This window comes from Streptomyces pilosus, assembly GCF_014649835.1.
GTDB lineage: Bacteria > Actinomycetota > Actinomycetes > Streptomycetales > Streptomycetaceae > Streptomyces > Streptomyces pilosus.
In genome coordinates, this window is record NZ_BMTU01000001.1 from 113,192 (window position 1) to 224,568 (window position 111,377).

Annotated in this window: 109 protein-coding genes (1 of these 109 cut by a window edge); 46 read left to right on the plus strand and 63 right to left on the minus strand. The window is 72.3% G+C overall.

Annotated elements, in window-relative coordinates; all coding sequences use genetic code 11:
• Positions 1-450: 450 nt before the first annotated feature.
• Positions 451-1,044, minus strand: a complete 594-nt coding sequence (locus IE118_RS00545) for a TIGR03086 family metal-binding protein (RefSeq protein WP_189555190.1) — start codon at positions 1,042-1,044, stop codon at positions 451-453.
• Between the two features lie 152 nt (positions 1,045-1,196).
• Here IE118_RS00545 and IE118_RS00550 point away from each other — a divergent pair, with 152 nt between their 5' ends.
• Complete coding sequence (locus IE118_RS00550; protein ID WP_189555191.1) at positions 1,197-2,441, plus strand: MFS transporter; 1,245 nt, start codon at positions 1,197-1,199, stop codon at positions 2,439-2,441.
• A gap of 72 nt (positions 2,442-2,513) precedes the next feature.
• On the opposite strand, the gene IE118_RS00555 is transcribed toward IE118_RS00550, so the two are convergent.
• Together IE118_RS00555 and IE118_RS00560 are read right to left on the minus strand one after the other, a co-directional pair.
• On the minus strand, positions 2,514-3,680 hold the full coding sequence (locus IE118_RS00555; RefSeq protein WP_189555192.1) for a hypothetical protein: 1,167 nt from the start codon (positions 3,678-3,680) through the stop codon (positions 2,514-2,516).
• Complete coding sequence (locus IE118_RS00560; RefSeq protein WP_189555193.1) at positions 3,677-4,639, minus strand: 5-dehydro-4-deoxyglucarate dehydratase; 963 nt, start codon at positions 4,637-4,639, stop codon at positions 3,677-3,679. The genes IE118_RS00555 and IE118_RS00560 overlap by 4 nt, the downstream gene beginning before the upstream one ends.
• Positions 4,640-4,875: 236 nt before the next feature.
• On the opposite strand from IE118_RS00560, the gene IE118_RS00565 reads away from it, so the two are divergent.
• The 8 genes from IE118_RS00565 to IE118_RS00600 all read left to right on the plus strand — a co-directional run bounded on the left by IE118_RS00565 (position 4,876) and on the right by IE118_RS00600 (position 12,673).
• The gene (locus IE118_RS00565; protein WP_189555194.1) at positions 4,876-5,685 is read left to right on the plus strand and encodes an NAD-dependent epimerase/dehydratase family protein; all 810 of its coding nucleotides are present in this window, start codon (positions 4,876-4,878) and stop codon (positions 5,683-5,685) included.
• Positions 5,686-5,974: 289 nt separating this feature from the next.
• Entirely contained in the window at positions 5,975-6,745 is a 771-nt protein-coding gene (locus IE118_RS00570) for a DeoR/GlpR family DNA-binding transcription regulator (protein ID WP_189555195.1), read from the plus strand.
• 131 nt (positions 6,746-6,876) lie between these two features.
• Entirely contained in the window at positions 6,877-8,250 is a 1,374-nt protein-coding gene (locus tag IE118_RS00575) for an ABC transporter substrate-binding protein (protein ID WP_189555196.1), read from the plus strand.
• Positions 8,247-9,188, plus strand: coding sequence for a carbohydrate ABC transporter permease (locus tag IE118_RS00580; protein ID WP_189555197.1), 942 nt, complete (start codon positions 8,247-8,249; stop codon positions 9,186-9,188). Before IE118_RS00575 ends, IE118_RS00580 begins: the two co-directional genes overlap by 4 nt.
• Positions 9,185-10,036 carry a carbohydrate ABC transporter permease gene (locus IE118_RS00585; protein ID WP_189555198.1) on the plus strand — a complete coding sequence of 284 codons (852 nt, stop codon included), beginning with the start codon at positions 9,185-9,187 and terminating at the stop codon, positions 10,034-10,036. Before IE118_RS00580 ends, IE118_RS00585 begins: the two co-directional genes overlap by 4 nt.
• Positions 10,033-11,022, plus strand: coding sequence for a zinc-dependent alcohol dehydrogenase family protein (locus IE118_RS00590; RefSeq protein ID WP_189555199.1), 990 nt, complete (start codon positions 10,033-10,035; stop codon positions 11,020-11,022). Before IE118_RS00585 ends, IE118_RS00590 begins: the two co-directional genes overlap by 4 nt.
• Before the next feature lie 141 nt (positions 11,023-11,163).
• Positions 11,164-11,388: a hypothetical protein gene (locus tag IE118_RS00595; RefSeq protein ID WP_189555200.1), complete on the plus strand. Its 225-nt coding sequence runs from the start codon at positions 11,164-11,166 to the stop codon at positions 11,386-11,388.
• 85 nt (positions 11,389-11,473) lie between these two features.
• Positions 11,474-12,673, plus strand: a complete 1,200-nt coding sequence (locus IE118_RS00600; RefSeq protein WP_189556036.1) for a TerD family protein — start codon at positions 11,474-11,476, stop codon at positions 12,671-12,673.
• 52 nt (positions 12,674-12,725) lie between these two features.
• On the opposite strand, the gene IE118_RS00605 is transcribed toward IE118_RS00600, so the two are convergent.
• Together IE118_RS00605 and IE118_RS00610 are read right to left on the minus strand one after the other, a co-directional pair.
• The gene (locus IE118_RS00605; RefSeq protein ID WP_189555201.1) at positions 12,726-14,309 is read right to left on the minus strand and encodes a TROVE domain-containing protein; all 1,584 of its coding nucleotides are present in this window, start codon (positions 14,307-14,309) and stop codon (positions 12,726-12,728) included.
• 513 nt (positions 14,310-14,822) lie between these two features.
• Positions 14,823-16,259: a hypothetical protein gene (locus IE118_RS00610; protein ID WP_189555202.1), complete on the minus strand. Its 1,437-nt coding sequence runs from the start codon at positions 16,257-16,259 to the stop codon at positions 14,823-14,825.
• 215 nt (positions 16,260-16,474) lie between these two features.
• Between IE118_RS00610 and IE118_RS00615 the strand changes: the two genes are divergently transcribed.
• Positions 16,475-18,283: a DUF8508 domain-containing protein gene (locus IE118_RS00615; RefSeq protein WP_189555203.1), complete on the plus strand. Its 1,809-nt coding sequence runs from the start codon at positions 16,475-16,477 to the stop codon at positions 18,281-18,283.
• An 84-nt stretch (positions 18,284-18,367) separates the two neighbouring features.
• On the opposite strand, the gene IE118_RS00620 is transcribed toward IE118_RS00615, so the two are convergent.
• Together IE118_RS00620 and IE118_RS00625 are read right to left on the minus strand one after the other, a co-directional pair.
• Positions 18,368-18,730 carry a DUF3618 domain-containing protein gene (locus IE118_RS00620; RefSeq protein WP_189555204.1) on the minus strand — a complete coding sequence of 121 codons (363 nt, stop codon included), beginning with the start codon at positions 18,728-18,730 and terminating at the stop codon, positions 18,368-18,370.
• Positions 18,727-19,143: a phage holin family protein gene (locus IE118_RS00625; protein WP_189555205.1), complete on the minus strand. Its 417-nt coding sequence runs from the start codon at positions 19,141-19,143 to the stop codon at positions 18,727-18,729. The genes IE118_RS00620 and IE118_RS00625 overlap by 4 nt, the downstream gene beginning before the upstream one ends.
• A 132-nt stretch (positions 19,144-19,275) precedes the next feature.
• Here IE118_RS00625 and dapA point away from each other — a divergent pair, with 132 nt between their 5' ends.
• Positions 19,276-20,160 carry a 4-hydroxy-tetrahydrodipicolinate synthase gene (gene dapA / locus IE118_RS00630; protein WP_189555206.1) on the plus strand — a complete coding sequence of 295 codons (885 nt, stop codon included), beginning with the start codon at positions 19,276-19,278 and terminating at the stop codon, positions 20,158-20,160.
• A gap of 74 nt (positions 20,161-20,234) precedes the next feature.
• On the opposite strand, the gene IE118_RS00635 is transcribed toward dapA, so the two are convergent.
• The 12 genes from IE118_RS00635 to IE118_RS00690 form a co-directional block, all read right to left on the minus strand.
• A complete protein-coding gene (locus IE118_RS00635; RefSeq protein ID WP_189555207.1) occupies positions 20,235-20,474 on the minus strand; it encodes a hypothetical protein in 240 nt (79 codons plus the stop codon).
• A 123-nt stretch (positions 20,475-20,597) separates the two neighbouring features.
• Positions 20,598-21,587, minus strand: a complete 990-nt coding sequence (gene dapD / locus IE118_RS00640) for a 2,3,4,5-tetrahydropyridine-2,6-dicarboxylate N-succinyltransferase (RefSeq protein ID WP_189555208.1) — start codon at positions 21,585-21,587, stop codon at positions 20,598-20,600.
• Between the two features lie 110 nt (positions 21,588-21,697).
• Complete coding sequence (locus IE118_RS00645; RefSeq protein WP_189555209.1) at positions 21,698-22,240, minus strand: TetR/AcrR family transcriptional regulator; 543 nt, start codon at positions 22,238-22,240, stop codon at positions 21,698-21,700.
• Positions 22,240-22,560: a DMT family transporter gene (locus IE118_RS00650; RefSeq protein WP_189555210.1), complete on the minus strand. Its 321-nt coding sequence runs from the start codon at positions 22,558-22,560 to the stop codon at positions 22,240-22,242. The genes IE118_RS00645 and IE118_RS00650 overlap by 1 nt, the downstream gene beginning before the upstream one ends.
• 98 nt (positions 22,561-22,658) lie before the next feature.
• On the minus strand, positions 22,659-22,991 hold the full coding sequence (locus IE118_RS00655; RefSeq protein WP_028809645.1) for a metal-sulfur cluster assembly factor: 333 nt from the start codon (positions 22,989-22,991) through the stop codon (positions 22,659-22,661).
• Positions 22,988-23,458: a Fe-S cluster assembly sulfur transfer protein SufU gene (gene sufU, locus IE118_RS00660; RefSeq protein WP_189555211.1), complete on the minus strand. Its 471-nt coding sequence runs from the start codon at positions 23,456-23,458 to the stop codon at positions 22,988-22,990. The genes IE118_RS00655 and sufU overlap by 4 nt, the downstream gene beginning before the upstream one ends.
• An 11-nt stretch (positions 23,459-23,469) precedes the next feature.
• Positions 23,470-24,726, minus strand: coding sequence for a cysteine desulfurase (locus IE118_RS00665; protein WP_189555212.1), 1,257 nt, complete (start codon positions 24,724-24,726; stop codon positions 23,470-23,472).
• A complete protein-coding gene (gene sufC / locus IE118_RS00670) occupies positions 24,723-25,487 on the minus strand; it encodes a Fe-S cluster assembly ATPase SufC (RefSeq protein WP_189555213.1) in 765 nt (254 codons plus the stop codon). Before sufC ends, IE118_RS00665 begins: the two co-directional genes overlap by 4 nt.
• 7 nt (positions 25,488-25,494) lie before the next feature.
• Positions 25,495-25,812, minus strand: coding sequence for a non-heme iron oxygenase ferredoxin subunit (locus IE118_RS00675; protein ID WP_189555214.1), 318 nt, complete (start codon positions 25,810-25,812; stop codon positions 25,495-25,497).
• Positions 25,809-27,029 carry a Fe-S cluster assembly protein SufD gene (gene sufD / locus IE118_RS00680; RefSeq protein WP_189555215.1) on the minus strand — a complete coding sequence of 407 codons (1,221 nt, stop codon included), beginning with the start codon at positions 27,027-27,029 and terminating at the stop codon, positions 25,809-25,811. The genes IE118_RS00675 and sufD overlap by 4 nt, the downstream gene beginning before the upstream one ends.
• A 79-nt stretch (positions 27,030-27,108) precedes the next feature.
• Positions 27,109-28,530 carry a Fe-S cluster assembly protein SufB gene (gene sufB / locus IE118_RS00685; protein ID WP_037938665.1) on the minus strand — a complete coding sequence of 474 codons (1,422 nt, stop codon included), beginning with the start codon at positions 28,528-28,530 and terminating at the stop codon, positions 27,109-27,111.
• A complete protein-coding gene (locus tag IE118_RS00690; RefSeq protein WP_189555216.1) occupies positions 28,527-29,240 on the minus strand; it encodes a helix-turn-helix transcriptional regulator in 714 nt (237 codons plus the stop codon). Before IE118_RS00690 ends, sufB begins: the two co-directional genes overlap by 4 nt.
• Positions 29,241-29,401: 161 nt before the next feature.
• Between IE118_RS00690 and IE118_RS00695 the strand changes: the two genes are divergently transcribed.
• Genes IE118_RS00695 through IE118_RS00710 form a run of 4 tightly spaced genes read left to right on the plus strand, consistent with a single transcriptional unit; the run spans position 29,402 to position 33,017 of the window.
• The gene (locus IE118_RS00695; protein WP_189555217.1) at positions 29,402-30,214 is read left to right on the plus strand and encodes an AAC(3) family N-acetyltransferase; all 813 of its coding nucleotides are present in this window, start codon (positions 29,402-29,404) and stop codon (positions 30,212-30,214) included.
• Between the two features lie 31 nt (positions 30,215-30,245).
• Complete coding sequence (locus tag IE118_RS00700) at positions 30,246-31,169, plus strand: ABC transporter ATP-binding protein (RefSeq protein WP_189555218.1); 924 nt, start codon at positions 30,246-30,248, stop codon at positions 31,167-31,169.
• Positions 31,166-31,936: an ABC transporter permease gene (locus tag IE118_RS00705; RefSeq protein ID WP_189555219.1), complete on the plus strand. Its 771-nt coding sequence runs from the start codon at positions 31,166-31,168 to the stop codon at positions 31,934-31,936. Before IE118_RS00700 ends, IE118_RS00705 begins: the two co-directional genes overlap by 4 nt.
• 52 nt (positions 31,937-31,988) lie before the next feature.
• Positions 31,989-33,017, plus strand: a complete 1,029-nt coding sequence (locus IE118_RS00710) for a COX15/CtaA family protein (protein WP_189555220.1) — start codon at positions 31,989-31,991, stop codon at positions 33,015-33,017.
• On the opposite strand, the gene IE118_RS00715 is transcribed toward IE118_RS00710, so the two are convergent.
• From IE118_RS00715 to IE118_RS00730, 4 genes are all read right to left on the minus strand, one after another.
• Positions 32,975-33,709, minus strand: a complete 735-nt coding sequence (locus tag IE118_RS00715; protein WP_189555221.1) for a DUF4111 domain-containing protein — start codon at positions 33,707-33,709, stop codon at positions 32,975-32,977. The two genes, IE118_RS00710 and IE118_RS00715, sit on opposite strands and share 43 nt — an antisense overlap.
• A gap of 18 nt (positions 33,710-33,727) precedes the next feature.
• Positions 33,728-34,834 carry an amidohydrolase family protein gene (locus IE118_RS00720; RefSeq protein WP_189555222.1) on the minus strand — a complete coding sequence of 369 codons (1,107 nt, stop codon included), beginning with the start codon at positions 34,832-34,834 and terminating at the stop codon, positions 33,728-33,730.
• Positions 34,835-34,919: 85 nt separating this feature from the next.
• On the minus strand, positions 34,920-35,252 hold the full coding sequence (locus IE118_RS00725) for a hypothetical protein (protein ID WP_189555223.1): 333 nt from the start codon (positions 35,250-35,252) through the stop codon (positions 34,920-34,922).
• 94 nt (positions 35,253-35,346) lie between these two features.
• Positions 35,347-36,300 carry a heme o synthase gene (locus IE118_RS00730; protein ID WP_189555224.1) on the minus strand — a complete coding sequence of 318 codons (954 nt, stop codon included), beginning with the start codon at positions 36,298-36,300 and terminating at the stop codon, positions 35,347-35,349.
• Between the two features lie 344 nt (positions 36,301-36,644).
• On the opposite strand from IE118_RS00730, the gene tkt reads away from it, so the two are divergent.
• Genes tkt through pgl form a run of 5 tightly spaced genes read left to right on the plus strand, consistent with a single transcriptional unit; the run spans position 36,645 to position 43,217 of the window.
• Positions 36,645-38,732, plus strand: a complete 2,088-nt coding sequence (tkt, locus tag IE118_RS00735) for a transketolase (RefSeq protein ID WP_189555225.1) — start codon at positions 36,645-36,647, stop codon at positions 38,730-38,732.
• Between the two features lie 34 nt (positions 38,733-38,766).
• Entirely contained in the window at positions 38,767-39,885 is a 1,119-nt protein-coding gene (tal, locus tag IE118_RS00740) for a transaldolase (RefSeq protein ID WP_189555226.1), read from the plus strand.
• A 4-nt stretch (positions 39,886-39,889) separates the two neighbouring features.
• Positions 39,890-41,413 (plus strand): glucose-6-phosphate dehydrogenase, encoded by a 1,524-nt coding sequence (zwf, locus tag IE118_RS00745; RefSeq protein ID WP_189555227.1) that lies wholly within the window; start codon positions 39,890-39,892, stop codon positions 41,411-41,413.
• Positions 41,410-42,462: a glucose-6-phosphate dehydrogenase assembly protein OpcA gene (opcA, locus tag IE118_RS00750; RefSeq protein WP_189555228.1), complete on the plus strand. Its 1,053-nt coding sequence runs from the start codon at positions 41,410-41,412 to the stop codon at positions 42,460-42,462. The genes zwf and opcA overlap by 4 nt, the downstream gene beginning before the upstream one ends.
• Positions 42,459-43,217: a 6-phosphogluconolactonase gene (pgl, locus tag IE118_RS00755; RefSeq protein WP_189555229.1), complete on the plus strand. Its 759-nt coding sequence runs from the start codon at positions 42,459-42,461 to the stop codon at positions 43,215-43,217. Before opcA ends, pgl begins: the two co-directional genes overlap by 4 nt.
• A gap of 110 nt (positions 43,218-43,327) precedes the next feature.
• Here pgl and IE118_RS00760 read toward each other — a convergent pair whose 3' ends face one another.
• From IE118_RS00760 to IE118_RS00780, 5 genes are all read right to left on the minus strand, one after another.
• Positions 43,328-44,167, minus strand: a complete 840-nt coding sequence (locus tag IE118_RS00760) for a carbohydrate ABC transporter permease (protein WP_189555230.1) — start codon at positions 44,165-44,167, stop codon at positions 43,328-43,330.
• The gene (locus tag IE118_RS00765) at positions 44,164-45,531 is read right to left on the minus strand and encodes an ABC transporter permease (protein ID WP_189555231.1); all 1,368 of its coding nucleotides are present in this window, start codon (positions 45,529-45,531) and stop codon (positions 44,164-44,166) included. The genes IE118_RS00760 and IE118_RS00765 overlap by 4 nt, the downstream gene beginning before the upstream one ends.
• A gap of 5 nt (positions 45,532-45,536) precedes the next feature.
• Complete coding sequence (locus IE118_RS00770) at positions 45,537-46,865, minus strand: ABC transporter substrate-binding protein (protein WP_189555232.1); 1,329 nt, start codon at positions 46,863-46,865, stop codon at positions 45,537-45,539.
• A gap of 53 nt (positions 46,866-46,918) precedes the next feature.
• Positions 46,919-48,538 (minus strand): glycoside hydrolase family 13 protein, encoded by a 1,620-nt coding sequence (locus IE118_RS00775; protein WP_189555233.1) that lies wholly within the window; start codon positions 48,536-48,538, stop codon positions 46,919-46,921.
• Between the two features lie 198 nt (positions 48,539-48,736).
• Positions 48,737-50,008: an ABC transporter substrate-binding protein gene (locus IE118_RS00780; protein WP_189555234.1), complete on the minus strand. Its 1,272-nt coding sequence runs from the start codon at positions 50,006-50,008 to the stop codon at positions 48,737-48,739.
• A 129-nt stretch (positions 50,009-50,137) separates the two neighbouring features.
• On the opposite strand from IE118_RS00780, the gene IE118_RS00785 reads away from it, so the two are divergent.
• Genes IE118_RS00785 through IE118_RS00795 form a run of 3 tightly spaced genes read left to right on the plus strand, consistent with a single transcriptional unit; the run spans position 50,138 to position 53,725 of the window.
• The gene (locus IE118_RS00785) at positions 50,138-50,653 is read left to right on the plus strand and encodes a PadR family transcriptional regulator (RefSeq protein ID WP_189555235.1); all 516 of its coding nucleotides are present in this window, start codon (positions 50,138-50,140) and stop codon (positions 50,651-50,653) included.
• Positions 50,650-51,402, plus strand: a complete 753-nt coding sequence (locus tag IE118_RS00790; RefSeq protein ID WP_189555236.1) for an ABC transporter ATP-binding protein — start codon at positions 50,650-50,652, stop codon at positions 51,400-51,402. The genes IE118_RS00785 and IE118_RS00790 overlap by 4 nt, the downstream gene beginning before the upstream one ends.
• A 40-nt stretch (positions 51,403-51,442) precedes the next feature.
• Positions 51,443-53,725: an ABC transporter permease gene (locus tag IE118_RS00795; protein WP_189555237.1), complete on the plus strand. Its 2,283-nt coding sequence runs from the start codon at positions 51,443-51,445 to the stop codon at positions 53,723-53,725.
• An 18-nt stretch (positions 53,726-53,743) separates the two neighbouring features.
• Here IE118_RS00795 and IE118_RS00800 read toward each other — a convergent pair whose 3' ends face one another.
• From IE118_RS00800 to uvrC, 12 genes are all read right to left on the minus strand, one after another.
• Positions 53,744-54,724: a hypothetical protein gene (locus tag IE118_RS00800; protein WP_189555238.1), complete on the minus strand. Its 981-nt coding sequence runs from the start codon at positions 54,722-54,724 to the stop codon at positions 53,744-53,746.
• An 88-nt stretch (positions 54,725-54,812) separates the two neighbouring features.
• Entirely contained in the window at positions 54,813-56,468 is a 1,656-nt protein-coding gene (gene pgi / locus IE118_RS00805) for a glucose-6-phosphate isomerase (protein ID WP_189555239.1), read from the minus strand.
• Between the two features lie 143 nt (positions 56,469-56,611).
• Complete coding sequence (locus IE118_RS00810; RefSeq protein ID WP_003957010.1) at positions 56,612-56,947, minus strand: RNA polymerase-binding protein RbpA; 336 nt, start codon at positions 56,945-56,947, stop codon at positions 56,612-56,614.
• A gap of 210 nt (positions 56,948-57,157) precedes the next feature.
• Positions 57,158-57,388 (minus strand): preprotein translocase subunit SecG, encoded by a 231-nt coding sequence (secG, locus tag IE118_RS00815; protein WP_037938704.1) that lies wholly within the window; start codon positions 57,386-57,388, stop codon positions 57,158-57,160.
• 101 nt (positions 57,389-57,489) lie between these two features.
• Positions 57,490-58,266, minus strand: a complete 777-nt coding sequence (tpiA, locus tag IE118_RS33900; protein WP_189595852.1) for a triose-phosphate isomerase — start codon at positions 58,264-58,266, stop codon at positions 57,490-57,492.
• A gap of 6 nt (positions 58,267-58,272) precedes the next feature.
• The gene (locus tag IE118_RS33905; protein ID WP_229846628.1) at positions 58,273-59,484 is read right to left on the minus strand and encodes a phosphoglycerate kinase; all 1,212 of its coding nucleotides are present in this window, start codon (positions 59,482-59,484) and stop codon (positions 58,273-58,275) included.
• A 146-nt stretch (positions 59,485-59,630) separates the two neighbouring features.
• Entirely contained in the window at positions 59,631-60,638 is a 1,008-nt protein-coding gene (gap, locus tag IE118_RS00825) for a type I glyceraldehyde-3-phosphate dehydrogenase (protein WP_189555240.1), read from the minus strand.
• A 226-nt stretch (positions 60,639-60,864) separates the two neighbouring features.
• Positions 60,865-63,819 carry a M14 family metallopeptidase gene (locus IE118_RS00830; RefSeq protein WP_189555241.1) on the minus strand — a complete coding sequence of 985 codons (2,955 nt, stop codon included), beginning with the start codon at positions 63,817-63,819 and terminating at the stop codon, positions 60,865-60,867.
• Between the two features lie 146 nt (positions 63,820-63,965).
• Positions 63,966-64,955: a DNA-binding protein WhiA gene (gene whiA / locus IE118_RS00835; protein WP_189555242.1), complete on the minus strand. Its 990-nt coding sequence runs from the start codon at positions 64,953-64,955 to the stop codon at positions 63,966-63,968.
• Positions 64,946-66,013 carry a gluconeogenesis factor YvcK family protein gene (locus tag IE118_RS00840; protein ID WP_189555243.1) on the minus strand — a complete coding sequence of 356 codons (1,068 nt, stop codon included), beginning with the start codon at positions 66,011-66,013 and terminating at the stop codon, positions 64,946-64,948. Before IE118_RS00840 ends, whiA begins: the two co-directional genes overlap by 10 nt.
• Positions 66,010-67,014: an RNase adapter RapZ gene (rapZ, locus tag IE118_RS00845; RefSeq protein ID WP_189555244.1), complete on the minus strand. Its 1,005-nt coding sequence runs from the start codon at positions 67,012-67,014 to the stop codon at positions 66,010-66,012. Before rapZ ends, IE118_RS00840 begins: the two co-directional genes overlap by 4 nt.
• Positions 67,011-69,098: an excinuclease ABC subunit UvrC gene (gene uvrC / locus IE118_RS00850; protein WP_189555245.1), complete on the minus strand. Its 2,088-nt coding sequence runs from the start codon at positions 69,096-69,098 to the stop codon at positions 67,011-67,013. The genes rapZ and uvrC overlap by 4 nt, the downstream gene beginning before the upstream one ends.
• 183 nt (positions 69,099-69,281) lie before the next feature.
• Between uvrC and IE118_RS00855 the strand changes: the two genes are divergently transcribed.
• Both IE118_RS00855 and IE118_RS00860 read left to right on the plus strand, forming a co-directional pair.
• Positions 69,282-69,449, plus strand: coding sequence for a hypothetical protein (locus IE118_RS00855; RefSeq protein WP_189555246.1), 168 nt, complete (start codon positions 69,282-69,284; stop codon positions 69,447-69,449).
• Positions 69,450-69,751: 302 nt separating this feature from the next.
• Positions 69,752-70,699: a hypothetical protein gene (locus IE118_RS00860; protein WP_189555247.1), complete on the plus strand. Its 948-nt coding sequence runs from the start codon at positions 69,752-69,754 to the stop codon at positions 70,697-70,699.
• 6 nt (positions 70,700-70,705) lie between these two features.
• On the opposite strand, the gene IE118_RS00865 is transcribed toward IE118_RS00860, so the two are convergent.
• Positions 70,706-71,128, minus strand: coding sequence for a Rieske (2Fe-2S) protein (locus tag IE118_RS00865; protein ID WP_189555248.1), 423 nt, complete (start codon positions 71,126-71,128; stop codon positions 70,706-70,708).
• A 198-nt stretch (positions 71,129-71,326) separates the two neighbouring features.
• On the opposite strand from IE118_RS00865, the gene IE118_RS00870 reads away from it, so the two are divergent.
• Together IE118_RS00870 and IE118_RS00875 are read left to right on the plus strand one after the other, a co-directional pair.
• A complete protein-coding gene (locus IE118_RS00870) occupies positions 71,327-72,370 on the plus strand; it encodes a LacI family DNA-binding transcriptional regulator (RefSeq protein WP_189555249.1) in 1,044 nt (347 codons plus the stop codon).
• Complete coding sequence (locus IE118_RS00875) at positions 72,367-73,284, plus strand: carbohydrate kinase family protein (protein WP_189555250.1); 918 nt, start codon at positions 72,367-72,369, stop codon at positions 73,282-73,284. Before IE118_RS00870 ends, IE118_RS00875 begins: the two co-directional genes overlap by 4 nt.
• A 74-nt stretch (positions 73,285-73,358) precedes the next feature.
• Here the strand turns inward: IE118_RS00875 and uvrA are convergent, their stop codons facing one another.
• Positions 73,359-76,331 (minus strand): excinuclease ABC subunit UvrA, encoded by a 2,973-nt coding sequence (uvrA, locus tag IE118_RS00880; protein ID WP_189555251.1) that lies wholly within the window; start codon positions 76,329-76,331, stop codon positions 73,359-73,361.
• 221 nt (positions 76,332-76,552) lie between these two features.
• Between uvrA and IE118_RS00885 the strand changes: the two genes are divergently transcribed.
• Together IE118_RS00885 and IE118_RS00890 are read left to right on the plus strand one after the other, a co-directional pair.
• A complete protein-coding gene (locus tag IE118_RS00885) occupies positions 76,553-77,242 on the plus strand; it encodes a maleylpyruvate isomerase family mycothiol-dependent enzyme (RefSeq protein WP_189555252.1) in 690 nt (229 codons plus the stop codon).
• Positions 77,243-77,291: 49 nt separating this feature from the next.
• Positions 77,292-77,948 carry an MBL fold metallo-hydrolase gene (locus IE118_RS00890; protein WP_189555253.1) on the plus strand — a complete coding sequence of 219 codons (657 nt, stop codon included), beginning with the start codon at positions 77,292-77,294 and terminating at the stop codon, positions 77,946-77,948.
• 37 nt (positions 77,949-77,985) lie between these two features.
• On the opposite strand, the gene aroQ is transcribed toward IE118_RS00890, so the two are convergent.
• Positions 77,986-78,459, minus strand: a complete 474-nt coding sequence (aroQ, locus tag IE118_RS00895; RefSeq protein ID WP_189555254.1) for a type II 3-dehydroquinate dehydratase — start codon at positions 78,457-78,459, stop codon at positions 77,986-77,988.
• A 102-nt stretch (positions 78,460-78,561) separates the two neighbouring features.
• Between aroQ and IE118_RS00900 the strand changes: the two genes are divergently transcribed.
• The gene (locus IE118_RS00900; protein ID WP_189555255.1) at positions 78,562-79,608 is read left to right on the plus strand and encodes a S66 family peptidase; all 1,047 of its coding nucleotides are present in this window, start codon (positions 78,562-78,564) and stop codon (positions 79,606-79,608) included.
• An 18-nt stretch (positions 79,609-79,626) separates the two neighbouring features.
• On the opposite strand, the gene IE118_RS00905 is transcribed toward IE118_RS00900, so the two are convergent.
• The 6 genes from IE118_RS00905 to IE118_RS00930 form a co-directional block, all read right to left on the minus strand.
• Positions 79,627-80,727 (minus strand): calcium:cation antiporter, encoded by a 1,101-nt coding sequence (locus IE118_RS00905; protein ID WP_189555256.1) that lies wholly within the window; start codon positions 80,725-80,727, stop codon positions 79,627-79,629.
• A 289-nt stretch (positions 80,728-81,016) separates the two neighbouring features.
• Positions 81,017-82,018, minus strand: a complete 1,002-nt coding sequence (locus IE118_RS00910) for a TerC family protein (protein ID WP_189555257.1) — start codon at positions 82,016-82,018, stop codon at positions 81,017-81,019.
• 295 nt (positions 82,019-82,313) lie between these two features.
• Positions 82,314-84,311 carry a TerD family protein gene (locus IE118_RS00915; RefSeq protein ID WP_189555258.1) on the minus strand — a complete coding sequence of 666 codons (1,998 nt, stop codon included), beginning with the start codon at positions 84,309-84,311 and terminating at the stop codon, positions 82,314-82,316.
• 84 nt (positions 84,312-84,395) lie between these two features.
• Complete coding sequence (locus IE118_RS00920; protein ID WP_189555259.1) at positions 84,396-84,974, minus strand: TerD family protein; 579 nt, start codon at positions 84,972-84,974, stop codon at positions 84,396-84,398.
• Positions 84,975-85,106: 132 nt separating this feature from the next.
• A complete protein-coding gene (gene uvrB, locus IE118_RS00925; RefSeq protein ID WP_189555260.1) occupies positions 85,107-87,248 on the minus strand; it encodes an excinuclease ABC subunit UvrB in 2,142 nt (713 codons plus the stop codon).
• A 40-nt stretch (positions 87,249-87,288) separates the two neighbouring features.
• The gene (locus IE118_RS00930) at positions 87,289-88,149 is read right to left on the minus strand and encodes an MHYT domain-containing protein (protein WP_189555261.1); all 861 of its coding nucleotides are present in this window, start codon (positions 88,147-88,149) and stop codon (positions 87,289-87,291) included.
• 282 nt (positions 88,150-88,431) lie between these two features.
• On the opposite strand from IE118_RS00930, the gene IE118_RS00935 reads away from it, so the two are divergent.
• Together IE118_RS00935 and IE118_RS00940 are read left to right on the plus strand one after the other, a co-directional pair.
• Positions 88,432-89,307 carry a glycerophosphodiester phosphodiesterase gene (locus IE118_RS00935; protein ID WP_189555262.1) on the plus strand — a complete coding sequence of 292 codons (876 nt, stop codon included), beginning with the start codon at positions 88,432-88,434 and terminating at the stop codon, positions 89,305-89,307.
• Positions 89,308-89,372: 65 nt separating this feature from the next.
• Positions 89,373-89,948: a methylated-DNA--[protein]-cysteine S-methyltransferase gene (locus IE118_RS00940; protein ID WP_189555263.1), complete on the plus strand. Its 576-nt coding sequence runs from the start codon at positions 89,373-89,375 to the stop codon at positions 89,946-89,948.
• Positions 89,949-89,989: 41 nt separating this feature from the next.
• On the opposite strand, the gene IE118_RS00945 is transcribed toward IE118_RS00940, so the two are convergent.
• Complete coding sequence (locus tag IE118_RS00945) at positions 89,990-90,418, minus strand: VOC family protein (protein ID WP_189555264.1); 429 nt, start codon at positions 90,416-90,418, stop codon at positions 89,990-89,992.
• Positions 90,419-90,522: 104 nt separating this feature from the next.
• Between IE118_RS00945 and IE118_RS00950 the strand changes: the two genes are divergently transcribed.
• Both IE118_RS00950 and IE118_RS00955 read left to right on the plus strand, forming a co-directional pair.
• Positions 90,523-91,431: a pseudouridine-5'-phosphate glycosidase gene (locus IE118_RS00950; protein WP_189556037.1), complete on the plus strand. Its 909-nt coding sequence runs from the start codon at positions 90,523-90,525 to the stop codon at positions 91,429-91,431.
• Positions 91,382-92,356, plus strand: coding sequence for a carbohydrate kinase family protein (locus IE118_RS00955; protein WP_189555265.1), 975 nt, complete (start codon positions 91,382-91,384; stop codon positions 92,354-92,356). The genes IE118_RS00950 and IE118_RS00955 overlap by 50 nt, the downstream gene beginning before the upstream one ends.
• A 216-nt stretch (positions 92,357-92,572) precedes the next feature.
• Here IE118_RS00955 and IE118_RS00960 read toward each other — a convergent pair whose 3' ends face one another.
• Positions 92,573-93,001, minus strand: coding sequence for a CBS domain-containing protein (locus IE118_RS00960; protein ID WP_189555266.1), 429 nt, complete (start codon positions 92,999-93,001; stop codon positions 92,573-92,575).
• A 253-nt stretch (positions 93,002-93,254) separates the two neighbouring features.
• Positions 93,255-93,887, minus strand: coding sequence for a nucleoside/nucleotide kinase family protein (locus tag IE118_RS00965; protein ID WP_189555267.1), 633 nt, complete (start codon positions 93,885-93,887; stop codon positions 93,255-93,257).
• A gap of 197 nt (positions 93,888-94,084) precedes the next feature.
• Between IE118_RS00965 and IE118_RS00970 the strand changes: the two genes are divergently transcribed.
• Positions 94,085-94,567: an anthrone oxygenase family protein gene (locus IE118_RS00970; protein ID WP_189555268.1), complete on the plus strand. Its 483-nt coding sequence runs from the start codon at positions 94,085-94,087 to the stop codon at positions 94,565-94,567.
• Between the two features lie 98 nt (positions 94,568-94,665).
• Positions 94,666-96,162 (plus strand): glutamate synthase subunit beta, encoded by a 1,497-nt coding sequence (locus IE118_RS00975; protein ID WP_189555269.1) that lies wholly within the window; start codon positions 94,666-94,668, stop codon positions 96,160-96,162.
• A 172-nt stretch (positions 96,163-96,334) separates the two neighbouring features.
• Here IE118_RS00975 and IE118_RS00980 read toward each other — a convergent pair whose 3' ends face one another.
• The 3 genes from IE118_RS00980 to IE118_RS00990 all read right to left on the minus strand — a co-directional run bounded on the left by IE118_RS00980 (position 96,335) and on the right by IE118_RS00990 (position 98,362).
• On the minus strand, positions 96,335-97,138 hold the full coding sequence (locus IE118_RS00980; protein WP_189555270.1) for an SAM-dependent methyltransferase: 804 nt from the start codon (positions 97,136-97,138) through the stop codon (positions 96,335-96,337).
• A 78-nt stretch (positions 97,139-97,216) separates the two neighbouring features.
• Positions 97,217-97,492: a DUF397 domain-containing protein gene (locus IE118_RS00985; RefSeq protein WP_189556038.1), complete on the minus strand. Its 276-nt coding sequence runs from the start codon at positions 97,490-97,492 to the stop codon at positions 97,217-97,219.
• A gap of 9 nt (positions 97,493-97,501) precedes the next feature.
• Positions 97,502-98,362 (minus strand): Sco1979 family transcriptional regulator, encoded by an 861-nt coding sequence (locus tag IE118_RS00990; protein ID WP_189555271.1) that lies wholly within the window; start codon positions 98,360-98,362, stop codon positions 97,502-97,504.
• Between the two features lie 222 nt (positions 98,363-98,584).
• Between IE118_RS00990 and IE118_RS00995 the strand changes: the two genes are divergently transcribed.
• Complete coding sequence (locus tag IE118_RS00995; protein ID WP_189555272.1) at positions 98,585-99,268, plus strand: ATP-binding protein; 684 nt, start codon at positions 98,585-98,587, stop codon at positions 99,266-99,268.
• A complete protein-coding gene (locus IE118_RS01000; RefSeq protein ID WP_189555273.1) occupies positions 99,265-99,708 on the plus strand; it encodes a hypothetical protein in 444 nt (147 codons plus the stop codon). The genes IE118_RS00995 and IE118_RS01000 overlap by 4 nt, the downstream gene beginning before the upstream one ends.
• A gap of 230 nt (positions 99,709-99,938) precedes the next feature.
• Here the strand turns inward: IE118_RS01000 and IE118_RS01005 are convergent, their stop codons facing one another.
• Positions 99,939-100,124, minus strand: a complete 186-nt coding sequence (locus tag IE118_RS01005; protein WP_189555274.1) for a DUF8839 family protein — start codon at positions 100,122-100,124, stop codon at positions 99,939-99,941.
• 634 nt (positions 100,125-100,758) lie between these two features.
• Between IE118_RS01005 and IE118_RS01010 the strand changes: the two genes are divergently transcribed.
• Positions 100,759-101,592: an MIP/aquaporin family protein gene (locus IE118_RS01010; RefSeq protein WP_229846630.1), complete on the plus strand. Its 834-nt coding sequence runs from the start codon at positions 100,759-100,761 to the stop codon at positions 101,590-101,592.
• A gap of 40 nt (positions 101,593-101,632) precedes the next feature.
• Entirely contained in the window at positions 101,633-103,159 is a 1,527-nt protein-coding gene (glpK, locus tag IE118_RS01015) for a glycerol kinase GlpK (RefSeq protein WP_189555276.1), read from the plus strand.
• Between the two features lie 41 nt (positions 103,160-103,200).
• Here glpK and IE118_RS01020 read toward each other — a convergent pair whose 3' ends face one another.
• Positions 103,201-103,392 (minus strand): hypothetical protein, encoded by a 192-nt coding sequence (locus IE118_RS01020; RefSeq protein WP_189555277.1) that lies wholly within the window; start codon positions 103,390-103,392, stop codon positions 103,201-103,203.
• Positions 103,393-103,546: 154 nt separating this feature from the next.
• Here IE118_RS01020 and IE118_RS01025 point away from each other — a divergent pair, with 154 nt between their 5' ends.
• From IE118_RS01025 to IE118_RS01035, 3 genes are all read left to right on the plus strand, one after another.
• Positions 103,547-104,686 carry a glutathione-independent formaldehyde dehydrogenase gene (locus IE118_RS01025; protein WP_189555278.1) on the plus strand — a complete coding sequence of 380 codons (1,140 nt, stop codon included), beginning with the start codon at positions 103,547-103,549 and terminating at the stop codon, positions 104,684-104,686.
• 113 nt (positions 104,687-104,799) lie between these two features.
• Positions 104,800-105,219: a RidA family protein gene (locus IE118_RS01030; protein WP_229846631.1), complete on the plus strand. Its 420-nt coding sequence runs from the start codon at positions 104,800-104,802 to the stop codon at positions 105,217-105,219.
• The gene (locus tag IE118_RS01035) at positions 105,216-105,680 is read left to right on the plus strand and encodes a GNAT family N-acetyltransferase (RefSeq protein ID WP_189555280.1); all 465 of its coding nucleotides are present in this window, start codon (positions 105,216-105,218) and stop codon (positions 105,678-105,680) included. The genes IE118_RS01030 and IE118_RS01035 overlap by 4 nt, the downstream gene beginning before the upstream one ends.
• Positions 105,681-105,684: 4 nt before the next feature.
• Here the strand turns inward: IE118_RS01035 and IE118_RS01040 are convergent, their stop codons facing one another.
• Positions 105,685-106,695, minus strand: a complete 1,011-nt coding sequence (locus tag IE118_RS01040) for an alpha/beta fold hydrolase (protein WP_189555281.1) — start codon at positions 106,693-106,695, stop codon at positions 105,685-105,687.
• A 41-nt stretch (positions 106,696-106,736) separates the two neighbouring features.
• Entirely contained in the window at positions 106,737-107,450 is a 714-nt protein-coding gene (locus IE118_RS01045) for a uracil-DNA glycosylase (RefSeq protein ID WP_189555282.1), read from the minus strand.
• Positions 107,451-107,515: 65 nt separating this feature from the next.
• On the opposite strand from IE118_RS01045, the gene IE118_RS01050 reads away from it, so the two are divergent.
• Entirely contained in the window at positions 107,516-108,130 is a 615-nt protein-coding gene (locus tag IE118_RS01050; protein WP_229846632.1) for a hypothetical protein, read from the plus strand.
• 10 nt (positions 108,131-108,140) lie between these two features.
• Complete coding sequence (locus tag IE118_RS01055) at positions 108,141-108,815, plus strand: RNA-binding S4 domain-containing protein (protein ID WP_189555284.1); 675 nt, start codon at positions 108,141-108,143, stop codon at positions 108,813-108,815.
• Positions 108,816-108,852: 37 nt separating this feature from the next.
• Here IE118_RS01055 and IE118_RS01060 read toward each other — a convergent pair whose 3' ends face one another.
• Together IE118_RS01060 and IE118_RS01065 are read right to left on the minus strand one after the other, a co-directional pair.
• On the minus strand, positions 108,853-109,293 hold the full coding sequence (locus IE118_RS01060) for a DoxX family protein (protein ID WP_189555285.1): 441 nt from the start codon (positions 109,291-109,293) through the stop codon (positions 108,853-108,855).
• Positions 109,294-109,355: 62 nt separating this feature from the next.
• On the minus strand, positions 109,356-110,048 hold the full coding sequence (locus IE118_RS01065; protein WP_229846633.1) for a class I SAM-dependent methyltransferase: 693 nt from the start codon (positions 110,046-110,048) through the stop codon (positions 109,356-109,358).
• Positions 110,049-110,206: 158 nt separating this feature from the next.
• Here IE118_RS01065 and IE118_RS01070 point away from each other — a divergent pair, with 158 nt between their 5' ends.
• On the plus strand, positions 110,207-110,473 hold the full coding sequence (locus tag IE118_RS01070; protein WP_189555287.1) for a DUF6343 family protein: 267 nt from the start codon (positions 110,207-110,209) through the stop codon (positions 110,471-110,473).
• 18 nt (positions 110,474-110,491) lie between these two features.
• Here the strand turns inward: IE118_RS01070 and IE118_RS01075 are convergent, their stop codons facing one another.
• Complete coding sequence (locus IE118_RS01075; RefSeq protein ID WP_189555288.1) at positions 110,492-110,872, minus strand: tetratricopeptide repeat protein; 381 nt, start codon at positions 110,870-110,872, stop codon at positions 110,492-110,494.
• A gap of 50 nt (positions 110,873-110,922) precedes the next feature.
• Positions 110,923-111,377, minus strand: the 3' portion of a protein-coding gene (gene coaE, locus IE118_RS01080; protein WP_189555289.1) for a dephospho-CoA kinase. 184 nt of this gene lie beyond the right edge of the window; the window shows 455 of its 639 coding nt (coding positions 185-639); its start codon lies off the right edge, out of view; the stop codon is at positions 110,923-110,925.

The window sequence follows — 111,377 nt, forward strand, 5'->3', positions numbered from 1 at the left end:
CGAGGTGGACGTGTTCGCTGTCGCGACGGGAACCGGTGCCGGGCGCGCGGAGGAAGAGGGCTCGGGCGGTGACGGCGCGGGCCCGGGCGGTGACGGGCGCGGGTGGTGACGGCGCGGGCCCGGCGCGGGCGCGGGTGGTGACGGCGCGGGCCCGGCGCGGGCTCGGGCGGTGACGGCGCGGGCCCGGGTGCGGGCTGGGGCGGTGACGGCGCGGGCCCGGGTGCGGGCGGCTCGGGGGCCACCCGCACCGGGCCGGGCAGGGGATCGCTCAGGCGCCGGCGCGGAGCCCCGGGCTCGACCTCCGCGGACGGGCCCGGACGGTGCCGGTCCGTACGGGCACTCGTGTGCCGCCGCAATGCGGTGAACGCCCCGGATCCCCGCACCGGGGTCGTGCGGCGGAGGCCCGGACGGCTCCGGGCCTCCTCGTGGCCCGTGTCCACGGGCGCCTCGTCACGCGGGCCGGGTCCAGCCCGGGTCCCGGCCGCTGAGGCCGACCGCCCGGTCCAGGAGCGGGGCGCCGGACGGGACGGGGACGACGGGGCCGAAGATGCCGTCGCCCCGCTCGCCCTCCTGGGCGGCGACCAGGAGGAAGGCGTGCGCGGCCTCCAGCGCGGCCGGATCGGGGGTGTACGGCTGTCCGGTGGCGCGGGCCAGGTCCCAGCCGTGGACGACCAGTTCGTCGGCGGCGATCGCACCGGTGACCCCGCCCGGCAGGTCCACTCCCCCCGCGCGGGTCATGCCGGTCCAGGCGGCGGGGTCGCGCCACGCCCCGGCGAGCTCGTCGAGCACCTTGGGCAAATCCTCCCGCCAGCCGGGACCGAGGTCCGGCAGGGCGGCGTCCGGGCTGGTGTCGGTGGTGACGCCGAGGTCCTTGCGACCGGCGTCGCGGAAGGCGACGGCCAGGCCGAGGAGGTGGCCCAGCAGGTGGCGCACGGCGTAGCGCGGACACGGTGTCGGGTCCGCCAGCTGCGCGTCGGTGACGGCCTCGGCGAGACGCGCCACGACGAGGGTCTGCGGTCCGAGGTCGAGCGTGGTGTCGGTCATGGCCTGCTCCCGGGAGACGGTGGTGTGCCACAGGGATGACCGGCCCCGGTGGCGGAACTCATCGGCCGCCGCGCGCGCTCTTCGTCCCGCGCCCCGCGTCTAGGGCATCTGCCCGATGCCGTCGCCCCGCCCCGGCACCACCATGGACAGGCATGACGACGACGGCATGGACGGCGGTCCGCGTGGTGCGGGACCGCAACGCGGGCCTGTACCTCACCGCGGTGGTGATCTCCGGCTTCGGCACCTCCGCGCTGTGGCTGGCCTCCGGGGTGTGGGTCAAGGACCTCACCGGGTCGGACGGGCTCGCCGCCCTGTGCCTGCTGGCGATGTGGGCGCCGACCCTGGCCGGTCCGCTGCTGGGGACGCTCGCGGACCGGACGCGCCGCAGGCCGCTGCTGATCGGTACGAGCCTGCTCGTGGCGGGGCTGCTGCTCACCCTGGGCGGTGTCGACGCGCCGGACCGGCTGTGGCTGCTGTACGCGGTGCTGTTCGTGTACGGGGCGGCGGGCGTCGTCCACGACGCGGCGGAGTCGGCGCTGATCGCCACCGCGGTGGACCGCTCCCTGCTCGGTGACTTCAACGGGCTGCGGACGACCGCGAACGAGGGCATGAAGCTGCTGGCCCCGCTCGCGGGCGCGGCCCTGTACACGGCGTACGGCGGGGCGGCCGTCGCCTGTCTGGACGCGGCCACCTTCCTGCTGGCCGCGGTGGTGTACGCCCTGCTGCGGGTGCGGGAGGACAGGCCGCGGCCCCCGGCCGGCGGCCGGCGCGAGCGGACCGTCCGGGCCGTCGAGGGCGCCCGTCACCTGCGGGCGCACCCCCTGCTGCGCCCGCTCGTCCTGGCGGGCGGCGCGACGATGCTGTGCGCGGGCGTGAGCGGGGCGCTGGTCTACGCCGTGGTGGAGGACCTGGGCCGCTCCCCCGCGTACGCCGGTGTGCTGTACGCCGTGCAGGGAGCGGGTTCGGTGACGGTCGGCCTGCTCTCCGGGCCGGCGCTGCGCCGTTTCGGGACCCGGCGCTTCGCCGCCTGGGGCATCGCCCTGCTGTCCGTCGCGGTGGCGCTGCGCGCGGTGCCGGACGTCGCCCTGGCGTGGGTGTGCAGCGCGGCGATCGGGGTGGGGCTGCCCGCCGTGCTGATCGCCACGCTGACCGCCGTGCAGCGGGAGACCCCGGCGCCGCTGCTGGGCCGGGTCACCGCCACGGCCGACACCGTGGTCCTCTCCCCCAACGTCCTCGGTCTCGCGGCGGGAGCGGCGCTGGTCGAACTCCTCGATCACCGGCTGCTGCTGGCTGCGGCCGGGGCCGCGCTCGCGGTGACGGCGGCGCTGCTGCTCCGGCGCCCGGCCCGCCCCGGGCCCACCGCCACCGCAGGTCCGTCCGGCCCCGCCACCCCCTGACACGTCCCCCACAGCCGCCGCGCCCCGGCACCTCCCCGGCAACGCGCCGGTCCGGAGGCCGGCCCGCCCCGGTCAGAGCGCGGCGAGCCCCGCGCGCACCGCTTCCAGATCGGCGTCCGACGCCAGCCCCGCGTGGTACAGCCGGAGTTCCGTGGCGCCCAGCCGGCGGGCCTCGGTCGCGTCCGCCGCGAGGGTGGCGGGGCTGCCGCCCATGCCGGAGACGACCGTGAGGTTGGCGGCGAGGACGGCGCCCTCACGGCCCTCCCGGGCGAACGGCGTGAGCGGAGCGGCGCCCGAGGTGCAGGGCACGACCACCCCGTCGGCGACGGAGAGGATGTGCGCCGGGTCGACGCCGGCGTTGGCACCGCAGTGGTAGGACACCGGATCGGCGTGCAGGAGGACCTGGAAGCCCTCGGGGGCCGCCTGCCGTACGGCGGCGACCGCCGCCTCCTGGAGCGTGCGGGCCACCTCCTCGCGCCACGCGCGCGTGGCGTCCGCCGTCGCCTCGCCGAGAAGCTTGCCGACGCCCGCCCAGCCCCCGTCGGAGGGCGCCCCCCGCCACACCGGTTCCAGCGCGGTGCGCACGGAGGCGGCGAGCGCGTCGGCGTCCAGGCCCCGGTCCCCGTAGCCGTCGCGGCAGACCGGGCAGAAGCACAGGGACATCAGGTACTGCCCGGCGTCCCCGAGGCCGACGCCGGCGGTCTTGTCGTGGGCGTGCAGATGGGCCAGCCCGTACCAGCCGAGGGACTCCAGTTCGGTGCCGCGCGCCCCGGGGCGCACCGCCGCCTCCGCGGCCAGGCCGGTCAGGTAGGCGCGGGTGGCGGGCCGGGCGATGCAGGGCGCCCAGGGGTAGCGGTCGCCGTAGGCGTTGACCACGGAGGTGTCCGGATGGTCCGCGCCGAGGCGGGAGTTGTGGGCGAGCACCACCCAGGTGTGCACCTCCAGGCCGGCGTCCGCGAGCGCGGCGCCGGCCTCGCCGAAGGCGTCGCCGGGCGCCCAGTCGCCGGCCGCGTAGGGGCGCAGGGCCCGGCCGGCCCAGCGGTCCTCCCCCATCGGGTAGAGCACGGCCGCGTGCTCGGCGGTGACGATCCGGTGACGCGGGTGACGGGGCGTCAGCGCGCGGGTGGAGTGGTAGGCGGAGGCCAGCGTCACCTGTGCCGTGCCGAGCGCGGCGATCCGCGCGGGTGCCTCCGGATCCCCGATGACGTCCCAGGGGTAGACGAACGCCGACGCCTTCACATGTCCTCCTCGAGCAGCGCGAGTCCCCGCTCGATCAGGTGAGCGAGCTGCTTGACATGATCCCCCGCGGGTTCCTGCAGGGGCGGCCGCACCTCCCCCACCTCCAGGCCGCGCATCCGCACCCCGGCCTTGACGAGGGAGACGGCGTACCCGGGGCCCTGGTCCCGCAGTTCGGCGAACGGCCGGTAGAAGCCGTCGATCAGCCGGTCGAGGGTGGCGCCGTCGCCGGTGCGGAGGGCGGTGTGGCAGGCGAGGGCGATCTCGGGCACGAAGCAGAACACCGCGGAGGAGTACAGGGTGACGCCGAGGGCCCGGTAGGCGGACTGGGTGAGTTCGGCGGTGGGCAGCCCGTTGAAGTAGAGGAAGTCTTCCCCGGCCGCCGCGCGGACGGCGCTGACCGTGCGCTGCATCAGGTCGAGGTCGCCGTGGCCGTCCTTGAGGCCGATGATCCCGTCGGTGCGGGCCAGTCCGACGACCGTCTCCGGCTTGAAGAGGGCGTTGTCGCGCTGGTAGACGATCACGGGGAGGGAAGTGGCCGCGGCGATCTCCCGGTAGTGCCGCAGCAGCCCTTCCTGTCCGGCCCTGACCAGGTACGGGGGCATGGCGAGCAGCCCGTCCGCGCCGGCGTCCTCGGCGAGCCGCGCGCTGCGGACCGCGAGCGCCGTGCCGTAACCGGCCGCCGCGACCACCGGCACGCGGCCCCCGGTGACCTCGACGGCGGCCCGGACGCAGCTCGCGAACTCCTCCGGTGTCAGCGCGTGGAACTCGCCGGTGCCGCAGCAGGCGAAGACCGCGGCGGCCCCGGCCTCCACCCCGCGCCGCACATGGAGCCGGTAGGCGTCGAGATTGACGGCGCCGTCCGGTCCGTAGGCGGTGACCGGGAAGAACAGGGGCCCGCTGGGGACTTCGAGTCGGGCGGCGAGAGGGGCGGCTGACGTCACATGCTCTCCCAGGTCCATATGCGTGACTAGCGTCCATATCTCTGAACGACTGCCACGCTAAGGCGCCCCGGGACCGCCGGTCAAGCGCCGCGCCGCGCCGCACACCAGCCGATTCCCGCATTCCGCGGAAGGCCGAACGATCACCGGGGGACACTTGACGAGCCGCGCCCGACCTCCTTAGCGTGTCCACGCATATGAATGGCGTGCGTCCACGTGCACGCGCGACCCGGCCGGCGCCGCAAGGAGACCCGAGGATGCCCGCTCCCCGCACCGTTCTGCTCACCGGCGCCGCCGGCGGCCTCGGCACCCTGATGCGGGAGCTGCTCCCCGAGTACGGCTACACACTGCGCCTGCTCGACCTGCGCCCCGTGGACGGCGCACCCGACGCGATCGTCGCGGACCTCGCCGACAAGGACGCCGTGCGCGAGGCGGTGCGCGGCGTCGACGCGATCGTCCACCTCGCGGGCATCTCGCTCGAAGCCTCCTTCGACAAGATCCTCCGGGCCAACATCGAGGGCACCCACCACCTGTACGAGGCGGCCCGCGAGGAGGGCGTGCGGCGCATCGTCTTCGCCTCCTCCAACCACGCCGTCGGCTACACCCCGCGCCCGCGGGGCGACGACCCCCTCATCCCCGTCGACGTCCCGCACCGCCCGGACACCTTCTACGGCCTGTCCAAGTGCTTCGGCGAGGACCTCGCCCAGCTCTACTGGGACAAGCACGGCCTGGAGACCGTCTCCGTGCGCATCGGCTCCTGCTTCCCCGAGCCGACCAGCGTGCGCATGCTCTCGGTGTGGATGAGCCCCGCCGACGGCGCCCGCCTCTTCCACGCCGCCCTGACCGCCGAGAACGTCGGCCACACCGTCGTCCACGGCTCCTCCGCCAACACCCGCCTGTGGTGGGACCTCACCTCCGCGCGGGCGCTCGGCTACGAACCGCGCGATGACTCCGAGCCGTACGCCGAGAAGCTGATCGCCGAACAGGGCGAGCTGGACCCGGACGACCCCGCCCACGCCCGCCTGGGCGGCCACTTCGTCACCGACCCGCCCGTCTGGCCGCACTGACGACGGCACCCCACGCGCCACGACGGCGCGAAACGATCGGCGACGGCGGCGGGCGGGCACCGAACGGGCCCGCCCGCCGCGGCATACGGGCATCCGCACTGCCCGCTCCCACCCCTCCCCGGGCACCCTCCCAGGTCCGCGCCGGGCACCGCCCCCGCCGAACGGGCACAAGCGGGCAGGAACGGACTCGCAACAGACCTGGTCAGCGGCGGGCACCCGCTGTAGAACTTCCTGCATGGGCCGCACCGGGCCCGAACGGGCAGCGAAATCAGGAAGCAGGGGTGCGGCCATGAGCAACAGGACGGCCGAAGAGCGCCAGCGGGAGATCGTGCGGGTGGCGCGTACCACCGGCTCGGTCGACGTGACCGCCCTCGCCGCCGACCTGGGTGTGGCCAGGGAGACCGTACGCCGCGACCTGCGCGCACTGGAGGACCACGGGCTGGTACGCCGCACCCACGGCGGCGCCTACCCCGTGGAGAGCGCCGGCTTCGAGACGACACTCGCCTTCCGCGCCACCAGCCACGTCCCCGAGAAACGCAGGGTCGCGGCCGCCGCGGCGGGCCTCCTCGGGGACGCCGAGACCGTCTTCGTCGACGAGGGCTTCACCCCGCAGCTCATCGCCGAGGCCCTGCCCGCCGACCGGCCGCTCACCGTGGTCACCGCCTCCCTGCCGGTCGCGGGCGCCCTCGCGGAGACCGGCACCGTGTCCGTCCTGCTGCTCGGCGGACGGGTCCGCTCCGGCACCCTCGCCACGGTCGACCACTGGACCACGAAGATGCTCGCCGGCTTCGTCATCGACCTGGCGTTCATCGGCGCCAACGGGATCTCCCGCGAACACGGACTGACCACGCCCGACCCGGCCGTCAGCGAGGTCAAGGCGCAGGCCGTCCGGGCCGCCCGCCGGGTGGTGTTCGCCGGTGTCCACACCAAGTTCGGCGCGGTCAGCTTCTGCCGGTTCGCCGAGATCGGCGCGCTGGAGGCGATCGTCACCAGCACCCTGCTGCCGGCCGCCGAGGCCCACCGCTACTCCCTGCTCGGACCCCAGGTCATCCGGGTCTGAGGCGGACCGGACCGCCGAAGCGACACACCCCGTCCACGCCCCCTCGGGGCGGAGCCGTGCCCGGCGACGCCCACCCCGCGCCCCACCCGTCCTGAAACATCCCGTACGCCGCTTTCGTCGAGGAGTGATCCATGCACACCCAGAGCCGCTGGAGGCCACCGCGAGCCGCACTCGCCGCGGCCGCCGCAGGGACGCTGCTCGCCCCGCTGCTCTCCGGCTGCTGGGTCGGAGCGGGCGGGGCCGGTTCCGGCGGCGACTCCGTCAACGTCCTGATGGTCAACAACCCGCAGATGGTCGAACTGCAGAAGCTCACCGCGGAGCACTTCACCGAGAAGACCGGCATCAAGGTCAACTTCACCGTGCTCCCGGAGAACGACGTCCGCGACAAGATCAGCCAGGACTTCGCCAACCAGGCAGGCCAGTACGACGTGGCCACCCTGTCCAACTACGAGATCCCCATCTACGCCCGCAACGGCTGGCTGAAGGAGATGGACTCCTACGTGGCCGACGACCCCGGCTACGACCAGCCGGACGTCCTCGAACCGATGCGCCGGTCCCTCACCGGCGACGACGGGAAGCTCTACGGCCAGCCCTTCTACGGCGAGTCGTCCTTCCTGATGTACCGCAAGGACGTCTTCGAGCGGGAGGGCCTCACCATGCCCGCCCGGCCCACCTGGCGGCAGGTGGCCGACCTCGCCGCCGAACTCGACGGCGCCGAACCGGGCATGAAGGGCATCTGCCTGCGCGGCCTCCCCGGCTGGGGCGAGGTCATGGCCCCGCTGACCACCGTGGTCAACACCTTCGGCGGCACCTGGTTCGACGAGGACTGGAACGCCGGACTCGACTCCCCCGAGTGGCAGCAGGCGACGAAGTTCTACGTCGACCTGGTCCGTGAGCACGGCGAGTCCGGCGCCCCCCAGGCCGGGTTCGCCGAATGCCTCAACAACATGACCCAGGGCAAGGTCGCCATGTGGTACGACGCCACCTCCGCCGCCGGCTCCCTCGAAGCCGACGGTTCCCCCGTCAGGGGCAAGGTGGGCTACGCCCCCGCCCCCGTGGAGAAGACCGAGTCCTCCGGCTGGCTCTACACCTGGGCCTGGGGCATCCAGGGCGCCTCCCGCAACCCCGACAACGCCTGGAAGTTCGTCTCCTGGGCCTCCAGCAAGGAGTACGAGCAGCTGGTCGGCGACGAGATCGGCTGGTCCAACGTCCCGGCCGGCAAGCGCGCCTCCACCTACGCCAACCCCGACTACCGCGCGGAGGCCGCCGCCTTCCAGGAGATGACCAAGGAGGCCATCGAACGGGCCCGGCCCGACGACCCGGGGGTGCAGCCCCGCCCCGCGCCCGGCATCCAGTTCGTCGGCATCCCCGAGTTCACCGATCTCGGCACACGGGTCTCCCAGGAGATCAGCGCGGCCATCGCCGGACGGCAGTCCGTCGAGTCGGCCCTGAGGAAGTCCCAGCAGCTCGCAGAAGAGATCTCCGAGGAGTACGAGGGACGATGACCGCCACGACCACCGCCCCCGCGGCCGCGCCGGGGACACACCCGGCCCCCCGCCGGTCCTCCGACCGGCTGCGCGCCTGGGCCGCCCGCGGCCCCCTGCTGCCCGCCCTGATCTTCATGATCGTGGTCACCCAGCTGCCCTTCGTGGCGACCCTGGTGATCTCCTTCCTCGACTGGAACTCCCTCTACCCCGACGCCCGCGGCTTCGCCGGCTTCGCGAACTACCAGGAGGTCCTCACCGACGCGGACCTGCGCCGGTCCGTCTGGACGACGGTCCTGCTGACCGTCGGGGTGGTCCTGGCCAGCCTGGTCCTCGGACTGCTCCTCGCCCTGCTGCTGGACCGCAGGTTCCGCGGCCGGGGCATCGTCCGCACCCTGCTCATCGCCCCGTTCCTGGTGGTCCCGGTGGCGGCGGCCCTGCTGTGGAAGCACGTCCTCTACAACCCCGAGTACGGGCTCCTCAACGGTCTGCTGCACTACGTCGGCGGCCCCCAGCCCGACTGGATCTCCAACACGCCGCTGCTGGCCGTCCAGACCGCGCTGGTGTGGCAGTGGACCCCGTTCATGATGCTGATCCTGCTCGCCGGACTGCAGAGCCGGGACCAGCAGCAGCTCGAGGCCGCCCGCGTCGACGGGGCGAGCGACTGGCAGATCTTCGTCCACATCACCCTGCCCCACCTGCGCCGCTACCTCGAACTGGGCGCCCTGCTCGGCTCGATCTACATCGTGCAGAACTTCGACGCCGTCTTCACCCTCACCTCCGGCGGCCTCGGCACCGCCAACCTTCCCTACACCGTCTACCAGACCTTCTACCAGGCCCATGAGAACGGCCTCGCCTCGGCCGCCGGCGTCCTGGTCGTCATCGGCTCCATCGTCATCGCGACCTTCGCCCTGCGCGTGGTGTCGTCCCTGTTCCGCGAGGAGGTGTCCCGCGCATGAGCAGCAACGCCGTACGCACCCGCGGCCGGTTCCGCGGCGGAGCGGGCCTGGGCCTGGTCGCCTGGCTGGCCGGCATCGTGTTCTTCCTGCCCATCGCCTGGATGGCCCTGACGTCCTTCCACTCCGAGACGGACGCGGCGACCAACCCGCCGTCCTTCGCCGCCGCGCTCACCCTGGACGGCTACCGCGAGTTCTTCGGCGCGGACGGCGGCGCGAGCCCGTGGCCCGCCCTGATCAACTCCGCGGTGGCGTCCGTCGCCTCCACCCTCCTCGTCCTGCTGCTGGCCCTGCCCGCGGCCTACGCCCTGTCCATCCGCCCGGTGAAGCGGTGGACCGACGTGCTGTTCTTCTTCCTCTCCACCAAGATGCTGCCCGTCGTGGCCGGCCTGCTGCCGATCTACCTGTTCGCGAAGAACGCCGGGCTGCTCGACAACATCTGGCTGCTGGTCCTGCTCTACACCTCCATGAACCTGCCGATCGCGGTGTGGATGATGCAGTCCTTCCTCGCCGAGGTCCCGGTGGCGGTCATCGAGGCCGCCCAGATCGACGGCGCCCGGCTGCCGACGGTGCTGGCCCGCGTGGTCGCCCCGATCGCCCTGCCCGGCATCGCGGCGACGGCGCTGATCTGCTTCATCTTCAGCTGGAACGAACTGCTGTTCGCCCGGGTGCTGACGGGCGTGGTCGCCGAGACCGCCCCCGTCTTCCTGACCGGTTTCATCACCAGCCAGGGCCTCTTCCTGGCCAAGGTGTGCGCCGCGTCGCTCGTCATCTCCCTGCCGGTGCTCGCCGCGGGGTTCGCCGCCCAGGACAAACTCGTCCAGGGCCTGTCGTTGGGAGCCGTGAAATGAAGGCCGCCGTCATCGAGTCCGTGGGCAAGGCCGTCGTCACCGAGGTCCCGGACCCGACGCCGGGGCCCCGCGACGTCGTCGTCGAGGTCGCGGCCTGTGGACTGTGCGGCACGGATCTGCACATCCTCCAGGGCGAGTTCGCCCCCAGGCTCCCGATCGTGCCGGGCCACGAGTTCGCCGGCGAGGTGGTCGCCGTCGGCACACGGGTCACCGAGGTGGCGTCCGGCGACCGGGTGGCGGTGGACCCGTCCCTCTACTGCCACGAGTGCCGCTACTGCCGCACCGGCCACAGCAACCTCTGCGAACGCTGGGCGGCGATCGGCGTCACCACGGGGGGCGGCGCGGCCCGGTACGCCCTCGCCCCGGTGGCGAACTGCGTGAAGCTGCCCGAGCACGTCCGCACGCAGGACGCCGCGCTGATCGAGCCGCTGTCCTGCGCGGTGCGCGGCTACGACGTGCTCCGGGCGCGGCTCGGCGCACACGTCCTGATCTACGGCTCCGGAACCATGGGCCTGATGATGCTGGAGCTGGCGAAGCGGACCGGCGCGGCGAGCGTCGACGTGGTCGACCTCAACGCGGCGCGGCTGGAGACGGCCCGGCAGCTCGGTGTGTCCGGGTCGGCGGCGACACCGGACGAGCTGGACCGGCCGCAGGGCTGGGACCTCGTGATCGACGCGACGGGGAACGCGGCGGCGATCCAGGACGGTCTGGACCGGGTGGCGAAGGCCGGCACGTTCCTGCAGTTCGGTGTCGCCGACTACGCGACGCGGGTGCGGATCGATCCGTACCGGATCTACAACCAGGAGATCACGATCACCGGGTCGATGGCCGTGCTGCACAGCTACGAGCGCGCGGCGGAGCTGTTCGCGGGCGGCGTCCTGGACCCGGACGTCTTCATCAGCGACCGCCTCCCGCTGGAGCGCTACCCGGAGGCCCTCGACCAGTTCGCGGCGGGCGTGGGCCGGAAGATCGTGGTGGTGCCCTGACCCGTCCGCCACGCCGGCGGGCGACCCCGCCGGGCAGCCCCGGGCGGGACACGCAGCCGGGACCGGCAGCGGGAGCCGAGGCGGGGCGGCCGGTGGAAAACCCCTGGGCCGCCCCGCCCCCGGCCCCGTACGATCCCCGGCATGCCCCGACCGCACGGCTTCGCCTACGAGGCTCACTCCGGCCGCACCGTCCGCATCACCCACCACACCCGCCTCGCGACCACCCTCCACGGTGACCGGGCCGACCGTTTCCTCGGGGAGGTCACCACCGCCCCGGACCCCCAGCTGGTCATGGCCCGCTGGACGGGCGACTACAAGCGCGGCAACGAGCGAGCGGCCCGGAACCACCCCCGCAACCGCCGCTGAGCCCGGGCCGGGGACCGGCTGCGCCATACGGCCCACGGTAAGGGAACGGTAAAACGCCTTCGCTCGTTCACCCGGCATGACAGCTATGACCCCCGGCTCGAACATCCCCCTCCCCACCGCCCGCGTGACGGTGGACGTCTCCGCGCCCGTGCGGCTCGACGTTTCGGGCCTGCTGCTCACCGCCGACGGCAAGGTGCGCTCCGACGACGACTTCATCTTCTACAACCAGCCCGCCGGCCCCGGCGTGACCTACCGTTCCGGCGGCGGCACCGCCCCCGACGCCATCACCGTGGACACCACCGCCGTGCCCCCCGGCATCGAGAAGATCGTCGTGACCGCGAGCCCCGACGCCGCGGGCCAGACCTTCCAGGGCGTCGAGCCGACGGCCACCCTCCGCGACGCGGACGGCGGCGCCGTCCTGGCGACGTTCACACCGCCCGGCCTCGGCTCGGAGACGGCACTGGTGGTCGTCGAGATCTACCTGCGCAACGGCGCGTGGAAGGCCCGCGCCGTCGGCCAGGGCTACGCCAACGGCCTGGCCGGCATCGCCACCGACTTCGGCGTCACGGTCGAGGAACCGGCCGCCCCGGCCGCCCCGGCCCAGCCGGCCGCCGCCCCGCAGGCACCCCCCGTGCCGGCCGCCGCACCCGCGGCCCCCGCCGCCCCCGCCGCTCCCCCGGCTCCGCCCGCCCCCGCTCCCGGCTCCGGGAAGATCAACCTCGACAAGGGCCGGGTCAGCCTCCAGAAGAACCAGACCGTCTCCCTGATGAAGGGCGGCCGCCCGCTGCTCTCCCAGGTCACGATGGGGCTGGGCTGGGAGCCCGCCTACCGCGGCAAGGACATCGACCTGGACGCCTCGGTCATCGCCTACGGCCCGCAGCGCAACCACATCGACAGCTGCTACTTCGGCAAGCTCCAGATCGTGGGCGGCGCGATCCGCCACTCCGGCGACAACCTCACCGGCGAGGGCGGCGGGGACGACGAGACCATCACCGTCGACCTCGGCCGGCTCCCCATGGAGGTCAGCGGCCTGGTCTTCACGGTGAACTCCTTCTCCGGGCAGAAGTTCACCGAGGTCGCCAAGGCGTACTGCCGTCTGCTGGACACCACGACCGGCGAGGAACTGGTCCGCTTCGACCTCACGAGCGCCGAGCCGCAGACGGGCGTGATGATGGCGAAGCTGATCCGCCAGTACTCGGGCGAGTGGGAGATGACCGCGATGGGGGACTTCGTGAAGTCCCGCACGGTCCGCGGCATGGTCAAGCCGGCCGCGCAGGCCCTGTAGTCACGCCTTCGGAGCGCCGGGTGCCCCGTCGGACGGGGGCACCCGGCGTTTCTCACGCGGCCCACGGCCAGTCGGCGTTCCGCCCGGCCTCGAGCAGCGGGACCATCCGGAACGCGGCGTCCGTGAGGCCGCCGAAGGTGTGCCGGTTCGCCGTGCCGGACGGGCCGTGGCCCGCCCGGTGGCCGGCGAGGTTCCAGGTGTAGACCGGCACGTGTGCCGGGACCTGCTCCGTCGGGTCCCCGTGGTGGCTGAAGGCGTACTGCTCGTCGGTGACGATCAGCACCCGGTCGTGGCGCGCGTAGTGCCGGCGCACCGCCCCGGTGGTGTCGGTGCCGCCGAGGTCGCCGAACCGGTCGAGGATCCTCAGCACCGACTCGCCCCGGCGGAAGCGCACCGGCCCGCTGGTCGAGCCGAACTCAACGAGGTCCGCCTTCGCCGCCCGCAGCGCGAGCGCCGTGCCGAAGACCGCCGCCGCGTCCGCGCGGGTGAGTTCGGAGCGGTCCGACATGCGGGAGTGGAACATCGAACCCGAGCGGTCGACGAGGACCAGCGTCCGGCCCGGCAGCTCCGGCACGTTGGCCAGCGCGTGCCCGAGCGCCCGCTCCAGCGGGTACGACCAGCGCAGCGACGGCGCGTGCCGGTACGCGGCGAGGTACCGGAAGGGGAACTGCCGCGACCGCGCGACCTCCGCCGGGTCGGCGATACGGGCGGCGACCGACGCGGCGACCTCGTCCGAGACTCCCGCCTCGTCGAAGTTGCGCAGGTTGCGCACCAGCGCCATCGTCCCCATGGACGGGATCACCGCTTCCCAGGCCGCCTTGTCCATCGGCCCCCGCAGCCACCCCGCCAGCGCCTCCCAGGTGAAGCCGGCGGCGGCCAGCCGCTCGGCGCCGCCGGGTGCCGTGACGACCGCGCGCCGCTCCTCGACGGACAGCGCCATCAGCTCGAGGTGCGCGGTGAGGACACGGTCCGAGGCGGGCGGCACCGCGGTGTCCGGGTGGTGCCGGCGGTCCAGGGCGTAGCGGAACAGCTCGCCCTGCCACGGCTTGTCCGGGTCGGGGGCCGCGTGCACCAGGTTCAGGATGTCGCCGAAGCGGTAGCCCCGGGAGGCGGTGTCGTACTTGAGCAGCGCCCTGCCCCCGTAGAGGCGTCGCACGGCGTCGGCGACACCGCGCTTGACGGGCTTGGGGATGTTCCGGCCGTACGTGGCCGTCCAGTAGGCGAGCAGCTCACCGGGCTCGTCGGGGCGCCGCAGCACGGAGTCCACGACCTGCCGGTTCGACGGGCCGGCGGTCGCCCCGGCCTCCAGCCGGGCCCTGACGTACTCGGCGGCGCCCACCAGGGAGGCGGTGCGCAGGTTGCCCTCGCCGCGCAGCCAGCCGAGCAGGCCGGCCGTCCACGACGGGTCCGTCACGGCGAGGTCCCGCACGAGCCTCGCGAACCGGTCGTCACGGCGGTCGCCGCTCTCGTAGAAGGTCTGCTGGGTCACGAAGTGGGAGACGGCGAGCAGGAAGAGTTCGGAGCGGGCGTCACGCTCCCGGCCCCGGCCGCCCTGGTGCGTGGTGAGGACGCGGCCCGTCGACGTCACGCGCGAGGTGGGCTGCGCCTTCGCCTTCTTGATGTTGAAGCGTGCCATGCGGAATTCCCCCGAATCCCTGTGTTCTTCGGAGGGAGGCGCGAGGAGGGGGGTGCCCGAGAACGAGGTCGGCGACGGGACACGTCAGGCGCGTCTTCCTTTTCCGCCACGTCGGCCCCGGGCCGACGACGGGATTCGAACCCGCAACAAACCTGATCCGAGAAGTATCCGCTGCCTGCGCACCGGGCACCCGGCCCCCTGCTGCGCCTCCCGAGATCAGGTCGGCGGCGGCAGGGAATCCATGGAGAAGAAGTAGCCGCGGCCCGCGCACCGGGAGGTGCGTGAAGTGTTCGGTGTCCAGAGTTCAGTTCGGCGGAACCGACGATGGTGCTCTGGCCTCTGAGCTACACCGGCGCGTCGTGCCGGTGACGGGATTCGAACCCGCGACCGCCCCATGATGAGTGGAAGTAGGTCCTGCCTGCGCACCTGGACGTGCATCACTCTAGAAGGGCGGTCCTCGGCCGGGCGAGCGAATTAACCAGCGGCGCTCGTCCCGCTTCCGGGCCGTGGAGCTCAGCCGCCGTGCTGTGACCGGGCCTTGAAGGCGGCCTTGCGTGCCTCCTTGGCGATCTTCTTGTCCGGGTGCAGGCGTCCCATGGCCTCCAGCACGTCCGCGGTGGCCGGGTGGTCCACCCGCCAGGCGGTGTCGAAGAAGCCGCTGTGCTGCCGCGCCAGGCCCTCCACCAGGGAGCGCAGTTCCTCGGAGTTGCCCTCCGCGGCGAGCTGGGCGGCGACGGTGTCGATGGTCAGCCAGAAGATCAGGGCCTCGGACGGGGGCGGCACGTCGGCCGCCCCGTGCTCGGCCAGCCACACCCGCGCCAGTCCCCCCAGTTCGGGGTCGGCCAGGACTTCCCGCAGGGCGGGCTCGGCGGACGCGCCGACCAGCGACAGCGCCTGCTGGCACCGCAGCCGGCGCAGCGGCGCGCCCTCGTCGGTGCCGCGGGCCGCCGCCAGCAACTCGCGCGCGGACGCCAGGGGTTCGCGCCGGGCCAGCCACTGTTCGGTCTCCGCGTGCGCGGCGGCGGGCGGGAAGACGGCCGTTCCGTCGAGCAGGGCGTCGGCTCCCTTGTCGGCGAGGTCGCCGACCGCCGGCGCCTGGAATCCGGCCTCCAGCAGCCGGGCGCGCAGCCCGTAGAGTCCGAGCGGGGTGAGCCGCACCATGCCGTAGCGGGAGACGTCGGTGTCGTCCACCGGTGCCGCGGGCTCCTCGTCGGCGTCGGCCATCAGCGCCTCGTCGACCGGGTGGTACTCGACGAGCCCCACCGGTTCGAGCTCGCGGAACTGGTCGTCGAGCCGCATCATCGCGTCGGAGACCTGCTGCAGGACGTCGTCGGTGGGTTCGGGCATGTCGTCGGGGACGATGACCGACGCGGCCAGCGCGGGCAGCGGTACCGGGGCGCCTTCGGGACCCTCCGCCCCGACCGTCAGGAGGTACAGGTTGCCGAGCACTCCGTCCAGGAAGTCGGCCTCGGCCTCGGGGTCCCAGTCGAGGTTCTCCAGGTCGAGCTCCCCGGAGCCCTCTCCCTCGGCGATGGCGTCGACGAGTCCCCCCAGATCGGGGACGCTCACGTCGCCGATCACCGTTTCCAGGGCGGCGAGCCAGACCTCCAGCACGTCCCGCGGCGATCCGCCGGTGAGCAGCGCCAGTTCGGCGCCCGCGGCGACGGTCCCCTCCTCCTCGTCGACGATCCCGACGAGTCCGGTGTCGACGGCGACCCGCCACGCCTCGCTCACGCGGGCGGCGGCGTCGTCGCCGGTCAGACCGAGTTCCGCGGCGGCCGCGGGCAGTTGCTCCTCGACGAGTCCGCCGCCGGCGTCCACACGGGTCGCGGGCCCGGCCCAGCGGGCGAGCCCGGCGGCGCGGGACAGGACCGGGGTGGACAGGGCGTCGCGCGCCAGCTCCGCTTCGGTGCGCAGCCGCGCCGGCGGCAGGATGGAGCTGTCTGACATCGGTTTGTTTCTCCTAGGGCCTCTGACGACTCGGCCGCTCAGCCTAGACGGATTTCCACCCATGCCGCCCGCTTCATCTCCCCTTCAGGGTCCGTACATGGCCGAAACCTTGACAAGTGGCTTGGCCAGGCTGGAGATTGACGCGCGTAGACAGGGAGTGACCCACGCTCCACCCTCACATCCCGGCGTAGATCACGTTCCCCGGAGGGAATCCGTTGCCGAGCATGTCGTCCGCGCGTCTCGCCGCGCTCACCGTCGCCGCCGTGTGCACCGCGGCATCCACCGTCGTCCTCACCTCGCCCGCGCACGCGGACTCGCTGCGCATCCATGACATCCAGGGCGACACCCGCATATCCCCGTACGCGGGCCGGCAGGTCAGCGAGGTCACCGGGATCGTCACCGGCGTCCGCACCTACGGCTCGTCCCGCGGCTTCTGGATACAGGACGCCTCCCCGGACTCCGACCCGGCGACCAGTGAGGGCGTCTTCGTCTTCACGGGGTCCACGCCGCAGGACGTCGCCGTCGGTGACGCGGTCAGCGTCTCCGGCACGGTGACGGAGTACGTCCCGGGCGGCACCTCGTCCGGCAACCAGTCCCTGACGCAGATCAGCCGTCCGGCCGTGACGGTCCTCTCCAGTGGCAACCCGGTGCCGGCCGCGACGCCGGTCACGGCGGGATCCGTCCCGGCCGCCTACGCGCCCACCGCCGAGGGCTCCATCAACGACCTGCGCCTGCGGCCCGCCCGCTACGCGCTGGACCTGTACGAGTCCCTGGAGGGCATGAACGTCCAGGTCTCGGACACCAGGGTGGTGGGCGCGACCGACCCGTACACGGAGCTGTGGGTCACGGTGAAGCCGTGGGAGCACCGCAACGCGCGCGGCGGCACGGTCTACGGCTCCTACGACTCCCAGAACACCGGGCGTCTGCAGATCCAGTCGCTGGGCAGGGCGGCCGACTTCCCCGACGCGAACGTCGGCGACACCCTCTCCGGCACGACCGAGGGACCGCTGGACTACAACCAGTTCGGCGGGTACACGCTGGTGGCCGGCAAGCTGGGCACCCTCGCCCCCGGTGACCTGCGGCGCGAGACGACCCGGGCGCAGCACGGCTCCGAACTGGCGATCGCGACCTACAACGTCGAGAACCTCGACCCGTCCGACGACACCTTCGCCGCGCACGCCGCCGCGATCGTGGACAACCTCCGCTCCCCCGACATCGTGTCCCTGGAGGAGATCCAGGACAACAACGGCGCCACCGACGACGGCACGGTGGCCGCCGACCGGACCCTGGCCCTGCTGATCGACGCCATCGAGGCGGCGGGCGGCCCGCGGTACGACTGGCGCTCCGTCGACCCGGCCGACAAGGCGGACGGCGGCCAGCCGGGCGGCAACATCCGCCAGGCGTTCCTCTTCAACCCCGAGCGGGTCTCCTTCACCGACCGCCCCGGCGGGGACGCCACCACGCCCACCGACGTCGTCAAGGTCCGGGGCAAGGCCGCCCTGACCCTCTCCCCGGGCCGCGTCGACCCCGCCTCGGAGGCGTTCGCGGACAGCCGCAAGCCCTTGGCCGGCGAGTTCGCCTTCCGGGGCCGCACGGTCATCGTCGTCGCCAACCACTTCGCCTCGAAGGGCGGCGACCAGGGCCTGACGTCCCAGTACCAGCCGCCGGCCCGCAGTTCGGAGACCCAGCGCCACCTCCAGGCGCAGGCGGTCCACGACTTCACCGCCAAGGTCCTCAAGGCGCAGAAGAACGCCCACGTCGTGGCCCTCGGCGACATCAACGACTTCGAGTTCTCCCGGACCACCGACATCCTTCAGGGCCGCGGCACCCTCTGGTCGGCGATCAAGTCCCTCCCGAAGTCGGAGCGTTACTCCTACGTCTACCAGGGCAACAGCCAGGTCCTGGACCAGATCCTGATCACCCCCTCGATCCGGCGCTTCAGCTACGACAGCGTGCACATCAACGCGGAGTTCCACGACCAGATCAGCGACCACGACCCGCAGATCCTGCGCTTCCGCCCGTAGCGGACGGCCGCACACGGCGGCGGGGGGAGAGGGCGGCCGTCCGCCCTCTCCCCCCGCCGACCGCCAGGCGTACGGCGCGCCGGGTCAGCACCGGTGACGCCGCACCATCACCGCGCCCACCGCCGCGGCGACCACGGCACCGGTGATCAGCACCGGCTTGCGGTGCTGCTTGCCGGTCTCACCGGCGTGCGCGGCGCTGCTGCGCAACTGCACGGTCAGCGCCCCGGCGCGGTCCCGCAGATCCTCGGCCCGCGCCTTCGCCCGGCCCTTGACGTCCATCTTCCCGGCCAGCTCCTCGACGGTGTCGCCGAGCTGGTGCCGCGTCTGCTCGATCTGCCGGCGCAGTTCGTCCGGGCCCTTGGCCCCCCGCCCCGTCGCGGCGGCCTCCGCGGCCGCGTCGACATGGGCCCCGGCGGCGGATCCCGCGCGCCTCACCTCGTGCGTCATCGATGCGCCCTTCCCTTGATCTCCTCGACGTCGGCCTTCACGCTGCCGAGCGTCTTCTCCGGTTTGGGCGGCGTGGCCCGCCGCAACTGCCCGCGGCCGGCGACGGCCAGCACACCCGCGATGAGGAACAGCACGCCCGTGACGATGAGTGCCGCGGCCCACAGGGGCAGCACCAGGTCCAGCGCAGCGACACCCGTGCCGGCCAGCGCCAGCAGCCCGGCGTAGCCGAACGCGCCCGCCGCCCCCAGCATCCCGCCGCCCTTGCCGGCACGGCGGCCCTTCTCCGCCAGTTCTTCCTTGGCGAGCGCCACTTCCTGCCGTGCGAGACGGGAGATCTGCTCGGTGGCCTGCCCGACGAGCTCACCCACACTGTGCTCGTCGCGAACCGGCCGTCGCTCGATGGTTCCGGTCACGATGCTCCTCCTCTCGGGTCGGGAGAACCCGAGTACCCCCGCGCACCTCCCGCTATCCTTCAAGCAATGCTTACGTATACCCGTCACGACATGTAAGTGGAACTTCACGACCGGGCGGCCGACACTACCCCCATGACGCCTTTCGGCCGCACCCTGTGCGCGATGATCACCCCGTTCACCCCCGCCGGCGCGCTCGACCTGGAGGGCGCCGGCCGGCTCGCCGACCGCCTGGTGACCCGGGGCTGCGACGGGCTGGTCCTGTCCGGCACCACGGGGGAGTCCCCCACCACCACGGACGCCGAGAAGGCGGCCCTGATCACGGCGGTGCGGGAGGCGGTCGGCACCCGCGCCACGATCGTCGCCGGCGTCGGCACGCCCGACACGGCCCACACCGTCACGCTGGCGCGCGAGGCCGAGCGGGCCGGCGCCGACGGCCTCCTGGTGGTCGCCCCGTACTACAGCCGGCCCCCGCAGGACGCGATCGAGGCCCACTTCCTGCGCGTCGCGGACTCGACGGGCCTGCCCCTCGCCCTGTACGACATCCCCGCCCGTACCGGCACCCGCATCGAACCCGGCACCCTGCTCCGTCTCGCGGAGCACCCCCGGATCGTGGCGGTCAAGGACTGCTCGTACGACTTCCTGGCGGCGCAGAAGCTGATGTCCCGCACCGACCTCGCGTACTACGCGGGCTGCGACGAGCACAACCTCGCCCTCTACGCGGTCGGCGGCGCGGGGTGTGTCAGCACGGTCGCCAACGTGGTCCCCGAGCACGTCCGTGCCGTGCTGGACGCCTTCGACGCCGGCGAGACGGCCCGTGCGGCGCACCTCCAGCAGCGGATGACGCCCCTCATCGAGGCCGTGATGTCGAACGGCCTGCCCGGCACGGTCACCGCGAAGGCCCTCCTCACCACCCTGGGCCTGCCCGCGGGCCCCCTCCGCCCCCCACTGATGCCCGCCGACCGCGCGACGACCGACGGGCTCAGGGCGCTGCACGAGGACCTGACCGGGGTCGGCTAGGCACGGAGCCCGGCGGGGAACGGCACGGAAAAGCGGGCCGGACCGCACCGCGGTCCGGCCCGCCGGAGCGACCCTCAGTTCCAGGCGTACCCGTCCCCGAACAGCAGGAAGTGTTCCAGCACGTCCTCCGCGGGGTCGTCGATCTGACCGACGTCGGCGTTGAGCAGGGCCACCCGGTGGCCGTTGCGCGAGCCCACGGAGGTCTCGTCCGCGTGCGCGGTGCCCGCCAGTGTCCCGAAGAGCACCAGCACCGCTGCGACGCCCATCACCCCGACCGCGCAACGGAGCACATCCCGCACCCAGTTGTTCGTCATCGCCCGTCCCCATTCCTGTACATCGGCCGTCCCGGCATCCGATCGGACCCTGTGTCCACCCGTTCATCTGCCAAAACGACCCTGAAGTCACGGGGAGTAACCCGTACGGGCGTGACGGACGGGTCAGTTGTGACTGTGCAGGACCTCGTTCAGGCCGCCCCAGACCGCGTTGTTCGGACGGGCCTCGACGGCGCCGGTGACGGAGTTGCGGCGGAACAGGATGTGGGACGCGCCGGACAGGTCACGGGCCTTGACGACCTCGCCGTCGGGCATGGTGACCCGGGTACCGGCGGTGACGTACAGGCCGGCCTCGACCACGCACTCGTCGCCGAGGGCGATGCCGACGCCCGCCTCGGCGCCGATCAGGCACCGCTCGCCGACGGAGATGCGCACGTTGCCGCCGCCGGACAGGGTGCCCATGGTGGAGGCGCCGCCACCGATGTCGGAGCCGTCACCGATGACGACACCGGCCGAGATGCGGCCCTCGACCATCGACGTGCCGAGCGTGCCGGCGTTGAAGTTGACGAAGCCCTCGTGCATCACGGTGGTGCCCTCGGCGAGGTGCGCACCGAGCCGCACCCGGTCGGCGTCGGCGATGCGGACGCCCTTGGGGGCGACGTAGTCCGTCATGCGCGGGAACTTGTCGACGGACGTCACGGCGAGGTGCAGGCCCTCGGCGCGGGCGTTGAGGCGCACCTTCTCGAGGTCGTCCACGGCGACCGGGCCGAGCGAGGTCCAGGCGACGTTGGCGAGGTGGGCGAAGATGCCGTCCAGGTTCTGGCCGTGCGGCCGCACCAGGCGGTGCGAGAGCAGGTGCAGGCGCAGGTAGACGTCGTGCGCGTCGACCGGCTTCTCGTCCAGCGAGGAGATGACCGTGCGGACCGCGACGACCTCGACACCCCGGCGGGCGTCCGGCCCCACCGCGGCGGTGGCGCCACCGCCCAGCAGCTCGGCGGCCCGCTCGGCGGAGAGCCGCTCGGTGCCCGAGGGGCCGGGCTCGGCGACGAGTTCGGGGGCGGGGAACCAGGTGTCGAGGACGGTGCCGTCGGCGGCGAGGGTGGCGAGGCCGGCGGCCACTGCGCCGGTGGTGCTCTGAGCAGTCGTGTCGGTCATAAGGGCAACCTAACCGCCTCGCGCCCGCCGACGCGAACCGGTCCCCCGCCCGTCTCAGGTGCCGGGCCGCGCCCACGGGACACCGCCGGCGCCCGGACGGCGCCCCCGCCTCACCCCGCAGGGATCACCCGCCCCAGGACGTCCCGCGCGTAGGCCTCGTCGTAGGGCGTGCCGGTCAGCAGGGCCTGGAGGAGGATCCCGTCCATCAGCGCGACCAGGGCCCGCGCCGTGACCGGGTCGGTGCGGCCGGACAGCTGCTCCACGACGGCGTCGCCCCACTCCGCGGCGACGGGGCGCAGGGCGGGACGGCGCAGGGCGGCCAGGTACAGCTCGTACTCCAGCTCCACGCCCGTGCGGTCACCGGCGAGCCATGCGCCCATCAGGGCCGCCAGCTCGGCCGCCAGGTCGGTGCGCGCGTCCTGCGGCCCGCCGCGCGCGGCGAGCACGGCGGCGAAGCCCTCGTTGGCCTGCCGCAGGGCGGCGACCATCAGTTCGTCGAGGGTCTTGAAGTGGTACGTGGTGGAGCCGAGCGGCACGTCGGCCTCGGCGGCGACGCTGCGGTGACTGAGCCCGGCGATGCCGCTGCGGCCCACGACCCGGATCGCCGCGTCGATGATCCGCCGGCGCCGCTCGGGGTCGTGGCGCCGGGCCATCAGTGCGAGCCGCCCAGGTTCAGCACCACGACGCCGACGATGATCAGCGCGATCCCGGCGGCCTTGGCGACGGTCAGGCCCTCCCCCAGGAACGCCACGCCGATGGTGGCGATGGCGGCGGTGCCCACCCCGGCCCAGATGGCGTAGGCCGTGCCGACGGCGACGGTGCGCAGCGTCTGGGCGAGCAGGGCGAAGGAGACGATGTATCCGAGCACGGTGAGCAGGGAGGGCCAGAGCCTGCTGAAGCCGTCGCTGTACTTCATGGCCGTGGTGGCGCACACCTCGGCGGCGATGGCGCCGGCGAGCAGCAGGTATCCCATGTGTACGAGCGTACACAACGGCGGGGTGTCCCCGTACGGGAACGGCGAACGGCGACGCCCCCCGGGGGGCGTCGCCGTTCGTGCGTGCGGAGCGGGCGTCAGACGTTGAAGCCCAGTGCCCGGAGCTGCTCACGGCCGTCGTCGGTGATCTTGTCGGGTCCCCACGGCGGCATCCAGACCCAGTTGATGCGCAGTTCGCTGACCAGGCCGTCCGTGGCGGACTTCGCCTGGTCCTCGATGACGTCCGTCAGCGGACAGGCCGCCGAGGTCAGGGTCATGTCGAGCGTCGCGATGTTCGCGTCGTCGATGTGGATGCCGTAGATCAGGCCGAGGTTGACGACGTCGATGCCCAGTTCGGGGTCGACGACGTCGTACAGCGCCTCACGGACCTCTTCCTCCGAGGCCGGCTTCATCTCAACGGTCTCGCTCATGCCGTCGTCTCCTTCTCGGCGTCGGCTCCGCCCAGCACCTGGGCCGTAGCGTCCTTCCAGGCCATCCAGCTCAGCAGGGCGCACTTCACCCGGGCCGGGTACTTGGACACCCCGGCGAACGCGACCGCGTCCTCCAGGATCTCCTCCATCGCGTCGTCGGGCTCGATCCTCCCCTTGGACTGCATCAGCTCCAGGAAGGTCCCCTGGATCCGCTGCGCCTCGGCGAGGTCCTTGCCGACCAGCAGGTCGTTCAGCACGGAGGCGGAGGCCTGGCTGATGGAGCAGCCCTGCCCCTCGTAGCTCACGTCGCTGATCGTCGTGCCGTCGTACTTCACGCGCAGCGTGATCTCGTCACCGCACGTCGGATTGACGTGGTGCACCTCGGCGTCGCCGTCCCTCAGACCACGCCCGTGCGGGTTCTTGTAGTGGTCCAGGATGACGTCCTGGTACATCGAGTCCAGCTTCACGCCTCAGCCCCTCATCCGAAGAAGTTCCGTACGTGCTCCAGGCCGTCGACCAGTGCGTCGATCTCGGCCGGCGTGGAGTACAGATAGAACGACGCTCGCGTGGTCGCGGGAATTCCGTACCGCAGGCACACGGGCCGCGCGCAGTGGTGGCCGACCCGGACGGCGATGCCCTGCTCGTCGAGGACCTGACCCACGTCGTGCGGGTGGATGTCGCCGAGCGTGAACGAGATCGCGGCGCCGCGGTCCTCGGCCGTGGCCGGGCCGATGATGCGCAGGTCCGGAACCTCGGTGAGCCGCTTGACCGCGTACTCGGTGATGGCGTGCTCGTGGGCGAGGACCTTGTCCATGCCGATGGCCGACAGGTAGTCGATCGCCGCGCCGAGGCCGACCGCCTGGGCGATCGGCGGGGTGCCCGCCTCGAACTTGTGCGGGGCCGGCGCGTAGGTCGACGAGCTCATCGACACGGTCTCGATCATCTCGCCGCCGCCGAGGAACGGAGGCAGGTCCTCCAGCAGCTCCTGGCGGCCCCAGAGGACGCCGATGCCGGTCGGGCCGCACATCTTGTGGCCGGTGAAGGCCACGAAGTCGGCCTGGAGGGCCTGGACGTCCAGCGGCATGTGCGGCGCGGCCTGGGAGGCGTCGACGCACACCAGGGCGCCGACCTCCTGGGCGCGGCGCACTATCGCCTCGACCGGGTTGACCGTGCCGAGAATGTTGGACACCAGCACGAAGGAGACGATCTTCGTCTTCTCGGTGATGATCTCGTCGATGTTCGACAGGTCGAGCCGGCCGTCGTCGGTCAGCCCGAACCACTTCAGCTTCGCGCCGGTGCGCTGCGCGAGCAGCTGCCAGGGCACGATGTTGGAGTGGTGCTCCATCTCCGTGATGACGATCTCGGTCTCGTGGTCCACCCGGTAGGGCTCGTCGGCCCAGCCGAGCATGTTGGCCACGAGGTTGAGCGACTCCGAGGCGTTCTTGGTGAAGATCACCTCGTCGCGCGAGGGCGCGTTGACGAACTCCGCGACCTTGTCGCGCGCACCCTCGTACAGCGCCGTGGCCTCCTCGGCGAGCACATGCACACCGCGGTGGACGTTGGCGTTGTAGCGCTCGTAGTACTCGGCGAGAGCGTCCAGCACCTGGCGCGGCTTCTGCGAGGTCGCCGCGTTGTCCAGGTACACGAGCTTCCGGCCGTCGTGGACCTGGCGGTCCAGGATGGGGAAGTCCTTGCGGATCGCCTCTGTGTCGAGGAGGCCCGGCAGCTGTGTCACGCGGATGCGCCACCCTTCACGTATGCCTCGTAGCCCTCGTTCTCCAGCTTGTCCGCGAGCTCGGGACCGCCGGACTCGACGATGCGGCCGCCCGCGAACACGTGGACGTGGTCGGGCTTGATGTAGCGCAGGATGCGCGTGTAGTGCGTGATCAGCAGGGTGCCGACCTCGCCGGACTCGCGGACGCGGTTGACGCCCTCGGAGACGATGCGCAGGGCGTCGACGTCGAGGCCGGAGTCGGTCTCGTCGAGGATCGCGACCTTCGGCTTGAGCAGCTCGAGCTGGAGGATCTCGTGGCGCTTCTTCTCACCGCCGGAGAAGCCCTCGTTGACGTTGCGCTCGGCGAAGGCGGGGTCCATGTTGAGGCGCTCCATGGCCTCCTTGACCTCCTTCACCCAGGTGCGCAGCTTGGGGGCCTCGCCGCGCACGGCGGTGGCGGAGGTGCGCAGGAAGTTGGAGACCGAGACGCCGGGGACCTCGACCGGGTACTGCATGGCGAGGAACAGGCCGGCGCGGGCGCGCTCGTCGACGGACATCTCCAGGACGTCCTCGCCGTCGAGGGTGACCGTGCCGCTGGAGATCGTGTACTTGGGGTGACCGGCGAGCGCGTAGGCGAGGGTCGACTTGCCCGAGCCGTTGGGGCCCATGATGGCGTGCGTCTCGCCCTGCTTCACGGTGAGGTCGACGCCCTTGAGGATCTCCTTCGTGGCGTTGTCGGCCTCGACGGTGACGTGCAGGTCTCGGATTTCAAGCGTTGCCATGGGTGCCTCAGGACTCCTGGGTGAGGGAGACGAGCACGTCGTCCCCTTCGATCTTTACGGGGTATACGGGGACGGGGCGCGTCGCCGGAAGGGCGTCGGGCTTGCCGGAACGGAGGTCGAAACGCGAGCCGTGCAGCCAGCACTCGATGTGGCAGTCGTCCACCTCGCCCTCCGAGAGGGAGACGTTCGCGTGCGAGCAGATGTCGTTGATCGCGAACACCTCGCCCCCGGTCTGCACGAGGGAGACCGGCGTGCCGTCGAGTTCCACCCGCTTCGGGGTGTCCTCCTCCAGCTCGCTGAGCCCGCAGGCGCGTTGGAAGGTCATCCGACCGCCGCCTCCAGCTCCTCCTCGATCTTGGCGATCAGCCGCTCCTCGATGTCCGGGACGCCGATCTGCTGGACGAGCTCGGCGAAGAAGCCGCGCACGACCAGACGGCGGGCGTCCTTCTCGGCGATGCCGCGGGCCATCAGGTAGAAGAGCTGCTCGTCGTCGAAGCGGCCGGTGGCGGAGGCGTGACCGGCGCCGACGATCTCGCCGGTCTCGATCTCCAGGTTGGGCACGGAGTCGACGCGGGCGCCGTCGGTGAGCACCAGGTTGCGGTTCATCTCGTAGGTGTCGGTGCCCTCGGCCTTCGCCTCGATGAGCACGTCACCGATCCACACGGCGTGCGCGTCGTCGCCCTGGAGGGCGCCCTTGTAGACGACGTTGGACTTGCAGTGCGGCACGTTGTGGTCGACCAGGAGGCGGTGCTCCTGGTGCTGGCCGGCGTCGGTGAAGTACAGGCCGAACAGCTCGGCCTCGCCGCCGGGGCCGGCGTAGGCCACGCGCGGGTGGAGGCGGACGACGTCGCCGCCGAAGGTGACGACGACCGACTTGAAGGAGGCGTCGCGGCCGACGAGGGCGTTGTGCTGGGCGACGTGCACCGCCTTGTCGTCCCAGTCCTGGACGGAGACGACGGTCAGCTTGGCGCCGTCACCGAGGACGAAGTCGACGTTGGCGGCGAGTACCGCGTCACCGGTGTGGTCGATGACCACGAGGGCCTCGGCGAAGGCGCCGAGCTCGACCAGCTGGTGGCCGTAGGCGGTGCCGCCCTCGCCCTGCACCGCGATGCGGATCGGCTCGGTGAGGACGGTCTCCTTCGGCACGGTCACGACCGAGGCCTGCTCGAAGGCGGAGTACGCCTGGGCGGCGACGCGGTCCACGGGGACGCCGGCGCGGCCGAGCCGCGCGTCGTCGCGGCCGACGGTCTCGACGGTGACGCCCTCGGGCGCCTCGACGGCGACCTTGACGCCCCCGTCGGTGGCGGTGGCGGTGCCGTCGTGCAGCCCGCGCAGTCGCTCCAGCGGGGTGAACCGCCACTCCTCCTCGCGGCCGTGGGGGACGGCGAAGTCCGCCACGTCGAAGGACGGGGGCGCGCTCATGCGGGTGGCGACGGTCGACTCGGCGGCCACCGCGATCGAGCCCGCGGTGGTGGAACCCACGGGTAGGGGTCCCCCCGCCGGAGCGGAGCCGGAGGTGGGGGAGTTCTGAGCCTCAGCCATGGCTGTCGTAGTGCTCGCTTTCCTTACGTAAGGGGCTTGACGGAACGGCGGGGCGGCCGGTGGCCGCCCCGGGCCGGTGTCAGCCGACCGCGCCTTCCATCTGCAGCTCGATCAGCCGGTTGAGCTCCAGCGCGTACTCCATCGGCAGTTCCTTGGCGATCGGCTCGACGAAGCCGCGCACGATCATCGCCATCGCCTCGAACTCACTCAGGCCGCGGCTCATCAGGTAGAAGAGCTGGTCCTCGGAGACCTTGGAGACGGTCGCCTCGTGGCCCATGGACACGTCGTCCTCGCGGACGTCCACGTAGGGGTAGGTGTCCGAGCGGGAGATGGTGTCGACGAGCAGCGCGTCGCACAGCACGTTGGACTTGGCGCCCGGGGCGCCCTCGCCGATCTCGATCAGGCCGCGGTAGGAGGTACGGCCGCCGCCGCGCGCCACCGACTTGGAGACGATGTTGGACGAGGTGTTCGGGGCCATGTGGACCATCTTGGCGCCCGCGTCCTGGTGCTGGCCCTCGCCGGCGAAGGCGATGGACAGCGTCTCGCCCTTGGCGTGCTCGCCCATGAGGTAGACGGCCGGGTACTTCATCGTCACCTTGGAGCCGATGTTGCCGTCGACCCACTCCATGGTCGCGCCCTCGTAGGCCACGGCGCGCTTGGTGACCAGGTTGTAGACGTTGTTCGACCAGTTCTGGATGGTCGTGTAGCGGCAGCGGGCGTTCTTCTTGACGATGATCTCGACGACCGCGGAGTGCAGCGAGTCCGACTTGTAGATCGGGGCGGTGCAGCCCTCGACGTAGTGCACGTAGGCACCCTCGTCGACGATGATCAGGGTCCGCTCGAACTGGCCCATGTTCTCGGTGTTGATCCGGAAGTAGGCCTGGAGCGGGATCTCGACGTGCACGCCCGGCGGGACGTAGATGAAGGAGCCGCCCGACCACACGGCGGAGTTCAGCGACGCGAACTTGTTGTCGCCGACCGGGATGACCGTGCCGAAGTACTCCTTGAAGAGCTCCGGGTGCTCCTTCAGGGCGGTGTCGGTGTCCAGGAAGATGACGCCCTGCTCCTCCAGGTCCTCACGGATCTGGTGGTAGACGACCTCCGACTCGTACTGGGCGGCGACACCGGCGACGAGGCGCTTCTTCTCGGCCTCCGGGATGCCCAGCTTGTCGTAGGTGTTCTTGATGTCCTCGGGCAGGTCCTCCCAGGACTCCGCCTGCTTCTCCGTGGAGCGCACGAAGTACTTGATGTTGTCGAAGTCGATGCCCGAGAGGTCGGAGCCCCAGTTCGGCATGGGCTTCTTCTCGAACAGGCGCAGACCCTTGAGGCGGAGCTTGGTCATCCACTCCGGCTCGTCCTTCTTCGCGGAGATGTCCCGGACGACGTCCTCGTTCAGGCCGCGGCGCGCCGACGCACCGGCCTCGTCACGGTCGGCCCAGCCGTATTCGTAGGTGCCCAGACCCTCCAGCTCGGGGTGGGCAGTCTCCGTGGGGAGAGTCATGCGGGGTTCCTCCCGGACGTGCTTTCAGATGCGTGGTGGGAAATCTTGGGGATGAACGTCGTGCAGACGCCGTCGCCGTGCGCGATCGTCGCCAGCCGCTGTACGTGCGTACCGAGCAGCTCGGCGAAGAACTCCGTCTCGGCCTCGCACAGCTGCGGGAACTGTTCGGCGGCGTGGGCGACCGGGCAGTGGTGCTGGCAGAGCTGTTCGCCGACCGGTGCGCTGCGCGCGGTTGCAGCGTACCCGTCCGCGCTCAGGGCCTTGGCCAGCGCTTCCGTCCGCTCCTCGGGGGCCACGCCCTCGACCGCCCTGCGGTACGTCTCGGCCTGGGCGGCGATCCTGGCGCGGGCGAACGCGGCGATCGCCTCGCTGCCGCCCTCCCGCTCGCCGATCCAGCGCAGGGCGTCCACGGCCAGCTTGTCGTACGACTGGTCGAAGGCGTCCCGTCCGCAGTCGGTGAGGGCGAAGACCTTGGCCGGGCGCCCGCGCGTGCGGGCGCCGTAGACGCGCCGCTCGCGCGCCTCCACGACGTTGTCGGCGGCCAGCGTGTCCAGGTGCCGGCGTACGGCCGCCTGGGTGAGTCCGAGTCGCTCGGCCAGCTCGGCGACGGTCGACGGGCCGTGGTCCAGGATGGAGCGGGCGACGCGGTTGCGGGTGGACCGCTCACCGGTTGCCAGTTCCTCGTGGGAAGCCTCGCCGACGTTTTTCACAACGCCATTGTTGCGTAATTCGTCCGGGACCGGCAAGCCGCGCCCGATCGGCCCCACGGTGCGCTGCGTCACTTAGGTAAACCTAATCCGACCTGCGGAAACGATCTTTGATCGATCAATTCGGTGGCGTCCGGAGACGGCTTCCTGCACACTCCCCGACCATGCCCACACCCGCTCCGACCGGCCCACTCGTCACCCGCGACACCCTCTCCGCGCGGCTGCGCGCACTCGGCGTCCGGCCCGGCGAGATCCTCCTCGCGCACTCCTCGCTCAGCGCCCTGGGCTGGGTCAACGGCGGCGCGGCCACGGTGGTCCGGGCGCTGCTGGACGCGCTCGGCCCGGACGGCACGCTGGTGGTGCCCACGCAGACCGGCGACCTCTCCGACCCGGCGCTGTGGCAGGCCCCGCCCGTGCCGCCCGCGTGGTGGGCGACCATCCGGGCGACCATGCCCGCCTACGACCCGCTGACCACGCCCGCGCGCGGGGTCGGCGTGATACCGGAGGCCGTGCGGACCTGGCCGGGCGCGCTGCGCTCCGCGCACCCCCAGACGTCGTTCGCGGCGGTCGGCCGCCGGGCGGCGGAGGTCGTCGCGGGACACGCGACCGACTGCCGGCTGGGCGAGCGCAGCCCGCTGGCCGTGCTGGAGCGGCTCGGCGCACGCGTGCTGCTGCTCGGCGCCGGGTACGACGCCTGCACCGCCTTCCACCTCGCCGAGTACCGCGTGCCGTCCCCGCGCGTCGAGGTCGGCCGCCCCGGCCCGGACGGCTGGGAGACGGTGACCGAGGTGTCGATCACCTCCGAGGACTTCGACGCCCTGGGCCACGACTTCGAACGCGACCGGCCCGTCGTGCGCGGCACGGTGGGGGCGGCCGACGCCCGCCTGTTCCCGCTGGCGGAGGCGGTGGCCTACGCCGAGGGCTGGCTGGGCACGCACCGTCCCCGGGAGGAGGAGTTCCAGCACCCCACGGTCTGAGGCCCGGGCGGTCTCCCTAGACTCGTGTCCCATGCGAAGTGAGCCCGTGGTCCAAGTGCAGGCCCTGGTGAAGCGGTACGGCACGAAGACCGCGGTGGACGGCCTCGACCTGGTGGCCCGGGCGGGCGTGACCGCCGTGCTCGGCCCGAACGGGGCGGGCAAGACGACCACGGTCGAGACCTGCGAGGGATACCGGCGCCCTGACTCCGGCACCGTCCGCGTGCTGGGCCTGGACCCGGTGCGGGAGTCGGCCGCGCTGCGGCCCCGGGTCGGGGTGATGCTCCAGTCCGGCGGCGTCTACTCGGGCGCCCGGGCCGACGAGATGCTCCGGCACGTGGCGAAGCTGCACGCGCATCCGCTGGACGTGGACGCGCTGATCGAGCGCCTGGGGCTCGGCTCCTGCGGCAGGACCTCCTACCGGCGGCTGTCCGGCGGCCAGCAGCAGCGGCTGGCGCTGGCGATGGCCGTGGTCGGGCGCCCCGAGCTGGTGTTCCTGGACGAGCCGACCGCCGGCCTCGACCCACAGGCCCGCCGCGCCACCTGGGACCTGGTCCGGGACCTGCGCGCCGACGGCGTCTCGGTGATCCTCACCACCCACTACATGGACGAGGCCGAGCAGCTCGCCGACGACGTGGCGGTCATCGACGCCGGCCGGGTCGTCGCCCAGGGCTCCCCCGAGGAGCTGTGCCGGGGCGGCGCCGAGAACACCCTCCGCTTCTCCGGGCGGCCGGGGCTGGACGTGGCCTCCCTGCTGAAGGCCCTGCCCTCCGGCTGCACCGCCGCCGAGGTGACCTCGGGCACGTACCGGGTCGTCGGTGACGTCGGGCCGCAGCTGCTCGCCACGGTGACGTCCTGGTGCGCGCAGCACGGCGTGATGCCGGACCGGATCTCGGTGGAACGGCACACCCTCGAAGACGTCTTCCTCGAACTGACCGGCAAGGAGCTGCGCGCGTGACCGCCACCGGCACCTATTCACCGAAGCCGGGCGCGGCGCCCCTGACCCGCATGATCGCGGCACAGGCCGCGCTCGAGACGAGGATGCTGCTGCGCAACGGCGAACAGCTGCTGCTGACCGTGATCATCCCGACGCTGCTGCTGGTGCTGTTCGGCACCGTGGACGTGGTGGACCTCGGTGAGGGCGAGGCGGTGGACTTCCTCGCCCCCGGCATCCTCGCGCTCGCGGTGATGTCGACGGCGTTCACCGGCCAGGCCATCGCGACCGGCTTCGAGCGCCGCTACGGAGTGCTGAAGCGGCTCGCCTCCTCGCCGCTGCCCCGCTGGGGACTGATGACCGCGAAGACGATCTCGGTGCTGGTCACCGAGGTGCTCCAGGTGCTCCTCGTGACGGTGATCGCCCTGGCGCTCGGCTGGTCCCCGCGGGGCAACCCGCTCTCCGTGCTGCTGCTGCTGGTGCTCGGCACGGCCGCCTTCTCGGGCCTCGGGCTGCTGATGGCCGGCACCCTGAAGGCCGAGGCGACGCTCGCCGCCGCCAACCTGGTCTTCCTGCTGCTGCTCGTCGGCGGCGGGGTGATCGTCCCGCTCGACCGGTTCCCGGACGCGGCGCAGGACGTGCTCGGCCTGCTGCCGATCTCGGCCCTCTCCGAGGGGCTGCGGGACGTGCTCCAGCACGGCGCCGGGATGCCGTGGGGCGAACTCGGGATCCTCGCCGTGTGGGCGGTCGCCGGGCTCGCGGCGGCCGGGAAGTTCTTCCGCTGGGAGTAGCCGCGTGCCCGGAACCGACCCTCGTGAAAGCGTGCACAAGCGGCGCCCTACGATGGGACGCGTGCCAAACGTGACCCGCGCCGACGCCCCGACGAGCCGGCGCAGCCCCCTCGCCTTCATCGCCGCCCGCTGGACCCCGGATCCCCGGACCGTCCGCCGGGCGGCCCTCGCCGCACTCGTCATGGCGGTGGTCATCGTGGTCACCGGCGGGGCCGTCCGGCTCACCGGTTCCGGCCTCGGCTGCCCGACCTGGCCCAAGTGCACCGAGGACTCAATCACCTCGACCCGTGAGATGGGCGTGCACGGCGCCATCGAGTTCGGCAACCGCCTGCTCACCTACGTGCTGTGCGCCGCCGTCGGCTGGGCGATCGTCGCCGCACGCTCGCAGAAGCCGTTCCGGCGCAGCCTGACCCGGCTGGGCTGGGCGCAGTTCTGGATCGTCATGGGCAACGCGATCCTCGGCGGCATCGTGGTCCTCGTCGGTCTGAACCCGTACACGGTCGCGGCGCACTTCCTGCTGTCCTCGGCGCTGATCGCGGTCGCGACGGTGATGTGGCAGCGCACCCGCGAGGGTGACGGCGCGCCCCGGCCGCTGGTCGGCAAGGCGGTGCGGCAGCTGGTGTGGTTCATGGTGGCCGCCTCCGTGCTGCTGATCGCGGTCGGCACGGTCGTCACCGGCGCCGGTCCGCACGCCGGCGACTCCAGCGAGGTCGCACGGATGCCGGTGGACTGGGAGACGGTCAGCAAGCTGCACGCCGTGCTGGCGTGGATCGTGGTGACGCTGACGTTCGCCCTGTGGTTCGTCCTCAAGGCCGTCGACGCCCCCGGAGGCCCCCTGGCCCGCACCCGCGAGCTGTTCCTGATCCTGCTCGCCCAGGGCGCCATCGGCTACGTGCAGTACTTCACCGACCTGCCCGAGGTCCTGGTGGGCCTGCACATGTTCGGCTCGTGCGTGATGTGGATCTGGGTGCTCCTGGTCCTGCTGTCCCTGCGCGAACGCCCGGGGACGGCGGCGCCGGAGGTGGCCGTCCCGGCCGCTCAGGAGCCGGCCACCAGCGCGTCGATCGCCGGCCCCAGGTAGTCCCGGGTCAGCCGGGCCCGGCGCCGGGTCCACTCCTCGGCGGGCGGCGCGGGAGCGTCGTAGCGCCGCCTGCGGACGTCCTCGACGACCTCGCCGGGGGCGCCGAGGCCGGGCAGGACGTCCAGCGCCTCCCGCTTGGTGATCAGGCGGCCCTCGCGCAGGGTCACGGTGGCGCGGGCGAAGGTCAGCAGGCCCAGGTCGACCCACACGTCCCGCGTCCAGTGGGCGGCCCGGTCCACCGCGGGCCGCCAGAAGTCCCGCTGGTCGCGCACCACGAAGTCGGCGAGCTCGCCGTCGGGGACCGGCGGCAGGACGTCCGCGGGCGGCGCCCCGTGCAGGACCCGGCCGAAGGTGTGCAGCTCGGTGCGGGTGACCGGGGTGACCGGGCGCCGGAACAGCTGCTGGTGCGCCCAGGTGAGATGGCGCCGCCCGGGGTCCGCGGCGGTCGGCGGTGTGAGGTAGGTGCAGTGCAGCCGGCCCGCGAGCGGCTCGGTGCGCAGCCGCGCGTGCAGCAGGGCGATCCGCCACACCGTGCGCGCGGGGAGCGGGTGGTCGAGGACCGCGATCAGGTCCAGGTCGCTGCGGCCCTCCACGTAGTCGCCCCCGGCCAGTGAGCCGTGCGCCCACAGGGCGACGGGAGCGAGCGGTGCCATGTCCGTCAGGAGGCGGTCGAGCAGGGCGTCGGTCGTCATCCGCCGAGCCTTCCCGCCTCACCCCAGCCCGTACACCCGCTCCGCGTTGCCCGAGGCGATCAGGCCGGCCACCCGCCGGGCGTCGTCGAGCGACCACGCCCCCTCCGTGACCCAGGTGCCGAGCACCCGGTCGAGCGCCTGGCGGAACAGCCGGGCGGCCACCACGTGCAGCTCGGGCAGACCGCGGGCGCCGCTGGAGAAGAGGATCTTTCCGAACGGGGCGAGCTCCAGCACCTCCGCGAGGACACCCGCCGCACGGGCGCCGGTGCGCACCAGCGCGGCCCCGCAGTCGGCGTAGACGTGCGGGAAGACGCCGGCCAGGTGGGCGGCGTGCCGGTGGTACGGGTAGCCGTGCAGCAGGACGAGGTCGGTGCGCAGCCCCGCGGTGGCCCGCACGAAGTCGGTGAGCAGGACCGGATCGGTGCGGTCGACGCGGGCGCCCGGCGCGCCGAGCCCGGCGTGCAGCTGGAGCGGCAGGCCCGAGGCGACGGCGATCCACAGCAGGTGCCGCAGCAGCACCGGGTCGTTCAGCTCGCCCCCGGCCCGGCGTCCGGCCAGCCAGCGTCCCGCCGCACCGCGCACCTCCCCGGCGCCCGGCGGTTCCGGGGTGAGCGCGAGCCCGTGCCGGAGTCCGGCGACGGAGGTGAAGGCGACCGCGTGGGCGGCGGCGCCGTGCACGGACTCGGCCAGGTTGGCGAGGAAGGAGCCGACGGTGCCGGAGGTGTCGGCGACCTGTTCGGCGAGCTGTTCCAGGCGGACGATCTCGTGCGCGTCCGCGTCGCCCGCCCGGCCCAGCTCGGTGGGTCCGGTGAGGTCGCCGGGCAGGCCGGTGTCGACGAGGTAGACGGAGATGCCGCTGCCCCGCAGCAGCCGGCGCCCGGCCTCGACGCCGCCGAGTTCGCGGCGCCGGGCGAGGTAGCGGGCGGGCGGGCAGTGCGGCTCCAGGCCGAGCAGGGGCGGGCACCAGCGGCGTACCGCGAACCCGGTCTGGGTGTCGAACAGGGTGGTGCCGGGGGCGGGCGGTCCCTCGGTGCGGGTCAGCTGGGCCTCGAAGGTGCCGAGGCCCAGCTCGGTGCGCAGCACGCCGTGGCAGTACTGGTCCACGAGGGACGGCGGGTCGATCATCTCCGGGCTCTCCCCGTGTGGACGCTGTCACGGCCTACAGGTCCTAACGGGTGAACCGGCGTATAGGTGTTGCCCCGGGGCGGGTTCAGCCGTTGGAGGGGCCGCCGACCTGGATCCCGGCCATCCGGCTCCACTCGTACGGGCCGGTCCTCACCTTCGCCGCGAACTCGCCGTCGAACTCCTCGTGGACGGTGATGCCGGCCTTCTCGACGGCCAGGCGGGCGATGTCCGTCGAGGGGGCGAAGACGTCGCCCCACGCGCCGTCCTCGCCGACGAGGACGATCCGGGCGCCGCGCTGTCCGAGGTACGCGACCTGTCCCTCGGCACCGCCGTGCTCCTCGGCGAAGCCGCCGATCCGCCGGGCGAGCCGTGCCGCCTTCTTCTCGGCCTTGGGGTCCACCTGCTGCGTGTCTGCCATGAACAGGATGCTACCGACGGGTAGATCGAACGGCGACGGGCGGGGTCCGTGGCCTTGGCCACGTGCCCCGCCCGTGCGGTGGGTCAGGCGGCGGTCACCGCAGGAAGGGGTCCACGGCGACGGCGACGAAGAGCAGCGACACGTAGGTGATGGACCAGTGGAAGAGGCGCATCTCCTTGAGCTTGCCGCCGGTCACCTCGGCCTTCGCGCGGTTCAGCAGCGCGTGGGCCTCCCACAGCCACCAGCCGCCCGCCGCGAGGGCGACGGCCGTGTAGAACCAGCCGGTGTAGCCGAGCGGGGTGAGCAGCAGGGACACGCCGACCATGACCCAGCTGTAGAGCACGATCTGCTTGGCGACCGCCTTGTTGCCGGCGATGACCGGCAGCATCGGCACGCCGACCCGCGCGTAGTCGTCCTTCACCTTCATGGACAGCGGCCAGTAGTGCGGCGGCGTCCAGAAGAAGATGACGAGGAAGAGGATGACCGGCGCCCACGCCATCGAGTTGGTGACCGCGGACCAGCCGATCAGTACCGGCATGCAGCCGGCGATGCCGCCCCAGACGATGTTCTGCGACGTGCGCCGCTTGAGGATCATCGTGTAGACGACGACGTAGAAGAGGAGCGCGCCGAGGGAGAGCCAGGCCGAGAGCCAGTTGACGGTGAGGCCGAAGAGCAGGGTCGACGCGACGGCCAGGGTGATGCCGAAGGCGAGGCACTCGCGCGGACTGACCATGCCGGTCACCAGGGGCCGCTGCGAGGTGCGGTCCATCAGCGCGTCGATGTCCCGGTCGATGTACATGTTCAGCGCGTTGGCGCCGCCCGCGGAGAGGTAGCCGCCGACGCAGGTCAGCAGCACCAGCTTCAGGTCGGGCACGCCCCGCTGCGCCAGGAACATCACCGGCACGGTGGTGATGAGCAGCAGTTCGATGATCCGCGGCTTGGTGAGCGCCACGAAGGCCATCAGACGGGCCTTGAACGGCCGATGTGCGGTGCTCTGACTGCTACCCAGCACTCCCGCTGGACGGGATTCAACGGCCGTCACGTACACCCCTACAGAGACATCCCAGCAAGCCTGCCCAGGTGAAGTGGCGGTGAAGGCTCGCGCGTACCACGCCACTCTAGACGTTGCCCAGACCCGGACATTCGCGGGGGTCGCCTCGTGTTGGGCCGCGCCCTCCGAGGTGCGGCGGGAAGCTCGATTGAGCACCCGGATGAGCGGGTCCGTATTCATCTGCCGAATGCGGGAACTTCCCAGCCAGGAGGCGGATCCACGGCAGTGCCCGCACTCTGGAACGACTCGGAAATTCGCACGTCCTACGGGGGTAGGCTCGACCACGCCGGTGGGCAGTCACCGGCCGTCCGAATGCATGTGGAGAGGAGCCCTGACTCAGGGTGAGCACAAAGCCGACCACCACAGACCTCGAGTGGACCGAGTTGGACCAGCGGGCCGTCGACACCGCCCGCGTCCTGGCCGCCGATGCCGTACAGAAGGTCGGTAACGGCCATCCGGGTACGGCGATGAGCCTGGCGCCTGCCGCGTACACCCTCTTCCAGAAGGTGATGCGGCACGACCCGGCGGACGCCGACTGGGTCGGGCGCGACCGGTTCGTGCTGTCCGCGGGTCACTCGTCCCTGACCCTCTACACCCAGTTGTACCTGGCCGGCTTCGGCCTGGAGCTGGACGACCTGAAGGCGTTCCGCACCTGGGGGTCGAAGACGCCGGGCCACCCGGAGTACGGCCACACCACGGGTGTGGAGACCACGACCGGCCCGCTGGGCCAGGGCGTCGCCAACGCCGTGGGCATGGCGATGGCCGCCCGCTACGAGCGCGGCCTGTTCGACCCGGAGACCCCCGAGGGCGAGTCCCCGTTCGACCACTTCGTCTACTGCATCGCCGGTGACGGCTGCCTCCAGGAGGGCATCTCCGCCGAGGCGTCCTCGATGGCCGGGCACCAGAAGCTGGGCAACCTGGTGCTGCTGTGGGACGACAACCACATCTCCATCGAGGGCGACACCGAGACGGCCGTCTCGGAGGACACGGTCAAGCGGTACGAGGCGTACGGCTGGCACGTGCAGCGGGTCGCCCCGAAGCCGGACGGCGACCTGGACCCGAACGCGATCTACGACGCGATCCAGGAGGCGAAGAAGGTCACCGACCGGCCGTCCTTCATCGCCATGCGCTCGATCATCGCCTGGCCCGCCCCGAACGCGCAGAACACCGAGGCGTCGCACGGCTCGGCGCTGGGCGACGACGAGGTGGCGGCCACCAAGCGGGTGCTCGGCTTCGACCCGGAGCAGACCTTCGAGGTCACCGACGAGGTCATCGGCCACACCCGCAAGGCGCTGGAGCGGGGCCGGGCGGCCCGTGCCGTGTGGGAGAAGTCCTTCCAGCAGTGGCGGGACAACAACCCCGAGCGCGCCGCCGAGTACGACCGGATCGCCGCGGGCGAGCTGCCCAAGGGCTGGCAGGAGTCCATCCCGGTGTTCGAGCCGGGCAAGGGCGTCGCGACCCGTGCCGCGTCCGGCAAGGTGCTCCAGGCGCTCGGCGCGGTGGTGCCGGAGCTGTGGGGCGGTTCGGCCGACCTGGCGGGCTCCAACAACACCACGATCGACAAGACGTCGTCGTTCCTCCCGGCGGGCAACCCGCTGCCGGAGGCGGACCCGTACGGCCGCACGATCCACTTCGGCATCCGCGAGCACGCCATGGCCGCGGAGATGAACGGCATCGCGCTGCACGGCAACACCCGCATCTACGCCGGCACCTTCCTGGTGTTCTCCGACTACATGCGCAACGCGGTGCGGCTGTCGGCGCTGATGCACCTGCCGGTGACGTACGTGTGGACGCACGACTCCATCGGTCTGGGCGAGGACGGCCCGACGCACCAGCCGGTCGAGCACCTGGCCTCGCTGCGCGCCATCCCGGGTCTGAACGTCGTCCGCCCGGCGGACGCCAACGAGACCGCGATCGCCTGGCGGGAGATCCTCACCCGCTGGACGAAGGAGTTCGGCAAGGGCGCCCCGCACGGCCTGGCGCTGACCCGTCAGGGCGTGCCGACGTACGAGCCGAACGAGGACGCGGCGCGCGGCGGCTACGTGCTGTTCGAGGCCGAGGGCGGCGAGCCCGAGGTGCTGCTGATCGCGACCGGCTCCGAGGTGCACGTCGCCGTGGAGGCGCGGGAGCGGCTCCAGGCCGACGGTGTGCCCACGCGCGTGGTGTCGATGCCGTCCGTGGAGTGGTTCGAGGAGCAGGACCAGGGGTACCGGGACAGCGTCCTGCCGCCCTCCGTGAAGGCGCGCGTGGCCGTCGAGGCGGGGATCGGCCTCACCTGGCACAAGTACGTCGGAGACGCCGGCCGCATCGTCTCCCTGGAGCACTTCGGTGCCTCCGCCGACGGCAAGGTGCTGTTCGAGGAGTTCGGTTTCACCGGCGAGAACGTGGCCGCCGCCGCCCGGGAATCGATCGACGCGGCCCGGCGCTGACGCTCACACACGACACGTAGGAGATGGAATTTCCATGACAGACGCACTGAAGCGCCTTTCCGACGAGGGCGTCGCGATCTGGCTGGACGACTTGTCGCGCAAGCGGATCACGTCCGGCAACCTCGCCGAGCTGATGGACCAGCAGCACGTCGTGGGCGTCACCACCAACCCGACGATCTTCCAGAAGGCGATCTCCGAGGGGGACGGCTACGACACGCAGCTGACCGACCTCGCCGCCCGCAAGGTCACCGTCGAGGAGGCCATCCGGATGATCACGACGGCGGACGTCCGCGACGCCGCCGACATCCTGCGCCCGGTCTTCGACGCCACCGACGGCCAGGACGGCCGGGTCTCGATCGAGGTGGACCCGCGCCTGGCGCACCACACCCGCGCCACGGTCGCCGAGGCCAAGCAGCTGGCCTGGCTGGTGGACCGGCCGAACACGCTGATCAAGATCCCGGCGACCGAGGCCGGCATCCCGGCGATCGCCGAGGTCATCGGTCTGGGCATCAGCGTCAACGTGACGCTGATCTTCTCCCTGGAGCGCTACCGCAAGGTCATGGACGCGTTCCTGACCGGCCTGGAGAAGGCCAGGGAGCGCGGCCTGGACCTGTCGAAGATCCACTCCGTGGCGTCCTTCTTCGTGTCCCGCGTGGACACCGAGATCGACAAGCGGATCGACGCGCTCGGCACCGACGAGGCCAAGGCGCTGCGCGGCAAGGCCGCCATCGCCAACGCCCGGCTGGCCTACCAGGCGTACGAGGAGGTCTTCTCCACCGACCGCTGGGCCGCGCTGGAGCGCGAGGGGGCCAACAAGCAGCGTCCGCTGTGGGCGTCGACCGGTGTGAAGGACAAGGCGTACAAGGCCACGATGTACGTGGACGAGCTGGTGGCGCCCAACACGGTGAACACCATGCCGGAGGCGACGCTGTTCGCCACCGAGGAGAAGGGCGAGATCCGGGGCGACGCCGTGTCGGGCACCTACGAGCAGGCGCGCGCCGACCTCGACGCGGTCGAGGCGCTCGGCATCTCGTACGACGAGGTGGTGCGGCTTCTGGAGGACGAGGGCGTCGACAAGTTCGAGGCGTCCTGGAACGACCTGCTGAAGTCGACCGAGGCGGAGCTCCAGCGCCTCGCCCCTTCGGAGGGCTGAGACCTTGTCGAGCAGCAATCCGCTGCGTGACCCGGCGGACCGACGGCTCCCGCGCATCGCGGGGCCGTCGGGCCTGGTCATCTTCGGCGTCACGGGTGACCTGTCGCGCAAGAAGCTCATGCCGGCCGTGTACGACCTCGCCAACCGGGGGCTACTGCCGCCGGGCTTCTCGCTGGTGGGCTTCGCCCGCCGGGAGTGGGCGAACGAGGACTTCGCCCAGGAGGTGCACGACGCCGTCAAGGAGCACGCCCGCACCCCCTTCCGCGAGGAGGTCTGGCAGCAGCTCATCCAGGGCATGCGCTTCGTGCAGGGCACCTTCGACGACGACGAGTCCTTCGAGCGGCTGCGCGCCACCATCGAGGAGCTGGACAAGGCACAGGGCACGGGCGGCAACTTCGCCTTCTACCTGTCGGTGCCGCCGCGTTCCTTCCCGGTGGTCATCCAGCAGCTGAAGAAGCACGGGCTGGCCGACCAGACCGACGGGTCCTGGCGGCGCGCGGTGATCGAGAAGCCGTTCGGCCACGACCTGAAGTCGGCCGAGGAGCTGAACGCGATCGTCCACGAGGTGTTCGCCCCGGACCAGGTGTTCCGGATCGACCACTACCTGGGCAAGGAGACCGTCCAGAACATCCTGGCGCTGCGCTTCGCCAACACGATGTTCGAGCCGATCTGGAACCGGTCCTTCGTCGACCACGTGCAGATCACCATGGCCGAGGACATCGGCATCGGCGGCCGCGCGGGCTACTACGACGGCATCGGCGCCGCCCGTGACGTCATCCAGAACCACCTCCTGCAGCTGCTCGCGCTCACCGCCATGGAGGAGCCGGCCTCCTTCGACGCGGACGCGCTGGCCGCGGAGAAGACCAAGGTGCTCGGTGCCGTGCGGCTGCCGAAGGACCTGGGCCGGGACACCGTGCGCGGGCAGTACGCGGCGGGCTGGCAGGGCGGCGCGAAGGCGGTCGGGTATCTGGAGGAGGACGGCATCGACGCCTCCTCGAAGACCGACACCTACGCGGCGATCCGGCTCGGCATCGACAACCGCCGCTGGGCGGGCGTCCCCTTCTACCTGCGCACCGGCAAGCGGCTGGGCCGCAGGGTGACGGAGATCGCCGTCGTCTTCCAGCGGGCCCCGCACTCCCCCTTCGACACCACGGCCACCGAGGAGCTGGGCTCGAACGCGATCGTCATCCGCGTGCAGCCCGACGAGGGCGTCACCGTGCGCTTCGGCTCGAAGGTGCCGGGCACGTCGATGGAGATCCGGGACGTGTCGATGGACTTCGCCTACGGCGAGTCGTTCACCGAGTCCAGTCCGGAGGCGTACGAACGGCTGATCCTCGACGTCCTGCTCGGCGACTCCAACCTCTTCCCGCGCACGGAGGAGGTCGAGCTGTCCTGGAAGATCCTCGACCCGATCGAGGAGTACTGGGACGCCAACGGCAGGCCGGCCCAGTACCCGGCCGGTACGTGGGGTCCCGTCGAGGCGGACGAAATGCTCGAGCGAGACGGACGGAGCTGGCGCCGGCCATGAAGACAGACCTCACGGACACCACTGCCAGCAAGATCAACAAGGCGCTGGTGAAGGGCCGCCGTGCCATCGGCACCCCGGCCGTCGGCATGGTGCTGACGCTGGTCATCGTGACGGACGAGGAGAACGCCTACGACGCGCTGAAGGCGGCGAGCGACGCCTCGCACGAGCACCCCTCGCGCACGCTCGTCGTCATCAAGCGTGTCTCCCGCTCGCTGCGCGACCGCACCCAGTCCCGGCTGGACGCCGAGGTGCGGGTCGGCGCGGACGCCGGTACCGGCGAGACGGTCATCCTCCGTCTCTACGGCGAGGTCGTCGACCACGCCCAGTCGGTGGTGCTGCCGCTGCTGCTGCCGGACGCCCCGGTGGTGGTGTGGTGGCCGGTGAACGCTCCGCTGGACCCGGCGCAGGACCCGCTGGGCGCGCTGGCCCAGCGCAGGGTGACCGACACCTACGCCTGCGAGAAGCCGGTGGAGGAGCTGGCCGCCCGGGCCGACGCCTACACCCCCGGCGACACGGACCTGTCGTGGACCCGCATCACGCCCTGGCGTTCGATGCTGGCCGCCGCGCTGGACCAGGTCGCCTGCGAGGTGCAGGGCGTGGAGGTGGAGGGCGAGGAGTTCAACCCGAGCTGTGAGCTGCTGGCGATGTGGCTCGCGGACCGGCTGGACGTCCCCGTCAAGCGCACCCGGTCCGCCGGTCCCGGGCTCACCGCGGTCCGCATGGACACCGACTGCGGCCCGATCGCGCTGGACCGCGCGGACGGCTCGCTGGCGACGCTGTCCATCCAGGGCCAGCCCAAGCGGGCGGTGGCGCTCAAGCGCCGCGACACGGCGGAGCTGATCGCGGAGGAGCTGCGCCGCCTCGACCCGGACGACACCTACGCCTCGGCGCTGCGTTACGGCGTGGAGCGTCTGAAGTCGCAGGACGGGGCCGGCGGGCCGGCCAAAGGAGAACGGGAAGCCGTCCCCGCTCCCGTCGAGTCGGCTGCGAAAGCGCCCGCGGCCCGGGCGACGGCGGAGGCACCGGTGAAGAAGGCGGCGGCGAAGTGAGTACGGCACCGCGGGTGGTCGTGCACCGGGACAAGGAGCTGATGGCGCAGGCCGCCGCGGCCCGGCTGATCACCAGGATCGTGGACGCGCAGGCCACGCGGGGCGAGGCGTCCGTGGTCCTGACCGGTGGCCGCAACGGCAACGGCCTGCTGGCCGCGCTGGCCGCGGCCCCGGCCCGGGACGCGGTCGACTGGTCCCGGCTGGACCTGTGGTGGGGGGACGAGCGCTTCCTGCCGGAGGGCGACCCGGACCGCAATGTCACCCAGGCCCGCGAGGCGCTGCTCGACGCGGTGCCGCTGGACCCGAAGCGCGTGCACGCCATGCCCGCGTCGGACGGCCCGCACGGCCCGGACGCGGACGCGGCGGCGGCCGCCTACGCGGAGGAGCTCGCCGCCGCGGGCGACCCCGTTCCCGCCTTCGACGTCCTGATGCTGGGCGTGGGCCCGGACACCCATGTGGCCTCCCTCTTCCCCGGGCTGCCCGCGGTCCGCGAGACGGAACGCACGGTGGTCGGCGTCCAGGACGCCCCCAAGCCCCCGCCCACCCGGATCACCCTGACCCTCCCGGCGATCCGGGCGGCCCGGGAGGTCTGGCTGCTGGCGGCGGGCGAGGACAAGGCGGAGGCGGCGGCGACCGCCCTGTCGGGGACGGACGGACCGCGGGTCCCGGCGGCCCTGGCGACGGGCCGGACCCACACCCTGTGGCTCCTGGACCGGGCAGCGGCGTCGAAACTCCCCGGCCCGTCCGGCGTGTGAGGACGGGGCCCGTTCGGGGCCGAAGGGTCCCCCGGGGGCACGGCCCCCGGGGGACGGGACGGGGAAAGGGGCGGCGGGGGTGAGACCCCCGCCGTCCCTTCCCCGTCCCCCTACTTCACCGACCCCGCCATGACCCCCTGCACGAAGTGCCGCTGGAACGCGAAGAACACCACGACCGGCACGATCAGCGACAGGAACGCCCCCGGCGCGAGCACGTCGATGTTGCTCCCGAACTGCCGTATCTGCGACTGGAGCTGCACCGTCAGCGGCTGCGAGGAACTGTCCGCGAACAGCAGCGCCACCAGCATGTCGTTCCACACCCACAGGAACTGGAAGATCGCGAGACTGGCGATCGCCGGCCGCCCCACCGGCAGCACCAGCCGGGTGAAGATCCGCCACTCGCTCCCCCCGTCCATCCGCGCCGCCTCCAGCATCTCCTTCGGCATCTCGGCGAAGTAGTTCCGCAGCAGGAACACGGCGAACGGCAGCCCGTACGCCACGTGGAACAGCACGACGCCCGGGATGGTCCCGAACAGCCCCAGCTGGCCGAAGAGTTTGGCGACCGGCAGCAGGCCGATCTGCACGGGCACGACCAGCAGCGCGACCACGACGAGGAACACGGCGTCGCGGCCGGGGAAGTCCAGCCAGGCGAAGGCGTATCCGGCGAGCGCCGCCACCACCACGACCAGGACGGTCGTCGGCACCGAGATCAGCACGGTGTTCCAGAACGCCTGGGTGATGCCCGAGTTCTCCAGCAGCGCCGCGTAGTTGTCGAAGGACAGTTGGCCGGGGCTGGTGAACACGGTCCACCAGCCGCCCTTCGCGGTGTCCTCGGCCGACCTCAGCGAGGACAGGAACAGGCCGGCCAGCGGTGTCATCCACACCAGCCCGACGACCACCAGGAACGCCTGCACCACCGTTCTGCCGAGCAGCCGCCGCACCGCGTTCATCGCTCACTCCTTCGGAAACGGCGGACGTTGAACACCATGGCCGGAACGACCAGGAGCAGCAGCAGGACGCCCAGCGCGCTGCCGAGGCCCTGGTTGTTGCCGCCGCCGAACGACACCAGCCACATCTGCGTCGCGAGCACGGTCGCGTCCTCCTGCACGGGCCCCGGCGCGATGATGTACACCAGGTCGAAGACCTTCATGACGTTGATGACCAGGGTCACGAAGACGACGGTGAGGACGGGCGCCAGCAGCGGGACGGTGATCCGGCGGAAGATCTGCCACTCGTCGGCGCCGTCCATGCGGGCCGCTTCCAGCGCGTCCCGGGGCAGGGCGGCGAGCCCCGCGCCGATCAGCACCATCGCGAACCCGGTCCAGATCCACAGGTACGCCCCGATGATCGCGGGGGTGACCAGCGCCGGGCCAAGCCAGGAGATGCCGTCGTAGGGGGCGGCGAAGTTCGACGCCGGCAGTCTCAGCGTGTACGGGCCGCTGTCCAGCCCGGTGAACCGGAACGAGCCGTCGGCCGCGGTGGTGGTGCGCGCCACGGTGTCGCCGGCGCGGACCGCTTCGACCGTGACGCCGGGCAGTCCGCTCTCCTCCCGGTCGACCACGCCCGGCTTCCCTCCCCCGCCGGGGGTGAAGTCGAGGTGGACCACACCGCGCACCTCGTCGGCGCCGGCCTTCCCGGACGCCGCCCCCGAGGCGGGTTCGGCGTCGCCCGGCAGGTCCTTGGGGGCGACCCCGACCAGGCCCAGCGTGGCGGCCGTCCCGCCGGGCGTGACGTCCGCGCCGGTGACGTAGGAGCCGTCGGCCTCCTTGGTCAGCCCCTCGCCGTCCCGCGCGCGGGCGGCCGGGTAGGAGGAGCTGCCCCGGAAGGCGTCGTGGACGGAGACGACGGCGGCGTTGAGGACGCCCTTGTCGGGGTCCTCGTCGTAGGCGAGCCGGAAGATGATGCCGGCCGCCAGGAAGGACACCGCCATCGGCATGAACAGCAGGAGCTTGAAGGCGGTCGCCCAGCGGACCTTCTCCACCAGGACGGCCAGGATCAGGCCGAGCCCGGTCAGCAGGGTCGGCGCGACGACGACCCAGATCGCCGTGTTCCGGATGGCGGTGAGGGTGGTCGGGTCGCGGAACATCTCCGCGTAGTTCCCGCCGCCGACGAACTCGTCGCCGGAGGCGTCGAAGAGGCTGCGGCCGACGGAGAACAGCACCGGGTAGACCACGAGCGCGCCGAGCAGGAGCAGCGCGGGGAACACGAACAGCAGGGCGACGACCCGCCCCCGGCGGCGCCGGCGTCGGCCGCCCGCGCCGCCGGGGTGCGCGGGTGCCGGGGGGCTCGCCTCTTTGACCATGGTGGCGGTCATGGCCGTCAGTTCCCGTACGCCTTGGCCGCGGCCTTCTCGAGCTCCGCCGCGGTCTTCGCCGGGTCGGCCGGGTCGCGCAGGAAGTCCTGGAGGATCTTCCACTCGCCGGCGCCCTTGGTGCCGCCGAAGGCCGCGGGGGCCTGGTCGGACATGTCGAAGCGGACCGAGTCACCGGCGGCGATCAGGGACTTGGCGGTGGCGCGGGTGACGTCGTCGCCGTAGGAGGAGAGGTCGAGCTTCTTGTTCGGCGAGAGGAAGCCGCCCGCCTCGGCCCAGACGGCGGCCGCCTCTGGGCTCGCCAGGTACTCCACGAGGGCCATGCCGGCCTCGCTGTTCCTGCCGTCCTTGAGGACGACGGCCGCGTCGCCGCCGCTGACCACGGGGGCCTTGCCGTCACCGACCGGCGGGAAGGGGAAGAAGTTCGCGTCGGTGCCGATGTTCCTGCCGAACTGGTCCTTGGCGACGCCGGCGACGAAGTCGCCCTCGTAGACCATGGCGGCCTCGGCCTCGGGGCCGAAGACCTTCTCGACCGAGCCGGGGAAGTCGGTGTTGAGGGCGCCCTTCTGGCCGCCGGCGATGAGCTGCTTGTCCTTGAAGAGCGTGCCGAGGGTGGTGAGCGCCTCGACGACCGTCGGGTCGGTCCACTTGATCTCGTGCGCGGCGAGGGCGTCGTACTTCTCGGGGCCGGCCTGGGAGAGGTAGACGTTCTCGAACCAGTCGGTGAGGGTCCAGCCGTCCTGTCCGGCGACGGAGAAGGCGGCGAGTCCGGAGTCGGAGACGGTCCGGCCGTCCTTCAGCATGGCGTCGAAGGTCTTCGGCGGGGTGACGCCGGCCTGTTCGAGGGCCTCGGGGCTGTACCAGACGGTCGACTTGTGGGCGGCCTTGAAGTAAAGGGCGTAGAGGGTGCCGTCGACGCTGCCGTAGTTCTGCCAGACCTCGGCGAAGTGGTCGCCCACGGTGGCGGCGACCTTCTTGTCGAGGGGCTTGAGCCAGCCGTTCCCGGCGAACTGCTTGAGCACGCCGACCTGCGGGACCATGACGACGTCGGGGGCGTTGCCGCCCTCGATCTTGCTGCCGACGACGGTGGAGACGTTGTCGCCGGTGGAGACGAACTGCGTCGTGGCGCCGGTCTTCTCGGTGAAGGCGTCCAGCACCTTCTGGAAGTTCTTCTGCTCGCTGCCGGACCAGACTCCGGCGACGGTGACGGTCTGGCCGTCGAGCGACTTGTCGCCGCCGCCGGCCGCGACGGGCTCGCCGCCTCCGCAGGCGGTCGCGCCGAGCGCGAGGACGAGGGCGGTGCATCCGGCGAGCAGGGTGGTACGTCGTCGCATCATCATCGATGTCCTTCGGGATACGTCGGGGAACGGGAGGTGAGGGGGCTTGCTTCTCAGGGGGCGTCGATCCACCAGGCGGCGGTGGAGCCGGGAAGCACTCCGGTGGGGCAGGGTCCGCTGGCGAGCAGCGGGGTGCCGGCGACCGGAGCGGGTACGGGGGCGGCGGTGAAGTTGACGGCGCAGACGAGGCCGTCGCCGCGGGCGAAGGCGAGGACGCCGGGCTGGGTGTCCAGCCAGTGCAGCGTGCCGTCGCCCAGCTGGTCGAGTGCGGCCCGCAGGTGGAGGCCGTCGCGGTACAGGTGCCAGGAGGAGCGGGTGTCGGCGAGCGCGCGGTGGGTGGCGTACTCGGCGAAGTACTCGGGCTGCGGCAGCCAGGGCTTGGCGAGGGCACCGGTGGTGAAGCCGAACGGGCTCGCCTGTCCCGACCAGGGCAGCGGCACCCGGCAGCCGTCCCGTATCCGCGCGCGGCTGCCGGTGCGGCGGAAGATCGGGTCGGTGAGCACCTCGTCGGGCAGGTCGACGACCTCGGGCAGGCCCAGTTCCTCGCCCTGGTAGATGTACGCGGCCCCGGGCAGCGCCAGCATCAGCAGGGCGGCGGCGCGGGCGCGGGCGGCACCGAGCCCGCTGCCCCCGGGGGCGGGTTCTCCGTAGCGGGTGACGGTGCGGACCTGGTCGTGGTTGTTGAGGACCCAGGTGACGGTGGAGCCGGTGCCGGCGATGTCCTCCATGGCCTCGGAGATGACCTTGCGGAAGGCGTCGGCGTCCCAGGGGGCGCCCAGCAGGTCGAAGAAGAAGGCCTGGTGGAGTTCGTCGGCGCGGACGTAGCGGGCGTGTTCGCGGGCGGTGGGCACGGACACCTCGCCGACCAGGAGCCGTTCGCGGCCGTCGCGAGCGGTGTACTCCTCGCACACGGCGCGCCAGTGCCGCCACACGTCGTGCACCTCGGGCTGGTTCCAGGCCAGCGGGTTGACCGAGTCGCGGGTGCGGGCGTCGGCCTCGGGGTCCGGGGAGTCGGGCAGTTCGGGGTGCTTGAACAGGCCGGCGGCGACGTCGATGCGGAAGCCGTCGACGCCCCGGTCCAGCCAGAAGCGGAGGGTGCGGTCGAAGTCGGCGGCGACCTCGGGCTCGCGCCAGTTCCAGTCCGGCTGCTCGGGCGTGAACATGTGCAGGTACCACTGGCCGGGGCGGCCGTCGGGCTCGGTGACCCGGCTCCAGGCGGGGCCGCCGAACATGGCGTGCCAGTTGTTGGGCGGCTCGGCGCCGTCCGGTCCGCGGCCGTCGGCGAAGTGGAAGCGGGCGCGTTCGGGACTGCCGGGGGCGGCGGCGAGCGCCTCGCGGAACCAGGGGTGCTCGCTGGAGCAGTGGTTGGGGACGATGTCCAGCAGGACCTTGATGCCGAGCCGGCGGGCGGCGGACACCAGCAGGTCGAACTCGGCGAGGTCGCCGAAGACCGGGTCGACGTCGCGGTAGTCGGCCACGTCGTAGCCGTGGTCGTGCTGCGGCGACGGGTAGAAGGGGCTCAGCCAGATGCCGTCCACGCCGAGTTTCCGCAGGTAGGGCAGTCCCGCCCTGACTCCGGCGAGATCGCCGATGCCGTCCCCGGTGCTGTCCAGAAAGCTGCGGACGTAGACCTGATAGATCACCGCGTCACGCCACCATTGGTGCCTGTTCACCCCATTGACCTGTCTGTGAGGAGGCCTAGTTGTTATGCATGCATGTTAAGTAGCGGTGTCGTGAGGGTGTCAATGAAACTGCGCAAGCTACCGGACAGTTGGCCCGTTCATACCGGGACAAAGAAAGGCGCATCGGACGCATTCGAGACGTCCGCGTTACCTAACGCGTAACTAGAAAAGCGGTGCCCCGGGTCCGTTCTACCGGGAGGAGACGGCGGCGAGCTCGCCCGCCAGCCGGCGCACCGCGGCCTCGGGCGTCTGCCGCCCGGCCATCGCGTCGTGCACCACCGCCTGCACCACCAGGCTCACCTGGTCGTAGTGCGGGCTCTTCGGACGCGGAGCGGCGGCCCGTACGCTCTCCCGCAGGGTCGGCAGGTACGGGAACCGCCGGATCAGCCCGGGGTCGTCGTACAGGCCGGCCCGTACGGGCGGCAGCGCGCCGCGCGTGAGCACCTGGCGCTGCACGCGCTCGCTGGTGAGGTACGCGATCAGGCGTGCGGCGGAGTCGGGATGCCGGGCGTGGCTGCTGACGGCCAGGTTGGAGCCGCCGAGGACGCTGGTGCCCGGGCCCCCGGAACCGGGCAGCGGCACGGCGCCGACCTTGCCCGCGACCTTCGATCCCGGGGCGGAGGCCGCGACGTAGGCGTAGGGCCAGTTGCGCAGGAAGAGCAGCCGCCCGTCCTGGAAGGCCTGCCGGGACTCCTCCTCCTTGTACGCCAGCGCCTCCCGCGGTATCCAGCCCTCACGGATCCCGCGGGCCAGGAAACCGATGCCCTCCCGGGCGGCACGGGAGTTCACGGTGACGCGTTCCCCCTCGTCTCCGAGGATGGTGCCGCCCGCCGAGTAGACGGCCTCGGCCGCGTTCACCGTCAGCCCCTCGTAGGGGAGGAACTGGCCCGCGTAGCCGCCGAGCCCGCGCTGAGGGGCGAGGGTCTTCGCGGCCCGTTCCAGTTCGGCCCAGGTGCGCGGCGGCGGGACGCCCGCCGCGTCGAGGACATCCTTGCGGTACAGCAGCAGCCCGGCGTTGGTCACGTACGGGACGGCGTAGAGCCGGTCGTCGTAGGTCGCGGTGCCCACGACCGGGCGCAGGAAGGTGTCGAGCGGGAAGCGGTCGCGGGGCAGCGGGCGTATCCACCCGGCGGCGGCGAACTCCGAGGTCCAGCTCACGTCGATGTTGAGCACGTCGAACCGGCCGCGGTCCCCGCCGCGCAGGTCGGTGATCATCTGCGCGCGGGTCTCGTCGGCCGAGTCGGGCAGCTCGACGAGGGTGACCTTCTCGCCGGGATGGGTGCGGTTCCAGCCGTCGAGGACGGTGCCGAGATAGCCGGTGAGGTCGCCGGCCGTGGCCAGGGTGAGCGGACCGCGGCCGCTCCCGCCGGGCTCGCCGGCCCGCGCGCCCGAGGCGGCGTAACCGGTCAGGACCACGATCAGGACGAGGAGGCCCCTACCCGCGGCATGGATCCACCGCATAGGTTCCTCCCTGTACACCGGCACCCGGGCACCATCGTCCGGGAGTCAGAGGCCATGTATACCCGTTAGGTATGGGCGATACTAGGGCCTGCGGCACATTGCCCCCAGGACCCGAGGAGGAGAGCACGAGTGCGGCTTGCCCTCCTGGCCCTGCTCGCCCGCGGCCCGGCCCACGGCTACGAGCTCAAGCAGGACCTTGAGCAACTGCTGGGCGCCGCGTACCCTCAGCCGAACGTCGGCCAGATCTACGTCACCCTCGGCCGCCTGGAGAAGACCGGACTGATCGAGGGCGAGGACGTCGAGCAGTCGAGCCGGCCCAACAAGAAGGTCTACCACCTCACCGACGCCGGGCGGGAGGCGCTGCGCGCCTGGTACGAGGAGACGGCGGACGAACCGCGGGTGCGGGACGAGTTCTTCATGAAACTGGCCCTCGCCCCGCAGACCGGTCTCGCCGACCAGATCGCCCTGATCAACAGACAGCGGCGCCAGTACCTGAACACCATGCGGCAGCTGTCGAAGCTGGCCGCCGCCGAAGACCGGGACAACCGCATCTCCCACCTGCTGATCGAGGGCGCGATGCTGCACCTGCAGGCCGACCTCGACTGGCTGGAGCGGTGCCAGGAAGAGCTGGAGGAGCTTCAGTGAGCGAGAGCACCGCTGAAGTGCTGCGCGCCGAGGGCCTGGTCAAGACGCACCACGGCGAGGGCGCCCCGGCCCGTGCCGTGCGCGGGGTGGACCTGCGGGTGACCCGCGGCGAGTTCGTGGCGATCACCGGCCCGTCCGGTGCGGGCAAGTCGACGCTGCTGCACCTGCTCGGCGGGCTCCAGCGGCCCGACGCGGGCAGCATCTGGCTGGACGGCGAGTGCACCGACGGCTACGGCGAGGCCCGCTGGGCGGTGGAGCGCCGCAGGCGCATCGGGATCGTCTTCCAGTTCTTCAACCTCGTCTCCGACCTGTCGGTCGCCGACAACGTGGAGCTGCCCGCCCTGCTCGCCGGGGTGCCTCCGAGGAAGGCCCGCGCCGGCCGGGAGGAACTCCTCGCCGAACTCGGCCTCCAGGGCAAGGAGCGCAGCATGCCGGGCGAGCTGTCCGGCGGCGAGCAGCAGCGGGTCGCCCTCGCGCGGGCGCTGGTCAACCACCCGCCGCTGCTGCTGGCCGACGAGCCCGCGGGCAGTCTCGACAGCAGGGGCACCCGCGAGGTGATGCGGCTGCTGTCCCGCTTCCACCGTCGCGGGCAGACCATCCTGCTGGTCACGCACGACGCGCGGCTGGCCAGCGCCGCGGACCGGGTGATCAGCTTCTTCGACGGCCGGATCGCCGACGACGCGGAGCTGGACGGCGGCGCACCCACCCGCCGGGCCGGCACCTCAGGTGTGCTGGAGCTCAGGGACTGACATGCGCCGCCACGACCTCCCTCCGAAGGACTGACCCGCGGTGCGGGCGACTCTGCGCTGGGCGCACTCCGATCTGCGCAGGCACCGCGGCGAGGCGCTGTTCCTGGTGCTCGCCACCGCGGGCATCGTCGCGTCCCTGCTGCTGGCCACGGCCCTGTTCGGCTACGCCACCAACCCCTGGCAGCGCGTCTTCACCCAGGCGCACGGCGCGCACGTCACGCTGCACACCACCGCCGCCGCCGACGCCGGGAGGCTGGCCGGCCTGGACGGTGTCGAGTCCGTCTCCGGCCCCTACCCGACGGCCTCCCTCACCCTGGCCTCCAAGGGCGGCCGCGCCTCCGTCGAGCTCCGCTCCACCCCCGCCGAACCGGAGGTGGGCCGCCCGCTGATCACCTCGGGGCACTGGCTGGACCCGGCCACCCCGGGCGGGGTGGTCCTGGAGAGCCGGCTCGCCCGTGCGCTGCTGACCGCGCCCGGTGACACGCTCACCGTGCCCGGCAGCGCGCGCAGACTGACCGTGGTGGGCATCGCCGACAGCTCCGAACCGCGCTACCGGCCGGGTGAACGCCCGGGCCTGGTGTGGGCCCTGCCCGCGGCGGTGCCCGAACCGGTCGGCCAGGTCGTCGGGCTGCGGCTGACCGACCCGGGCGACAGCGGCTACGCGGTGCAGCGGGCGGTGACCGAGCTGGGCGCCGGGGCGATCGGCGAAGTGGCCACCTGGCAGCAGGCGCGCGCCGAGGCGCAGGGCGACAACCGGCTGCTGGGGCAGGTACTGGGCCTGTTCGGGCTCGGCGCGCTGGTCGCCGCCGGGTTCGCCGTGCACGGGGCGATCGCCACCCGGATCCGGGGGCATCTGCGGGACCTGTCCGTCCTGAAGGCGATCGGTTTCACGCCCGGCCAGGTCGTCCGGGTCTTCCTCGTCCAGCACCTGGTCTACGCCCTGCTCGGCGCGGTGGCCGCCGCCGCGCTCACCGAGGCGCTGGGCGGCGCGGTGCCGGGACGGCTCGGGGACGCGGTCGACGTGTGGCAGGGGCTGCCCGGGCACACGGCGGCCCTGTTCGCGGTCCCGGCGGGGGCGGTGCTGTTCATCGGCGCGACCACCGGGCTGGCCGCCTGGCGCGCGGGACGGGTGCCGCCCGTCCCGGTCCCCCGGCCCGCGGCGCCCCCGGCCGGACGGCTCACGGGCCTGGCGCGGCGGGCGCTCGGGGCGCGGGTGCCGCCCGCGCTGGTGCTGGGCTGGCACAAGGCGTTCGGCCGCCGGTCGCGTTCGCTGGGCGCGGTGGCCAGGCTGACGCTGCCGCTGCTGCTGATCGTGGTGGCGCTGAGCGCCTGGACCACCATCGACCGCTTCCACAGCAGTCCCGAACGGATGGGGATGCCCACCGCGCTCGGTGTCCGCGCGGACGCCTCGCTGGACGACGCGCGGGCCCGCGCCCTGCTGGAGCGCGATCCGCAGGTCGCCGCCGCCTACCCGGGCGTGGAGGTGGCCGCGCTGGTCCCCGGCCAGACCGCCACCATCGCCCTGCGCGGACTCGGCACCCGTGCGGAGCCGTACCCGTACACCCTGGCCGAGGGCCGCACCGCGCGGGGGCCCCACGAGGCGGTGGCCGGGCAGGGACTGCTCGACCTGCTGCACGTCCGGGTCGGCGACTGGGTGCGGATGACCGTCGGGGAGCGGCCGCAGATCCTGCACATCGTCGGCCGCAGCATCGAGCCGGAGAACGCCGGACGGGTCATCTCCACCTCGCTCGACACCCTCCGCGCGGGCGACCCGGACCTGCGGCCGAGCCGCTACCAGCTCCGGCTGGAGCCCGGCGCCGACCCGGAGGAGGTGGCCGCCCGGCTGGCCTCGGCGGGCCGCGGGCACCTGGACGTGCACACGGTGGCCAACCCGGCGGACGGACTGTCCCCGCTGCGCGCGGTCGTGCTCGGACTGATCGCGATCCTCGCGCTGATCGGGCTGATCGAACTGCTCACGGCGATCGGCGGCACGGTCCGCGAGGGCGAACGCGATCTGCTCGCGCTCAAGGCCATCGGCCTCTCCCCCCGGCAGATCACCGCCGTCACGGTCACGGCCACCGCCGGGACGGCCCTGGTGGCGATGCTGCTCGCGGTGGTCCTGGGGCTGCCGCTGGCGCACTGGCTGATCGACGCGCAGGGGAGATCGAGCGGCATCGGCGCCGGGATCGCCCAGGGGCCGTCCCCGCTGCTCCTGCTGCTGCTCGGCACGGCCGCGGTGCTGGGCGCCGCCGCCCTCGCCGCCCTCCCGGCCGCGCGGGCGGCCCGCCGCCGTCTCGCGGACACGCTCGGCGCGGTGGCCTGACCCGGTCCGGCCGGCGCGTCAGCTCCCGTAGGGGCGGCCGTGCGGCGGCTGCGGGGCGTACGGGTTGCCGCCGGGGCCGGGCCCGTACGGGTTGCCGCCCGGGCCGGGCGCGTACGGGGGCTGCGGGTGGCCGTGGGGCGCGGCGCCCGCCCAGGGGGCGTACACGGGCTGCGGGTGACCGTACGGGTTCCCCTGCGGGGGTACGTGGGGCAGTCCCGCCGGCGGGACCGGCGGCACCGGTACGGGGACCGGGGGCAGGCTCGCCGGGTGGGTGCGCAGCCGGATGCCGTAGCGGCGCCTGAGCCGGTCCGTCTCCAGCAGGGCGATCGCCGTGACGGTCACCGGGGCACCGAGGATGAAGACGACGCCCATGGTGAGTCCGAGCCCGTGCAGATCGCCGGTGACCAGGTCCGGGATCGCCATCAGCCAGGTGGTCACCGTGGCGAGCAGCGCGGGCAGGCAGCGGTGCACGGCGGCCGTGCCGAAGAAGTTGCCGGAGACCCGCACGGCCCCGGACACGACGAGGACGAGCATCCACATCATGACCGCGCCCACCCCCAGGAGCAGCAGGGGGTTGCCTGCGGCGGAGTTCGCCGACCGCACCAGCATCACCAGCGCGACCACGCAGCCGATGAAGAGCAGCAGCAGCTTGAGGGAGTTGAGGAGGGGCACCTTCAGCTGCCGCACGGTGCCGGTGCGCCGCCAGAAGAGGAGCATCACGCCGACGGTCGCCGGCGTGAGGAAGAGCAGCACCGCCGAGGCGATCAGCGCGTTCTCCACCAGCTCCGCGATCTCGAAGCCGCCCTCGAGGACGGTGTAGACGCCGATGGACGCGACTCCCCCGGCGATGACGCGGACGCGCTTGAGCCGCTCGATCGACGGGTCGGGCGACTGCGGGATCCACGCGGGATGGAACACCGCCCTCGCCACGCGGTGCGGTCTCAGGAAGGTCCCGGCCCTGAGTGTGCCGCCGGTCCAACTCCCGGACGTACGTGCCACGTTGTGCTCCCCCGAACGCTCGTCGTGACGATCGCCGGGGATTCTACGGGAAGCGGGCGGCGCGCGGCCGCCCGCTCACCGCGTCGGGTCACCGCCGCCCGCGCAGCTCCCGGTAGGTGGCGACCAGCGCCTTGGTGGAGGGGTCCAGTCCGGGGACGTCGGCGCCCTCGGTCAGCGCGGGCTCGACGCGCTTGGCGAGGACCTTGCCGAGCTCGACGCCCCACTGGTCGAAGGAGTCGATGTTCCAGATCGCGCCCTGGACGAACACCTTGTGCTCGTAGAGCGCGACGAGCTGGCCGAGCACGGACGGCGTCAGCTCGCGCGCGAGGATCGTGGTGGTGGGATGGTCGCCCTTGAACGTCCTGTGCGGGACGAGCTCCTCCGGCACCCCTTCGCCGCGGACCTCCTCCGGGGTCTTGCCGAAGGCGAGCGCCTGCGTCTGGGCGAAGAAATTGGCCATCAACAGGTCGTGCTGCGCCTTGAGTTCGTCGCTCAGCTCGGCGACCGGTTCGGCGAACCCGATGAAGTCGGCCGGGATGAGCTTCGTCCCCTGGTGGATCAACTGGTAGTAGGCGTGCTGCCCGTTGGTGCCCGGGGTGCCCCAGACGACCGGGCCGGTCTGCCACTCCACCTCGCGCCCGTCCCGGTCGACGTACTTGCCGTTGGACTCCATGTCGAGCTGCTGGAGGTAGGCGGTGAACTTCGACAGGTAGTGCGAGTACGGCAGGACCGCGTGCGACTGCGCGTCGTGGAAGTTGCCGTACCAGACACCCAGCAGGCCGAGGAGCAGCGGCACGTTGGACTCGGCGGGGGCGGTGCGGAAGTGCTCGTCGACGAGGCGGAACCCGTCGAGCATCTCCCGGAAGCGGTCCGGGCCGATGGCGATCATCAGCGAGAGGCCGATCGCGGAGTCGTAGGAGTAGCGGCCGCCGACCCAGTCCCAGAACTCGAACATGTTCGCCGTGTCGATGCCGAACTCGGCGACCTTCTCGGCGTTGGTGGACAGGGCGACGAAGTGCTTGGCCACCGCCTCGTCGCCTGCTCCGAGCGCGTCGAGCAGCCAGGTCCGCGCCGAGGTGGCGTTGGTGACCGTCTCGATGGTGGTGAAGGTCTTGGACGCGATGACGAACAGCGTCTCGGCCGGGTCCAGGTCCCGGGTCGCCTCGTGCAGGTCGGCGCCGTCCACGTTGGACACGAAGCGGACGGTGAGGTCGCGGTCGGTGAAGGCGCGCAGCACCTCGTACGCCATGGCGGGGCCGAGGTCGGAGCCGCCGATGCCGACGTTGACGACGTTGCGGATGCGCTTGCCGGTGTGGCCGGTCCACTCGCCGGAGCGGACCCGGCCGGCGAAGTCGGCCATCCTGTCGAGGACGGCGTGCACGGCCGGGACGACGTTCTCCCCGTCGACCTCGATCACCGCGTCACGGGCGGCCCGGAGCGCGGTGTGCAGCACCGCACGGTCCTCGGTGGTGTTGATCTTCTCGCCGCGGAACATGGCGTCGCGCAGCCCGGAGACGTCGGTGGCGGCGGCCAACTCCCGCAGCAGCCGCAGCGTTTCGTCGGTGACCAGGTGCTTGGAGTAGTCGACGTACAAGTCACCGACCCGGAGGGTGTACCCGGTGCCGCGGGAGGGGTCGGCGGCGAACAACTCGCGCAGCCGCACCTCGCCGAGCTCCTCGCGGTGCTTGGCCAGTGCGGTCCACTCGGGCGTCTGGTTGAGCCTCGTACGGCCGTCTGCGTTCATCTCGGACTTCAGCCTTCTTCCTTGGGTGTCCCCCGCTGTGCCGGCTGTTCCCAACCTAATTGATCAGCGGTGAAGAAGGCCGAAGGAGTCCGGAGTGCGAACCGGTCCCGGCGTCGGAGTCCGGGGGCCGCCCGGGAGGAACCCTAGATCTCGCCCCGCAGCTTGGCGAGCGCCTCGGCGAGGATCGCCTCGCCGTCCGCGTCGCTGCGCCGCTCCCGCACGTAGGCGAGGTGCGTCTTGTAGGGCTCGGTACGGGGCGGGTCCGGGGGATTGTCGCGGTCCTGCCCGGCCGGAAAGCCGCAGCGGGGGCAGTCCCAGGTATCGGGCACCTGCGCGTCGCTTGCGAAGCTCGGCTGTGTCTCGTGCCCGTTGGAGCACCAGAAGGAGATGCGCAGCCGCGGCGCGGACTCGCCGCGCTCGGCCTCGCCCATCGGCCCCGCCCCGACCCGGCTTCCCCGGATCGCGTTGCCACTTGCCACGGTCGTAACTCCCTGCGTGATGGTGCCGCGAAACGAGTCGGCCTTCCGCTTCGCCGCGAGCGCCTCAGTCTACGTAAGGCCCAACGCGCGTCCAGTGATAGGAGTTACCTTTCCTCGCATCCAGACGCAAGCCCCATGATAGGCCGCGCCCGGCGGCGCGTACCCGACATGGGGCTTCACGTGGAAATGCGAGCGGAATGCGCCCTCGGGTCAGTTGTTCACCTTCATCGTGATGCCGAGCACCACGATGCACGCGAACCAGAGCAGACCGACCACGACGGTGATCCGGTCGAGGTTGCGCTCGGCGACCGAGGAGCCGCCGACGGAGGACTGCATGCCACCACCGAACATGTCGGAGAGGCCGCCGCCCTTCCCCTTGTGCATCAGCACCAGCAGCATCAGCAGCAGGCTGAAGACGATCAGGGCGATGGAGAACCCCATAACCACGGCTGGACCAACTTCCTCGGATTCGGATGGACGACGCGGGGCCCAGCACAGGACTGGACCCCGCAAGAGTACGACGGATCGGCCCTACGGCCTACTCACTGGTCGCGGAAACGGATGATCTTGACGAACTCGTCCGCGTCCAGCGAGGCGCCGCCGACCAGGGCCCCGTCGATGTCGGCCTGCGCCATGATCTCGGCGACGTTGCCCGACTTCACGGAGCCGCCGTACTGGATGCGCACCCCGTCGGCCAGCTCCTGGCCGTACAGCTCGGCGATCTTGCCGCGGATGGCGGCGCAGACCTCCTGGGCGTCCTCGGCGCCGCAGACCTTGCCGGTGCCGATGGCCCACACCGGCTCGTAGGCGATCACGACCGACTCGGCCTGCTCGGCCGGGAGGTCCTTCAGACCGCCCTCGACCTGGGCCAGGGTGTGGGCGACGTGGTTGCCCGCCTCGCGGACCTCCAGCTCCTCGCCGACGCAGAGGATGGGGGTGATGCCGTGCTTGTAGGCGGCCTTGACCTTGGTGTTGACGATCTCGTCGGTCTCGGCGTGGTACTGGCGGCGCTCGGAGTGGCCGACGGCCACGAAGGTGCACTTCAGCTTGGCCAGCATGGGGCCGGAGATCTCGCCGGTGTAGGCGCCGCCGTCGTGCGCGGAGATGTCCTGGGCACCGTACTTGATCTTCAGCTTGTCGCCGTCGACGAGGGTCTGCACGGAGCGCAGGTCGGTGAAGGGCGGCAGGACGGCGACCTCGACGGCCTCGTAGTCCTTGTCGGCCAGGGCGAAGGCGAGCTTCTGGACGTGGGCGATGGCCTCGAGGTGGTTGAGGTTCATCTTCCAGTTGCCCGCCATCAGCGGCGTACGGGTGGTCATTGAGGGTCAGTCCTCCAGTGCGGCGAGGCCGGGGAGCGTCTTGCCCTCGAGGTATTCGAGGGAGGCGCCGCCTCCGGTCGAGATGTGGCCGAATGCCTGCTCGTCGAAGCCCAGGGTACGGACCGCGGCGGCGGAGTCCCCGCCGCCCACCACGGTGAATCCCGGCGAGTCGATGAGGGCCTGGGCGACCGCCTTGGTGCCCTCGGCGTAGTCGGGGTGCTCGAAGACGCCCATGGGGCCGTTCCAGAAGACGGTGCCGGCGTCGGCGAGCTTCGAGGCGTACAGCGCGCTGGTCGCGGGACCGATGTCCAGGCCCATCCGACCGGCGGGCATGGCGTCCGCGGCGACGGTGGCGGGGTCGGCCGGCGCCTTGGACTTCATGTCCGGGAACTCGGCCGCGACCAGCGTGTCGACCGGCACCAGCAGTTCCACGCCGTTCTTCCCGGCGCGCTCCAGGTACTCCCGGACGGCCGGGACCTGGTCCTCCTGCACCAGCGAGGTGCCGATCTCGTGGCCCTGGGCCTTGAGGAAGGTGTACGCCATGCCGCCGCCGATGAGGATGCGGTCGGCCTTGCCGAGCAGCTGGTCGATCACGGCCAGCTTGTCGGAGACCTTGGCGCCGCCGAGGGCGACCACGTAGGGCCGCTTGACGTCGTCGGTGAGCTTCCTCAGCACGCCGACCTCGGTGGCGATGAGGTACCCGGCGTAGTGCGGCAGGCGCGCCGGGAGGTCGAAGACCGAGGCGTGCTTGCGGTGCACCGCGCCGAAACCGTCGCCGACGTACGCGTCGGCGAGGGCGGCCAGCCGGTCGGCGAAGGCGCCGCGCTCGGCGTCGTCCTTGCTGGTCTCGCCGGCGTTGAAGCGCAGGTTCTCGATGACCGCGACCTGGCCGTCGGCGAGGCCGTCGACGGTGGCGGTGGCGGACTCGCCGACGGTGTCGGTGGCGAAGGCGACGTCGGCGCCGAGGAGTTCGCCGAGGCGCGCGGCGGCAGGGGCGAGGGAGAAGGCGGGGTCCGGGGTGCCCTTGGGGCGGCCCAGGTGCGAGGCGACGACCACGCGGGCGCCCGCCTCGGCGAGCGCCCTGACGGTGGGCACCACGGCGCGGATCCGGCCGTCGTCGGTGATGGTGGTGCCGTCCAGCGGCACGTTGAGGTCGGCGCGGACGAAGACCCGCCGGCCCGCGACCCCTTCGGAGAGGAGTTCGTCGATCGTCTTCATGGGGGCTCCCTGGCTAGAGCTGGTGTTCGCTCGTGATCGCTCGTGATCGGAAGAGGGCGTCTGCTCCGATACGTGCGTCAGGGCTCGACCGGCGCGTTGCCGCACCGGCCGAGCCCTGCACTCATATCAGGCCGTCCGCTCCGCGATCAGAGCTGGTTGCCCACGAAGACCGTCAGGTCGACGAGACGGTTGCTGTAGCCCCACTCATTGTCGTACCAGCCGATGACCTTCACGTTCTTGCCGTCCTGAACCATGGTCAGGGACGAGTCGAAGGTGCAGGACGCCGGGGCGTTGACGATGTCGGAGGAGACGATCGCGTCCTCGGTGTACTCGAGGTAGCCCTTCAGCTCGCCCTCGGCGGCCTTCTGGAAGGCGGCGTTGACCTCTTCCTTGGTGACCTCGCGGGAGAGCTCGACCACCAGGTCGGTGACGGAGCCGGTGGGGACCGGGACGCGCATGGCCATGCCGTCCAGCTTGCCCTTGAGCTGCGGCAGCACCAGGGCGGTGGCCTTCGCGGCACCGGTGGTGGTCGGGATGATGTTCTCGGCGGCGGCACGCGCGCGACGCAGGTCCTTGTGCGGGAAGTCCAGGATGCGCTGGTCGTTGGTGTACGCGTGCACCGTCGTCATCAGGCCCTTGACGATGCCGAAGTTCTCGTCCAGGACCTTCGCCATCGGCGCCACACAGTTGGTGGTGCAGGAGGCGTTGGAGATGACGTGGTGGTTCGCCGCGTCGTACTGCTCGTGGTTGACGCCCATGACGAGGGTGATGTCCTCGTTCTTCGCCGGGGCGGAGATGATGACCTTCTTGGCGCCGCCGGTGATGTGCTTCTCGGCGTCTTCCTTCTTGGTGAAGATGCCGGTCGACTCGATCACGATGTCGACGCCCAGCTCGCCCCACGGGATGTCGGCGGGGTTGCGCTCGGAGAGGACCTTGACCGTCTTGTCGCCGACGGTGATGGTGTCCTCGGTGTGCGAGACCTCCTGCTTGAGGCGGCCCAGGATGGTGTCGTACTTCAGCAGGTGAGCCGTGGTCGCCGTGTCACCCAGGTCGTTGACGGCCACGATCTCGATGTCGGCGCCCTGCTCCAGCAACGCGCGGAAGTAGTTGCGACCGATGCGGCCAAACCCGTTGATGCCTACGCGGATCGTCACGAACCGATCTCCTCGTTGGTACGCCGGCTCTGACGCCGGCGAGCTGTATTTGGGATGTCCCCGACCACTGTCGACCCTACCTCTCCGGGGCCCCGGTCGTGACATCGAGTTGCCCCATACCCGGCAGTGCGGTACCTACCCGCCAGTAGGGCAGGTACCGCACTTACCGGTGGCCGTTTCTCACCCCGTCCCGCCGCGGATCACCGGTCCGTGCCGACGGGTGGTGTCACCCGCCGAGGGCGTCCAGCGCCCTGCCGAGCAGCGCGGCCCGGTCGGCCGCGGAGGTGAGGTGCTCCAGGCCGAAGCCCAGCAGCACCGTGTCGTCGGTGGTGACCGCCGCGTGCGTGCGGAACAGCGCTCCGGTGCGGGTCCAGTCCTTCAGCACGGCCGGGCTGCCGGCGGGCGGTCCGGCCGCCTTCCACACGCCCAGGGATGTCTCGAAACCCTCGGTCTGGGTGGCCGTGCCGCCGACGACCAGGGAGGCCTCGTCGGCGAGGACGCCCCGGCCGCCGCTGCCCGGGTCGGTGACGTAGGCGAGGGACACCTCGACCGTCTTCCCGGCGTAGGCGCTCAGGTCGAACTCCACCTGCCGCCAGCCGCCGGAGGACCCGGTGAGGCTGTTCCAGGAACCGGTGGTGCCGGTCGCGGCGCACCCCTCGTCGGACAGCGTCAGGTAGTGCGCCAGCCAGGGGTGCCCGGTCATGTAGAACCCCGCCTCGCACTCGGCGGGCACGGTGGCGCGGGTGGCGCCGCCGGCCTCGGGCAGGGTCGTCCAGTCGCCGGCGCCGGCCGTGTGGGCCTCGACGAGGACGTGGTCGTAGCCGGGCTCGGTGTCCCACAGCAGCCGGGTGCGCAGGGCGGGCCGCTCGGCCGCCGTGACGTCCGTCAGGTCGACCGTGCGGGTGAGCCGCTTGTAGCCGTCGTCGGTGTGCACGGCGGCGGCCATGTACGAGCCTGCGTAGGGCCCGTACGGGCTGACCGTGCCGGGGTACTGTCCGGCTCCGGCGCTGGCGAACAGCGGGTACCGGTCGGCGGGGAGTTCGTCGGAGGTGACGGCGTAGGTGCCGGCCCGGTCCAGCGGGTTGCCGGGCGTGTCGCCGAGCGGCCCGGTGACGCCGTCCAGCGCGCCGGCGCCGGTGAACCCGGTGACCCCCGCGGTCGCGGTGCGGTTGTAGGCGCCCAGGTAGTACTGGCTGAAGTCGTTGGAGAGGGTGCCGCCGCCGAGGTCGACGCTGCCGCCGGCCTGCTCGCCCGCCTCGATCAGCCGGCCGCCCTCGTTGAGGTGGGCCCGCAGCTGGAGCTGGGTGGCGATGCCCGGGGCGGCCGCTCCGGTGTGGTGGACGACCGTGCGGAAGTGGCTCAGCACGCCGAGCGCGTCCGGGGCGCCCCGCTCGGCGACGTCCCAGACGGCCGCGCGGTGGCCGCCCGCCTCGAGCGCGTCGACGTACAGCTGCGTCTGCGTGGCCTTCGCGCCCTCCTCGGAGACGACCAGGACGTCGGCGCGGGGGCGTTCGGCCACGGTGTAGGTGAAGCGCTCGCTGGACACCTTCGTGCCGCGGCGGGCCTCGCCGGTGAACCACACCTCGACCGTGTCGCCGGGCCGGGCGTGCCTGACCTTCGCCCGGTACTCGTCGAAGTGGAGGTTGTCCTCACCGCCGTAGCGTTCGCCGCCCTTCCAGCGCCTCAGGTCGGCGTCGTGGGTACGGCCGCCGTTGACGCGGTACCTGAGCTCCTTGTCGCGCACCGACTTGCGGGCGACGACGGACACCTCCTGGTCGGCGCCCCGGGCGAACGACGTCGTGAAGGCGGCCGGGGTGAAGTCCGCGGCCTCGATGCCGACCGCGGAGGACGGCCGGTCGGGGTGGGCGGCGGACTCGGCGACCGAGAGCGCGAACGGGATGTTCTTGGCGAACTCCTGCTGGATCAGCCTCTCGTCGTCGGGGAAGTTGAAGCCCGAGCGGCAGTCGCGCGCGTTCCACTCGTCGTCGGGGTCGGCGTCGGACACGGTCTGGCAGGTCGACATCTCGGGGGTGAACATCGCCATGCCGTTGACGTTGGCCGCGTGGCCGTCGGCCTCACCGTTGGTGGTGTACAGCTCGGAGGAGAGCTGCGGGTGGTAGCCGGGGATCGCGGAGTTGTCCGGGGTACCGGCGAGGGCCTCGTAGAGGACGTCGTCGGGGGTGGGCGTGGCCACCTGCCAGCCGACCCCGTAGAGGAGGAGTTCGGCGGCGGAGTGGTAGTTGATGCCGTAGGCGAAGCCGATGCGCTTCTGGAAGGCGTCGACGGCCTTGGTCTCGGGTTCGGAGCCCGGGGAAGCGCCGCGGTAGGTCTGGCTGGTGGGGTTGGGGGACGAGCCCTCGTCGTCGTAGCCCCACTTGTAGGGGAAGTTGCGGTTGAGGTCGACGCCGTCGCCGGTGCTGATGGCGCCGTCGCCGTTGACGTCGCGGAGGTTCTTGCGCCAGAGGCGGTTGGCGTCGTCGGCGAACGTGTAGTCGTAGCCGTCGGGGTTGGCGGAGAGGACGAACCACAGCTCGGTCGTGTCGACGAGCTTCTTGATCCGCTTGTCCGACCGGTAGGAGTCCAGGTAGTGGTGCATCAGCCGCCGGGTCATCTCCGGGGTGATCCATTCGCGCGCGTGCTGGTTGGACATGTAGAGCACGGCGGGCCGGGAGCCGTCCTTGCTCTTCTTGGCCTTCCTGGTGAGCTTCAGGGCGAGGATGTCCTTGCCCTGCACCGTCTTCCCGATGGAGACGACCTTGGTGAGGTCGGGGTGCTCCCGCGCGGTGCGCAGGATCTCCTCCCTGAGGCCGCCCTTTCCGCTGTAGGGGCGGAACACGCCCTCGGCGGCGTCCTGGACGCGGTTCTCCGCGCGGGCGGAGAGGGTGTGCTCCTCGAGGTCGAGGCCCCGTTCCTCCAGCTTCCGGGCCTGTCCGTCGGTGAGGTAGACCTCGACGGTGGCGGTGCCCTTGTCGGGCACCCGCTCGCCGAGTTCGTGGCCGTCCTGCCCGGCCGCGAGCAGCAGGGGTACCTGCTCCTTGCGGACGTCGGCGCGGAAGACCTTGACCTCCTCGGGGTCGGAGGCCGCGGGGTCACCGGGCTGTGCCTGGGCGGCGGGTACGAGGCCCGCTCCGCCGATCAGGAGCGTGCCGACAGCGAGGATCGATCTCGCTCTGTGTCTCATGAGCCCCCCTGGGAGTGGTCCGCCACAGCGGCGAACAGATGCCAGGCTCATGACACAACATGATCGAGTCAAGGGCGCCATCACGACACACGGGAACCGGCGCCGTCCACCCGACCGGGCGACGGCGCCGGTGTGCTGAGGGGGTGTCAGACGACGAGCTTGTCTTCCAGTTCCTCGCCGATGTTGGCCTCCGTGCCCGGGATGCCGAGGTCGGAGGCGCGCTTGTCGGCCATGGCCAGCAGCCGGCGGATCCGGCCCGCCACGGCGTCCTTGGTGAGCGGCGGGTCGGCGAGCGCGCCCAGCTCCTCCAGGGAGGCCTGCTTGTGCTCCATGCGCAGCCGGCCGGCCGCGGCGAGGTGCTCGGGCACGTCGTCGGCGAGGATCTCCAGGGCGCGCTGGACCCGCGCGCCGGCGGCGACGGCCGCGCGGGCGGAGCGGCGCAGGTTGGCGTCGTCGAAGTTGGCCAGCCGGTTCGCCGTGGCGCGCACCTCGCGGCGCATCCGGCGCTCCTCCCAGGCCAGCACCGACTCGTGCGCGCCCAGCCGGGTGAGCAGCGCGCCGATCGCGTCGCCGTCGCGCACCACGACCCGGTCCACCCCGCGCACCTCGCGCGCCTTGGCACCGATGTGCAGCCGGCGGGCGGCGCCGACGAGGGCGAGCGCGGCCTCGGGACCGGGGCAGGTCACCTCGAGGGAGGAGGAACGGCCGGGTTCGGTGAGGGAGCCGTGGGCCAGGAAGGCACCGCGCCAGGCCGCCTCGGCGTCGCAGGTAGCCCCCGAGACCACCTGCGGGGGCAGACCGCGGATCGGGCGGCCCCGGCCGTCCACCAGACCGGTCTGGCGGGCCAGCTGGTCCCCGCCCGCGACCACCCGGACGACGTAGCGCGAGCCGCGGCGCAGGCCGCCCGGGGCCATCACGATCAGTTCGGAGCTGTGGCCGAAGATCTCCAGGATGTCCCGCTTGAGCCGGCGCGCCGCCATCGCGGTGTCCAGCTCCGCCTCGATCACGATGCGCCCGCTCACCAGATGGAGGCCGCCGGCGAACCGCAGGATGGCGGATACCTCCGCCTTTCTGCAGCAGGTACGGGTGACGGGGAGCCGGCTGATCTCGTCCTTCACCGCTGCCGTCATCGCCATGGGCCGATCCTTCCATGCATCCGAAAAATACGGTCGTACGCGGCGGCCAACAGCTCCGGGTCGTGCCGGGGGCTTCCGTCGGGCCGGGCCACGGGGGCCAGCTCGACCGCGGCCCCGAACCGCTTGGCGGCGTCGGTGAGCAGGTCGCGGTCGGGCACGGCGGCCTCGTCGGCCAGCACCACGTCCAGGGCGAGTTTAGGGGCGTGTCGTCCCAAAACCTCCAAATGACGCTGCGGGGAGAAGCCCTCGGTTTCTCCCGGCTGCGGCGCGAGGTTCAGCGAGAGTACCCGGCGCGCCTTCGTCTCGACGAGGGCGTCCAGCAGTTCCGGTACGAGCAGGTGCGGGATGACCGAGGAGAACCAGGAGCCGGGGCCGAGCACCACCCAGTCCGCGTCGAGCACCGCCTCCACCGCCTCGGGCACGGCCGGCGGGTCGTTCGGCACGAGGTGCACGGACTGCACCTCGCCGGGGGTCAGGGCGACGGTGGCCTGCCCGCGGACCGTGTCGGTCTCCTCCGGCCGCTCCGGGTCGTGGCCCTTGACCAGGGCCTGGAGCTCCAGCGGTACGGCGGACATGGGCAGCACCCGCCCGTGCGCGCCGAGCAGCAGGCCGACCAGGTCCAGGGCCTGGACGTGGTCGCCGAGCTGCTCCCACAGGGCGACGATCAGCAGATTGCCGACCGCGTGCTCGTGCAGGTCGCCCTGGGACTGGAAGCGGTGCTGGATGACACGCGCCCAGGTCTGGCCCCAGTCGTCGTCCCCGCACAGCGCGGCCAGCGCCTTGCGCAGGTCGCCGGGGGGCAGCACGCCCAGTTCGTCGCGCAGGCGGCCGCTGGAGCCGCCGTCGTCGGCGACGGTGACGACGGCGGTGAGGTCACCGGTGATCCGGCGCAGCGCGGCGAGTGAGGCGGACAGGCCCATGCCGCCGCCGAGGGCGACGACCTTGGGCTGGGTGCCCCTGCGGCGCGGTCTGGCGCCACGGGTCTCGACCGGGCGGCCGGCGCGGCCCTCGGGGACCGCTCTGCGCAGCCGGCTCAGCCGCGGAGTACGTCGTGTCATTCCCGTCCCATGTCCCGGTGGACGACCACCGTCTCCACACCCTCGGCGACGAGCCGGGCGGCGAGCTTCTCCGACATGGCGACCGAGCGGTGCTTGCCGCCCGTGCAGCCGACGGCGATGGTCACGTAGCGCTTGCCCTCGCGGCGGTAGCCCGCGGCGATCAGCCGCAGCATCTCGGCGTACCGGTCGAGGAACTCCTTGGCGCCGGGCTGGTTGAAGACGTACGACGCCACCTCCTCGTTGAGGCCGGTGTACGGGCGCAGCTCGGGGACCCAGTGCGGGTTGGGCAGGAACCGCATGTCCACGACCAGGTCGGCGTCGACCGGGAGGCCGTACTTGAAGCCGAAGGACATGACGGTGGCCCGCAGCTCGGGCTCCTCCTCACCGGCGAACTGGGCGTCCATCTTGGCGCGCAGCTCGTGCACGTTGAGGCTGGAGGTGTCGATCACCAGGTCGGCGTCGCCGCGCAGCTCCCGCAGCAGCTCCCGCTCCGCGGCGATGCCGTCGACGATCCGGCCGTCGCCCTGGAGCGGGTGCGGACGGCGCACGGACTCGAAGCGGCGCACCAGCGCCTCGTCGGAGGACTCCAGGAAGACCGTCCGCCGGGTCACGCCCCGCCCGTCGAGGTCGGCGAGGGATTCGCGCAGGTTGTCGAAGAAGCGCCGGCCGCGGACGTCGACGACGACCGCGATCCGCGCCACGTTCCCCTGGGAACGCGCGCCGAGCTCCACCATGGTGGTGATCAGCGCGGGCGGCAGGTTGTCCACGACGAACCAGCCGAGGTCCTCCAGACACTTCGCGGCCGTCGAGCGGCCGGCCCCGGACATGCCGGAGATGATCACCAGCTCGGGGATGCCCGCCTCGGGCACCCCGGCCTTGTCCTTGCCCGTTTCCACCTGTGCTCCGTTGTTCCGGCGGGCGCCCCGGCGGGTCTCGGTCCCGCCCGTGTGCTGCCGCGCCCCGTCCTGCTCCGCCGCGCGTCCCGTCTCGTGCTCGGTCATCGTTCCTGCCCCCGTCGTTCGTCCGGGGCGCCCGTGGACACGGGCTCCCCGGGAGAACCCGTCGCCTGCCCGGGTTCTTCCGTGTCATCCATGATCTCGCCCGTGGCCGTGTTCACGGCGGGGGCGGCGGGCGCCGCCCGCGCGAGGGCCCCGGCGATCGTCTCGGCCGTCTTGCGGCCTATGCCCGGAACCTCGCAGATCTGGTCGATTGTCGCCGATCGCAGCTTCTTCAACGAGCCGAAGTGCTTGAGCAGCGCCTGTTTGCGGGTCTCGCCGAGGCCGGGTACGTCGTCCAGGGGGCTGGCGCGGAAACGCTTGGCGCGCTTGGCGCGCTGGTAGGTGATCGCGAAGCGGTGCGCCTCGTCACGGACCCGCTGGAGCAGGTAGAGGCCCTCGCTGCTGCGGGGCAGCACCACCGGGTCGTCGTCACCCGGCAGCCAGACCTCCTCGAGGCGCTTGGCGAGGCCGCACACGGCGATGTCGTCGATGCCCAGTTCGTCCAGCGCCCGCCGGGCCGCCGCGACCTGCGGGGCGCCGCCGTCGACCACCACGAGCTGCGGCGGGTAGGCGAACCGCCGGGGGCGGCCGTCGTCCTCGGTGAGCGTGTTCCCGGGCGGTTCGGCGAGCCCTCCGGCGGGCGTCCCGGCACCCGGGTCCTCGCCGTCGGTCCACTCCCCCGTCCGCTCCTTCTCCGCGAGGTAGCGCCGGAAGCGGCGGGTGATCACCTCGTGCATGGAGCGGACGTCGTCCTGCCCCGCGAAGCCCTTGATCTGGAAGCGGCGGTACTCGCTCTTGCGGGCCAGCCCGTCCTCGAAGACGACCATGGAGGCCACCACGTCGTCGCCCTGGAGGTGGGAGATGTCGTAGCACTCGATCCGCAGCGGGGCGCTGTCCAGGTCCAGCGCGTCGGTGATCTCCTCCAGCGCGCGCGAGCGCGTGGTGAGGTCGGAGGCGCGCTTGGTCTTGTGCAGCACGAGCCCCTGCTGGGCGTTGCGTGCCACCGTCTCCATGAGGGCCTTCTTGTCCCCGCGCTGCGGGATGCGCAGCGAGACGCCCGAGCCGCGCCGCTCGGTCAGCCACTGCTGGATCGGCTCCACCGGGTCCGGCAGGGCGGGGACCAGCACCTCCCGGGGGACGGCGTCGCCGGTCTCCTCGCCGTAGAGCTGCTGCAGGGCGTGCTCGACCAGGGCGCCGGTGGTGATCTCCTCGACCTTGTCGGTGACCCAGCCGCGCTGGCCGCGCACGCGTCCGCCGCGCACGTGGAAGATCTGGACGGCCGCCTCCAGCTCGTCCTCGGCGACCGCGATCAGGTCGGCGTCGGTCGCGTCGGCCAGCACGACCGCGTTCTTCTCCATGGCCTTCTTCAGGGCGCCTATGTCGTCGCGCAGACGCGCGGCCCGTTCGTACTCCATCTCCTCGGCCGCGTCCGCCATGCGCCGCTCCAGGCGGCGGAGGTAGGTGCCGGTGCGGCCGGCCATGAAGTCGCAGAACTCCTCGGCCAGTTCACGGTGGTCCTCGGCGGACACCCGGTCGACGCACGGCGCCGAGCACTTGTCGATGTAGCCGAGCAGACACGGACGGCCGGTGCGGGCGGCGTTCTTGAAGACACCCGCCGAGCAGGTGCGCACCGGGAAGACGCGCAGCATCAGGTCGACGGTGTCGCGGATCGCCCAGGCATGCGCGTACGGGCCGAAGTAGCGGACGCCCTTCTTCTTGTGACCGCGCATCACCTGCACGCGCGGGAACTCCTCGTTCATCGTCACCGCGAGGTACGGGTAGCTCTTGTCGTCGCGGTACTTGACGTTGAACCGGGGGTCGTACTCCTTGATCCAGGAGTACTCCAGCTGAAGCGCCTCGACCTCCGTGGACACCACCGTCCACTCCACGGACGCGGCCGTGGTCACCATGGAACGCGTGCGGGGGTGCAGCCCGGCGAGGTCCTGGAAGTAGTTCGCCAGGCGCTGGCGCAGGCTCTTCGCCTTTCCGACGTAGATCACCCGGCGGTGCTCGTCGCGGAACCGGTAGACCCCCGGTGAGTCGGGGATCTCACCCGGTTTGGGGCGGTAGCTGGAGGGGTCGGCCATGTCTCACACCCTACTGGCGGGGACCGACACCGCGGCGGGCCTGTGGACGGACGGCGGTCCGGTGCGCCGCGGAGGGGTTACGGCGGGTGGGAAGCGGGAAGGTGGGGGGTCCGTGCCCCGGGAGATCGGCAGCCGGTCACGGGGGCGGCCACGAAGGTGGTCACGAGTCGGAGGGCTGGTCGGATGCGACAGACGCGGATCGAGAAAACACGACGGCCGGCCCGGTCCCGCCGGTACGCGGAGGAGAGGTCCGCGCTGCCCGAGTCCCTCGACCCACGCGATCCGGACATCGTGCGCGCCAAGCGCCTGCGGTCGGCTCTGCGGGACCAGGACGGGGCCGGCGGGGCCTGAACCGGGTCCACAAGCGGCTCCTGCGGCTCCGCCGGCGGGAAGAACGGACGAAAAGCGCATCACGGTACGTGCCCCGGGGGCCGTACCGGCCACGGGCCGGTACGGCCCCCGGCACGTGTGCGCCGCCGTTGGGCGTCAGGTGTTGTCGGGACCTGGTCAACACGCTTCAATGCGGGGGAACTCGGGGCCTGAACGGCGGCGTACGGATGTGAAGGACCGGCCGCGCCGACGGGGGCGGCCCCGGGGTGCCCCGCGCGAACGGTCTGACCAGCCGTTGTGGACATACACAGAAAGGCCCCTGCATGCCGCACGCCACACAGCACGCGGACGTCGCCACCGCGGAACTGGACTCGGCCCTGCGGGGCGGCCCGTTCCACGTCGCCCTGCGCGCCGCGATAGCCGCGCGGGGACTGCCGCTGCAACGGGTGCAGCACCACCTGTCGCGCCGCGGTGTGAAGGTGGGCGTCACCAGCCTCAGTTACTGGCAGCAGGGCGCCCGGCGTCCGCAGCGCCCGGAGTCGCTGCGGGCGGTCCGCGCGCTGGAGGAGATCCTGCAGCTTCCCGAGGAGTCGCTGATCCGGCTGCTCGCCGAGTCGGACGAACACGTGGCGGACCGCCGCGCCCCCGGCCGTTCCCACCGCTCCCTGGTGGCGGCGTCCGGCGCCCTGGACCGTCTGCTGGCCGACTTCGGTATCCCGCGCGACGGCGGACTGCACACCCTCGGCCATCACGAGCGGGTACGGATCGGAGCGCGCCGGGAGCTGGCGGAGTGCGAGTCGCACCACATCGTGCGCGCGCACCGGGACGGAGTCGACCGCTACGTGGCCGTGCACCGCGGCGACCCCGGCTCCGCGCCGGAGCGGATGACCGTGCACGCCCTGGAGAACTGCCGCACCGGGCGCGTCCGCCGGCACCACGACACCGGTGTGCTCGCGGCCGAGCTGCTCTTCGACACCCGGCTTCGGGCCGGCGACACGTTCCTCTTCCGCTACGCCGTCGAGGACGGCACGGCCGGGGTCTCGCGCGAGTACGTGCGCGCGGCGGGCTCCCCCGGCGGCCAGTACGCGCTCCAGGTGTGCTTCGACTCCGGGGCGGTCCCGGTGCGCTGCCACCGGTTCACCCAGCATTCGGCGGCGGCACCGCGCGGTGGGCGTCAGGAGCTGCCGCTGCGGGGGCGGCACCACTCGGTGCACCTGGTGGAACCGCGCGTGCGACCGGGCTACCTGGGCATCGCCTGGGACTGGGAGTGACTCCGGTCAGACCTGCGGGGCGGCGACCATCGTGCCGTTCTTCACCTCTACGGTCAGCGGCTTCAGGGGTGCCACGGCCGGCTCGCGCAGCACCTTGCCGGTGGTGACGTCGAACTCGCTGCCGTGGCAGGGGCAGATCAGCCGCGTCCCGTCCAGCTTGTTGATGGGGCAGCCCGCGTGCGTGCAGAGGGTGTCGTACGCCGTGAGGGTGCCGTCCGCGCCGCGGCTGACCACCACGTTGTGGTCCCGGTAGAGCTTGGCGCCGCCCGCGGCGACCTCGCTCTCGGGACCGAGTTCGACGGGCTCGCTCAGCGGGGCCGCCCGGTCGTCACCCGCGCCCCCGCACGCGGTGAGCCCCAGCCCGGCGACGGGAGCGAGCGCCGCTCCCCGCAGAACGGTACGACGACGCGCGACGGGCCGGCCGGACATGGATCTCCCCTGCTCGGACAAGTAGAAGACGACTCGAGGACAACTCCCGACGACCATACCGACCCCGTCCCCGCCTTCTCACCCCGCCCCTCCGCCCGCGCGTGAACGCTTGCGCAAGCGTTTACGCGCCCCCGTCGCATGGGATAGCGTCCCGCCCCGAGTACGCGCAGCGGCCGGGAACGGAATCGAGGGAGGACCATGGCGACGATGACGGACGTCGCCCGCCGCGCAGGCGTCTCCGTCGCCACCGTCTCGCACGTCCTCAACGGCACCCGCCCGGTGCGCCCGCACACCCGCCGGGCCGTCCTCGACGCCGTCGAGGAACTCGGCTACACCCCCAACACCCTCGCCCGCTCCCTGGTCACCTCCCGCACCCGGTCGATCGGCCTGGCCGTCTCCGCCGTCGGCAACCCGTACTTCACGGAGATCCTCCAGGGCGTCGAGGCCGCGGCCCTGGACCACGGCTACGGCCTCCTCGTCGCCGACCCCCACGACGACCCGCGACACGAGCGCGAGGTCGTCCAGCTCCTCCACGAGCGCCGCGTGGACGGCATGATCGTCGCCCCTTCCCCCCGTCCCCGCGAGCTGCTGGCCTACCTCGGGCGCCACCGCGTGCCCACCGTGTTCCTGGACCGGCTGGTCGAGGCGCCCGGAACCGGCGACGGACCCCGCTTCGACCAGGTCGGCGCCGAGTCCGAGGAGCCGACGGCCCGGCTGGTGACCCACCTCGCCGGACTCGGCCACCGCCGCATCGCCCTGGTCGCCGGCCTGCCCGGACTCAGCACGACCGACGAGCGCGTCGCCGGCTACCGCCGCGGCCTGACGGCGGCCGGTCTGCCCTACGACGAGCGGATCCTGGTGCGGGGCGACTCCCGGACGGCGGGGGCGCAGCGGGCCACCGCCGGCCTCCTGGCTCTCGGTGCCCGTCCCACCGCGCTCGTCACGGCCAACAACGCCATGACGATCGGCGCGCTGCGGGCGCTGCGCGACCACCACCTGTCCGTGCCCGGGGACATCGCCCTGTGCTGCTTCGACGACTTCCCCTGGGCGGATCTGTTCTCCCCCCGTCTCACGGCCGTCGCCCAGCCCAGCAGGGAGATCGGCGCCCGGGCCGTCAGCATGCTGCTGGAGCGTCTCGCCGAGCCGGGCCTCCCCGCGCGGACCGAACAGCTCCCCTGCGCCTTCGTGCACCGCACGTCCTGCGGCTGCCCCGACCGTCCCGGAGAAGGGAATCCCCTGTGATCGTCGTAGCCGGTGAGGCACTGATTGACCTGGTACCGCGCGGCCCGGGCGCGCTCGCGGCGCTGACGCCGGCGCTCGGCGGCGGGCCGTTCAACACGGCGGTGGCGCTGGGCCGCCTGGGCTCCCCCACCGCCTTCTGCTCCCGGGTGTCCCGCGACGCCTTCGGCGAGGCGCTGCTGGGCCGGCTGCGGGAGACGGGCGTGGACGTGTCGGCGGTGCAGCGCGGCGAGGAGCCGACGACGCTCGCCGTGGCCACGGTCGACGCGGGCGGATCGGCGGCCTACTCCTTCTACGTGGAGGGAACCGCGGACCGGCTGTTCACGGCGCCCCCGGCGCTGCCCGCCGGTACCCGCGCGGTCTCCTTCGGCACCTGCTCACTGGTGCTGGAACCCGGTGCGAGCGCGTACGAGGAGCTGCTGCGCGCCGCGTCCGCCCGGGGTGTGTTCACGGCGCTGGACCCGAACATCCGGGCGGGCCTGATCCCGGACGCGGACGCCTACCGGGAGCGGTTCCGGTCCTGGCTGCCGTCGGTGACGCTGCTGAAGCTGTCCGAGGAGGACGCCGACTGGCTCGGCGGGTCCCCGCGCGAGTGGGCGGCGGCCGGCCCGGCGGCGGTCGTGGTCACCCGGGGCGGGGACGGGCTGACCGCGTACACCCGGGACGGCCACGCGTACGCGGTGCCCGGTGAGCGGGTCGAGGTGGTCGACACGATCGGCGCCGGTGACACCGTGAACGCGGCGCTGCTGCACGGTCTGGCGGCCCGCGACGCGCTCGGCGCCGAGGGGGTCGCCGCGCTGGGCGCGGAGGGCTGGCGGGACCTGCTCGGTCTCGCGGCGCGCGCGGCGGCGGTCACCTGCTCACGCGCGGGCGCGGAACCGCCGTACGCGCACGAGCTGGAGGCCGCGGGGGCCTGACACGGAACACGCGCCGTGCCGCGGAGGGGTTGACGCCCCCGCGGCACGGCGCGTGTCCGTGCGGGCCGTGCCGGTCAGGCCTTGGCGGCCCGCGTCGTCTTCTTCGCGACCGCCTTGGTGGCGGTCTTCCGGGCGCCCGTCTGCGCGGCGGCCGTCTTCTTCGCCGCCTTGCGCGGGGCACGCACCTGGGCGGCGTCACTGATCCGTTCCGCCCCGAGGACGTCCCGCAGGAACTTGCCCGTGTGGCTGGACGGAACGGCGGCGACCTGCTCGGGCGTGCCCTCGGCGACGACCAGACCGCCGCCGGCGCCGCCCTCGGGACCCATGTCGACGACCCAGTCGGCGGTCTTGATCACGTCGAGGTTGTGCTCGATGACGATGACCGTGTTGCCCTTGTCGACCAGGCCGGACAGGACCGTCAGCAGCTTGCTGATGTCCTCGAAGTGCAGGCCGGTGGTCGGCTCGTCCAGGACGTAGACCGTGCGGCCGGTGGAGCGCTTCTGCAGCTCGCTGGCGAGCTTCACCCGCTGCGCCTCACCACCGGACAGGGTGGTCGCGGCCTGACCGAGCCGGACGTAGCCGAGGCCGACGTCGTTGAGCGTCTTCATGTGACGGGAGATCGCCGGAACCGCCTCGAAGAAGTGCATGGCCTCTTCGATCGGCATGTTCAGGACGTCGGCGATGGACTTGCCCTTGTAGTGGACCTCCAGGGTCTCCCGGTTGTAGCGGGCGCCGTGGCAGACCTCGCACGGGACGTACACGTCCGGGAGGAAGTTCATCTCGATCTTGATGGTGCCGTCGCCCGCGCAGTTCTCGCAGCGGCCGCCCTTGACATTGAAGGAGAAGCGGCCGGGCATGTATCCGCGGACCTTCGCCTCCGTCGTCTCGGCGAACAGCTTGCGGACGTGGTCGAAGACGCCGGTGTACGTCGCCGGGTTGGAGCGCGGGGTGCGGCCGATGGGCGACTGGTCGACGTGCACGACCTTGTCGACGAGGTCGTCGCCGTCGACCCGGGTGTGCCGGCCGGGCACGCTGCGCGCGCCGTTCAGCTCGCGGGCCAGGTGCGTGTACAGGATGTCGTTGACCAGAGTGGACTTCCCGGATCCGGAGACACCGGTGACCGCGGTGAACACACCCAGCGGGAAGGACACGTCGATGTCCTGGAGGTTGTTCTCGCGGGCGCCGTGCACCGTGAGCCGGCGCGACGGGTCGTGCGGGCGGCGGATCTCGGGCAGCGGGATGGCCTTCTTGCCGGAGAGGTACTGGCCGGTCTGCGACTCGGCGTTGGCCAGCAGTTCCTTGAGCGAGCCGCTGTGGACGACCTTGCCGCCGTGCTCACCCGCGCCGGGGCCGATGTCGACGATCCAGTCGGCGACCTTGATGGTGTCCTCGTCGTGCTCGACGACGATGAGCGTGTTGCCCATGTCGCGCAGCCGGACGAGGGTCTCGATCAGCCGGTGGTTGTCACGCTGGTGCAGGCCGATGGACGGCTCGTCGAGGACGTAGAGCACGCCGACGAGTCCGGAGCCGATCTGGGTGGCGAGGCGGATGCGCTGGGCCTCGCCGCCGGAGAGGGTGCCCGCGGCGCGGTTCAGCGAGAGGTAGTCCAGGCCGACGTCGACCAGGAAGCGCAGCCGCTCGTTGACCTCCTTGAGCACGCGTTCGGCGATCTTCTTGTCGCGGGCGGTGAGCTTCAGCTCGCCGAGGAAGTCCGCGCAGTCGCTGATGGACATCGAGGAGACCTCGGCGATGGACTTGCCCATGACCGTGACGGCGAGGACGACCGGCTTGAGCCGGGTGCCCTCGCAGGCCGGGCAGGGCACCTCGCGCATGTAGCCCTCGAAGCGCTCGCGGCTGGAGTCGCTCTCGGCCTCGCTGTGCCGGCGCTTGACGAAGGGGACGGCGCCCTCGAACGCCGTGGTGTACCGGCGCTCCCGCCCGTAGCGGTTGCGGTAGCGGACCTCGACCTGCGTCTTGTGGCCGTTGAGCAGGGCCTTCCGCGCGCGCAGCGGCAGGCCCGCGAAGGGGATGTCGGTGCGGAAGCCCAGCGCGTCGGCGAGCGCGCCGATCAGGCGGTCGAAGTAGTCCCTGGTGTGGCCGTGCGACCACGGGTGGATGGCGCCCTCGTCGAGGCTCTTGTCCGGGTCGGGGACGATCAGCTCGGGGTCGACCTCCATGCGCGTGCCGATGCCGGTGCACTCGGGGCAGGCGCCGAAGGGCGAGTTGAAGGAGAACGAGCGGGGTTCGAGCTCCTCGAAGGACAGGTCGTCGTACGGGCAGTACAGGTGCTCCGAGAACATCCGCTCGCGCTCGGGGTCGTCCTCGGGCAGGTCGACGAAGTCGAGCACGACCATGCCGCCGGACAGGCCGAGGGCGGTCTCCACGGAGTCGGTGAGGCGGCGCTTGGCGCCCTCCTTCACCGTGAGGCGGTCCACGACCACCTCGATGGTGTGCTTCTCCTGCTTCTTCAGCGTGGGCGGGCTGGAGAGCTGGACGGTCTCGCCGTCCACGCGGGCGCGGGAGTAGCCCTTGGTCTGGAGGTCGGAGAAGAGGTCGGCGAACTCGCCCTTGCGCTCGCGCACCAGCGGGGACAGCACCTGGAAGCGGCTGCCCTCGGCCAGCTGGAGGACCCGGTCGACGATGGCCTGGGGCGACTGGCGGGAGATCGGCCGGGAGCACTCGGGACAGTGCGGCTTGCCGATGCGCGCGAAGAGCAGCCGCAGGTAGTCGTAGACCTCGGTGATGGTGCCGACCGTGGAGCGCGGGTTGCGGGAGGTCGACTTCTGGTCGATGGAGACCGCCGGGGAGAGGCCCTCGATGAAGTCGACGTCCGGCTTGTCCATCTGGCCGAGGAACTGCCGGGCGTAGGAGGAGAGCGACTCCACGTAGCGCCGCTGGCCCTCGGCGAAGATCGTGTCGAAGGCCAGCGAGGACTTGCCCGACCCCGACAGGCCCGTGAAGACGATGAGCGAGTCGCGCGGGAGGTCGAGCGAGACGTTCTTGAGGTTGTGCTCGCGCGCTCCACGGACGATGAGACGGTCGGCCACGCCGGTCCGCACCTTTCTTGAGAGAAGTGACAGGGGCGGGGCCCCCGTCTTTCCCAGACTAGGGCGAGCCACTGACAACGCCGGTCGGATTCACGGTTGTCAACAAACCCCGGCTCTCCAGAATGCCCGACGCCGCCCCCGAGCTTATAGCACGTGCATTCGATTACGGGCCGGGCTTCGCCACCTTCACTCGAAGGAGTGGTCCGGCTAGGGTCGGCCCCATGATTGATCACGCTGATGACCTGGCGTCTGTACGAGCCGCTACCGAGCGGCTGCTCGTCGCGGTCGGCGCACTGGACGACGCGGCTGTGACCCAGTCGTCACGCCTGCCCGGCTGGACCCGGGGCCATGTGCTGGCCCACCTCGCCCGCAACGCGGACGCTCTGGTGAACGTCCTGGAGGGCCGCCCCATGTACGTCTCCGGCGAGGCCAGGGACGCCGACATCGAGCGGGACGCCCCGCGGCCCCTCGACGTGCAGCTCGCGGACGTGCGGGAGAGCGCGGAGCGCCTGCGCGCGGCGGGCGCGGTCCCGGCGGACTGGTCGCGCACCGTCGAGCTGCGCAACGGGGTCACCGACCGCGCCGAGCGGGTGCCGTTCCGGCGGTGGGTCGAGGTGGAGCTGCACCACGTGGACCTCGGGATCGGCTACGAGCTTGAGGACCTGCCGGCGGACTTCACGGAGCGGGAGATCGCCTTCCTCGCCGACCGGTTCGCCGGTCACCCCGACGTGCCGCCGACCGAGCTGTCCGCCGCGGACGGCCGGACCTGGACGACCGGCGGCGGCGCGGCCGGCGACCCGGTGGGCGTGGCGGGGACGGCAGCCGACCTGCTGGGCTGGCTCGCCGGCCGCCGGGACGGCTCCGCGCTGACGGTGAAGGGCGGCGCCCTCCCGTCGCTCCCTCCCCTGTAGGCCTGTCGCGGGGCTGTCCCGGGCCGTGCGCGGGGATAGGCTGATCGTCATGACGTACAGCGGTCGGGTGACGGTCGGCGGGCCAGCCGACGTGCACGAACTCAAGGACCTGATGATCACCAAGGTCGCGGTCGGCCCCATGGACAACAACGCCTATCTGCTGCGTTGCCGGGCCACCGACGAGCAGTTGCTGATCGACGCGGCCGACGACGCCCACACCCTGCTGGGAACCATCGGTGACGACGGCATCGCGTCCGTCGTCACCACCCACCGGCACGGGGACCACTGGCAGGCGCTCGCCGAGGTCGTGGCCGCCACCGGCGCCCGCACCCACGCCGGCCGGGACGACGCGGAGGGCATCCCGGTGCCCACCGACGTGCTGCTCGACGACGGCGACACCGTCCGGGTGGGGCAGGTCGAGCTCACCGCCCGCCACCTGGTCGGCCACACCCCCGGCTCCATCGCCCTCGTCTACGACGACCCCCACGGGCACCCGCACGTGTTCACCGGGGACTGCCTGTTCCCGGGCGGTGTGGGCAACACCCACAGGGATCCGGAGGCGTTCGCCCGCCTGATCCACGACGTGGAGACCAGGATCTTCGACGTCCTGCCGGACGAGACCTGGGTGTACCCCGGCCACGGCGACGACACCACCCTGGGCGCGGAGCGCCCGCACCTGCCGGAGTGGCACGCGCGGGGCTGGTGAGCCGGGCCGCCGGGAGCGCCCTCCCGGCGGACGGGACCTACGCCCGGGTCGCCCCCGGGCCCGCCAGCACCGCGATCCGGTTCACCGCGAAGACGTACCCCTGCACCCCGCAGCCGGCGATGACCCCGTCCGCGCGGAGCGAGACGTAGGAGTGGTGCCGGAACGACTCGCGCCGGTGGATGTTGGAGATGTGGACCTCGATGACGGGCAGTCCGTCGCAGGCGTTCAGGGCGTCCAGGATCGCCACGGAGGTGTGCGAGTAGGCGCCGGGGTTGATGACGATCCCGCAGTGGTTCAGCCGGGCCTCGTGGATCCAGTCCACCAGTTGCCCCTCGTGGTTGGACTGGCGCAGGTCCACCGTGCCGTGGTGCGCGGCCGCCGCCTCGGCGCACATCGTCTCCACGTCGGCGAGCGTGTCGGAACCGTAGATCTCCGGCTGGCGCTGCCCGAGCAGGTTCAGATTCGGTCCGTTGAGGATCATGATCGGGGCGTTGGCCAGGGTGCGGGGCACGGTTCCTCCGGTCCGTCGGGGTCGGCGGTTCTCGGCGGAACCGCTGCTCGCCCCCGGTCTATCACGGTGCGGCGCGGGCCCGTCGCGCCCTAGCCTCCTGGCATGACGACCCCCTCGTACCCGCCCAAGCCCTCGCCCGGCGACCGCGTCGCCGTGCTCTCCCCCTCCTCCGGTCTGCCGGGGCTGTTCCCGCTCCCGTACGAGCTGGGGCTGAGGCGGCTGCGCGAGGAGTACCGACTGGAGCCGGTCGAGTACCCGGCGACGCGCAGGATGGGCGCGACGCCGCGCGAGCGGGCCGACGACCTCCATGCCGCCTTCACCGACCCGGAGATCAAGGCGGTCTTCGCGTCGATCGGCGGCGACGACCAGATCACCGTGGTGCCGCTGCTGGACCGGGAGCTGATCCGCGCCCACCCGAAGCCGTTCTTCGGGATGAGCGACAACACCCACCTGCTCGCCTTCCTCCGGGAGAACGGGATCGTCGGATTCCACGGCGCGAGCGTGATGGTCGAGCTCGGGCGCCCCGGGGCGATGCACCCGCAGACCGCGGCCTCCCTGCGGGCCGCCCTGTTCACCCCGGGCGCGTACGAGCTGCGTCCCGCCGAGCGGTGGCGGGACTCGGACCGCGACTGGGCGGACCCCGCGACGTTCGACGCGGAGCCGGAGACCCGGCCGGGGACGGGCTGGACCTGGGTGAACGCCGGGCGGGTCGTCGAGGGGCGCACCTGGGGCGGCTGCCTGGAGACCGTCGGCTCGATGCTGATGGCCGGCCGCGGGGTGGCACCGAACCTGTCCGAGTACGACGGTGGCGTGCTGTTCCTGGAGACCTCGGAGGAGCTGCCGGGCGCTGAGGAGGTCTTCCGCACCCTGCGGAGCATGGGTGAGCGGGGGCTGCTCGGGCGTTTCGCCGCGCTCCTGATGGGCCGCCCGAAGACCTGGTCCTTCGAGCGGCCGCACACCCCCGCGGAGGCGGTGGCCTACGCCGCCGAACAGCGTGAGGCCGTACTGCGGGCGATGCGGGTCTACGCGCCCGACGCCGTGATCGTCCTCGACGTGGACCTCGGGCACACCGACCCGCAGCTGGTGATCCCCTACGGGGGTGGCGTGCGCGTCGACGGGCCCGCCCGGCGCGTCACCGTCACGTACTGACGCCGGGCGGGCCGCGCCCTACGGGTTGATCGCCAGTTCGAGGTAGGCGGCGAGCAGCACCAGGTGCACCCCTCCCTGGAGGGGCGTGGCCCGTCCGGGAACCACGGTCAGCGCGCCCACCACCATGGTCAGGGCGAGCAGCACCATGTGGGTGTTGCCGAGTCCGAGGACGAGCGGGCCGGTGAGCCAGAGGGAGGCCAGCGCGACGGCGGGGATGGTCAGGCCGATGCTGGCCATCGCCGAACCGAGCGCGAGGTTCATGCTGGTCTGCACCTGGTTGCGGCGCGCGGCGCGCACCGCCGCGATGGTCTCCGGAAGGAGAACCAGCAGGGCGATGATCACACCGACGACGGAGTGGCCCAGTCCCGCGGCCTCCACGCCCGACTCGATGGTGGGCGAGACCCCTTTGGCCAGGCCGACCACGCCGATCAGGGCCAGGCCCAGCAGGCCGAGGCTGATCATGGCGGTGCGGGTGGAGGGCGCCGGGGCGTGCTCCTCCGGTTTGGCCGTCTCCCCCTGTCTGACGACCGGCAGGAAGTAGTCGCGGTGCCGGACGGTCTGGGTCGCGACGAACAGGCCGTAGAGGACGAGCGAGGAAACCGCGGCGAAGGTGAGCTGAACGGTGGAGAACTCGGGGCCCGGCTTGCTGGTGGTGAACGTCGGCAGGACGAGGCTGAGGGTCGCCAGTGTGGCCACGGTGGCGAGGGCGGCTCCGGTGCCCTCCGAATTGAACACGGCGGTGCCGTGGCGCAGTGAGCCCACCAGGAGGCTGATGCCGAGAATGCCGTTGACGGTGATCATCACGGCCGCGAACACGGTGTCCCGGGCGAGCGTGGCGCTCTGGTCGCCACCGTCGATCATCAGGGTGACGATCAGCGCCACCTCGATGACGGTGACGGCGACCGCGAGCACCAGGGAGCCGAAGGGCTCACCGACCCGGTGCGCGACCACCTCGGCGTGGTGGACCGCGGCCAGCACGGACGCCGCGAGGACCAGGGTCACCAGCGCGACGATGCCGCCGGGCAGATCGCGTCCCCAGGTCAGCACCAGCAGCAGTACGGCGACCACCGGTACGGCGGTCGTCCACCGCGTCGCGAGTGCCCTGAGCGGAGCGATCACGGGGCGATCGTCGCAGACGTGAAGGCGGGCCGCACCTTGCCGGCGGCTGCCGTACGGCGGCGGGCCGTGGAGGCGATGGGGGGTGTCACCGCCGATCGGCGTGTCCCTCCGGCGCGCCCTCCTGGTCGTCTGGGGGTCGTCATGGTCACGCATGGCCTCCTGATGCGAGTCGCGTTCGGTCGGCGCCGGCGGGCGGCGCGGGTGGAGACAGAGGGGCACCGGGAGCGGTGGCCGGCGATGTGCAGCCCTCCGCTCCCGGTGCCGGTGTCTCCGTGTACGTCCGACGGGATCAGACGTCGATGTTGTTCTTCGCGGGGCTCTCGTCCTTGCCCTCGGCCGACGCGGCCTCCGCCATCTTGCGGGAGGCCCGCAGGCTGGTGATCGTGGTGATGACCAGGACGCCGCAGATCACGCCCAGCGACACGGGGATGCTGATCTCGGGGACGTGGACCCCGGACTCGTGCAGTGCGTGCAGCACCAGCTTCACACCGATGAAGCCGAGGATGATCGACAGGCCGTAGGAGAGGTGGACCAGCTTCCGCAGCAGTCCGCCGATGAGGAAGTACAGCTGCCTGAGGCCCATCAGCGCGAACGCGTTCGCCGTGAACACGATGTAGGGGTCCTGGGTCAGGCCGAAGATCGCGGGGATCGAGTCGAGCGCGAACAGGACGTCCGTGGTGCCGATGGCGAGCATGACGACCAGCATCGGGGTCATGACCCGCTTGCCGTTCTGCTCGATCCACAGCTTGGTGCCGTGGTAGCGGTCGGCCACGCCGAAGCGGCGCTCGGCGGCCTTGAGGAGCTTGTTCTCCTCGAACTCCTCTTCCTCCTCGTCGGCCCGCGCCTCCTGGATGAGCTTCCAGGCGGTCCAGATGAGGAAGGCGCCGAAGAGGTAGAACACCCACGAGAAGCTGGCGAGGATCGCGGCGCCGGCTGCGATGAAGATCGCGCGCAGCACCAGGGCGATGAGCACACCGATCAGGAGCACCCGCTGCTGGTACTGCGACGGCACCGCGAACTTCGCCATGATCAGGACGAAGACGAAGAGGTTGTCGACGCTCAGCGACTTCTCGGTGATGTAGCCGGCGAAGAACTCGCCGCCGGCCTGTGCCCCGCCCCAGATCAGCAGGCCGACGCCGAAGAGCGCGGCCAGCACGATCCAGACGACGGTCCAGATTCCGGCTTCTTTGATGGATACGTCGTGCGGTTTGCGGCCGATGAAGAAATCGACGGCGATGAGGGCGCACAGGCCCACAACAGTCAAGACCCACAGGGTCAAGGAAACTTCCACTGCGCCTCCGGCAGATGCGTCACAGGCAATGTCAGCGTCGTCGCTGCCGGAGGTCTCTTCCACCCGGGCCACCGGGCGCTGGAACGCGTCCGGACGGTCCTTCGGGCCGACGCCCCGGGATCTGGCCTGATCCGTATTGACGGGGTCGCCGCACAGACAGGGAGTACTCCCCTCCGTGCGGTCAACAGTACCCAATCACCAAGGGTTGGTAAAGGGAGAAGTAAAGAAACTTACAAAGACGCTGGTCGGGGACCTTTGCGTGATCTTGGCACGGGCGGTGAAGGGTGGTGCGGGGTCACCGCCGCCACGCGCGGCGGGCGGCCCCGACCCGGGTGAGCACCTGGTGGAGCACCTGGCTGCCCGGCGGCACCACCGGCGGCTCGTACGTCCAGGCGTGCCCGACCCACGGATCGGCGAGGTGATCGTCGGGCACGGCGGTCAGGCGCAGCAGCGAGCGCCACAGCGGGTCGAGCAGCGGCCCGTAGGCGGAGGACTCCTCGCGGTCCGCGACCATCATCAGGTGGACGCCGACGGAGGGGCCCTCGTCGGCGAGGTAGCGCAGCTGGTTCACGGCCCGGTCGTCGAAGCCGTGCGGGAAGTCGTTGACGATCAGCAGGTGCTGGGAGGTGTCGAAGCCGGGCGGCAGCGCGTCCGGGGCGCCTCCGCGCAGCGCCATCTGCACCAGGTCGACCCGCTGGGTGAGCCGGCCCAGCACCTCCCCGACGCCCGCGGCGCCCTGGGCGGGCGGTGCCGCCAGCACGCCGGTCTGGGTCAGGGGCGCCAGGGCCTGCGCGCCGGAGCCGGCCGGGTCGATCACATGGACGGTGAACTCGCCGGCCGGGTAGACCGCGAGCAGCCGGGCGGCGTGCGCCACGGCCGTCTCCACGGCCAGGCGCCGCATGTCGTGGGAGTCGGTGAAGGACCCGTCCAGGGAGTCGGCCCGGCCGCTGTCGATCCACAGCCCGCGCTCCAGCGGCAGCCGGAGCAGCATGGGGATGCGGAGCGGGTCGGCCTCGGGGAGGCGGAGGTCGCCCAGACGGACCGCCATGGGTATCTCCATCGGCACCCGGTAGGCGTGCCAGGCGGGGTTGTCCCAGCGGGCGAACGCCGGGGGCAGGGCGGGTTCGACGACCTCGGACTCGGCGACCAGGTGGGCGAGGTCCCGGTCGAGGGATTCCCGCGCCTGGCCGACGAGCTCGGTGTGCCGGGCCCGGGCGGCCTCGCGGGCGGCGTCGCCCTGGCCACCGAGGCGGCTGCGCGGGTCGGACAGGGCCTGCTCGAGCTCCTTGTCCATGCGGGACTCGGCGAAGTCGACCGCGCTGCGGTAGGCGGCGGTGGTGCGGGCCAGGTCCTCGAACATGCCCCAGACCTGGTTGTAGAGCCGCTCCTCCATGGACCAGCCGGTCGCGTCCCCCGCGACCGGCTGGGCGGGCTGCCCGGGCCGGGGCTGCGGCGCGGCGGGCGGCGGCGGTGGCGGGGCGGAGGTCTGCCGGCGGGGGTGGCTGTAGTCGATCGGGCCGCCGGTGGTGGCGGACGGGTCCGCGGGGCCGGCGCCGTAGGCCGGCTGCGCCCCGCCCTGGCCGTGCCCGCCGGCCGGCTGTCCGCCGTAGGGCGGCGGGCCGGGGGTGCCCTGGGGTGCGGTGCCGCCCTGGTCGGGGCCGACCGCGGGGGTGGCCGCCTGCCGGGAGCGGTCACCGTCGGACGGGCGTGGCGGGGGCGCCTGTACGGAGCGGGCGAGGCCCCGCGCGACCGCCTCGTCGATGGTCCCGGCGAGCTGCACGGCCTCGGGGAGGGCCTGGTCGGTGAGGAGTTCGGCGAGACCGCCGGCGTACCCCTGGCCGACGGCGCGGACCTTCCACGCGTCCTGGCGCCGGTAGAGCTCCAGGGCGACGACGGCCGACTCGGCCTCCAGGCCCGTGATGGTGTAGCTGGCGACCTCCTCGCCGTCCAGGCCGGTGACGGCGACGAAGGGGGCCGCCACGGCGCCGAACCGGGCGGGCCCCGGGCCGCCGCCCGCGGCGGGCAGCGCGAGCAGGATGCTGACACGGTGCACCGCGTCCGTCACGGCGTCCAGATCCACCGCGAGGCGGTGGTCGGCGGCCGCCTGGCGCGACACCTCCAGACCGGGCTGGGTGGGGGCGCCCGGATGGGCCACCCAGTCGGTCCCGTGGATCCGGCCGCTCTCGTCGCCGAGCGCGGCCGCGGCCACGACCGGTGTACCGGCCGAGATCCGGATCTCCAGACGGGACTGGGAGAGCGGGTGGTTCTGCCCCCGCACCAGCTCGGCCGTCATCGCCTTCGTCCCCCTGCGTCGCGTGTGATGGGTCGTGTGCCGCTCACCGTCCCCGCCCGGGGGCAGGCCGGTCGCCTCGGGTGCTTAGAGGACCGGGAGGATCGCCGGCATCAGGTCCTGGAAGGTGCGGCCGTTGGCCGGGTTGCCGAGCGCCGTCATCGTCCAGCCGGCACCGGTGCGGTGCACCTTGGCCATGATCTGGGCGGTGTAGGCGCCGCCGCCGGCCAGCGTGTAGCGGGCGAGCTCCTGGCCGTTGGTCTCGTCGACGAGGCGGCAGAACGCGTTCTGCACCTCCTGGAACGTCTGGCCCGTGAAGGAGTTCACGGTGAAGACGATCTGGTCGATGTGGACCGGGACGCGCGAGAGGTCGACGAGGATCGCCTCGTCGTCGCCGCCCTGGCCGACGCCGCCGACGAGGTTGTCACCGGTGTGGCGCACGGAGCCGTCGTCGCTCACCAGGTGACGGAAGAACACGACGTCGACGGGCTGCTTGTCGGCGAACAGGACGGCCGAGGCGTCCAGGTCGATCTCACGGGTGCGCGAGCCGAACAGGCCGCGACGGGGAGCCGCCTGCCAGCCGAGACCCATGCGCACCGCGGTCAGGCTGCCTCCGTCGTTCTTCTGCAGACTGATGGCCTGACCCTTGGTCATGTTGACGGTCACGCGCTGATCCCCTCTCGAACTGTCCCCTGTTGCCGCGGTACCGCGGTTGTCAGAACCCTACGCAGGGGCACTGACAGTGACGTACCCAGGTCCGCACTTTGTGTCGTTCTTGCAACACATCCCGTACGCGGGTCAGGACAGGCCGGCCTCACGCATCTGCCGCAGTTCCTTCTTCATCTCCGACACCTCGTCGCGCAGCCGGGCGGCGATCTCGAACTGGAGGTCGGCCGCGGCGGCCCGCATCCGCGTGGTCAGTTCCTCGATCTGCTGGGCGAGTTCGGTGGCGGGGCGGTCGGTCGGCGCCGTCTCGGCGGCCTTGCCCCTGGCGCCCCTGGCGCTCTTCCCGGCCTTGCCGCCGAGGGAGGGGACGGGCGCCTTGGTGCCGCCGCCGTCCTTCTTCGCCTGCCGGTAGCCCGAGCCGAGCAGTTGGTCGGTGTCGATGTCCTCGCGGGCGATCTGCGCGACGATGTCGTTGATCTTCTTGCGCAGGGGCTGGGGGTCGATGCCCTTCGCCTGGTTGTAGGCGATCTGCTTCTCCCGGCGGCGGTTGGTCTCGTCGATGGCCTTCTCCATCGCCGGGGTGATCTTGTCGGCGTACATGTGGACCTGGCCGGACACGTTGCGCGCCGCGCGGCCGATGGTCTGGATCAGGGAGGTGCCCGAGCGCAGGAAGCCCTCCTTGTCGGCGTCGAGGATCGCCACCAGGGACACCTCGGGCAGGTCGAGGCCCTCGCGCAGCAGGTTGATGCCGACCAGGACGTCGTACTCGCCGGAGCGCAGCTCGCGCAGCAGCTCCACGCGGCGCAGGGTGTCGACGTCGCTGTGCAGGTAGCGCACCTGGATGCCGAGTTCCAGGAAGTAGTCCGTGAGGTCCTCGGCCATCTTCTTGGTGAGGGTGGTGACCAGGACGCGCTCGTCCTTCTCCACCCGGGCGCGGATCTCGTGCACCAGGTCGTCGATCTGGCCCTCGGTGGGCTTGACGACGACCTCGGGGTCGACGAGGCCGGTGGGGCGGATGATCTGCTCGACGAAGCCGTCGGAACGGGAGAGTTCGTACTGTCCGGGGGTGGCCGACAGGTAGACGGTCTGGCCGACGCGCTCCTGGAACTCCTCCCACTTCAGCGGGCGGTTGTCCAGGGCGGAGGGGAGACGGAAGCCGTGGTCGACGAGGGTGCGCTTGCGGGAGGCGTCGCCCTCGTACATGGCGCCGATCTGCGGGACGGTGACGTGCGACTCGTCGATGACGAGGAGGAAGTCGTCGGGGAAGTAGTCCAGCAGGGTGTTCGGCGGGGAGCCGGGAGCGCGGCCGTCGAAGTGCATCGAGTAGTTCTCCACGCCGGAACAGGAGCCGATCTGGCGGAGCATCTCGATGTCGTAGGTGGTGCGCATCCGCAGCCGCTGGGCCTCCAGGAGCCTGCCCTGCTTCTCCAGGTCGCCCAGACGCTCGCCGAGTTCCTTCTCGATGTCGTTGACCGCGCGCTCCAGCCGCTCGGGGCCGGCGACGTAGTGGGAGGCGGGGAAGACGTACAGCTGCTGGTCGTCGCTGATGATCTCGCCGGTGAGCGGGTGGAGCGTGGACAGGGCCTCGATCTCGTCGCCGAACATCTCGATGCGGACGGCGAGCTCCTCGTAGACCGGGAAGATCTCGATGGTGTCGCCGCGCACCCGGAAGGTGCCGCGGGTGAAGGCCATGTCGTTGCGCGTGTACTGGATGTCGACGAAGCGGCGCAGCAGCTCGTCGCGGTCGAACTCGTCGCCGACGCGGAGCGGGACCATGCGGTCCACGTACTCCTGCGGCGTGCCCAGTCCGTAGATGCAGGAGACGGAGGCGACCACGACGACGTCGCGGCGGGTGAGCAGGGAGTTGGTCGCCGAGTGGCGCAGCCGCTCGACCTCCTCGTTGATCGAGGAGTCCTTCTCGATGTAGGTGTCCGACTGCGGGACGTACGCCTCGGGCTGGTAGTAGTCGTAGTACGAGACGAAGTACTCGACCGCGTTGTTCGGCAGCAGCTCGCGGAACTCGTTGGCGAGCTGGGCGGCCAGGGTCTTGTTCGGCGCCATGACCAGGGTCGGCCGCTGGAGCTTCTCGATCATCCACGCGGTGGTGGCGGACTTGCCGGTGCCGGTGGCGCCGAGCAGCACGACGTCCTGCTCGCCTGCTTCGATGCGCCGGGCGAGGTCGGCGATGGCCGTCGGCTGGTCGCCGCTGGGCTGGTAGGGGCTGACGACCTCGAAGGGCGCCACCGTGCGTTCGATCTGGGAAACGGGCCGCATGCCATCCACCGTACGACCCCCCACTGACAACGGGTCCGGATCAGCGGCGCTGAGGGGTCCGGGAGCGCCGTTCCACGGGGCCGCGGTGGCGCAGCCGCGAGCGCGACGGGCGGCGGGCCGGGGAGTGGGCGGGGACGCCGGGTCTGTGCTCGGGGCGGTATGCGGGGGGCCTGCCGGTGATCATCAGCGGGTCGACGGCGACGACGACGCCCGCGAGGACGAGGAAGGCGATCGGGCCGATCATCAGCGGGCCGAGCAGGGCGGCGGCGGACTCGCCCTCGGCGGGCACGGCCGAGCCGTGTACGTGCACGTCCAGCGCGGCCATGCCGGTGTAGTGCATCCCGGTGACGGCCAGACCCATGACGAGGCTCGCGCCCACGCTCCACAGGAAGCCCCGCACCTGCCCGGCGGCCCACAGGGCGGCGCTGGCGGCGGCCATGGCGATGGCCACGGAGGCGGCCACCACGACGGTGTCGTACTCGAGCCGCCCGTCGAGGCTCATGCCGGCCATGCCCAGGTAGTGCATCGAGGCGATGCCGAGGCCGGTGACGGTGCCGCCGGTGAACAGCGCCGTTCCGGAGGGTCCCCGGTAGCCGACGATGAAGATCCCGGTGCCCACCATGACGATGCCGACGGCGAGGCTGGCGAAGGTCAGGGCCCGGTCGTAGTGGATGGGGGTGCCTTCTATCGCGAAGCCCATCATGCCTATGAAGTGCATCGTCCATATGCCGGAGCCGATGGCCACGGATCCCAGGGCGAGCCAGGCGGGGCGCCAGGGCCGGGGCGCCGTCATGGACCTGGTGGTGCAGCGCAGGCCCAGGGCGCCGCCGAGGCAGGCCATGAGGTAGGCCACCAGCGGTGTGACCAGGCCGTAGCTGAATCCGTCGACCGTGCCTTGCATGCGCGGCTGCCCGCCCTTCCCGCCCTGTACGTCCCGCGGTTCCCGATGTGGCCCCCCTCCCAGGACCGCGGGGGCGGCCCGGGCGACGCAGAGAGTATGACCCCCACCGGAATGGTCGAACGACTTTCCGGCAAAGAAACACGCTCTTGCCCCAGGTGTGTGGCACCAGTGTGCGGACTTCGGGCAACTCCGTTCAATTTGTGGTCATCCTGTGCCCGTCTCCGCTCGACCCTCTGCTGTCAGAGTTGAGCCGAACGTGATCGCCCGACGCGAGGAGTACGCATGCACGCACGTGCTGTCGCCGCATCGACCACCGCGCTCCTGGGAACGGCCGCCCTGCTGCTCCCGCTCGTGCCCGCGCGGGCCGCCGGGCACACCGGCCCGCACCCCGTGGTCGTCGCCCACCGGGGCGCTTCCGCGTACGCGCCCGAGAACACGCTCGCGGCCGTCGACAAGGCCGCCGCCCTGGACGTCGAGTGGGTGGAGAACGACGTCCAGCGGACCAGGGACGGTGAACTCGTCGTCCTGCACGACGACAGCCTGCAGCGCACCACCGACGTCGAGGAGGTCTTCCCCGACCGGTCCCCGTGGAAGGTGAAGGACTTCACGGCCGCGGAGATAGCCCGGCTCGACGCGGGAAGCTGGTTCGGCCCCGCGTACGTGGGCACCCGCGTCCCCACGCTGGAGCAGTTCCTGGAGCGCATGGAGCGCCACGACCAGAAGCTGCTGCTGGAGCTGAAGAACCCGCAGCTCTATCCGGGCATCGAGCGGGAGACGCTCAAGGTCCTCGGCAACGAGGGGTGGCTCGACCCCGGGCACGTGGGCGGCCGGCTGGTCGTGCAGAGCTTCAGCGCGGACAGCGTGCGCACGGTCCACACGCTCAAGCCGGCGGTGAGGACCGGCCTCCTCGGGACGCCGCCCGTGGCGGACCTGACTGCGTACGCGGCCTTCGCCGACCAGATCAATCCCTCGCACGGTTCGCTCTCCGCCCCCTACGTCGCCGCCGTGCGGAGCCTGCGGGGGCCGCACGGCGCGCGGATGGAGGTGCTCACCTGGACCGTGAACGACGCGGCAGCGGCCCGGCGGGTCGCCGGATTCGGGGTGGACGGCATCATCACCAACACGCCGGACGTGGTGCGCGACGCGGTGGGCGGCTGAGCGTCCGCGGCCCGGGCACCGTCGCCCGCACCGGGCTGTCGGTGGCGGGTCGTACGCTGTGCCGCATGGACAGCCATGGGCAGGACGGGCGGCGGGTGGTGTGGACCGTCGTGGCCGGTCGCATCGGCCCGCTGCTGCTGGCCGCCACCCGCGAGGGCCTGGTCAACGTCGTCTTCCACGCCACCGACGAGGTGCGCGACCGGGCGCTGGAGCGGCTGGCGTCCCGGCTCGGCGGCGAACCGGCCGAGCTGGGCTCCGCGACGGCGGAGGAGCCCACCGCCGCGGTGCTGGCCGAGGCGGTGCGGCAGGTGGAGGAGTACCTCGCGGGTGGGCGTCGGAGCTTCGAGCTGCCGCTGGACTGGTCGCTGATATCGGGCTTCAACCGCGAGGTGCTGCGCGAGCTGGCGGCCGGGGTGCCGTTCGGCACGGTCGTCGGGTACGGCGACCTGGCCGGGCGGGTGGGTCAGCCGGGCGGCGCGCAGGCGGTGGGGACGGCCATGGGCGCCAACCCGCTGCCGGTGGTGGTGCCCTGCCACCGGGTCGTGGAGCGGGACGGCGGCATCGGCGGGTTCGGGGGCGGACTGGAGACCAAGCGGCGGCTGCTCGCCCTGGAAGGTGTGCTGCCCGAGCCGCTGTTCTGACGGCTCGGGCGCGCCGGCGGTCCGGCCGGTCCGCCGGCCGGTCAGTCGTAGTGCCGTGCCTCGAGGACGTTGCCGTCCGGGTCGCGGAAGTAGAAGCTGCGCCGTGCGGGGCCGCGCGCCCCGAAGGAGTCGTGCGAGAGGTCCGTCACCGGTACGGACTGCTCCAGCAGACGGCCGCGGAGGGTGTCGAAGGCGTCGGCCGGCAGGGACAGGCAGACGTGGTTGACGGGGTGACCGGAGCTCTCGGCGGCGCCGGGGAGCATCGTCATACGTGCGGCCATGGTCAGCGGCATGAGGTCGAGGATGGTCTCGTCGTTGACCCGCACCGAGGGGAACGGGACCTCGCCCGCGGCGTAGTCGGTGAGCCTGACGGGCTCCAGGCCCACGGCCTTCTCGTAGAAGCCCGCGGCGGCGATGGGATCACGCACCCACAGCACGATGTGGTCGAGTCGAGTCGTGTGCTCCGTCATGTCTGCCAGCCTCCGGGACCCGCGCCGCGGCGCGCAAGGGGTTTCGTGCGGGGCGTGGCCCGCCAGGGATGAGGGGGAGGCGGCAGACAGGAGGCAGGCACGTGGTGCTGATGGTGTCCGAAGAGGTGCGGGAGGCGGTCGCCGGGCGTCGGCCGGTGGTGGCGCTGGAGTCGACGATCATCGCGCACGGGTTGCCGAGGCCGCGCAATCTGCGGGTGGCGCTGGAGCTGGAGGCGGCCGTGCGGGAGGAGGGCGCGGTCCCGGCGACGATCGCCGTATTGGACGGGCGCCCGCGGGTGGGTCTGGACAAGGACCAGCTGGAGCGGGTGGCGAACGAGGACGGCATCCGCAAGCTGGGCCACCGTGATCTGCCGCTGGCCGTGGCGGCCGGGGCGAGCGGGGCGACCACGGTGTCGGCCACGGCGCTGCTGGCGGAGCTGGCGGGCCTGCGGGTGTTCGCCACCGGGGGGCTCGGCGGGGTGCACCGGGAATGGACGGTGACGCAGGACGAGTCGGCCGACCTGGGGCTGCTGGCGCGTACCCGGATCACCGTGGTGTGCGCGGGGGTGAAGTCGATCCTGGACGTACCCGCGACGCTGCAGCGGCTGGAGACCCTGGGAGTGGCGGTCGCCGGATACGGCACGGACCGCTTTCCCGGCTTCTACCTCTCCGACTCGGGGCATCCCGTGGACTGGCGGCTGGACTCGCCGGGGCAGGTGGCGGCGGCGATGCGGGCGCAGGACGCGCTCGGCGGGCCGGGGTCGGCGCTGATCGTGGCCAACCCGGTCCCCGAGGACGAGCAGTTGGACCCCGGGGTGCACGCGCGGGTGCTCGACGAGGCGCTGCGCGCGTGCGCGGCGGAGGGGGTCACGGGGCAGGGTGTCACCCCGTTCCTGCTCGGCCACCTGGTGCGTGGCACCGGCGGTGCCTCCCTGGCGGCGAATCTGGCGGCGGTACGGGGCAATGTGCGGCTGGCGTCGCGGGTCGCGGCGGCGTGGGCCGCCGGGGAGTGACGGCGGGGTGAGGGCCGCCGTGCGGGACGGGGCGCTGCTGGTCGCCGGTGATGTGATCACGGATGTGGTGGCCCGGCACCGGGGACCGCTCGCGCCGGGGACGGACACGGCGGCCGTGATCGCCAGGGTGCCGGGGGGTGCGGGCGCCAATGTGGCCTGCTGGGCGGCGCGCCGGGACGGTGCGCGGGTGCGGCTGCTGGGGCGGGTGGGCGCCGACGCGGCGGTCTGGCACGAGCGGGAGCTGGCCGCCTGTGGGGTCCGTCCGCTGCTGGTGGTGGACGAAGGGGTGCCGACGGGGACGGTGATCTGCCTGGTCGACGAGGACGCGGCGGCCGAGCGGACCTTCCTCACCGACAGCGGGGCGTCGCTGCGGCTCGACCCGGGTGACTGGTCGGACGCGCTGCTGGACGGCGTGGCGCGGCTGCACCTGTCGGGTTACCTGCTGTTCTCCGGGCCGGGCCGGGCGTTCGTCGCGGTGGCGCTGAAGGCGGCGCGGGCGCGGGGAGTGCCGGTGAGCCTGGATCCGGCGTCGGCCGGCTTCCTCGGCACGCTGGGGGCCGAGCGGTTCCTGGCGCTGGTCGAGGGGGTGGACGTGCTGCTGCCCAGTCGTGACGAGGCGTGTCTGCTGACGGGGGTGCCGGACGCGGTGGGCGCGGCGGCGCGGTTGAGCCGGCAGGTGCCGCTGGTGGTGGTCAAGCAGGGGGCGCGGGGGGCGGTGCTCGCCCGGTGCGGCGAGGTGTTCGCCCGGGTTCCGGCCGTGCCGGCGACGCCCCTGGACACCACCGGCGCGGGTGACGCCTTCACCGGCGCGTTCCTCGCGGCCCTGCTCGCGGGCGCGGAGCCGGAACGGGCGGCACGGGAGGGATGCGTGGCGGGCGCGCTGGCGGTCGGCCGGACCGGGGGCCGCCCGCCCGCGCTCACCTGAAGGGCGTCCCACCAGGGGCGACACCCGTTGTCCACAGGCGGCGGAGCAGCGGGCCGGCGGTTGTCCACAGGGCCGCACACGGTTCCTCGGGGAGGGGCAGACTGGCGGTGCGGACGAGAAGACAGGCATACGGGGAGACCATGGAAGGGGGCCGCATGCCGATCACCCACACCGTCGGGCGTGACCCGGCACACCGCGGGGAGGCCGGGGAACGGGTCAGCCCGTGGCGGACCTGGCGTAGACGCTCCCGGTCCAGCCGGCCATCTGTTCCTCCGTCAGGTGCCGGGCGAGGTCCGCCTCGCTGATCATGCCGACGAGGCGCTTGTCGTCGATGACGGGGAGCCGGCGGATCTGGTGGGTCTGCATCTCGTTCAGGACGTCGTCGACGTCGGCGTCCGCGGCGATCCAGCGCGGCGTGCCCTTGGCCATCTCCCCGGCGGTGACCCGGGCGGGGTCGTGGCCCATGGCGACGCAGCCGACGACGATGTCGCGGTCGGTGAGGATGCCGCAGAGCCGCTCGTTCTCGTCGCTGATGGGCAGGGCGCCGACGTTGAGTTCGCGCATCAACTGGGCCGCGCGGTCGAGGGTTTCGTGCGCGGGGATCCACTGGGCGCCGCGGTGCATGATGTCCTGGGCGGTGGTCATGGAGTACCTCCCAATGCCGGACGGCCGGCGCGGCGCGGGTCGCACCGCGAGTCCCGGCGCCCTTCATTCTCGTCGCGCCGCCCGTGGACGGCACCCGGGGAGCGGGCCTCCGGGAGCGGCCCCGGGAGCGGCGCGGGCCGGGTGTCCGGCGGTCTGCCCGACGGTGCACGCCGCGCCCCCACCCTGTGTCGGCCGCTCGACCGACGGTGTCCGCCGGGATGCCCGCGGTGTCGGGCGGTCCGCTCCGCCGGTGTCAGCCGCGCCAGGCGGGATGGCGGGAGTCGTCGGCCCGCACCAGGACGTCGGCCGTGCCGGCCGGGTCGGTCTCCTGCTCGTAGCGGGCGAAGGCGGGGAGGGTCCAGTGGTCGGCGTCGGGCGTGCGGCGGCGCAGGGCGCCCGGGGAGAGGAGGACGTGGACGCTCAGGTCGAAGGGGAACCAGTGACGCAGCAGGAGCGGCCCGTGCAGCAACAGCACACCGCCGGGCGGGAGGTCGGTGTAGGGGCTGCGGGTGGCCCGGTCGGTGCGGGGGTCCCACAGGTCGGGCAGGACCCGTCCGCTGCCGCCCGGTTCGAGGGGGCCGAACACCTCGCGCCACAGCGCCCCGGTGTCGTACCAGCCGCTGTAGTACGACTCCAGGTCCTGGTGGCCGTACTCGAGCCGGACCGAGGCGGGGCGCAGGAAGCCGTCGGTGCCCACGGTCAGGGACGGACGGCCGCGTATCCGCAGCGCCTCGGCGAGACGTTCGGCGAGGTCGCCCGGGCGGGCGGCCGGGGCGCCGTCGAGGGCGACCCGGGGCCAGGGCCCGCCGTCGGCCGTCCTCAGTTCCAGCAGCCGGTCGGCGAGGAGGTCGCCGAGCCGCTCCCAGGTGATCGGTTCGAGTCGCACACGGCCATGATGCGCCCGCCCGGGCGCGGAACACGGGCCGGGGCCGGCCGGGGACCGGGCCCGGCCGGGGACCGGGGCTGGACGCTCGCGCATGCGTCGGCGCGGCTCGGCCATGGCGGCGTGGGGCGCGGGTGGCCTTCACTGGTGGAGACGGGCCGGACGGGACGGGTACCGGCCCGGTGAACGGGGGTGAGGACATGATCGACGAGCCGTACTACGTGCTGACGGTGCTGGGTGTGCTCGGGACGGGGCTGACGGCGGGGGTCTTCTGCGCCTTCTCGGCTTTCGTGATGAGAGGGCTCGCGGCGCTGCCGCCCGCACAGGGCGCGGCGGCGATGCGGGCGGTGAACGCGGCGGCGGTGCGGCCGCCCTTCATGCTGGTGTTCCTGGGCTCGACGCTGCTGTGCGCGGTGCTCACGGTGGTGACGCTCGTGCGGTGGCCCCGGGAGGGGGCGGTGGAGCTGCTGGTGGGCGGGGCGCTGTTCCTGGCCGGGTCGTTCGGCGTGACCGCGCTCGCGAACGTCCCGCGCAACGACGCGCTGGCCCGGCCGGAGCCGGGGAGCCCGGAGGCGGCCACGTACTGGCCGGTGTACGTGCGCGGGTGGACGAGGTGGAACCACGTGCGCACGGTCGCCTCGGCCGGGGCGGCGCTGGCGTACGTGCTGGCCGTCACCGGGTGACGGGGTCGCTGCGGGCGGCCCCCGGCGGACGTATCGTGGCCGGGAGAGCGCCGTCCTGCGACGCCCGGCCTGTCATCCGCGCGCAGAGGGACAGGGCCATGACCGATCCCAAGGGTTTCCTGACCACGCCCCGTGAGGAGTGGCCGCGCAGGCCGGTGGCGGAGCGGGTCCGCGACTGGGACGAGGTGTGCGTCCCCGGTGCGCTGCTGCCGATCATCGGCGCGCAGGCCGACCGGTGCATGGACTGCGGGGTCCCGTTCTGCCACGACGCCTGCCCGTTGGGCAACCTCGTCCCGGAGTGGAACGAGCTGGTGTCGCGGGAGGACTGGCGGGCGGCGGCGGAGCGGCTGCACGCCACCAACAACTTCCCCGAGTTCACGGGACGGTTGTGTCCGGCCCCGTGCGAGGCGGGCTGTGTGCTCGCCATCAACCAGCCGGCGGTCACCATCAAGAACGTCGAGTGTGCGGTCGCCGACCGGGCGTGGGAGGAGGGGTTCGTGCCACCGGCCCCGCCGGACCGGCTCTCGGGCCGGACGGTCGCCGTCATCGGTTCGGGACCCACCGGGCTCGCGGCGGCCCAGCAGCTGACGCGGGCGGGGCACACGGTGGCGGTCTACGAGCGGGACGACCGGCCGGGCGGACTGATGCGGTACGGCATCCCCGCGTTCAAGATGGAGAAGCGGCACCTGGAGCGGCGCCTCGCGCAGATGCGGGAGGAGGGGACGAAGTTCCGTACGTCCACGGCGGTCGGGCGGGATGTGGACGCGGCGGAGCTACGGGCGCGCTACGACGCGGTGGTGGTGGCCACGGGGGCGACCGTGTGGCGTGAACTCCCGGTCCCGGGACGCGAGCTGGCGGGGATCCATCAGGCGATGGAGTACCTGCCGCTGGCCAACCGGGTGTGCGAGGGGGACCTGGAGTCGTCGCCGCTGTCCGCGGCGGGCCGGCACGTGGTGGTCGTGGGGGGTGGTGACACGGGGTCGGACTGTGTGGGGACGGCGGTGCGTCAGGGGGCGGCGACGGTGACGCAGCTCGACATCTACGGGCGGCCGGGGGCGGTGCGGGACGAGGACGCGGAGCCGTGGCCCACGTATCCGAAGGTGTACCGGGTGTCCGCGTCGCACGAGGAGGCCGGGGCGCTGCGGAGGGCGCCGGAGGTGGAGGCCGACGCGCACGCCCGGGTGTTCGCGGCGTCCACGTTGCGGTTCGTCGGGGACGGGGAGGGACGGGTGTCGTCGCTGGAGGTGGTGGAGGTGGACGCCGGCCGGCGGGCCCTGGCGGGGACGGAGCGGTCGTTGCGGGCGGACTTCGTGCTGCTGGCGCTGGGGTTCTCCGGGCCGGAGTGCGGGGACGGGCTGGTCGCGGGGCTCGGACTGACGTTGGAGCCGCGGGGCACGCTCTCCCGGGGCGCGGACTTCGGCACGGCGGCGCCGGGGGTCTTCGCGGCCGGGGACGCGGCTCGGGGGCAGTCGCTGATCGTATGGGCGATCGCGGAGGGGCGGGCCGTGGCGGCGGCGGTCGACGGCTACCTGACCGGGGGTGGTTCGCGGCTGCCGGCACCGATCGGCCCGTACGACCGTCCGATGACGGCGTGACCGCCCGAGCGCCGCTGCCGCCGGCGGGCCCGGCGGGTGGCCCGGCGCCGACGGGTACCGGCGCCGCCCTCCCCCGCCGCCCCGGCGGGCTCCTCCTCCAGGCGCTTCCGGTACGGGGGAGGCAGGACGGCCCGCGGGAACGGCGGGGCAGCACCCACGGCTCCCCGCGGAGTCACGGCTTGCGGGCCACCGCTCCGTAGCCCGGGATGACGCCGTCGGACTGCCCCGGTACGGGCTCGCCCAGCTCCGGGTGCCACTCGTGGGGGATGCTGATGCCCGGCGGGACGAGGTCGAGGCCGTCGAAGAAGCGGCCGAACTCCGCACGCGAGCGCAGGGCCAGGGTCACTCCCGCCGCCTTCAGCTTCGCCGTGGCCGCCGCCGACTCCTCGGGCGTGAAGTCGGCCGTGGCGTGGGTGAGGACCAGGTGGCTCCCCGGGGGCAGCGGGGCCAGCAGACGGCGGACCAGCTCGTGCGCGCCGTCCTCGTCGGGGACGAAGTGGAGCAGCGCGACGAGCGACAGGGCGATCGGCCGGTCGAAGTCGAGTACCTTCCGGGCGCCGGCCAGGATGGCGTCCGGGTCGCGGGCGTCCGCCTGGAGGTACTCGGTCGTCCCCTCGTCCGTGCCCCGCAGCAGTGCCGCCGCGTGGGCCAGGACGATGGGGTCGTTGTCGCAGTACACGACGCGGGCGTCCGGGATCACCCGCTGGGCCACCTGGTGCAGGTTGGGTTCGGTGGGGATGCCGGTGCCGATGTCCAGGAACTGGCGTACACCCCGCCCCGCCAGCCAGCGCGTGGCCCGCTGCATGAACGCGCGGTTCACGCGGGCCATCACCGGCACCCGGGGGTCGAGCGCCAGCATCTGCCGGCCCATGGCCTCGTCGACGGGGTAGTTGTCCTTGCCTCCCAGATACCAGTCGTACATGCGGGCGGGGTGCGGTCTGCTGGTGTCGATCTCCACGGGGTGCTGCCCGGTCATGACGGACTCCGTAAGTCTCTGCAACTGTTAGTGATCAAGTCGGTGCCAAGGAATCAGAAGGGAAGAACAGCAAACGGGTCAGGACAGCAGGAAGTCCGCCTCTCCCGCCTTCGCCCCCTCGATGAAGGCCGTCATCTCGGCGGAGGTGTAGATCAGCGCGGGACCGTCGGGGTCGGTGGACTGGCGCACGGCGATACGGCCGTCGTCGAGCTTCATCGCCTCCAGGCAGTTCCCTCCGTTGCCGCCGCTCCACGGCTTGTGCCAGCCCTCGCTGCCCAGGTCCCTCGCGGGCATGCCGTTGTAGATCCGCTCGGTGCGGACCAGCGGCTGGGGCAGGGACGTCCGGGACTCCATGAGTTCCATTCACAGCTCCTTGCGGAGATCCCGGAGGATCTCCTTCGTGCGATGTGCCGTAGCGGCCTGCGCCGCCATGCGGTCCATGACCTCGAGGTGGGTCGCCACCTCGGTGCGCGCGTCCAGGTAGACCGCGCCGGTCAGGTACTCGCTGTAGACCATGTCCGGAAGTTCGGGCACGGCGAATCGGAACAGCACGAACGGCCCGTACGTACCGGGGTGCGGCCCGCCGGCGAAGGTCGCGACCTGCAGTGTCACATTGGGCAGCTTCGTGGCCTCGAGCAACTTGTCGATCTGCGCACGCATCACCTCCGGGCCGCCGACCCGGCGGCGGAGCGCGGTCTCGTCCATCACGACCCACAGCCGGGGCGCGTCCTTACGGGTGAGCAGTTCCTGCCGTCGCATGCGCAGGTCGACGTGGCGTTCGATGTCCTCGGGCCTGGTCTGCCCTATGGCTCCGGAGCGCAGCACGCCACGCGCGTAGTCCTCGGTCTGGAGCACTCCGGGGACGAAATGGGGTTCGTAACTGCGAATGAGGGAGGCGGCGCCCTCCAGGCTGACGTACATCGAGAACCAGCCGGGAAGGATGTCGTGGAACCGCTGCCACCAGCCGGGACGGTTCGCGTCCTCGGCCAGTTGCACGAAGGCGTCGGCCTCGTCGTCGGAGACGCCGTACGCCTTGAGCAGGAGCTGGAGGTACGGGATCTTGAGCGCGACCTCGGCCGTCTCCATGCGGCGCACGGTGGCGGGGGCGACCCGGAGTACACGGGCGGCCTCCTCGCGCTTCAGTCCCGCGCGTTCCCGCAGGTCCAGCAGGCGCCGGCCGAGGACGACCTGTCCCACCGTCGGCGCGGACCGGGGTTCACTCACACTCCACCTCCTTCGCACACATGCTGACAGCCCGGCGGCGCCATTCGAAGATCCATTCGAAGTTTCGCTCAATCGCACGTGCGTTCGAACGAAGCTCCGGCGATCCCAACTGGCGCCGCGCGAGGTGCTGTTGCGAGCAGTGTGCCACGGCCGTCCAGACCGTCACACAGCACTCTGCATTTTTCAGAGTGACACTTGCCAAGTGTTCACGGCGGGGCGATAGTGGCAAGCGTGATTCCGTCCGCGCCCTTAGGAACAGACGCCGCCGCAGGGTCCGTCGGCCTCGGCGCCGCCTCGGCTCCCGCCCCTTCGGGGGCCGCCGCCGAGCGCCGGTTCCGGTTCGAGCTGGCCGCCCATCCGGGTTCCCCGGCGCAGGCCAGACGCCTGACGAGGGCACGACTGACCGGCTGGTCGGTGTGCGAGGACACCTGCGACACGGCGGAACTGGTCGTCTCCGAACTCGTCACCAACGCCATCGTGCACACGGCGAGCAGCCACATAGTCTGCGAGCTGCACGACGGCGGCGATCTGGTGCGCATAGCCGTGCGGGACGAGGGCTGCGCGCCGGACAGACCGCGGGCGAACACCCGGCAGCGGCCGGAGGACGAGCACGGCAGGGGGCTGCTCCTCGTCGACGCCCTCTGTCACTCCTGGGGCGCCCATGAGCAGGGGCCCGGTCTGCTGGTGTGGGCGGACCTGCCCCACCGGGCGGACCTCCCGCCCGAACCGGCCGAGCCCCGCAACGACCTGGGCTGGGGCGCGCGCCCGAAGCCCGGCCCGGCCGGCGGCTCGGACGACGATCACGACCGGGACCACGAGGGCGACCGGGACGGCCACGGTGACGGCGGCACGGGGCGGACGGCCCGGCTCCGGCCGGTGTTCCCCCGGAACGGAGGAGCTGAGTGACGGGCGCTCCCGGCACCGGTCTGCTGCTGACCCTGGACTCACTGGTCCGCATCCAGCGCGGACGGCAGCCCCGGGCCGCCGCCCGGCGGCTGCCGGTCCCGGACGGCATGACGGCCCCGATGGGCTGCGACGCCGTGGCGGTTCCCGCCCGGCTCGGGCCGCTGGTGCTGCCCAGGCTGCCGCGGGTCGGGTGCGTCTACGCCGATGAGGCGCACTGGTGGTGGCTGGTCCCGTCCGACTCCGACTACGCCCTGGAGTGGCCCGCGCCCGCGCACTACGCGACCGGCGCGGTCCTGCCCGACGCGGAGGCCCCCGACCTGCCCGGCCTGATCCACCGACCGGACGGCACGCTCCCCTACACCCCGCCGATCCCGCTCTACCTGGCCCTCTGCCGCCTCACGGGCACCCCGCCCGCCTGGTCCCGCCCGGTCACCGCCTAAGTCCCCCGACGGGGACCGTGCGGAGCCGCTTCACGGTGACCGCGCAGGACGACCGCCCACCGGGACCGTGCGGAGCCGCCTCACGGGCACCCCGCCCGCCTGGCCCGCCCGGTCACCGCGCAGGACCGCCCACGAGGACCGTGCGGAGCCGCGTCGCGGGGACCGTGCCGGGTCGTGTCACGGTCACCGCGTCACGCGGCGTCACGACGCCCGGGCGGCCGCTCACGGCGTCACGCCAGCACATCGCCGCCGCCGGCGTCCCTGCGGATGATCACGAGGAACATGTCGGTCGCGAGGTCCATGACGACCTCGGCGGGCAGACCCTCCAGGCGCCGCGCGTGCGCGAACTCCTCCGCCGGCCATGAGCCGCGCGGTCCACCTGCGGGAAAGCGTTCGAGCACTGTTCGCCCGTTCACCCTGCCACCTCCATGTTGCGCTGTACTCGTAGAGTTAAACGCCAACCATGGGGCGAACGCCTCGCCCGGTGACGGTACTGAGACGTAGTTGACACCCGTTCACCGCCAAGTGTGAGCGGGCTCTCGCCCCTACGGAGCAATCGGTGACGCTGCGTGACGCTCACCGGACGCGTGGTGAGCTGCGGACCCGCGTGACCGGATCGGGTGCGCGGGTCCGGAACCCGGCCCGGTGCCCGCGGCCGCCGCTCGGGCGCGCCTGGCCTCCGCGACCGCCCGCGCGAGCAGGCTCTCCGCCTCGGTGACGCCCTGGTGACGCCCTGGTGACGCCCTGGTGACGCCCTGGACGAGCGTGTCGGGCGCCGCCGTCAGCCGCGCCATCGGCCCGTCGACCCCGGCGGGCCCGGGAGGGCCCGGGAGGGCCCGGGTACACCGTCGCCCGCCCGCCACCGCTGGAGGGGCATATTGGGCCGTTGGAATCAAATGTGACGCCCCGCGCGCCCGATCACCGGGTTCGCTCTACTCTGCCGGTAGGGGGAGGAAAGGCCCACGCCATTCCTGCCGAGGAGAGCCGATGGCTGAACGCATTGCAGCAGCGCCACGTCGCCGTGGATACAAAGAAGGAATTGCCGGCGACATGCTCGCCGAATTCCTGGGAACCTTCGTCCTGCTCCTGCTGGGCATCGGGTCGGTGGCGGTCGCCGTCGTGGGCCTGCCCGGGTCGGGGCGGCAATTCGTGGAATTCGGGCCGGCCAACTGGCTCATCATCTCCTGGGGATGGGGCCTCGCCGTCGTCTTCGGCGTCTACGTCGCCGGCGGCATCAGCGGAGCCCACCTCAACCCCGCCGTGACTCTGGCCTTCGCCGTGCGCAGGGACTTCCCGTGGCGGAAGGTCCTGCCGTACTGGCTGGCCCAGGTCGTGGGCGCCTTCGTCGCCGCCGCGCTCGTCTACGCCTGCTACCGGTGGGCCATCGACGCGGCCAACACCAAGGCGGAACTCCCCCGGGACGAGTCACTGGCGACGTATTCCATCTTCGCCACCTTCCCCGCGGAATACTTCGGTAATTCGTGGTGGGGCCCGCTGCTCGACCAGATCGTGGGTACGGGAATTCTCCTCCTGCTGATCTGCGCGCTCATCGACATGCGCAATGTGGCGCCGCTGTCGAATCTCCACCCGTTCCTCATCGGCCTGGTGGTCGTCGCGATCGGTCTCACGTTCGGCACCAATGCCGGCTACGCCATCAATCCGGCGCGCGATTTCGGCCCCCGGTTGTTCACCTTCTTCGAGGGCTGGGGCGACATCGCCCTGCCGGGGACCTTCGGGTGGTTCAGCGGCTACTGGTGGATCCCCATCGTCGGCCCGCTCATCGGCGGGGTCGCCGGTGTCCTCGTCTACGACCTGATCATCAAGCCGGTGCTCACCGCCCGGGCCGGGGCGCAGGAGGAAGGCCCCGCCACCGAGGAACCGTAGATCCCCAGGCTCTGTCGTCACACCAGGAGAGGTGGCAGCGATGCCCGAATTCGTCGGCGCTGTGGACCAGGGGACCACCAGCACCCGCTTCATGATCTTCGACCACTCCGGCAACGAGGTGGCCAAGCACCAGCTCGAACACCAGCAGATCCTGCCGCGCTCCGGCTGGGTCGAGCACGACCCGGTGGAGATCTGGGAACGCACCAACACGGTGATCCAGAACGCCCTGCGGGACGGCGGCCTGTCGGCGAGCGACCTGCGGGCCATCGGCATCACCAACCAGCGCGAGACGACCGTGGTCTGGGACCCGCGCAGCGGCCGCCCGTACTACAACGCCATCGTCTGGCAGGACACCCGCACCGACCGCATCGCCGCCGCCCTCGAGCGCGACGGGCACGGGGACGTCATCCGCCACAAGGCCGGTCTGCCGCCGGCCACCTACTTCTCCGGCGGCAAGATCAAGTGGCTGCTGGAGAACGTGGACGGGCTGCGCGAGGCCGCCGAGGCGGGCCACGCCGTGTTCGGCAACACGGACGCCTGGGTGCTGTGGAACCTCACCGGCGGGCCCAACGGCGGTGTGCACGCCACGGACGTGACCAACGCCAGCCGCACCATGCTGATGAACCTCGAGACCCTGGACTGGGACGACGAACTGCTCGGCATCTTCGGCATCCCCCGCTCGATGCTGCCGGCCATCCACCCCTCGTCCGACCCCGAGGCGTTCGGCGCGGCCCGCACCTCGCGGCCGCTGAGCGCCGCCGTCCCCATCACCGGTGTCCTCGGCGACCAGCACGCGGCGACCGTCGGCCAGGTCTGCTTCTCCCCCGGCGAGGCGAAGAACACCTACGGCACCGGCAACTTCCTGGTGCTGAACACCGGCGAGGAGCTGGTGCGGTCCCGCAGCGGGCTGCTGACGACGGTGGCGTACCAGTTCGCGGGCAGCCCCGCGGTCTACGCGCTGGAGGGCTCCATCGCCGTCACCGGCGCGGCCGTGCAGTGGCTGCGCGACCAGCTCAAGATCATCGGCACGGCGCCGGACAGCGAACAGCTGGCGCGTTCGGTGGAGGACAACGGCGGGATGTACTTCGTCCCGGCGTTCTCCGGCCTGTTCGCCCCCTACTGGCGCTCCGACGCGCGTGGCGCCATCGTCGGACTGTCCCGGTACAACACCGGCGGTCACATCGCGCGGGCCACCCTGGAGGCGATCTGCTACCAGAGCCGTGACGTGGTCGAGGCCATGGAGAAGGACTCCGGTGTGCACCTGGACGTGCTCAAGGTCGACGGCGGCGTCACCGCCAACGACCTGTGCATGCAGATCCAGGCCGACGTGCTGGGGGTGCCGGTGAGCCGTCCCGTGGTCGCCGAGACCACCGCGCTGGGAGCCGCGTACGCCGCCGGACTCGCGGTGGGGTACTGGTCGGACACGGACGAGCTGCGCACCCACTGGCAGGAGTCGAAGCGCTGGGAGCCGCAGTGGGAGGAGGAGCGGCGCCAGGAGGGCTACCAGGACTGGAAGCGGGCGGTGGAGCGCACGCTGGACTGGGTGCGGGTGGGCGACGGCGACTGACGCATGACGGTGACCGCGCCGGGGGGCGCGGTCGGTGCGGGTCAGCGGTCGGCGATGTCCTCGCGGAGGCCGTCGGAGAACTCCCACCACGACAGCGGCAGCCAGTCGCCGTTCACGAACCCGTCGACCGTGGCCCCGCGACCGCGGACGGTCACCGTCGTGCCCACCGGGTAGGTCGTGCCGGACAGTCCCGGCACGGGGACGAGCAGGGTTCCCAGCCGTTGTGCCGCCATGTCGGCCCCTTTCCGTTCTCGTAGGACGATACGTATGGGGACATTACCGGCTTGCCCCCCGGGACAGACCGGAGAACCATGAGAAATGGGTCACGCGGAGCATCGGGGGAGGCGCGGCACCGGACACGCACGCCACCGAGTGGAGGTCTCAGCCATGAAGGCCGTCGTGTACAAGGGACCGTTCGAGGTTGCGGTCGAAGAAGTCGACAACCCCACCATCCAGCATCCGAACGACGTGATCGTACGGGTCACCTCGACCGCGATCTGCGGTTCCGATCTGCACATGTACGAGGGCCGTACCGCGGCCGAGCCGGGCATCACCTTCGGTCACGAGAACATGGGCACGATCGCGGAGGTCGGTCCGGGCGTCACCTCGCTCAAGGAGGGCGACCGGGTGGTCATGCCCTTCAACGTCGCCTGTGGGTTCTGCACCAACTGCGTGGACGGGTTCACCGGTTACTGTCTGACCGTCAACCCCGGCTTCCCGGGCGGCGCCTACGGCTATGTCGCCATGGGGCCGTGGAAGGGCGGCCAGGCGGAGTACCTGCGCGTCCCCTACGCCGACTTCAACTGCCTGAAGCTGCCGGAGGGAGAGGAACACGAGAAGGACTTCATCCTGCTCGCCGACATCTTCCCCACGGGTTACCACGGCTGTGAACTCGCCCAGGTGCGTCCCGGCGAGAGCGTCACGGTGTACGGCGCGGGTCCGGTCGGCCTGATGGCCGCCTACTCGGCGCTGCTGCGCGGCGCGAAGAAGGTGTTCGTCGTGGACCGGGTCCCCGAGCGGCTGCAGAAGGCCGAGGAGATCGGCGCGGTGCCCGTCAACTTCGCCGAGGGCGACCCGGTCGAGCAGATCCACGCGCAGACCGAGGGCATGGGCACCGACAAGGGCGTCGACGCCGTCGGCTACCAGGCGTCTGCGGGCGGCGGGGACACGGACCGGGAGGAGCCGGCGATCGTGCTGAACTCGCTGGTCCGCACCGTCCGCGCCACCGGCATGCTCGGCATCCCCGGGCTCTACGTCCCGTCCGACCCCGGTGCGCCCGACGAGCAGTCCAAGCAGGGCATGCTCCTCGTCGCGGTCGGCAAGCTCTTCGAGAAGGGCCTGAAGCTGGGCACGGGGCAGTGCAACGTGAAGCGCTACAACCGGCAGCTGCGCGACATGATCATCGAGGGGCGGGCGAAGCCCAGCTTCGTGGTCTCCCACGAACTGCCCCTGGACCAGGCGCCGTCGGCCTACGACAAGTTCGACAAGCGCGTCGAGGGCTACACGAAGGTGATCCTGCACCCGTAGCCGGCGGCGACCTGCGGGCCCCGGGAGTAATTCGGATGCGCGGGCGGGCCGAGCGGTGGAACGGTGGACGGCGTCGGCCGTCCACCGTTCCCGTTCCCCTGCCAGGAGCCTTCGTGATCCAGCGCGTCACCGTGCCCTCCCTGTTCCCGCCGCCCGTCTACTCCCACGTCTCCGTCGTCGAGGCGGGCACCCGGCTGGCGTTCCTGGCCGGCTCCGTACCGCTGGACGCGGAGGGCGTACTGGTCGGCGAGGGGGACCCGGTGCGGCAGGCCCGGCAGGTCGTCGCCAACCTCGGGGAGCAGCTGCGGGCGGTGGGCAGCGACCTGGAGCACGTCGTCGCGACGGACGTCCACGTCGTGAGCGCGGAGCCCGCCGTGCTCTCCGCCGTGTGGGACGTCGTCAAGGCGTCCGGGCTGAGCACCGGACCCCACTCGTCGACCCTGATCGGCGTGGCCTGCCTCGGATACACCGGGCAGCTCGTCGAGATCACGGCGACGGCGGTCGTCCCCGGCCCCGGTCCGGCCGCCGCGTGACGGCGGGCGGGCCCGCGGTGGTCCTGCGCCGGGCGCACGCCGCCGACGCCGGGGCCGCGGCCGGTGTCTGGCTGCGCTCCTTCACCGCCGCGCTGCCGGACGTGGTCCGGCCCCGCTCCGACGACGAGGTGCGGGACTACTTCCGGCACGTCCTGGTGCCGCTGCGCGAGACGTGGGTGGCGGAGGCGGCGGGCGAGGGCGTCGTCGGCGTGCTGGTGCTGGAGGGTGAGGAGCTGGACCAGCTCTACCTGGAGCCGGGGTGGCGCGGGCGCGGGCTCGGCGACCGGTTCGTGGCGCTGGCCAAGGAACGCAGCCCCACCGGTCTGTCCCTGTGGACGTTCCAGGTCAACACGCCCGCGCACCGCTTCTACGAACGGCACGGCTTCACGGCCGTGGAGCGCACGGACGGCTCCGGCAACGAGGAGCGGGAGCCGGACGTGCGGTACCGGTGGCGGCCGTGAGACCTCAGCCGCGGCGGGCGTAGCGGTCGGTCGCCGCCACCAGGGCGTCGTCCCCGGCCGCGCCGGTGTCGTGGCCGCCCTCGTCGACGATCACCAGCTCGCTGTCGGGCCAGGCGTGATGAAGCCGCCAGACGATGCCGAGGAGGTTGCCGAAGTCGAGGCTGCCCTGGACCAGGGTGCCGGGGATGCCCTTCAGCAGGTGGGCGTCGCGCAGGACGACACCCTGGTCGTCGCCCCCTCCCCCGCCCTCACCCTCGCCCTCGCCCTCGCCCTCGCCCTCGCCCTCGCCGAGGAAGTGGCCGTTGCCCCAGTAGTGGGTGACGGTACGGGCGAAGCCCAGGCGGAACACCGGGTCCCGGAAGCGTTCGACCGAGCCGGGCGGGGCGGGGATCATCGCCGTCTCCCAGTCGGTCCAGGCGAGCGCGGCCCGCTCCCTGACCTCCGGGTCGGGCGACTCCAGCAGCCGGTTGTAGGCGGCCGCCGGGTCGCCGTCGCGTTCGCCGGCGGGCAGCCCGGCGAGGAAGCGCGCGTGGGCCTCGGGGAAGACCGAGCCGAGCCCCCTGGTCAGCAGGGCCACCTCGGCGTCCGAACCGGTGGTCACTGCGGTCAGGACGAGTTCGGACACGACCCCGGGGTGGGTCTGCGCGTACCGCAGGCCGAGGGCCGACCCCCACGACACGCCCCACACCAGCCACCGCTCGATGCCCAGGTGGGCGCGGAGCCGCTCCAGGTCCGCCATCAGGTGGGCGGTGGTGTTGACGCTCATGTCGGTCGCGGGATCGCTCGCCGGGGGCAGTGACCGCCCGGCGCCGCGCTGGTCGAGCAGGACGATGCGGTAGGCGGCCGGGTCGAAGTAGCGCCTGAGGTTGGGGCCCGCCGAGGAGCCCGGACCGCCGTGCAGCACGAGCGCGGGCTTGCCGTGCGGGTTTCCGCTGGTCTCCCAGTAGACGCGGTTGCCGTCACCGACGTCGAGCATGCCGTGGTCGTACGGTTCGATCTCCGGGTATCTGGGCATCCGGGCAGGCTACCGGTGCCGGTGGGGGCCGCTCATCCCGTTTACGCGGTGTCCAGTCCGGCCGCGCCGGCCGCCGTGCGCAGGACGTCCCTGAGCATCCCGGGGGTGAGCCGGCCGGTGAAGGTGTTGCGCTGGCTGACGTGGAAACAGCCGAAGAGGTGCAGGCCGGGTCCCTCGGCCGCGTCCAGGGTGGTGCGGGCGCCGTGCGCGAAGGCGGGCCGGGGCCGGGGCACGGTCCAGCCTGCCTCGGCGAACGCGGGCAGTGCCGCCTGCCAGCCGAAGGCGCCGAGGACGAGCGCCGCCCGGAGGGTGGGCCGCAGCAGGTGCAGTTCCCGCACCAGCCAGGGCCGGCACGCGTCCCGCTCCTCGGGGGTGGGCTTGTTGGCGGGCGGGGCGCAGTGCACGGGCGAGGTGACGCGGACCCCGTACAGCTCCAGTCCGTCGTCGGCGTGCGTGGCCGTCGGCCGGGAGGCGAGCCCCACGTCGTACAGCGCCCGGTACAGCACGTCCCCGGAACGGTCCCCGGTGAACATCCGGCCCGTGCGGTTGCCGCCGTGTGCCGCGGGGGCCAGGCCGACGATCAGCAGCCGGGCGTCCGGCGGCCCGAACCCGGGCACCGGCCTGCCCCAGTACGTCCAGTCCGCGAACGCCGCCCGCTTGGTACGGGCGACCTCCTCGCGCCATTCGACCAGCCGGGGGCAGGCACGGCAGCCGGCGATGCGCCGGTCGAGTCGGGAGAGGGGGCTCGGCTCCATGGCTCCACGGTAGGTCCCGGGTGGGGGGACGGCGGTGAGCGGCCCTCTCCTGGACAATGCCCGGCATGGACGACGCCTTCACGCTGCTGAGCCGGGCGACCGGCCTGCTCCCCCGCGGCGCGCGGTCGGGGATCGGCGCGACCGTCGAGGAGGTGCGCGACTTCGAACGCCGGCAGGAGTGGGAGTTCGTACTGGAGCTGCTGCTGGATTTCGGGAACGGGCCTCCCGTCCCCGGGGCCTACTGGTCGCTGCTCGAGACCGCCGCCCGCCAGCTGATGCTGGAGCGGACCGCGCGGTGGTGCGCCTGGCGCGAGGGCGAGACCCGGCACGGTGTCTTCCGGGCCGAGCTGACGCTGTTGCCGGCCGGGGAGGGCCGGCGTGTGACGGCTTTCCAGGGGGACGGGTGGCTGCGACCCGTGTGGGACATCGGTCTCAGGACGGCCGGGGGCGAGCCTGAGATGTTCGTCGCGGTGGTGTGGGTGGAGGGCGCGGCGACGCTGGGGCCGGGTGAGAGCGCCCCGGTCCGGCTGGCCCCGCTCAGCCCCGGCCGTTGGCGTCACCTCGTGCCCGGCGCGGTGCTCACCCTGCACGAGGGCCGTCCGGTGGGCGGGACGGCGACGGTCCTGGAGGTCGCGCCGCCCGCCGTGATCCCCGTACGGTCCGCGCGGCCGTCGGGCTAAGGTCGGGACCATGGGTACCGAGGGTGCGGAGAACGACAGGACGGCCGGTGCGGACGCGCGTGACCCGGGTGAGGCGGCGCCCGCGGCCGCCGACCCCCGGGTCGCCGCGGCGGTGGCCGCCGCCGAGGCGGCCGGTCCGCCGAACGGGGAATCCGTGCGGATCGACAGCTGGATCTGGTCGGTGCGGCTGGTCAAGACGCGGTCCCTCGGCGCCGCCGCCTGCCGGGGCGGGCACGTCCGGGTGAACGGCGAGCGGGTCAAGCCCTCCCACTCCGTCCGTGTCGGTGACGAGGTGCGGCTGCGGGCCGAGACCCGGGAGCGGGTCGTCGTCGTCAAGCGGCTGATCCGCAAGCGGGTGGGCGCGCCGGTGGCCGTCCAGTGCTACCTCGACAACTCCCCGCCGCCCCCGCCCCGCGACGCCGTCGCCCCGGCCGGCATCCGCGACCGGGGCACCGGCCGCCCGACCAAGCGCGACCGCCGGGAGATGGAGCGCCTGCGTGGCCTGGGCGGACCGGGCGTGCCCGGTGGGGTGCCCGGACTCGCCGGCCCCGACGGCCCGGGCGCCGCACCGGCCGACCCCGGCGGCCGCGGGCGGGGCGCCGGAGGGCGCACGGCCGGCGGCGGAGGCGCCAAGTCCGGGCGCACATCCCGCCGGGCAGGCCCCGGCAGTCCCCGCCGCGACTGACCCGGCGCCCTCGGGAGACGGGGCGTCCGTCCGCGTCTCAGCTGCGGCGGTGCAGCAGGCGCAGCAGGTCCGCGTTGTGGTGGCGGCGGGTCCAGGCGATCAGGGCGAGCGGCACGAGCAGGACGATCGGTGTCGCCGCGTTCTCACCGTCGAACACCGTGAGCTGCGTGACGAACGCGCCCACCATCAGCGCGGCGAGACCCGTCGCCGCCGCCGACTGGAGCACGGGCACCAACAGGCCGACGGCTCCCGCGAGTTCGAGCACGCCGATGGCGTACATCCCCGGGTCGCCCCAGCCCATCTCCGCGAAAGGTCCGGCCGCCGAGGAGTGCGCGATCAGCTTGGGCAGCGCGCTCGCGGTCGCGAAGAACAGCGCGATCAGCACCTGCACTCCGCGCAACGCGACCCGGGCGCGCCGTCCGCGGGCGGCCGCCGGCCCGGCGACGGAGGTCGGGGCGGCAGCGGTGGTCTCGGACATGAGGTCTCCTGTGGGATGCGGTCCGTACTGTCACAGGGGAAGACCGCCTCCCGCACCCGAACTCATCGCTGTGCGGGCGTGGTTCTCACCGCCCGCACCCACATCCCGTCGGCCGTCAGATACCGGTCGACCCGCAGGCCCTCCTCCCCCAGCGCCTCCTCGAACCGGGGCGCGGTCAGGGCACGGGAGCGGAACGTCTGCGTCCAGACCGCGTCCGGGAACACGTACTCCGCCCGCACCGAGTCGACGCCGTCACCGACCGGTTCCGCCGACACGATCCGCACGGTGAAGCCCGCCGGATCGACCCGCTCGCGCGGCACGTTCGTGTGGTAGTCGGCGCCCTCCCGCTGGATCAGCACGCACCCGTCCTCCGCCAGGTGCCGCACACAGGTGCGCAGCAGGCCCCGCCGCACGCCGACGTCCCCCGCGTGCACCAGGAAGGACGCGAGCAGCACCACGTCGAAGGTCTCCCCGGCGTCGAGGTCCTCGATGGCGCCGCACAGCGTCCTCGCCCCGCGCACGCGCTCCAGCATCTCCGCCGACTCGTCGACCGCCGTGACGTCGAAGCCCCGCTCCAGCAGCGCGTGCGTCATCCGCCCCACGCCGCTGCCCAGCTCCAGTATCCGCGCCCCCGGCGGCACCGCGGCGGCGATGATGTCCGGCTCGTCCCCGACGGGGAGCCGCGAGTACAGCTCCACCGCGCAGCCGTCCGGGGTGATCGCCCCGGGCCCCGTCCCCTCGTACCCCTCACGCATTCTCAGCTCCATGTCCGTCCAACGGCCCGCGTCCGCACGTCCGTTCCAGTTCCCCGCGGATTCACCCGTACGTGTGAGCGGCGGCGGGTTCCGGGGACCCGGAGGGCAGGGAACTCACGGTCGCGGGCTGTGGTCGGGCGGGAGTGGCGGTGAGGACGATGCGTACGGGCAGTGAACCGGTGACCGCGCGCAGTGCGCTGCGGATGCGGTTCTGGCTCAGCGTGTGGGGCGAGGTGTGGACGGTCGCCGGGACGGTGGCCTTCGCGCTCACGGGGTACCCCGGCTGGGCGGTGGCGTGCGGGGCGCTGTGGCTGCTCGTCACCGTCGACCTGGTCCTCGTCGTCCGGCACATCCGTCAGGGACCGCACTACCAGCCGGGGCGCGACGTCCCGCCGTACGAGCCGCCGGCCGGGCGGCGGCCGTAGCGCGGGGGCATACCGCCGTCACCCTTCGAAGCGGGCCGCCCTCAGGTACTCCGGGTTGGGGTCCAGGGCGGCCGCCAGCCGGAAGTGCCGCTTCGCCGGGTGGGGGCGGTTCTGCCGCTGGTAGGTGCGGGCGAGCGCGAAGTGGGCGTAGGCGTTGTCCGGCTCGCGCTCCAGGACGAGGGAGAACTCCAGCTCGGCGGGGCGCAGCTGGGCCGCCGCGAAGAAGGCGCGGGCCCGCAGCAGGCGCGCGGCGGTGTTCTCGGGGTGGACGTCGATCACGCCGTCCAGCAGCTTCACCGCGCCCCGCGGATCCCGTGAGGCGAGCAGCTGCTCGGCGGCACGGAAGTCGATGACATGTGTCTCCGGCGTACGTCCGGTCGGACCACTGGTCTCGGGCACGGCGGCATCCTTCCCTCTCTGATCGCTTTCAACGCCTCGCCCGGGGGCCCCTATTCCGGCGTTTCCGGGGCCTGCGGCGGCCGCGGGCGGGAGGCACGCTCCCGGCGGACGAGCTCGTCCCAGACGTCCTTGACGCGGGGAACGAGCTCGTCGAGCGGGACGTCGTTGTCGATGACGATGTCGGCGATCGCCCGGCGCTGTTCGCGGGTCGCCTGGGCGGCCATCCGCGCCCGTGCGTCCTCCTCGCTCATGCCGCGCCGGCCCACGAGCCGCTCCAGCTGGGTGGCGGGGCCGGCGTCGACGACGATCACCAGGTCGTAGAGGGGCGCGAGACCGTTCTCCGTGAGCAGGGGGACGTCGTGCACGACGACGGCGTCCTCGGGGGCGGCCTCCTCCAGCTCGCGGGAGCGGGCACCCACCAGGGGGTGGACGATGGAGTTGAGCACGGCGAGCTTGTCCGCGTCGGCGAAGACGATCGCGCCGAGCCGGGGCCGGTCGAGGCTGC

What these genes read in the sequence shown, in the direction of transcription:
- IE118_RS00545 (WP_189555190.1), bottom strand. Translation starts at nt 1,044, where the DNA reads ATGACCGACACCACGCTCGACCTCGGACCGCAGACCCTCGTCGTGGCG.
- IE118_RS00550 (WP_189555191.1), top strand. Translation starts at nt 1,197, where the DNA reads ATGACGACGACGGCATGGACGGCGGTCCGCGTGGTGCGGGACCGCAAC.
- IE118_RS00560 (WP_189555193.1), bottom strand. Translation starts at nt 4,639, where the DNA reads ATGGACCTGGGAGAGCATGTGACGTCAGCCGCCCCTCTCGCCGCCCGA.
- IE118_RS00565 (WP_189555194.1), top strand. Translation starts at nt 4,876, where the DNA reads ATGCCCGCTCCCCGCACCGTTCTGCTCACCGGCGCCGCCGGCGGCCTC.
- IE118_RS00570 (WP_189555195.1), top strand. Translation starts at nt 5,975, where the DNA reads ATGAGCAACAGGACGGCCGAAGAGCGCCAGCGGGAGATCGTGCGGGTG.
- IE118_RS00575 (WP_189555196.1), top strand. Translation starts at nt 6,877, where the DNA reads ATGCACACCCAGAGCCGCTGGAGGCCACCGCGAGCCGCACTCGCCGCG.
- IE118_RS00580 (WP_189555197.1), top strand. Translation starts at nt 8,247, where the DNA reads ATGACCGCCACGACCACCGCCCCCGCGGCCGCGCCGGGGACACACCCG.
- IE118_RS00585 (WP_189555198.1), top strand. Translation starts at nt 9,185, where the DNA reads ATGAGCAGCAACGCCGTACGCACCCGCGGCCGGTTCCGCGGCGGAGCG.
- IE118_RS00590 (WP_189555199.1), top strand. Translation starts at nt 10,033, where the DNA reads ATGAAGGCCGCCGTCATCGAGTCCGTGGGCAAGGCCGTCGTCACCGAG.
- IE118_RS00595 (WP_189555200.1), top strand. Translation starts at nt 11,164, where the DNA reads ATGCCCCGACCGCACGGCTTCGCCTACGAGGCTCACTCCGGCCGCACC.
- IE118_RS00600 (WP_189556036.1), top strand. Translation starts at nt 11,474, where the DNA reads ATGACCCCCGGCTCGAACATCCCCCTCCCCACCGCCCGCGTGACGGTG.
- IE118_RS00605 (WP_189555201.1), bottom strand. Translation starts at nt 14,309, where the DNA reads ATGGCACGCTTCAACATCAAGAAGGCGAAGGCGCAGCCCACCTCGCGC.
- IE118_RS00610 (WP_189555202.1), bottom strand. Translation starts at nt 16,259, where the DNA reads ATGTCAGACAGCTCCATCCTGCCGCCGGCGCGGCTGCGCACCGAAGCG.
- IE118_RS00620 (WP_189555204.1), bottom strand. Translation starts at nt 18,730, where the DNA reads ATGACGCACGAGGTGAGGCGCGCGGGATCCGCCGCCGGGGCCCATGTC.
- dapA (WP_189555206.1), top strand. Translation starts at nt 19,276, where the DNA reads ATGACGCCTTTCGGCCGCACCCTGTGCGCGATGATCACCCCGTTCACC.
- IE118_RS00635 (WP_189555207.1), bottom strand. Translation starts at nt 20,474, where the DNA reads ATGACGAACAACTGGGTGCGGGATGTGCTCCGTTGCGCGGTCGGGGTG.
- dapD (WP_189555208.1), bottom strand. Translation starts at nt 21,587, where the DNA reads ATGACCGACACGACTGCTCAGAGCACCACCGGCGCAGTGGCCGCCGGC.
- IE118_RS00645 (WP_189555209.1), bottom strand. Translation starts at nt 22,240, where the DNA reads ATGGCCCGGCGCCACGACCCCGAGCGGCGCCGGCGGATCATCGACGCG.
- IE118_RS00650 (WP_189555210.1), bottom strand. Translation starts at nt 22,560, where the DNA reads ATGGGATACCTGCTGCTCGCCGGCGCCATCGCCGCCGAGGTGTGCGCC.
- IE118_RS00655 (WP_028809645.1), bottom strand. Translation starts at nt 22,991, where the DNA reads ATGAGCGAGACCGTTGAGATGAAGCCGGCCTCGGAGGAAGAGGTCCGT.
- sufC (WP_189555213.1), bottom strand. Translation starts at nt 25,487, where the DNA reads ATGGCAACGCTTGAAATCCGAGACCTGCACGTCACCGTCGAGGCCGAC.
- IE118_RS00675 (WP_189555214.1), bottom strand. Translation starts at nt 25,812, where the DNA reads ATGACCTTCCAACGCGCCTGCGGGCTCAGCGAGCTGGAGGAGGACACC.
- sufD (WP_189555215.1), bottom strand. Translation starts at nt 27,029, where the DNA reads ATGGCTGAGGCTCAGAACTCCCCCACCTCCGGCTCCGCTCCGGCGGGG.
- sufB (WP_037938665.1), bottom strand. Translation starts at nt 28,530, where the DNA reads ATGACTCTCCCCACGGAGACTGCCCACCCCGAGCTGGAGGGTCTGGGC.
- IE118_RS00695 (WP_189555217.1), top strand. Translation starts at nt 29,402, where the DNA reads ATGCCCACACCCGCTCCGACCGGCCCACTCGTCACCCGCGACACCCTC.
- IE118_RS00700 (WP_189555218.1), top strand. Translation starts at nt 30,246, where the DNA reads ATGCGAAGTGAGCCCGTGGTCCAAGTGCAGGCCCTGGTGAAGCGGTAC.
- IE118_RS00710 (WP_189555220.1), top strand. Translation starts at nt 31,989, where the DNA reads ATGGGACGCGTGCCAAACGTGACCCGCGCCGACGCCCCGACGAGCCGG.
- IE118_RS00715 (WP_189555221.1), bottom strand. Translation starts at nt 33,709, where the DNA reads ATGACGACCGACGCCCTGCTCGACCGCCTCCTGACGGACATGGCACCG.
- IE118_RS00720 (WP_189555222.1), bottom strand. Translation starts at nt 34,834, where the DNA reads ATGATCGACCCGCCGTCCCTCGTGGACCAGTACTGCCACGGCGTGCTG.
- IE118_RS00725 (WP_189555223.1), bottom strand. Translation starts at nt 35,252, where the DNA reads ATGGCAGACACGCAGCAGGTGGACCCCAAGGCCGAGAAGAAGGCGGCA.
- tal (WP_189555226.1), top strand. Translation starts at nt 38,767, where the DNA reads ATGACAGACGCACTGAAGCGCCTTTCCGACGAGGGCGTCGCGATCTGG.
- opcA (WP_189555228.1), top strand. Translation starts at nt 41,410, where the DNA reads ATGAAGACAGACCTCACGGACACCACTGCCAGCAAGATCAACAAGGCG.
- IE118_RS00760 (WP_189555230.1), bottom strand. Translation starts at nt 44,167, where the DNA reads ATGAACGCGGTGCGGCGGCTGCTCGGCAGAACGGTGGTGCAGGCGTTC.
- IE118_RS00765 (WP_189555231.1), bottom strand. Translation starts at nt 45,531, where the DNA reads ATGACCGCCACCATGGTCAAAGAGGCGAGCCCCCCGGCACCCGCGCAC.
- IE118_RS00770 (WP_189555232.1), bottom strand. Translation starts at nt 46,865, where the DNA reads ATGATGCGACGACGTACCACCCTGCTCGCCGGATGCACCGCCCTCGTC.
- IE118_RS00780 (WP_189555234.1), bottom strand. Translation starts at nt 50,008, where the DNA reads ATGCGGTGGATCCATGCCGCGGGTAGGGGCCTCCTCGTCCTGATCGTG.
- pgi (WP_189555239.1), bottom strand. Translation starts at nt 56,468, where the DNA reads ATGAACGCAGACGGCCGTACGAGGCTCAACCAGACGCCCGAGTGGACC.
- secG (WP_037938704.1), bottom strand. Translation starts at nt 57,388, where the DNA reads ATGGGGTTCTCCATCGCCCTGATCGTCTTCAGCCTGCTGCTGATGCTG.
- tpiA (WP_189595852.1), bottom strand. Translation starts at nt 58,266, where the DNA reads ATGACCACCCGTACGCCGCTGATGGCGGGCAACTGGAAGATGAACCTC.
- IE118_RS33905 (WP_229846628.1), bottom strand. Translation starts at nt 59,484, where the DNA reads ATGAAGACGATCGACGAACTCCTCTCCGAAGGGGTCGCGGGCCGGCGG.
- IE118_RS00830 (WP_189555241.1), bottom strand. Translation starts at nt 63,819, where the DNA reads ATGAGACACAGAGCGAGATCGATCCTCGCTGTCGGCACGCTCCTGATC.
- whiA (WP_189555242.1), bottom strand. Translation starts at nt 64,955, where the DNA reads ATGGCGATGACGGCAGCGGTGAAGGACGAGATCAGCCGGCTCCCCGTC.
- IE118_RS00840 (WP_189555243.1), bottom strand. Translation starts at nt 66,013, where the DNA reads ATGACACGACGTACTCCGCGGCTGAGCCGGCTGCGCAGAGCGGTCCCC.
- rapZ (WP_189555244.1), bottom strand. Translation starts at nt 67,014, where the DNA reads ATGACCGAGCACGAGACGGGACGCGCGGCGGAGCAGGACGGGGCGCGG.
- uvrC (WP_189555245.1), bottom strand. Translation starts at nt 69,098, where the DNA reads ATGGCCGACCCCTCCAGCTACCGCCCCAAACCGGGTGAGATCCCCGAC.
- IE118_RS00855 (WP_189555246.1), top strand. Translation starts at nt 69,282, where the DNA reads ATGCGACAGACGCGGATCGAGAAAACACGACGGCCGGCCCGGTCCCGC.
- IE118_RS00860 (WP_189555247.1), top strand. Translation starts at nt 69,752, where the DNA reads ATGCCGCACGCCACACAGCACGCGGACGTCGCCACCGCGGAACTGGAC.
- IE118_RS00865 (WP_189555248.1), bottom strand. Translation starts at nt 71,128, where the DNA reads ATGTCCGGCCGGCCCGTCGCGCGTCGTCGTACCGTTCTGCGGGGAGCG.
- IE118_RS00870 (WP_189555249.1), top strand. Translation starts at nt 71,327, where the DNA reads ATGGCGACGATGACGGACGTCGCCCGCCGCGCAGGCGTCTCCGTCGCC.
- IE118_RS00885 (WP_189555252.1), top strand. Translation starts at nt 76,553, where the DNA reads ATGATTGATCACGCTGATGACCTGGCGTCTGTACGAGCCGCTACCGAG.
- IE118_RS00890 (WP_189555253.1), top strand. Translation starts at nt 77,292, where the DNA reads ATGACGTACAGCGGTCGGGTGACGGTCGGCGGGCCAGCCGACGTGCAC.
- IE118_RS00900 (WP_189555255.1), top strand. Translation starts at nt 78,562, where the DNA reads ATGACGACCCCCTCGTACCCGCCCAAGCCCTCGCCCGGCGACCGCGTC.
- IE118_RS00915 (WP_189555258.1), bottom strand. Translation starts at nt 84,311, where the DNA reads ATGACGGCCGAGCTGGTGCGGGGGCAGAACCACCCGCTCTCCCAGTCC.
- uvrB (WP_189555260.1), bottom strand. Translation starts at nt 87,248, where the DNA reads ATGCGGCCCGTTTCCCAGATCGAACGCACGGTGGCGCCCTTCGAGGTC.
- IE118_RS00930 (WP_189555261.1), bottom strand. Translation starts at nt 88,149, where the DNA reads ATGCAAGGCACGGTCGACGGATTCAGCTACGGCCTGGTCACACCGCTG.
- IE118_RS00935 (WP_189555262.1), top strand. Translation starts at nt 88,432, where the DNA reads ATGCACGCACGTGCTGTCGCCGCATCGACCACCGCGCTCCTGGGAACG.
- IE118_RS00940 (WP_189555263.1), top strand. Translation starts at nt 89,373, where the DNA reads ATGGACAGCCATGGGCAGGACGGGCGGCGGGTGGTGTGGACCGTCGTG.
- IE118_RS00945 (WP_189555264.1), bottom strand. Translation starts at nt 90,418, where the DNA reads ATGACGGAGCACACGACTCGACTCGACCACATCGTGCTGTGGGTGCGT.
- IE118_RS00955 (WP_189555265.1), top strand. Translation starts at nt 91,382, where the DNA reads ATGTGCGGCTGGCGTCGCGGGTCGCGGCGGCGTGGGCCGCCGGGGAGT.
- IE118_RS00960 (WP_189555266.1), bottom strand. Translation starts at nt 93,001, where the DNA reads ATGACCACCGCCCAGGACATCATGCACCGCGGCGCCCAGTGGATCCCC.
- IE118_RS00970 (WP_189555268.1), top strand. Translation starts at nt 94,085, where the DNA reads ATGATCGACGAGCCGTACTACGTGCTGACGGTGCTGGGTGTGCTCGGG.
- IE118_RS00975 (WP_189555269.1), top strand. Translation starts at nt 94,666, where the DNA reads ATGACCGATCCCAAGGGTTTCCTGACCACGCCCCGTGAGGAGTGGCCG.
- IE118_RS00980 (WP_189555270.1), bottom strand. Translation starts at nt 97,138, where the DNA reads ATGACCGGGCAGCACCCCGTGGAGATCGACACCAGCAGACCGCACCCC.
- IE118_RS00985 (WP_189556038.1), bottom strand. Translation starts at nt 97,492, where the DNA reads ATGGAGTCCCGGACGTCCCTGCCCCAGCCGCTGGTCCGCACCGAGCGG.
- IE118_RS01010 (WP_229846630.1), top strand. Translation starts at nt 100,759, where the DNA reads ATGCTCGCCGAATTCCTGGGAACCTTCGTCCTGCTCCTGCTGGGCATC.
- glpK (WP_189555276.1), top strand. Translation starts at nt 101,633, where the DNA reads ATGCCCGAATTCGTCGGCGCTGTGGACCAGGGGACCACCAGCACCCGC.
- IE118_RS01020 (WP_189555277.1), bottom strand. Translation starts at nt 103,392, where the DNA reads ATGGCGGCACAACGGCTGGGAACCCTGCTCGTCCCCGTGCCGGGACTG.
- IE118_RS01025 (WP_189555278.1), top strand. Translation starts at nt 103,547, where the DNA reads ATGAAGGCCGTCGTGTACAAGGGACCGTTCGAGGTTGCGGTCGAAGAA.
- IE118_RS01040 (WP_189555281.1), bottom strand. Translation starts at nt 106,695, where the DNA reads ATGCCCAGATACCCGGAGATCGAACCGTACGACCACGGCATGCTCGAC.
- IE118_RS01045 (WP_189555282.1), bottom strand. Translation starts at nt 107,450, where the DNA reads ATGGAGCCGAGCCCCCTCTCCCGACTCGACCGGCGCATCGCCGGCTGC.
- IE118_RS01050 (WP_229846632.1), top strand. Translation starts at nt 107,516, where the DNA reads ATGGACGACGCCTTCACGCTGCTGAGCCGGGCGACCGGCCTGCTCCCC.
- IE118_RS01055 (WP_189555284.1), top strand. Translation starts at nt 108,141, where the DNA reads ATGGGTACCGAGGGTGCGGAGAACGACAGGACGGCCGGTGCGGACGCG.
- IE118_RS01060 (WP_189555285.1), bottom strand. Translation starts at nt 109,293, where the DNA reads ATGTCCGAGACCACCGCTGCCGCCCCGACCTCCGTCGCCGGGCCGGCG.
- IE118_RS01065 (WP_229846633.1), bottom strand. Translation starts at nt 110,048, where the DNA reads ATGCGTGAGGGGTACGAGGGGACGGGGCCCGGGGCGATCACCCCGGAC.
- IE118_RS01070 (WP_189555287.1), top strand. Translation starts at nt 110,207, where the DNA reads ATGCGTACGGGCAGTGAACCGGTGACCGCGCGCAGTGCGCTGCGGATG.